This window comes from Mesorhizobium sp. WSM1386 (assembly GCF_055901595.1).
In genome coordinates this window covers 282,732-395,544 of the sequence record NZ_CM148373.1, presented here as the reverse complement: position 1 = coordinate 395,544, position 112,813 = coordinate 282,732, and the positions used below count along the sequence as shown (strand labels likewise).

The following is a 112,813-nucleotide window of genomic DNA, read 5'->3' as shown; positions in this document are numbered from 1 at the left end:
GCGCGCGCCGTCTGCAGCACCGTCTGGCCGGCGACGCATTCGGCGTCGACCTCCGAAAGCGAGAAGCGGATTGGCGTTGCCGCTTCGACCGGAACGACCGTGCCGCCTTCCGCGGGCGCCGCGAACGGCGCCGGGACCTCTTCCACGGCAGGGGCCGCAAAGCTCTCCTGATGATATTGCGTCATGTCGAAGCCCGCGGCTTCAAGCATGCCGCGCACGGCGCGCATGAAGGGATCGGGGCCGCAGCAGAAGATTTCGCGCTCGCGGAAATCCGGCGCCAGCAATGGCAGCCGGATCGCGTCGATGCGGCCCATATGGCCGTACCAGCCCTCGCGGCTCGACCGCTCCTCGATCATGAAGCCGAGCGACAGGCCGGGCATATGGCCGCCGAGCAGTTCGAGCTCCTTGCGGAAGATGATCTCTTCCGCGCGCCGCGCGCAATTGACGAAGCCGACATCGGTCCACGGCGCGCAGTCGTTCAGCCAGCGCAGCATCGACATCATCGGTGTCACGCCCGAACCGGCCGAGATGAACAGATATTTGGCCGCCGGATGGCTGTGCAGCGAGAAGTCGCCTGCCGGCCCGTAGGCCTTGACGTGCGAGCCGGGCACCAGATGGTCGAACATCCAGCGCGTGCCGATGCTGCCGGCCTGCGCCTTTACCGTCACCGCGATCGAGAATGGCCGCGACGGTGACGATGACAGCGTGTAGGTGCGCATCAGCGGCCCGTCCGAAGTCGGCAGCTCCAGCGTCACGAACTGGCCCGGTTTGTAGCGGAACCAGGTCTGGTTGTCGGACCGGAAGGTGAAGGTCTTCACGTCGGGCGCCTCATCGCTGACGCCGATCACTTCCAGCACCTGGAGCCGGTCGTTCCACGGCGCCATCTGGTCGAGATGGCGATAGAGGCCGAGATCCGTCATCGCATTCATCCTCTGGTCCTTCTTGCCCGGCTCATGTCGTGTTTGGGCGACATGAGCTCACGCAACGCTGCGCAGCGCCGGCTTGCCGTCTTCGGCAAGGCGCGGACCGATGAAGCGGGCGTACCAGTCGACGAACTGGATGACGCCGCCCTCGTGCAACTCCGAATAGGGGCCGGGCTCATAGGCCGGCGACAGGATGCCGAAGGCGTTCTCCTCGACGATGCGGCGGTCCTGGTCGTTGGTCTCGGTCCACACATGGGTGAGTTCGGCGAGATCGTAGTCGACGCCCTCGACCGCATCCTTGTGGACCAGCCATTTGGTCGTCACGGCGGTTTCCGTGGCGCTGATCGGCAGCACGCGGAAGGTCACGGCATGGTCGATGAGGATATGGTTCCATGTCGTCGGGTAGTGATAGTGCATCAAGGTGCCGATGCGGTCGGCCGAGACGTTGTCGGAGAGGTTCTTCCTCACCGCCCGCTTGCCACTCATCGTGTAGCTGACGGCATCGCGCAGCAGCGGCGCGCGGGTGGCGCGATACTGTCCGGCCGGATCGATGCGGAACTTGCTCGGCAGGCCGGCCGCCTCGCATTTTGCCCAGTGCGCCAGCATCTCCGGATCGCTGTCGGCGCCCTGCACGCCGGTCACGGTCGGTGCTTCCGGGAACGTCTTGCACAATTCCGGGTGATTGCCCGCGCAATGATAGCACTCGCGGTTGTTTTCCCAGACGAGCTTCCAATTGCCCTTCTCGATGATCGTGCTCTCGAAGGCGATCTTCGCCTCGCCGAGCCGGTGCGGCTTGAGGTAGGGTTCGATTATCGCCCACATCGGCGCGAAGTCGGCCGGCTCCTTGCCCAGGCAGATGAAGATATAGCCGGCGACGCTTTCGCAGGCGACCGGCTTCAGCCCGAACTGGCTCTTGTCGAAACCCTCGGCCATCTGGCGGGCGAACAGCAGGCGGCCGTCCAGCTCATAGGTCCACTGGTGATAGGGACAGACCAGTTTGGCGGCCACGCCCTTCTCGGTGTTGCAGACGCGGCTGCCGCGGTGGCGGCAGGAATTGTGGAAGGCGTTGATCTTGCCCTGCTGATCGCGCACCAGCACGACCGGATAGTCGCCGATCTGCACGGTGATGAAGCTGCCTGGCTTGGGCAGCTCGCAATCATGGCCGATGAACAGCCAATCGCGATACCAGATCAGCTCCATGTCGAGCTTGAAGTAGTCCGGATCGGTGTAAAAGGGCTGTTCCAGCGAAAAGCCCTGTCTGCGGCTGTTCAAGAGCCTCAGCATGTCGTTGCGAGCATCCATGTCCTGTCCTCATATCCAAGGACTGAACTGGTGGTGATGGAGGAAGGATCGGACGCAGGCCGGCGCCAGCCGGGCATGCATCATCCGCCCCTTGACCGCCCACCGCGATCAGTCGAGTTCTAGCAATCTCGGGCTGGTTTCCGGGCTCTGGAGTCGTCCTTGCGGACCATCGCGACACCTTCCCAGGCTTTCGCCCAGTGGTCTCCCGTTGCGACTTGAACTCCACCACCGTTGCGGGGGCAGCGCCGGATTCTGACCGGCTTCCCAATTCTCCACTCCGTCGTCACGAAGCGGCACCTGAGATGGCGTGATCTAATCACGGCATGCATCGCGGCGTCGGCATGAAAACGACATCGCATCCATGCGGCGCGACACGCATGCAAGATCGTCCCTACAATGATCGCGACCGTTGCAGCCGGCTCGTTGCCAGCACCCCAAACGTTGTTTTTCGAGCCTTGGCCGGAGCCAAAAAAGGTTAACAGTTTCGAAAAGTGACTATTAGCGGAGTCTAAAATCGAACCGAACGGTTCGTTTCTGTTGACGGTGCGTGCAGGACGTTGTGAACGCTGGGCCTCCGACACAGTTGGTGATAGCTCCCTTGATCTTATCTAACCAATTGATATCAAAAAGAAAAACATTGATGTGGAAGCCGTTGGTACAATTTCAAGTGGTGGATTCATGGTCCACGCGGAACAACTTCGTGATTGGAAACGGCCATCTGGCTTTCCCACATCCGCCCTGTCCGAACGACGCGATTTCATCCCAAGACACGCCGCTAGACGGACGGAAAAATACTGGAGTACCCAAAATGAAAAAGATTGTTCTCACTGCCGCCGCCCTTCTGGCCATTTCCGGCAGCGCCTTCGCTGGTAGCGACCATTATAGTTCGGACCATTACGGTTCAAATGCGACCCCTGCAGCCACTGCCGTCGACAGCTCGTACACCGCTTCGGTCAAGAAGTCGGAACCGGCTGCTCAGACGCCTGTCCAGGGTGCCGACCACAACCTCTTCGGTAACCACTAACCGCCGGTTGACGGCTGCTTGCCCGCCGTCCTGGCGAACTCAAAAATTCATCAAAATTCAGGAGACTTGAAATGAAGAAGATCATCCTTGCTGCCGCCGCCGTCCTGGCCATTTCGGGCAGCGCTCTCGCCGGCAGCGACAACTATGGCGCCAACCAGCCTGCCGTGACTTCGACCGACAATTCGTACACGGCTTCGACCAAGAAGTCGGAACCGGCTGACCAGAAGCCTGTCGTCGGCGCCGACCACAACCTCTTCGGCAACAATTAAAGCCGACCCGACAATGGCGGGTTTGCCTGCCATGCCGTGGAATTCGAGACTTCAGGAGACTTGAAATGAAGAAGATCATCCTTGCTGCCGCTGCCGTCCTGGCCGTTTCCGGCAGCGCTTTTGCCGGCAGTGACAACTATGACTCCAATGGCGCCAACCAGCCTGCCGTGACTTCGACCGACAATTCGTACACGGCTTCGACCAAGAAGTCGGAACCGGCTGACCAGAAGCCTGTCGTCGGCGCCGACCGCAACCTCTTCGGCAACAACTAACAGCCGACCCGGCAGCGGCGGGTTTGCCCGCCGCTGCCTTCAGGAGACTTGAAATGAAGAAGATCATCCTTGCTGCCGCCGCCGTTCTGGCGATTTCCGGCAGCGCTTTCGCCGGCAGCGACAATTATGGCTCCAATGGCGCCAACCAGCCTGCCGTGACTTCGACCGATGTGGACGCTTCGCATACCGGTTCGATCCGCGACAGCGGCTCGCCTGTCTACAAGCTGCTCAATTCGTCGGGCAACGTGCAGAAGCCGGCCCCTCAGAGCAACGACCGGGACCACGTCGGCAATCACTAACAGTCGAAGTCGGTTTTAAGAATGAGCGGCGGGCATGGCCCGCCGTTTTTTGTCGTTGAGGTCGGCTTTTAGCTCAAGCCGCCTTTGCTTCCGCCTCGTGCAGCGCGAAGGACCGGCCATCCGCGTCGAAGATATGCAGGTCCTCGGCATTGGCGCTCAGCCGCAATGTCGAGCCGCGCTTGACCTCGACATTGCCGGGCAGCTTGGTCACCAGCGGCAGGTCGGCGCGGCCGATGTCGACATAGACCAGCTGGACCTCGCCGAGCTGTTCGACATAATCCACCGTGCCTTCGAACAGATAGTCCGTGCCGCTGGCGATGATCAGATCCTCTGGCCGCACGCCGAAGCTTACCGCCGCGCCCTTCGCCGAAGCCGGTGTCGCGATCGGCACCGTCGCCTTGCGGCCACCGACGTGGCTGACGACGGTCGGGTTTCCGGTCTTGTCGATGGTCGCCGGCAGGATGTTCATGGCCGGCGAGCCGATGAACTGGGCGACGAACAGATTGCCGGGCTTCTTGTAGAGCTCCATCGGCGTGCCGACCTGTTCGATATGGCCTTCCTTGAGCACGACGATGCGATCGGCCAGCGTCATGGCCTCGACCTGGTCATGGGTGACGTAGATCATGGTCGTGTTGGGCATCGATTCCTTGAGCTTGGCGATCTCGATGCGGGTGGCGACGCGGAGCGCCGCGTCAAGGTTCGACAGCGGCTCGTCGAACAGGAACACTTTCGGATTGCGCACGATGGCGCGGCCGATGGCGACGCGCTGGCGCTGGCCGCCCGACATCGCCTTGGGCAGCCGGTCGAGATATTTGGTCAGCTGCAGGATCTCCGCTGCCTGGCGCACGCGACGGTCGATCTCGGCCTTGTTCTCTTTGCCGATCTTCATCGAGAACGCCATGTTGTCGTAGACGGTCATGTGCGGATAGAGCGCGTAGGACTGGAACACCATGGCGATGCCCCGCTTCGACGGCGGCACGTCGTTGACCACCTCGCCATCGATCTTGAGCTCACCTGAGGTGATTTCCTCGAGCCCGGCTATGGAGCGCAGCAGGGTCGACTTGCCGCAGCCCGACGGACCCACGAAGACGATGAACTCGCCCGATCTGATATCGAGGTCGATGCCGTGGAGAATGTTGAGATTGCCGTAGGACTTCTTCACTTGCCTCAAATTGACATCGGCCATTGGTTCCTCCCAGTAATTCCTAAAATTCAGTCGATGCGTCCGAACCAGGCGCCGTAACCGCCGAGTTCGATCGAACCGGTGCTCGCCTGCCCGGAAAACCCGTGTCCCGGCAAAGGGTGCAGTGATCGGCCGCCAAGGTCAACCTTGGCCGGCTTGGCGCCAAGGTTGAAGACACAGACGATCTGCTCGTTGCCGGCCCGGCGGGTGAAGGCGACGGTGTCGCCCTGGCTTTCGATGAAGGTGATATCGCCCTTGGCCAGCGCGGGGTGGGCGCGCCGGAAGGTGAGAAAGCGCCGGTAGTGCTCGAGCAGGGAAGTCTCGTCGCCCTGCTGCACATTGACGGCCTGCGACAGGTGCTTGGCCGGCACTGGCAACCAGGGTTTTGCCTGGGAAAAGCCGCCGTTCTTGGCGTTGCCATCCCACACCATGGGCGTGCGGCAGCCGTCGCGGCCCTTGAACTCCGGCCAGAAGCGGATGCCGTAGGGATCCTGCAGATCCTCGAAGCGCAGTTCGGCCTCGCCGAGGCCCAGCTCTTCTCCCTGGTAGATGCAGACCGAGCCGCGCAGCGACATCAGCAATGCCGAGATCACCTTGAGATAGGCGGTCGGATCGGCTTCGCCAGCCGCCCAGCGCGAGGCCGGGCGCATCACGTCGTGGTTGGAGAACGCCCAGCACGACCAGCCGTCGGTTGCGACCTTGCCGAAGGTTTCCAGCACCGAACGGACCTTGGCGGCGCTGATCTTTTCCGGCGCCAGGAAGTCGAAGGAATAGCACATGTGCACCCGTTTGCCGCCGGCCGTATAGGCTGCCACCACGTCCAGCCCACGCTGCGAATCGCCGACTTCGCCGACAGCGGCGGTTGCCGGATACTCGTCGAGCAGGGCGCGGAAACGCTCGAGGAAACCGAGGTTCTCCGGCCGGCTCTTGTCGTAGATATGGTCCTGGTAGTTGTAGGGGTTGACCGCCGGTGCCGTCTGGTCGTTGCGCTCCTCGGGCGCCAGCGGCGGATTGTTTTCCAGGCCTTGGCTGTGGAAGTAGAAATTGATGGTGTCGAGCCTGAAGCCGTCGACGCCGCGCTCCAGCCAGAAACGGGTGACGTCGAGCAGGGCGTCCTGGACCTCGCGGCTGTGGAAGTTGAGATCGGGCTGCTCGGCCAGGAAATTATGCAGGTAATATTGCTGGCGGCTGGTGTCCCATTGCCAGGCCGATCCGCCGAAGATCGACAGCCAGTTGTTGGGCGGCGTGCCGTCGGGCTTGGCGTCCGCCCAGACATACCAGTCCGCCTTGGGATTGGTGCGGCTCGACCGGCTTTCCTTGAACCAGGGATGGATGTCTGCGGTGTGCGACAGCACCTCGTCGATCATCACCTTGAGACCCAGCCGGTGGGCTTCCGCCGTCAGCGCATCGAAATCGGCCAGCGTGCCGAACATCGGGTCGACATCGCAATAGTCCGAGACGTCGTAGCCGAAATCCTTCATCGGCGACGTGAAGAAAGGCGAAATCCAGATGGCGTCCGCACCGAGTGCGGCAATATAGGGCAGCCGCTGGATGATGCCCTTGAGGTCGCCAATGCCGTCGCCGTTCGAATCCTGGTAGCTGCGCGGATAGATCTGGTAGATCACCGCACCGCGCCACCAGTCGCGATCGATGGCGAGGTCAGGTTTCGAACTGGCTTTCAAAGCGGATTGCATGGTCTCAGCCTCCTTTCACCGAGCCGGCAAGCAGCCCGCGGACGAAATAGCGCTGCAGCGAGAAGAACACGATCAGCGGCACGATGATGGTCACGAATGCCGATGTCGTCAGGATCTCCCAATCGCCGCCGCGTGAACCAAGCAGCGCGTTGAGCTTGGCAGTCAGCACGATCTGGTCTGCTTCCGTACCGAGGAAAACCATTGCCACCAGAAGATCGTTCCATACCCACAGGAACTGGAAGATGGCAAACGAGGCCAGCACCGGGAACGACAGCGGCAACACGATCTTGACGAAGATCTCGAAATCGCTGGCGCCGTCGATGCGCGCCGATTCCATGATTTCGCGCGGCAGGCCGGCTATGTAGCTGCGCAGGAGGTAGATGGCGAAGGGCAGGCCGAAGCCGGTATGCGCCAGCCAGATGCCGAGATAGGTTTTCGACGGTACGCCGAAGAACGAGCCGACACCGTTGTAGAGTTTCAGCAGCGGGATCAGCGACATCTGCAGCGGCACCACCAAGAGGCCGATGATCACCGCGATCAGCAGCGCCCGGCCGGGAAAGCGCATCCAGGCCAGCGCATAGGCCGCGAAAGCCGCGATCAGGATCGGGATCACCGTCGCCGGGATGGTGACGGTCAGCGAGTTCATGAACGAGCGGCCGATGCCTTCCGAAAACAGCACGGACCGGTAGTTGTCGGTGGTGAATTTCGGCGGCGCCGACGAGGCGTAATAGAGGCGCTGGCCGCGGTCACCCTCGAAAGCCTTGGGCGAGGTCATGACGAAGCTGCCGTCGGCATTGACCTGCAGGGTCACGCCGTCGCCGAGATCGGCCGATGTGCCGGCCGCATATTGCGTCGGCGCCGCCGACTTGACGCCGAAGGCGCTGATGTCGCGCTTGGCGCCGTCGCCGAAGATGTTGCCGTCCAGAACGAACTTGCCGTCCTTCTGGACTTGCGCCGAGGCGGGCGGCAGGCGGCCGGCCTCGGTCTGGGTGGAACTGGCGAACGAATTCCACCAGCCCGAGGCGATGATCTGGTCCTTGTCACGCAGCGAGGAGACCAGGATGCCGAGCGTTGGAATGGTCCAGATCGTCACGAAGACCAGCACCGCGATGTGAACGCCGAAGCGGCTGGCGAAGGAATTTCCGGTCGCGACGGCCATCTCAGTGCCCTCCCGTCTCTTTGTTGGCCTGGCGGATATTCCAGACCATGATCGGGATGACCGCGATCATGATGATGATGGCTATCGTTGCGCCGCGGCCGAAATCGCCGCCGCCGCGGAACATCCAGTCGAACATAAGATTGGCTAGCACCTGACTGTTCCACTGGCCGTTGGTCATGGTCAGCACGATGTCGAACACCTTGAGCACCAGAATGGTGATCGTGGTCCAGACGACGGCGATGGTGCCCCAGATCTGCGGCACCATGATCTTCCAGAAGATCTGGAACGGGTTGGCGCCGTCGATGACGGCGGCTTCCAGCGTTTCCTCGGGTATGCCGCGCAGCGCCGACGACAGGATGACCATGGCAAAGCCGGTCTGGATCCAGATCAGGATCACCATCAGGAAGAAATTGTTCCAGAACGGCAGCGATATCCAGACCTGCGGTTGGCCGCCGAAATGCTGGATGATGGCATTGAGGATGCCGATCTGTACCTGGCCCTCGCCGCGATACTCGTAGATGAATTTCCAGATCACGCTGGCGCCGACGAAGGAGATCGCCAGCGGCAGGAAGATCAGGCTCTTGGCGATCGTGCCCCACCAGATCTTGTCGGTGAGCACGGCAATGATCAGGCCGAGGAAAGTGCAGGCGGCGGGCACCACGGCCAGCCACAACACGTTGTTGAGGATCGAGTTGCGGAAGTCGCGGTCGCCGAACGCCCACTGATAGTTGGCCAGGCCGACAAAATTGACGCCGCCGCGATCGAGGAACGACAGCCGTAGCGTCTCGATGACGGGATAGATCAGATAGATGGTCAGGATGATCATCGCCGGACCGACGAACAGCCACGGCCGCACCAGTCCCTGTCGGCGCAGATTGTCGATGGCCGCCGCGCCAGAGACGCCGCGCGACGGGAATATCAGGTCGACCAGTCTGTTGGCGCCCCAAAAATAGGCGACGCAGCCTCCGACGCCGATGATGATGACGAAAATAGCCGAGAAAATCTGAGCCGCCATGGGTCCCTCTCCCTGCGCATGATCGACCAGGCAATGCTGGCGATCGGATGCACCGACTTTCAGTCATTCGGAACAATTGAAACGCGAAGGTTTCCGGCGGAAGCCGCCGGTCGGACCGGGCCGAAGCCCGGGTCCAGCATCGGGAGGACGACATGCATGAAACGAAGACCTAAAGCGCGTCGCGTGAATCCGTCTCGACACGACGCGTTTTAGGCTGCGGTCACCGCCGGTTGCCTACTTGATCCCGTCCCAGCTCTTCTGGATGTCGGTGGCGACATCCTGGGCGGACTTGCCGCCGACCAGGTCGATCATGCCGGTCCAGAATGAGCCGGCGCCGATCTTGCCGGGCATCAGGTCGGATCCGTCGAAGCGCACTGTCGTCGCGCCGACCAGGATCTCGCCCTGCTTCTTCAGCGCTTCGCTGCCATAGGCGTCCTTGTTGGCTCCCTTGAACGGGGTCACGAAGCTCTTTTGCGCCATCCACAATTCATGCGCGAGCGGCATCTCCAGGAACTTGATGAACTCGTGGGATGCCTTGGAATCCTTGGTGATCATCACCAATGTTCCGGCCACTTCCAGCGGCGTGCCCAATTCCGGTTTGGAAGCGTATGGCGGATAGTTGAAGAAGTCCGCATCCTGGCCGAGCTTTACGCCCTCCGGAAAGAAGGAGGGGATGAACGATGCCTGGTGGTGCATGTAGCATTTCGGCGGCACGCTGAAGAGGCCCTTCGGGCTATCGCGGAAGTCCGTCGCGGCGACCGCCTTGGCGCCGCCGTCGACCATCTTGTCGTCGGTGGCGATCTTGCCGAAAATGTCGATGGCGTTTACCACGGCCGGATCGGTGAACGGGATCTCGTTCTTCACCCACTTGTCGTAGACTTCCGGCGGCTGCGTCCTCAGCATGATGTCCTCGACCCAGTCGGTCGCCGGCCATCCGGTGGCACCGCCGGAGCCAAGCCCGATGCACCAGGGCTTGCCGCCATCGGCAATGATCTTCTTTTCGAGCTCGGCCAGTTCCTCCTGGGTCTTCGGCACCTTGTAGCCGGCTTCCTCGAAATTATCGGGCGAGTACCAGACCAGACCCTTCACGTCGATCTTGTAGGGAAGCGCATAGAATCCTGGCTTGCCGTCCTTTCCTGCGAAAGTGCCGAGCTTGGCCCAGGAATCGCCAGCCGCGTAGTTCTCCTTGACCCATGCGGCGACGTCGTCGCCCAACGGGGTCAGCACGCCCTTGGAGGCAAGGTCCTGAATCAGGCCCGGCTGCGGCAGGATCGCGATGTTCGGCGGGCTGCCCGCCTGCGTGTCGATGACGATCTGCTGCTCGTAGTTTTCGGACGAGGAATATTTGATCTCGGCGCCAGTGGCTTCCGCGAAATAATCGAGTACCGAACGGGCAAGCGTCTCGTCCTCACCGCGCCACGGGCCAAAGATCGTCAGCGTCTCGCCCTTGAGGTCAACCTTCTTGAGTTCGTCGAAGTTGGCCCAGTGAAACCGCGCGTCCTCGCCTGGCTTGAACTTCAGTTCGGCATGCGCGGGCACGTTCAGGGCGAGCGTGGCGAACGCGGCACCCAGCAAAAGCATTTTCTTCATCGGTATTCCCTCCCAGTGGGTCAAACACACCGGACGGAACCTCCATTCCGTCCGCCGACGCCGCAGGACTGTGACTCAGTCGCAAGGGAACCGCAACCTTTCGAAGAGTCTTCCAAAGCGCTTTGGCTTTGGTGATCTCGCCATTGAATCGATCAGAAGTCAAGAGGGTCATGCACTAATCGATTTAATACGAAGCATTCACGGCCAGAAAGTGCGCTGCAGCATGCTTTTTTGGCGGTGCAGCAGCAATTTTTGTTTCAAACCGGCCTCGGGCACGCTTATGGTCGTCGCAAACATGGCTGCACCTTTATGGTGCTTGGGTCGGTTCAATCTAAAGCGCTTTGGGGATGGAGACCTCTCGTGAACCTCAAGCAGCTCGCGCATATGCTGGCGCTTTCTCAGACCACGGTAAGCCGGGCGCTGAACGGCTATCCGGAGGTCAACGAGGAAACGCGAAGGCGCGTCATGGACGCCGCCAAGCGCCACGGCTACCGCCCCAATCCGAGCGCGCGGCGGCTGGCGACCGGCAAGTCCGGCATGATCGGCTATGTCCTGCCGACAGGTGCCGCCGTCGACATCGACCCGCATTTCGTCGAATTCCTGTCCGGCCTTGGCGACTATGCGCGTTCGCACGAACTCGACCTCGTGCTGTCGCCGGCCGACGCCGACGACCAGGAGACGACCTATCGGCGCATTGTCGCCAACCGCCAGGTCGATGCCGTCTATATCTCCTCTCCCAAGCCGCAGGACAATCGGGTAGCGCTGGTCAACACGCTGGGCATTCCCTTCATCGTCCATGGCCGCAGCGAAGGCTTCGATTTCGACTATCCCTATCTCGACATCGACAATGAGGGCGCCTTCCACGAGGCGGCGCGGCTGCTGGTCCAGCTCGGCCACCGGCGGCTGGCGCTGATCAATGGCGACGACGGCGAGACCTTCGCCATCCATCGCGAGCGCGGCGTGCGTCGTGCGCTCGCCGCGAGCGGGCTGGCCTTGAGCGAACGCCATGTCTGCTCTCTGGTCATGACAGAGGAGAACGGCTATCGCGCCACGAGGCGCCTGCTGGAAGCAAGCGACGCGCCGACGGCAATCGTCTGCTCCAGCCTGATCATGGCGCTGGGCGTCGTGCGCGCGGTGCGCGACCTCGGTCTGAGCATTCCGGGCGACGTCTCCCTGATCGCCCATGACGATGTCTTTCCCTGGCTGCGGCCGGAGAATTTTTCGGTGCCGCTGTCGACGACGCGCTCGTCCATCCGTCTCGCCGGCGCCCGCGTCGCCGAGCGTCTGGCGGCGCGGATATCGGGACTGGAAGAGGGGGCGCGAGGCGAGATCTGGCCGGTGGACCTGGTGATCAGGGGATCGGTCGCCGGAGCGCCCGCGTAGGTCGTGCCGGAGATTGGCGAAGGCGGCGAAGCGAGTAATCTCCCCACTTGCGGGGGAGATGTCCGGCAGGACAGAGGGGGGTGCTGTCCTGCCGACGTCACAGGTCTGAGGGAACCTATTCCTTCCCCGCCCCAGCCGCCTTGATATCCAGCAGCCCGTAACCAAAATCGTTGTCGCGCCCCTTGGGGCCGAGATCCCTGGCCGTTGCCGCCAAGGCCTTCTCGATGTCGTCGGCCGAGCGGTCGGGCGCGGCGTGGATCAGATTGGCGATGGCGCCGCTGACGATCGCCGCGGCGAACGAAGTGCCGGTGACGACATCCGAACCGGCGCCGCTCGGCGCCACCATCTCGACGCCGGGCGCCGAGATGAAGACATAGGCGCCGCGATTGGCCTGCGGCATCAGCCCGTCCTTGGCGTCGGTTGCGGTCACCGCGATGACGCCGTCGAAGGCGGCCGGGTAGCCATAGGGCGCCTTCGGCCCGTTGTTGCCGGCGGCGGCGACCAGCACGATGCCGAGCGCGCGAGCATTTCTGCAGGCGACGCCGAGCAGGTCGTTCTTCGGCCCGACGAAGCTCATGTTGATGATGCGCACGTCCTGTTCGGCTGCCCAGTCGAGTGCGGAGAGAATGACGTCCATGGTCGACCTGCCGCCTTCGAAGGCGCGCGCGTGGTAGATCCTGGCGCCCGGTGCCATGCCTTCCAGCGCACCGACACCGGCGATCAGCCCATCGACCGAGGTGCCGTGATCGCGCTTTTCGATCGGCACGTCGGGCATGGCGTCGAACTGCCCGGCGATCACCCCGGCCAGCGCCGGATTGGTGTCGTCGATGCCGGTATCGATCACCGCGACGCGGACATTCTCGCCGCTGGCCTGTTTGGAATCGAGCGCGATGCGCTCGAAGGCATAGTTGACGATGCCGGCCGCCTGCTGCAGCGAATAGATGTGGTTAGGCTCGCGCCGCTGCGTGCGGCCGTCGGCGGCTAGCTGCGCCAGCACGATGCCGACCGGACGGCCGTCCGGAATGCCGAAGCGCACCAAAGTGGTGCCGAGCAGCCTGGACTGACGCTGAGAACGCACTTCGAGGCCGAAGGAGGCGGCGATCTGCTGCACGGCGCCGGCATCGCCGTCGACGGTCACCAGCACCTCGTCGGGCACGAAGTCGCCGGCCACGGCGCGCGGCGGCTGAACGGCGATGAGATCGGTCGGCGAGACGATCGGCCCGCCCGGCGGGGTTCCAGCCTGTGTATCGGCGGGCACGGCCGGTGAGGTGTCCGGGTCCTGGCGCGGAGCGGGTGTCGGCACGGGAGCCGGGCTTTCGGCAGGATTGGGGAAGAGGTCGACGATCAAAGCAGGCAGAAAGACCGCGCCGGGTTGTCCGGCACCCGAACCGCCCTTTTCACCGCCATTGTCCTTGGCACAGTCGGCTGCCGTGGTATTGGCCGCGTTGCTGCAATCGATTTTCGTCCGTCCGGGACTGGCAGCGTTGGTCTGCGCCGACGCGGGCACGGCGGCGATTGTCATCGCCGCCGCAAGGATCGCCGCAAATCGAATGACCGCCTCAGCCGCCATCTGCCGGTTTCCTCCCCTCGATCACGGTGTCGATGAAGGGCTGGGCGGCAATAAGGCCGATTTGCCTGGTGTAGTCGGCTGCGTTGGCGGCGGGAATGCCGAGCCGGAACACGCCGTCGGCGGTCGGCCCGCCGATCACCTTCAGCCCATTGCCGCCGAGGAAGCCCGAAATATCGGACACCTTGGCGTCCGGCTTGAACTTGACCAGCGCGAACGGCATCTTGGCGAGATCGTCTTCCGCGCCGGCAATTTCGAAATTGCCGCCCTTGCCGCCGGGCTGCACGAACGACTGCACCATGATCAGCGCCAACAGAACCGCGGCCGCCGCCCAGGCGACTCCGGCGGGCAGCGCCACGAAGCGGCCCCAGGCCTGCGCCAGCCAGGACGAGCCTGCCGGCGCCCGCACCGGTCCTGCCTCGGCGTCGAACGCCCTGGCGAAACGGCTGAGCGCATCGGCCGGCGGGCGGATCGCCTCGTTGGCCGCCGATGCGCCGGAAAATTCGGCCTCGGCCTCGCCAAGGGCGACCAGTGCCGAGGGATCGTTGGCCAGCCATTCCTCGACGGCTTCAAGGTCCGAGCCTTCCAGCGAGCCGTTCAGGTAGAACGGCAGCAGCGTTTCCATTTCGTCGCGGCGCGACATCTTTTCAGCGGCGCTCATGGCCACCCCCTGTCGTAACCGGCGGCCTTGAGGGCCTCGCCGAGTTTCTTGCGGGCGTAGAACATCCGGGTTTTGACGGTCGCAACCGGGATGCCGAGCACCTCGCCGATCTCGGTCACCGACTGTCCGTGGTAATAGGCAAGGTCGATCACCGTGCGGTGCTCTTCGGGCAAGGCGTCGATGAGGCGGCGCAAGGCAGCGGCCTTGTCCTCCTTCATGGTGACGACCTCGGGCGTGTCGGCGCCGTCGGGCACCGCGGCGGCGGCCTCGTCGTCGATCCAGTCTTCCTTCTTCTTGCGCAGCAAGGACAGCGCCTTGAACCGGGCGATGCCGAGCAGCCATGTCGAGACTTCGGAGCGCCCCTCGAAGCCCGGCGCCTGGCGCCACAATTCGAGGAACACCTCGTTCGCGATATCGTCAGCCATCAGTTCCGATCCCGTCTGGCGCACCACGAAGCGGTAGACCCGCGCGTGATGACGCATGAACAGCAGCCGCACGGCGGCACGGTCGCCCTTCGCGACCCGGTCGACAAGCGCGCGATCGGTGTCCGTCGCTGCCGTCATGGCCGGTCGAGCCGCCTGGCTCCTGTCTGCTCTGTCGCTGATCGGTCCAAAAAGGTTCATCCTCCGCCAAGGAATTTGCGGAGGCTAACCGAAGAAAGGGGAGGTTGCCAGTGGTGCGCTCTCTTCCTTCCCCACAAGGGGGGAAGGGGGAAGGCGTTGCGCTACATCACCCCAAAAACGCCTTCGCCTTCATCGTCGCCGGCACCGGCACGCCCAGACGGCTCAGCACCGTCGGCGCCAGCTGCAGTTGGTCGAGCAGCGTGTTCGCATCCGGCCCTTTCCCCAACCCGAAATAATACAGCGCGAAATCCTGCATCTCGTCGTCGTGGCCGCCGTGATGGCCGCGATCCGTCTGGCCGTGGTCGGCGGTCACCATCACCTCATAGCCGGCCGCGATCCAGCCCGGCAGGAACCCCGCCAGCATGGCGTCCATGGCATAGACGGCATGGTCCATCTCATGGCAGTCATGGCCGAAGCGGTGGCCCATCGAGTCCAGCGTGCAGGTGTGCAGGATGCCGTAGTCGATGCCGTGGCGCTTGGTCAGCATGGTCAGCGTCGCGAACAGATCGACATCGCTCGGCGTCATCTGGTTGCGCAGATTGTAGCCGGTCATGGTGTGGAAGCGGCCATGCGTGATCGGCCCGCCCGGCTCGTCGAACTCCATGTCCTCGACCAGATCGAACGGATAGGACCGGAAGAACTCCGACCAGTAGGAGTGGGTGACCGCGCCGGTCTTGCCGCCGGCCTTGCTGACCTCGGAGAAGATATCGGGCTGGCCGACGCGGAACCGGTTCTCGTTGGAGAGGATGCCATGCACCTGCGGCGACACGCCGGTGTGGATCGAGGCATAGCAGCAGGCCGAGGTCGACGGCAGCACGGAACGCATCTTCCAGACGCGTGCCTCGCCCGATTGCACCCAACCCTCGAGATTGCCCATCAGCCGGCGCCAGTTGCGGTAGGGAACGCCATCGAGGACGATCAGCAGAAGCTTGGATTTGAGCGCCATGGGCGGCTCCATGCAGTCTTGTCGCAAGAGGATGACGGCAGTCGTAGGCCGCTAGTTCCCCGCGCTGGCCATGCGCCGTCCCTTGATCGCCTTTTCCAGCCAGCCGATCTCCATTTCGGGAACCGATGACAGCAAAAGATCGGTATAGGCATCGAAGGGTGGCGTCAGCACCGTGCTCTTCGAGCCGTAGCGCACCACTTCGCCGCGATACATCACCGCGATCGAATCGGCGATCGACTTCACCGTCGCGAGATCGTGGGTAATGAACAGGTAGGCGACGTTCTCCTCCTTTTGCAGTTCGAGCAAAAGCTTGAGGATGCCGTTGGCCACCAGCGGGTCGAGCGCCGAGGTCACCTCGTCGCAGATGATCAGCTTGGGCTTGGCTGCGAGCGAGCGGGCGATGCAGACGCGCTGCTTCTGGCCGCCGGAAAGCTCGGCCGGGTAGCGGTCGGCAAAACCCTTGCCCATCTCGATCTTGTCGAGCAGTTCGGTCACGCGGGCGTCGCGCTGCCTGCCGCGCATGCCGAAGTAGAACTCCAGCGGCCGGCCGATGATGGTGCCGACGGTCTGGCGCGGGTTCATCGCCACGTCGGCCATCTGGTAGATCATCTGCAACTGGCGCAGATCCTCCTTCGGCCGGTCGGCGAGCCGGTTGGCCAGCGGCCGCCCGTCGAAGGTCACCGTTCCCTGTTCCGGCGGCAAGAGGCCGGTGATGGCCCGCGCCAGGGTCGACTTGCCGGAGCCGGACTCGCCGACGACGGCCAGCGTCTGACCCGGGTAGATATCGACCGAGACGTTCTTCAACACCTTGACGTGGCCGCCCGCATAGGCGGCGGTGACGTTCTTGACCGACAGGAACGGTGTCGTGCCGGGCTTCTGCTCGGCGTGCTCGATCTCATGCACCGAGACCAGCGCGTTGGTGTATTCCTGGCGCGGCTCCTTGATGATCTGGCGCGTGCCGCCCCATTCGACCAGCCTTCCATGGCGCAGCACCATGATCTCGTCGGAGACCTGGGCGACGACGGCAAGGTCGTGGGTGATGTAGAGCGCCGCCACATGGGTGTCGCGGATGGCGTCCTTGATTGCCGCCAGAACGTCGATCTGCGTCGTCACGTCGAGCGCCGTCGTCGGCTCGTCGAAGACGATCAGGTCGGGCTCGGAACAGAGCGCCATCGCCGTCATCACACGCTGCAGCTGGCCGCCCGAGACCTGGTGCGGGAAGCGCTCGCCGATGGTTTCGGGGTTGGGCAGGCTGAGCTTCTTGAAGAGTGCTATGGCCCGCTTCTCGGCCTCGGCCCGTGTCGCGGTGCCATGCAGCAAGGTGGCTTCCACCACCTGGTCCATCAGCCGGTGCGCCGGGTTGAAGGCTGCCGCCGCCGACTGCGCGACATAGCAGACCTCGCGGCCGCGCAATTTGCGGAACCCTTCCTTGCCGCCCTTCAGGATATCGCGGCCGTTGAGCAAAACCTCGCCGCCGGTGATGCGCACGCCGCCACGGCCGTAGCCCATGGACGACAGGCCGATGGTCGACTTGCCGGCGCCGGATTCGCCGATAAGGCCAAGCACCTTGCCCTTTTCCAGGGTCAGCGAGACATCGTGCACCAGCACGATATTCTTTGGCGCTTCCCCCGGCGGGTACACCGTCGCCTCGATGCGCAAATTGCGGATATCGAGCAGCACGCCTGGCTTTCCCTGTCCGGGCTTCGCTTTGGTATCGGCCATCACCCGCGTCCTCCCTTCAGGCTTGTCGTGCGGTTGAGGATCCAGTCGGCGACAAGGTTGACCGAGATGGCAAGCGCCGCGATCGCGCCTGCCGGGATGAGCGCCGCGGCGATACCGAAGACGATGCCGTCCTTGTTCTCCTTGACCATGCCGCCCCAATCGGCGTCCGGCGGCTGCACGCCAAGGCCGAGGAAGGACAAGGTCGACAGGAACAGCACGGCATAGATGAAGCGCAGGCCGAGTTCCGAGACCAGCGGCGACAGCGCGTTGGGCAGGATCTCGCGGAAGATGATCCAGCCACTGCCTTCGCCGCGCAGCTTGGCGGCTTCGACATAGTCCATGACGTTGATGTCTACGGCGACCGCACGCGACAGGCGGTAGACGCGGGTCGAGTCGAGGATACCCATGACCAGGATCAGCGTCACCAGGTTCGTCGGCAGCACCGAAAGCACGACCAGGCCCATGATCAGCGTCGGGATCGACATCAGGAGATCGACGAGGCGCGACAGGATGGTGTCGAACCAGCCGCCGAATACCGCCGCCGAGAAACCGAGAATGGCGCCGAGCGAGAAGGACAGCGCGGTGGCAAGCACGGCGATGAACAGCGTGATGCGAGCGCCGTAGATCATGCGTGACAACAGATCGCGGCCGAGATTGTCGGTGCCCAGAAAGTGCGCCGCCGACATCGGTTCCCAGACGTCGCCGACGATCTCGGCATTGTCGTGCGGCGAGATCCACGGTGCGAAGATCGCCGCCAGCACGAACAGCGCGGTCAGCACCAGGCCGATCAGGGCGGGAATGGGGATGCGTCTTATGTCGAGCATGCCCGCCCCCTCACTTTGGATGCCTGAGACGCGGATTGGCGACGATCGCCGCAATGTCCGCGATGATGTTGAGGCTGATGTAGACGGCCGCGAAGATCAAGCCGACCGCCTGCACGACAGGCACGTCGCGCTTGGTGACATGGTCGACCAGATACTGCCCCATGCCGGGATAGACGAAGATCACCTCGACCACGACGACGCCGACGATGAGATAGGCGAGGTTGAGCATGACGACGTTGATGATCGGCGCGATGGCGTTCGGAAAGGCGTGTCTGCGGATGACCGCGAAGGCTGAAAGCCCCTTGAGCTCCGCGGTCTCGACATAGGCGGACTGCATGACGTTGAGGATCGCCGCGCGCGTCATGCGCATCATGTGGGCGAGCACGACCAGCGTCAGTGCCGTTGCCGGCAGCGCGATGGCCTGCATGCGTTCGCCAAAGGGCATGCCGTCATAGACGGTCGAGATGGCGGGGAAGATCTGCCATTTCACGGCGAAGAAATAGACCAGGAGATAGCCGATGAAGAACTCGGGGAAGGAGGTCGACGCCAGCGCCAGTCCGGAGATCAGCTTGTCGACCCAGCCATTGCGGTAGCGCACCGCGATCAGGCCGAGGATGATCGCCAGCGGCACCGCGACGACCGCCGCCCAGAAGGCGAGGAACAGCGTGTTCCACAGCCGGCCCTTGATCGAGGTCGCAATATCCTGGCCGCTCGACATGGCGGTGCCCAGATCGCCGGTCAGCACGCCGCCGAGCCAGTGGAAATACCTGACATAGGCCGGGTCGTTCAGCCCGAGCTGCTCACGCAAATTGGCGAGCGACTCCGGTGTCGCCGATTGTCCGAGAATGGCTTGCGCGACGTCGCCGGGCAGAATCTGGGTGCCGGCGAAGATCAGGACCGAAATGGCCAACAAAAGGAGGATGCCCAGCGCAATGCGCTGGGCAATCAGTTTCAGGATGGGTGAAGACATATCCGCAAAGCCGGACTCAGGCCTGCAGCCAGCACTTCGCCAAGGCGTAGCCGTTCATCAGTTCCTGATGCGGATCGTCGACCCAGCCATCGACCTTGGCACCGGTCGCGTCGATGAACTGGTTGAACATCGGCAGGATCAGGCCGCCTTCGTCGCGTACCAGGACAGCCATGTCGTGGTACATCTGCTTGCGCTTGGCCTCGTCGAGTTCGGCGCGAGCCGCCAGCACCATCTTGTCGAAATCCGGGCGCTTGAAACGCGTGTCGTTCCAGTCGGCGGTCGACAGATAGGCGGTCGAATACATCTGGTCCTGCGTCGAGCGCCCGCCCCAGTAGGAAGCGCAGAAGGGCTGCTTGTTCCAGACCTCGTTCCAATAGCCGTCGCCGGGCTCGCGCTTGAGCTCGATCTTGATGCCGGCCTTGGCGGCGCTCTGCTGGAAGAGCTGCGAGGCATCGACCGCGCCCGGGAAGGCGACGTCCGAGGTCCTCAAAAGCACGGCGCCGTCATGGCCCGACTTCTTGTAGTGGAATTTCGCCTTGTCCGGATCGTACTTGCGCTGTTCGATCTCGGTGAACAGCGGGTAGGCGGAGTTGATCGGGAAGTCGTTGCCGAGCGAACCGTAGCCGCGCAGCACCTTGGTCAGCATCTCTTCGCGGTCAATAGCGAGCTTCAGCGCCATGCGCAGGTCGTTGTTGTCGAACGGCGCCGTGTTGCAATGCATGATGAAGACGTAATGGCCCGGGCCGGCGTGGTTGCGGATGGTCACGCCCGGCACGCGCTTGATCAGGTCGACGATCTTCGGCTCGACGCGGTTGATCATGTTGACCTGGCCGCCCTGCAGGGCCGCCGTGCGCGCAGTGGCATCGTTGATGACGATGATCTCGATCTGGTCGGCATGGCCCATCTTGTCGCTCTGCCAGTAATTGGCGAAGCGCTCGCCGCCATGGCGCACGCCGGGCTCGTTGGTGGTGACCTTATAGGGTCCGGCCGAGATCCCGGCGTCGGCCTTGTCCTTGCCGCCATTGGGCTGGACGATCAGGTGATAGTCGCTGAGCAGGTAGGGAAGGTCGGCATTGGCTTCCTTCAGCGTCAGCACCACTTCCTTGCCATTGGCCTTGATGGTCTCGATGCCCTTCATGTAGCCGAGCGCACCGGATTTCGATTTCTCGTCGGAATGGCGCTCGAGCGTCGCGGCCACGTCCTCGGCGGTCACCTTCTTGCCGTTGTGGAATTCGACGCCGTCGCGGATCTTCAGCGTCCACACCTTGGCGTCCTTGGACGAGCCGATCTCCTCGGCGATGCGGTTCTCGAGCTTGCCGTCGGGGGACAACTCGACGATCATTTCGCCCCAGCACTTGCCGAAGGCGAACGGCACCTGGGTCATGAACAGGGCCGGATCGAGACTGTTGGTGGATTCACCGCCGACCAGACCGGCCTTCAACGTGCCGCCCTTGACCGGACCGGCCGCCCGCGCCGCGCTTGAAAGCAGCGAGTTGGCGAAGGGTGCTGCGATGCCGAGCGCTGCCGCCCGGCCGAGAAAATCACGACGGCTCAGCTTGCCTGCTGCAACACGCCGGCTAAGGAATTCGAGTTCATTTGACATTTTGAGTTCCTCACTCTGTTGGTTCGACTCTGTGGTCGATTTTCTTGTTTCTTGTGAGGGGAATAATGACGGCAAGGCAAAGCGGTAAGCAAGACCGAATGCGACATGCCGTGGCGTAAATCGTATGTCGCATTTGGACCAACGGGTTCAGTCCTCAGACCAGCGCGCGCGGAATTTTTTCCTCGAAATTGCGTTCGAAGACGAGGATACCGCCTTCGTAAGCTTCGATTCTGGCGCTGACGACGAAGTTTTGCGCGTCCGATCGCATCTCCGCCCATGTCTCGGTGCGCACCGACCATTCATTTCGCGACAGGGTCTGCGTCCAGTGGGTCTTGCCCGACGCTGACAAGGGATCGTCAGGATGGATCGCCCAGGTCTCGCGGGCGATGCTGCCATTGGCCAGGCCATGGGCAAGATCGCGCACCTCGCCGAAGTCGTCCGCTATGGATAGCGTGACGATTCCGGTCTTTTCGTCGCGATCGACATGACGTTCGGAATTGGCGGGGCGAACCGTCTGGGTGGCCCAGGGCGCGGCGCCTTCCGGCTCGGCGAATGTCACCTCGCTGCCCGTGGCCAGCGGGCGCAAGGGAAGGGCCAGTGTCGCTGCCGACAAGGTGAGTTGAACCGGCTCCGGCGAGGGCCAGATCATTGGCCAATAGGCGTTCGAAACGGCAACGCGCAGGCGGTGGCCGGCCGGAACGCGGTAGGCGCACTGATCGAGCACGACGCGCGCCGAGATGGCCTCGCCCGGCACCAGCGCTTGCGGGAATTCGTGCGAGTCGCGGTGCGTCAGGTTGAGCACGCCATAGGAGATCAGTTCCGACGCGCCGTCCGGATGCACGTCGCACAGGCGAACCGTGATGTTGGCTTGCGGGCGATCGGACGAGAGCGTGACTTGGACTTCCGGTGCGCCGACAATGTCGAACGCCTCGGCGAGTTCCGGTTGGTCGAAACACACCGACAGAGCATCGTCGGGACGCTGGTCACCTGGCAGTTCCGGGCCGAAGGTGAACGGGAAGTACTCGCCGCCAGCGAGACCGCAGCTTTGCGGCGAGGCGACGATGGCAGGTTTTTTGCCCTTGGAGATCAGCTCGATCGCTTGCGTCTTGATGGCGGGCGACGGCCATTGCTGCTCCGCCACCCAGCGGCCCGGCCGCTCGGGATGCCAGCGCGCCGGGCGCACGCTGTCCATCACATAGGCGCGATAGGCCGGGTCGGCCTCGGCACCAGTGTCGGTGCCCTTCAGCCAGTGGTCCCACCAGCGCAGTGCTTCCTGCAGGAAGCCGATGGCCGGCTGAGGTCCGGCATAATGTGGATATTTGTGGATCCATGGGCCGACGATGCCCTTGACCGGTGCCTCGATGTTGCTGACGAGATTGGAGATCGTGTTGCGGTAACCGTCATGCCAGCCGCCGATCGACAGCACCGCTGCCTTGACCGCCGAAAAATTCTCGCAGATGGAGCCGCGTTTCCAATAGGCATCGCGGTGCTGGTGGCTGAGCCAGAGCGGCAAAAGGAAGGACTGGTTCTTCAGCCGGGTCAGCCACAGATCGCGCCACCGGTTGTCGCCTGCAATCAGCGGGTCCGGTGGCCGTGACGAATAGGAGAGCATCGTCGAAGCCCAGCCGAAATTCTCGATCAGCAGGCAGCCGCCCTTGTAGTGGATGTCGTCGGCGTAGCGGTCGACGGTCGAGCACAGGCTGATCACCGCCTTGAGCGCCGGCGGCTGTTTGGCCGCCACCTGCAGGCAGTTGAAGCCGCCCCAGGAAATGCCCATCATGCCGACATTGCCGTTGCACCAAGGTTGAGCTGCCGCCCAGGCGATGACGTCGCAGGCGTCCTGCAATTCCTGCTCGGAATATTCGTCGTCCATCAGCCCTTCGGAATCGCCATTGCCTCGCATGTCGACGCGGATCGAGGCGTAGCCGTGGCCGGCAAAATAGGGATGCGTCAGCTGGTCGCGAAAGATGGTGCCGTCGCGCTTGCGGTAGGGCAGGTGCTCGAGAATGGCAGGCACCGGATCGTCGCCGGCGTCCTCCGGCATCCACACCCGCGCCGACAGCCGGCAGCCATCCGGCATGACGATGCCCATGTCCGGGAATTCGACGACCTTGCGGGGAAATTCGGTGACGGTTTTCATGGCTGCTCTCCAGGATATCAGTGACGCATGAAGCGCGCACATTACGAAGTCGAACGGACGACGGCCTGTGTCGCCGGGACGACGGTTGGCGCGAACATTCAACTTCTATCTTGCGTTATCCCGAGAATTTATGTATTACTTTTATTCACTCCAGTTCGACATACTGAGGATAATTACGCCTGAAAATCGTTTGGGATGAGCCGAAGCGCGTAACGAACCTCAAAAACCGGGGTCTCGATTTTGCCAAACTCGATATCGAGTTTTTTGCGACTTCAACCGTCCTCCCGGCCAAGGCCGGCCGGCTCAAGGCGATTGGCGAATTCGGAGAGATCATTCTCGCCGTTATTTTTAAGCCGCTTGGTTCCGAAGCGATTTCGGTGATCTCGATGCGACGTGCTAGCCGAAAGGAAAGGTCAGTATATGAACAACCCTAAGTCACGTATTCGGCCGCTTACCGATGAGGAGGAAGCGGAAATCCAAAGGCAAATCGCTGCTGATTCCGACGACGCGGAGGCGACTGACGAGCAATTGGCGCGAGCCAAGCCTTTCGCGGAAGCGTTTCCGGAACTTTTCGAAAGCATAAGGCGCGCTCGTGGCCGGCCTCCTGTGGAAAAGCCCAAGCAAGTTGTGTCCATCCGTCTGGATCAGGACGTCGTCAGAAAATTCAAGGCGACTGGCAAGGGCTGGCAGGCCAAGATAAATGAGGTATTGAAAAACGCGAAGGTAAGCTAGGCGATCCCTCTCAATTCAGCGGAATGTCGTTCTCGTCCTTGTTCGCCTGGTAGGCGCCGGAGAGTTCATCGTAACGCGCCGAAATCTTGCCGATGCGCGTTTCCAGCCTCTGGCGCTCGGCCTCCGGCAGCGCCCACACCAGCCTGCGTATGGAGAAACTCTTCCAGTAGGCGTTCTCGGCATTGTAGCCGCCGGGATCGAGGGTGAAGATCTCTTTCAGGATTTTCAGGTCGTGCGGGATGGCAAAGCTGTCGCGCGAATCCTCATGGCTGAACAGGTAGTAGAAATTGTCGAAGCCGGTCCACGTGATTGCCGACAGGCAGAGCGAGCATGGTTCGTGCGTGGCGAGGAAGATGGCGTCGCCAGTGTCGACACGCTCCGCCCTGGGCATCTCGTAAAAACGCTTCAGGCAATGCACCTCGCCGTGCCAGAGCGGGTTTTCTCTCTCGTTGTTGGTCTCGGCCAGCACCAGCGAACGATCGTCCTTCCTCAGGATCGCCGCGCCGAACAGCTTGTTGCCGTGGGCAACGCCTTCCTCCGTCTTCGGCACGATGTCATGCTCGATGACGTCGAGCAGGCGGTCGATCAGCGAAATGTCGGTCATGACGGCTCTCCTGCTGCATGTCGCCCAAAAGTGCCCCGGTTCTGGGGCAACGACATGCGCGAAAAATTAGGGAAGATGGATCTCGTAGGCGTGCGAGAAATGGAATTCCTCGAGATTGGAACCGTCGCCGCCACGGTCGACGATCAGGAAGTCCTGGGCTTCGCCAAGCGGCGTCAGCACGCCATGCCAGAGATTGCGAGAATAGTTGATGCCTTGTCCGGGCGCGGTGATGAAGGCGTGCGGTTCGCCCGGCCCCTGCTTGCCGTCACTGCAGACGACGACCAGGAACGGGCGCGGCGACAGCGGAATGAAGGCCTGGCTGCCGAACGGATGCCGCTCGACCATGGTCAGCTTTAGCGGCAGTTCGTAAGGCGTGCTGTGCACCATCGAGATCAGCACGCGGGCGTTCGGTCCCGTTGCCTCAGCGGTGGCAAGATCGTGGTAACGCTCGGCCTTGCCGCCATTGATCGGGTAGTGGTTGTTGCCGCCCATGTCGATGACGTCGCCGAATTCGGCAAACGCCTCACGCGTCAGCGGCCGCGCGACGATGTGAGCCAAGATGGGGCGGGTCACCGCGTGCGACCACCGATATCGGCACCGCCGAGCTTGGCGTGCCGGTTGACGTCCTTGTAGAGCAGATAGCGGAATTTCCCCGGGCCGCCGGCATAGCAGGCCTGCGGGCAGAATGCGCGCAGCCACATATAGTCGCCGGCCTCGACCTCGACCCAGTCCTGGTTCAGGCGGTAGACCGCCTTGCCTTCGAGCACGTAGAGCCCGTGCTCCATCACATGCGTCTCGGCGAACGGAATGACGGCGCCAGGCTCGAGCGTCACGATGGTCATATGCATGTCGTGGCGCAAATCGGCCGGATCGACGAACCGCGTCGTCGCCCAGCGGCCCTCGGTGCCGGGCATCGGCGTCGGCGCGATCTCCTGTTCGTTGGTGAAGAAGGCTTCCGGTGCTTCGATGCCGTCGACGGCCTCATAGGCCTTGCGGATCCAGTGGAAGCGAACAGCCGCCTTGCCTTCATTGCGAACCGTCCAGCCGCTGGCCGGCGGCAGGAAGGCAAAGCCGCCGGGCCGCAACACATGCTTCTTGCCGGCAAGCAGGACCGTCAACTCGCCCTCGACCACGAACAGGGCGCCCTCGGCGCCGGCATCGGGTTCCGGCCGCTCGCTGCCGCCGCCGGGTGCGACCTCGATAATGTATTGCGAAAACGTCTCGGCAAAGCCGGACAGCGGCCGCGACAGGATCCAGACGCGGGTCTCGTCCCAGAACGGCAAGGCGCTGGTGACGATGTCCTGCATCACCCCCTTGGGGATGACGGCATAGGCCTCGGTGAAGACGGCGCGGCCCGTCAGCAGTTCGGTTTGACCGGAATGGCCGCCATGCGGCGCGTAGTAAGTTCGGTCGGGCATCCTGATCGTATCCATGGGTTCAAACCTATTGCGGTAGCATATCCCTGAGGCGGAGCAGCGCGATGCGCTCGACCTGTTTGCAGGCGGTCTCGAATTCGACGCCGCGGCCGTTGCCGATGCGGGCTTCGAATTCCGCCAGGATTTCCTCCTTGGTCTTTCCCTTCACCGCTATGATGAAGGGGAAGCCGAAAGTGGTGACGTAGGCGGCGTTGAGCTTGGAGAACAATTCGCGCTCCTTGTCGGTCAGCGCGTCGAGTCCAGCGGAGGCCTGTTCCCGGGTCGATTCCGCCGTCAGCCGCCTGGCCTTGGCAAGCTTGCCGGCAAGGTCAGGATGGGCGTTGAGCACGCCGAGCCGCTCGGTCTCGCTGGCCGAGCGGAAGACGCGGCAGAGCGCATTGTGCAGGCCGCCGGCCGTGTCGTGCGCCGGGCCTAGTTCGAGTTCGTAGGCCCGCTCCGCGATCCAGGGCGAATGCTCGAACACGCCGCCGAAGCTGTGAACGAAGGTTTCGAATTCCATTTTCGATGGGCGCAGCGCCGCCGGCTTGTAGGGATGATTTTCCTGCCAGTGCCTGGCTATGTCGATGCGCCGCGCCAGCCAGACCTTGTCGTGCGACTTCACATAGTCGACGAAGCGCTTCAGCGCCGCCACTCGGCCCGGCCGCCCGACGAGCCGGCAATGCAGGCCGATGTTCATCATGCGCGGCCCGCCCGCCTTGCCCTCGGCATAGAGCGTGTCGAAACTGTCTTTGAGGTACGCGAAGAACTGGTCACCCGAGTTGAAGCCTTGCGGCGTGGCGAAGCGCATATCGTTGGCGTCGAGCGTATAGGGGATGATGAGCTGCGTGCCGCCCGCATGCTCGTACCAGTAGGGTAGCTCGTCGTCATAGGTGTCGGAGACGTAGTCGAAGCCGCCCTCTTCGGCGACCAGCCGCACCGTGTTGATCGAGGTGCGGCCCGTATACCAGCCGGTCGGGCGCTGGCCTGTGACCTCGTAATGCAGCTTGATCGCGGCTTCGAGGTCGCGGCGTTCGTCCTCGGCGCTGTGGTCGCGGTAGTCGATCCATCTCAGCCCGTGCGAGGCGATCTCCCAGCCGGCCTCCTGCATGGCCGTCACCTGGTCGGGCGAGCGTGCCAACGCGGTGGCGACGCCGTAGCAGGTCACCGGCACCTGGCTCTCGCTGAACAGGCGCAGCAGCCGCCAGAAACCGGCCCGCGCCCCGTATTCATAGATCGATTCCATGTTCCAGTGGCGCTGGCCCACCCAGGCCGCGGCGCCGACGATTTCCGACAGGAAGGCTTCCGAAGCCTTGTCGCCGTGCAGCACGCAGTTCTCGCCGCCCTCTTCGTAGTTGACGACGAACTGCACCGCGACATGCGCTCCGCCAGGCCATTTCGGATCCGGCGGATTGGCTCCGTAGCCGCGCATGTCTCTTTCGTAACGCATCGTCCCTCCCGCGGGGCACCGCCCGAAGTATCATCAGGATATCGAAAGGGCGCTTCTCGCATTCCCCCGAAAATTTTTGAAAGTGTTTTTGTCGCACTCCGCTCGACCGGGACTTATGCATCGCCTTTAATTGGCGCACAATTCATCACTTGTGTTCGATTGTACCAGCCAGTTCGTTCAACTGGGAAAGGGAGGCGGCCAATGGCAGAGACGTCGAAAGCCGATGGCGGACGCCTGACGACCCATGTTCTCGACACGGCGACCGGCAAGCCGGCGGCGGGCCTGTCGATCGCTCTTTACCGTCTCGACGGTCCCGCCCGCACGCTTCTCAAGACGGTCGCGACCAATGCCGACGGCCGCTGCGATGCGCCGTTGCTTGTCGGCGGCGACTTCCGCATCGGCGAATACGAGCTGATCTTTGCGGCGGGCGACTATCTGCGTGGCCAGGGAACAAAGCTGCCCGAGCCGGCTTTCCTCGACAGGGTGCCGATCCGCTTCGGCATGGCGGAGGCGGTGCACTATCATGTGCCCCTTCTGATCTCGCCCTACGGCTATTCGACCTACAGGGGGAGTTGAGGCATGGCCAAGGTCAACATCCGCAACGAAATCCGTTTCATCCTCAATGGCAGGGATGTCGCGCTGTCTTCGGTGGCACCCGACACGACCTTGCTCGACTGGCTGCGGCTCGACCGCTCGCTGCGCGGCACCAAGGAAGGCTGCGCCGAGGGCGATTGCGGCGCCTGCACCGTGCTCGTCGGCAAGCTCTCGGCCGGCGGACTGGTCTATGAAAGTGTCAACGCCTGCATCCGCTTCCTCGGCTCGCTGGACGGCACCCATGTCGTGACCGTGGAGCATTTGCGCGGCCTGCCCGGCCAACTGCACCCTGTGCAGCAGGCAATGGTCGATTTCCACGGCTCGCAATGCGGCTTCTGCACGCCGGGCTTCATCATGTCGCTCTACGGCCTGTGGATGAGATCATCGGCCCCATCGAACGCGACGATCGAAAAAGCCCTGCAAGGCAACCTTTGCCGCTGCACCGGCTACGAGGCGATCATGCGCGCAGCCCACGCCATCTCCAGCTACGGCAAGGCGGCGAAAGACCCGCTGGCGGCGGAGCGCGAGGCGATCACGGCAAGGCTCGACGCCATGCATGACGGCGCGCGGGTCGAGATCGGCGCCGGCAAGGCAAGACTTGTGGTGCCGGCCAATGTCGATGATTTCGCCGCCATACTGGACAAGGAACCCACGGCCACCATCGTTGCCGGGGCGACCGATGTCGGCCTGTGGGTCACCAAGCACATGCGCGATATCTCGCCGGTGATCTTCATCGGCGGTCTCGATGGGCTTTGCACGATCTCCGAAGACAAGGGCGTCATATCGATCGGCGCCGGCGTCACCTACACCGAAGCCTTCTCGACGCTGTCGAAGCGCATCCCCGCGCTCGGACCATTGTTCGACCGCATCGGTGGCGAACAGGTGCGCAATATGGGCACCATCGGCGGCAACATCGCCAACGGCTCGCCGATCGGCGACACGCCGCCGCCATTGATCGCGCTCGGCGCGCGGCTGACGCTGCGCAGGGGCAAGAAGCGGCGCACGATCCCGTTGCAGGATTTCTTCATTGCTTACGGGAAGCAGGATCGGCAGCCGGGCGAGTTCGTCGAAGCCGTGCACGTTCCTGTCCCCGCCAAGGGGGCGAAATTCGTCGTCTACAAGATCACCAAGCGCCGCGACGAGGACATCACCGCCGCCCTTGGCGCCTTTTCCCTGACTCTGGCCGGGGATGGCACGGTTGCCGATATCCGCATTGCCTATGGCGGCATGGCCGCGACCCCGAAGCGGGCGTCGGCGGTCGAAAGTGCCTTGCGCGGCAAGCCCTGGACCGAAGCGACGGTCGAGGCGGCGATGACTGAGTACGCCAGGGATTTCACGCCGCTCACCGACATGCGCGCGTCAGCCGAATACCGGGCGCTGGCGGCGAAAAACCTGTTGTTGCGCTTCTTTGTCGAAACCACCGGCACCAGGGCACCATTCCAGGTGTCACGCAACGAGGCGGCATGATGAACAAGCACGCCACCGCTAGTCTCAAGGCTGAGAAAATCGTCGGCGGCGTCGCCACCGATCAGCGGCACGATTCCGCCCACAAGCATGTCAGCGGCACGGCGGTCTATATCGACGACATGCCGGAACCGGCCGGCACGCTGCATGGCTGCCTCGGCCTTTCGGCTGTGACCCATGCCACGATCGTCGAGATGGACCTCTCGGCGGTGCGCGCCGCGCCGGGCGTCGTCGATGTGCTGACGGCAAAGGATGTGCCGGGCGAGAACGACATCTCGCCGACTGGCCGCCATGACGAGCCGGTGCTCGCCGACGGCAAGGTCGAGTTCCATGGTCAGCCGATCTTCTGCGTTATTGCCGAGACTCGCGAACAAGCGCGCCGCGCCACCAGGCTGGCCAAGGTCGAATACAAGGCATTGCCCTTCGTCACCGATATCGGCGACCTCGACCCAAGAAAGGACAAGTTGGTCACGCCGCCTCTCACGCTGAGACGCGGCGACGCGGCGGCCGCGATCCGTCAGGCGCCGCGCCGGCTGAAGGGAAAGATGCGCGTCGGCGGCCAGGAGCATTTCTATCTCGAGGGCCATATCGCCATGGCCGTCCCCGGCGAGGACCAGGACGTCACCATCTACTCCTCGACCCAGCATCCGAGTGAAGTCCAGCACATGGTGAGCCATGCGCTCGGGGTGCCGAGCAACGCCATCACGGTGGAAATCCGCCGCATGGGCGGCGGCTTCGGCGGCAAGGAAACACAAGGCAACCAGTTCGCGGCATTGGCCGCGATCGCCGCCAAGAAGCACCATCGCGCGGTGAAAATCCGGCCCGACCGCGACGACGACATGATCGCCACCGGCAAGCGTCACGACTTCCTCGTCGACTACGAAGTCGGCTTCGATGACGAAGGCAACATCCTCGGCGTCGACTTCATGTTCGCGGCGCGCTGCGGCTTTTCGTCGGACCTGTCAGGCCCGGTCACCGACCGCGCGCTGTTCCACTGCGACAACACCTATTTCTGGCCGACGGTGCATGCACAGTCGGCGCCGCTCTACACCAACACCGTGTCGAACACCGCTTTCCGCGGCTTTGGCGGCCCGCAAGGCATGGTCGGTGCCGAACGCGTCATCGACGAGGTCGCCTTCGCGGTCGGCAAGGACCCGCTGGAAATCCGCAAGAAGAATTTCTACGGCACCAGTGATGATAGCGAAGGGGGCCGCAACCTCACGCCCTATCACCAGACGGTCGAGGACAACATCATCCAGCGCATCGTCGGCGAACTGGAGGAAAGCGCCAGCTATGCGCGGCGACGGCGGGAAATTTCGGCCTTCAACGCCAACAGCCGTTTCATCAAGCGCGGCCTGGCGCTGACGCCGGTCAAGTTCGGCATTTCCTTCACCGCCACGCACTACAACCAGGCCGGTGCGTTGGTGCATGTCTACACCGACGGTTCGGTGCATCTGAACCATGGCGGCACCGAGATGGGGCAGGGCCTCTACCTCAAGGTCGCGCAGGTGGTGGCCGAAGAATTCCAGATCGACCTCGACCAGGTGAAGATCACGGCGACCACAACCGGCAAGGTGCCCAACACCTCGGCCACTGCGGCGTCTTCCGGCTCCGATCTCAACGGCATGGCCGCGCAGAACGGTGCGCGTCAGATCAAGGCCCGGCTCATCGATTTCGCCGCCGAAAAGTACCAGGTGCCGCACGACCAGGTGGTTTTCCTGCCCAACCGGGTGCGCGTCGGCAACCAGGAGATCGCCTTCGCCGACCTCGTCAAGCAAGCCTACATGGCGCGCATTCAGCTCTCGGCGGCGGGATTCTACAAGACGCCGAAAATCCACTGGAACCGCGACAAGGGACAGGGTCGCCCCTTCTACTATTTCGCCTACGGGGCCTCCTGCTCGGAAGTCTCGGTCGACACGCTGACCGGCGAATATGTGGTCGAGCGCACCGACATCCTGCACGAAACCGGCCGCTCGCTGAACCGTGCCATCGATCTCGGCCAGATCGAGGGCGGCTTCATCCAGGGCATGGGCTGGCTGACGACGGAAGAACTGTGGTGGGACGACAAGGGACGGCTGCGCACCCATGCGCCGTCGACCTACAAGATCCCGCTGGCGTCAGACCGGCCGAAGATATTCAACGTGACCCTTGCCGACTGGCCCGAGGCGAGCGAGCCGACGATCCACCGCTCCAAGGCGGTTGGCGAGCCGCCCTTCCCGCTCGGCATGTCCGTGCTGCATGCATTGTCGGATGCGGTCGCCAGTGTCGCCGACCACAAGATCTGCCCGCGTCTCGATGCTCCTGCGACGCCGGAACGCGTGCTGATGACGATCGAGCGGCTGAAGAAAGAGGCCAGGGCTGGCGCCTAAGTCGCCAAAACGTGCAAAATCAGCGTGAAAAGCCTATATTTCCCAATTGGGAATGCAAAAATGAACTCGAAAGTGCAAAGCCTGAAAGCCTTTCTCGCCAGCGCCCACCGGGTCGCCCTGGTCGAAGTGGCGGGCACCAAAGGCTCGACGCCGCGCGAGAAGGGCGCCTTCATGCTCGTCTCGGCATCGGCCACCTTTGGCACGATCGGCGGCGGCCAGCTCGAATACATGGCCATCGACAAGGCCAGGCAGATGCTTTTCTCCCCCCTCGAGGGGGGAGAGGAGCGATCGGCCGTAGGCCGAGAAAAAGCCAACGATTTGGCTTTTTCAGCGACGAGCGCCCGGAGCGATAGCGAAGGGCAGGCCGCGAAGCGGCCAGAGGGGGTCCTCTCAAAAGGCACCGCAAGGACGTCGAGACCGGTCGATCCGACCCCACCCGGCGGCTTTGCCGCCACCCTCCCCTCAAGGGGGAGGGGAACCCGCATCGAGGTCGACGAAGTCCGCGCTACCCTCGACGTCCCGCTGGGGCCCGAAATCGGCCAATGCTGCGGCGGGCGCGTTGAGGTTCTGATCCGGCTGGTCGATGCCGCGCTTGCCGCCGATCTGATTGCGGCCGCGGAAGCCGAACAGGCGCACCTGCCGCATGTCTATATCTTCGGCGGCGGCCATGTCGGCCAGGCGCTGGCGTCGACGATAGCGCTTCTTCCCGTCCACGGCGTCGTCATCGAAACGCGGGCCGAAGCGCTGGAAGGCATGCCCGAAACCGTCGAGACGCGGCTGACGCCGATGCCGGAGGCCGAGGTGCGCAACGCTCCTGCCGGAACCGTTTTCGCCATCCTCACCCATGACCATGCACTGGACTTCCTGATCGTCGCCGAAGCGCTGAGGCGCGGCGACACCGCCTATGTCGGCATGATCGGCTCGAAGACCAAGAAGGCGACCTTCAGGAACTGGTTCCTGAAATCGGCTGATGGCACGGAAGCGGAGTTTGCCCGCCTCGTCTCGCCGATCGGCGGTGATGCCGTCAAGGACAAGCGGCCGCAAGTTATTGCGGCGCTGGCGGCGGCTGAGATCATGACGGCGCTGGTTGCTCACGCCGCCGCGTCAAATGCCGACAATCCCGTGCCGCATGGCAAGGTAATGGTCAGCTGAGCTTTGCCGCGCCTAGGCTGGCCGCTTCAAGCCCAGATGGTCGCGCAGCGTTCGGCCTTCATAATCCCTGCGAAACAGCCCACGCCGCTGCAGCTCCGGCACCACGAGTTCGCAAAAGGCATCGAGTTCACCGGGGAAATAGGACGACATGACGTTGAAGCCATCGGCCGCACCGCCTTCGAACCGTGCCTGCAGTTCGTCGGCGATCTGGGCCGCCGTGCCGACGATACGCCAATGACCCCTGGCGCCGGCGAAATGACGGGCAAGCTGGCGGATGGAAAGGCCGTCGCGGCGCGATTGTTCGATGACCAGCGCCTGCCGGCTCTTCATCCCTTCGCTCTCCGGCAATTCGGGCAGCGGCCCGTCGATCGGATAGCGCCGCAGATCGGAGATGCTGAGATAGCTGGACAGCAGCGCCACGCCGACGTCGTCGGGGATCAGCTCCTGCAATTCCTCGAATTTTTCCTGGGCCTCGGCTTCCGTTTCCGCCACCACGGGGGAAACGCCGGGCATGATCTTGATGTCGTCCGCGTCGCGTCCATAGCTTGCCATGCGCCCCTTGAGGTCGTCGTAGAAGGCCTTCGCCTCCTCGAAGGTCTGCGCTGCCGTGAACACCACGTCGGCGGTTCGGGCGGCCAGATCGCGGCCGACATCCGAGGCGCCGGCCTGGACCATGACCGGCGCGCCCTGCGGCGAACGCGGCAGATCGAGCGGGTCGCGAACCGAAAAGCTCTGACCGTCATGGCCGGGAACCTTGCCGTGCCAAAGGCGAGTGACCACCTCGGCGAATTCGCGCGCCCGCTCATAGCGGTCGGCATGCGGCTTGAGGCCGGTCGAGCCGAAATTGGCAGCCTCGATCGGGCTGGCCGATGTCACCAGGTTCCAGCCGGCCCGCCCGCCGCTCAGATGGTCGAGTGAAAGAAACGTCCGCGCCAGCCCGTAGGGCTCGTTGTAGCTCGTCGAGGCGGTGGAGACGAGGCCGATGCGGCTGGTCTGCACGGCGAGCGCCGAAAGCAGGCTGATCGGCTCGAAGCCGATCGAGCGCGACGTCTGGCTGGCAATGCCGATATTGGCCTCGCGCAGGCCGGCGGCGTCTTCGCAGAAGATCATGTCGAACTTCGCCGCTTCCGCCGTGCGCGCCAGCTGGATGTAGTGATCGATGTCGATGCCGGCGGTCACATGCGCCTTGGGGTGGCGCCAGGCGGCGATGTGGTGGCCCGTCGCCCACAGGAAGGCGCCGAGCTTCATCTGCGCGGTCATTGGTCACCTCCGCCGGCAAGGCCAAGATGCGAGCGCAACGTCGTGCCGCGATAACCGTCCCGCAAAAGGCCGCGCCGCCGCAACTCCGGCAACACGCGGCCGACGAAATCGTCCAGTGCCGGGGGCGGCATCGCGATGTTGAACCCATCGCAGTCTTGCGAGCGGAACGACGCATCGAGACGATCGACGTCGACGCCGACATTCAGCAGCACCTTGACCGAGCCCGGTTCGCGTCCGCAGGCGGCCACGTGCCGCTTCAGATCGTCATGACGCGCCTTGGCGTCCTGAGCGGATCCGTCCAGGAGGATGACGTCGGCGGTCCGGGCGGCGATATCCATGTCGGCTTCGGACAGAACGGACAGCACCAGCACCGGCTGATCCTGCGGCGAGCGCGCCACGTTGAGCGGGCCGCGCACGGAGAAAAATTCGCCCTTGTGGTCGAGCAGGTGCATTTTGTCGGGATCATGGAAGCGGCCGCCGCCCTTGTCGAACAGCAGCGCATCCGCGTCCCAGCCCTGCCACAAGCCTCGTACGATCCCGATATATTCCTCGGTGCGGCGGCGGAAATCATCGTTGGAAAATCCATCCGGCCGGCTGAAATTGGCCGCCTCGCGTGGCGCCTGCGCCATCGTCGCGTGCCAGCCGGCGCGGCCATGGCTGATGCTGTCGAGCGAGGCGAAACGGCGCGCCAGATTGTAGGGCTGGTGGGCGACGGTCGAGGCCGCGGCGACGAGGCCAATCCTGGTTGTCACGGTCGCCAATGCGGCCAGCAAGGTGGTCGCTTCGAAAGGGCTGCTGGACGCGGGGGCATCTGGCGCGGAGTCTTCAAGGATAATCATGTCCAGCCCGGCCGCTTCCGCCTGCCGGACAAAGCCGGCCACATCCCTGAAAGTGAGCGCGCTGGTCTGGCCGGCCATGGAAGCAATGTTGAGCGAAACGGTAAGATGCATTGTGATTTGCTCGTCGCGCAGCCATCGACCATCAGGCGGTGCATGCGAACCTAAGTTCGCCTTCGCGCAAGGCAACCCCTTAGACTGGGCCAGGAGCCGTTCACTTTCCAGCCAGTCCCTATTTGCCCGCCAGTATGTCGTTGATCAGCCGCTGGCAGCGCTCGGCCATGAAGTCGAGCAGCAGGCGCACCTTGGGGTCCTGCAGCTTCTTGTGCGGATAGACGGCGGCGAACTGCACCGGCGTCGGCGGGGTGCTGTTCAGGATCACCTTCAGCCGCCGGTCGCGTATAAAGGGTTCGACCTCGAAGCGCGGCTTGTTGATGATGCCGCGCCCGGACAGCGCCCAGCCGGTCAGCACATCGCCGTCATCGGTGTCGTAGGGGCCATGCACTTCGAATTTCTGCGGCCCGGTGGGTGTCTGCAGTGTCCACACATATTCGCGCGCACCGGAATAGCGCAGCATCAGGCAATCGTGCTTGCGGCCGATCAGTTCCTGCGGCTCCACCGGTTCGCCGCGCGCCTCCAGATATTTCGGCGCCGCCACCAGCACGCGTTCGCATTCCATGATGCCGCGCATCCTGAGGCTGGAATCCTCGATGATGCCGAGCCGGAAAGCGACGTCGATGCCTTCCTTCATGATATCGACATTGTGGTCCGAGAGCCTCAGCCGCACCTCGATGTCGGGGTATTTGTCGTGGAAATCGGGGATGCCCGAGGCCACCAGCCGGCGGCCGAGGCCGAGCGGTGCGGTTACGCGGATGGTGCCGCGCGGCTGGCCGGACAGCGCCGAGACGGCGGCCTCCGCTTCGGTGATCGCTTCCAGCACCTGCTTGGCGCCCGCATAAAAAACCGTGCCGTGCTCGGTCGGCATCAATTGCCGCGTGGTGCGGTTGAACAGCCGCACACCAAGATGCTTTTCCAACTCCTTGATGCGGTTGGAGGCGACCGCCGGCGAAATGCGCATGTCGCGGCCCGCCGCCGACAGATTGCCGAGTTCGACGACGCGGACGAAAACGGCGATGTTGTCGAGATAGGCCATGGGGAGCACCTTCGCCGGTTTGCAGCGATTAGCCTAGCGCATGACCCCGAAAAATCGGAATCGATTTTCGGAAAGGATCATGCGCCAGATCAAAGTGCTACAGCGTCCTTCGCGCGTCCAAGAGGACGCGCGGCGTTGTAGTATTTTCCATTTTTTTTTGAAAGTCATCGTACACCTCGCCTCTTTTCGTTTGCGCGCGACACCGTAAAGTCGCCTCATCGGCAGGGACGACGTCAATGATGGATTTCGCGATTTTCTGGGACTGGCTGAGCTTCGCCGTGCGCTGGCTGCATGTCATCACCGGCATCGCCTGGATCGGCTCGTCTTTCTATTTCGTCGCGCTCGATCTTGGCTTGCGCCAGCGACCGGGCATGCCGGTCGGCGCCTTCGGCGAAGAATGGCAGGTGCATGGCGGCGGGTTCTACCACATCCAGAAATATCTGGTGGCGCCGGCCGAGATGCCCGAACACCTGACCTGGTTCAAATGGGAATCCTACGCCACCTGGCTGTCAGGCTTCGCCATGCTGTGCGTGGTCTATTATGCCGGAGCCGATCTGTTCCTGATCGATCCCAACGTGCTGCCGATGTCTGTACCCGTGGGCATCTTGCTGTCCATGGCGACAATCGGCGTCGGCTGGGTGGTTTATGATCTCCTGTGCCGCTCGCCGCTGGGCAAAAGCGATACCGGCCTGATGCTGGTGCTCTACTGCGTGCTGGTGTTCATCGCCTGGGGGCTGACGCACCTGTTCACCGGCCGCGCCGCCTTCCTGCATCTGGGCGCCATCACCGCCACCATCATGTCGGCCAATGTCTTCATGATCATCATCCCCAACCAGAAGATCGTCGTTGCCGACCTCATCGCCGGCCGCAAGCCCGATCCGAAATACGGCAAGATCGCCAAGCAGCGCTCGCTCCACAACAACTATCTGACGCTGCCGGTGCTGTTCCTGATGCTGTCGAACCATTATCCGCTGGCGTTCGGGACCGAGTTCAACTGGGTCATCGCCTCGCTGGTGTTCATCATCGGCGTGCTGATCCGGCACTATTTCAACAGCGTCCATGCGCGCAAGGGCAACCCGCACTGGACCTGGCTGGGCGCCCTTGTCCTGTTCATCATCATCATCTGGCTGTCGACCGTGCCGAGGGTGCTGACCGGCGAACCCAAGCCATCCGCATCGGCGGAACTCTATATCGCCTCCGCGCATTTCCCGGCCGTGCGCGACACCGTGCTCGGCCGCTGCTCGATGTGCCATGCGGCGGAGCCGGTCTATGAGGGCATCTATCATGCACCCAAGGGCGTGATGCTCGACACCGACGCAGGTATCGCCGAGCATGCCCGCGAGATTTATCTGCAGGCCGGACGCAGCCACGCCATGCCGCCTGCCAATGTCTCGCAGATATCAGACAAGGAGCGGGCGCTGCTGGTGGCCTGGTTCGAAGGCGCAGGGAAATAGGCATGACCTCGATACTTCTGCGCGGCCGCACGCTGTCCTTCGAGCGCTGGCCGCAAACCATCGACGACCATTCGGCCTGGCGCTACGAGGAAGATGGCGGCGTGCTGATCAGCGATGGCAGGATCGTCGTTGCCGGCTCCTATGCCGACGTCGAAAAGCAGGCTGGCGAGGCGGTGAAAAAAATCGACCACCGGCCGCATCTGTTGCTGCCCGGCTTCATCGACGCGCATGCGCATTTTCCGCAGATGCAGGTCATCGCTTCCTATGGCGCCGAACTGCTCGACTGGCTGAATACCTACACCTTCCCGGAGGAGAAAAAATTCGCCAACGCGCAGCATGGCCGCCGCATTTCCAGGCTTTTCCTCGACGAGATGGTGCGTCACGGCACCACGACCGTGGTCGCCTACTGCTCGGCGCACAGGGCCTCGGCGGAGGCCTTCTTCGCCGAATCGCACGATCGCAACATGCTCAACATCGCCGGCAAGGTGATGATGGACCGCAATGCGCCCGAAGGTGTGCTCGACACGCCGCAATCCGGCTATGACGACACCAAGGCGCTGATCAAGGAATGGCACGGCAAGGGGCGCCAGCTTTATGCCATCACCCCGCGCTTCGCCATCACCTCCTCACCGGAGCAAATGGAGATGGCCGGAGCGCTCTGCCGCGAGCATCCCGACCTGCACATGCAGACGCATCTGTCGGAAAACCACGCCGAGATCGCCTTCACGCAACAGCTTTACCCGTGGTCGCGCGACTACACCGACGTCTACGAGCATTACGGGCTGCTTGGGAAAAAGAGCCTGTTCGGCCACTGCATCCATCTGTCGGAGCGCGAGGCGGACGCGCTGTCGAATAGCGGCTCGGTTGCGGTATTCTGTCCGACCTCCAACCTCTTCCTTGGCTCCGGCTTGTTCGACTATCAGCGCTACCGCAACCGTCACAAAGCGCTGCGCATCGCCGCCGCCACCGATGTCGGCGGCGGCACCAACTATTCGATGCTGCGCACCATGGACGAGGGCTACAAGGTGATCGCGTTGAATGGCGAGAAGCTGAACCCGTTCCAGTCTTTCTGGCAGATCACGCGCGGCAATGCCGAGGCGCTGTCGGCGGTGGAAAGGATCGGCACGCTGACCGAAGGCACCGATGCCGACATCGTGGTGCTGGATGCGAACGCCACGCCGGCGATGCGGCTCAGGATGGAAACGGTCGAGACCCTGGCCCAGGAACTGTTTCTCCTGCAGACGCTGGGCGATGACCGCGCCGTGCGCGAGGTCTATGTCGCCGGGCGGGCAGCGAAGACAGACATGATCGCGGTTTAAGACCGACCGCCGAGGGAGAGGACCGCAACTCGGTGGAGTGGGGGGGCGATCTTCGCGAGGGACAAGATGATGATTGCGCCTGATTGCTAAGTGGTTCCCCCACTCCGTCGAGCGAAGCTCGACGGAGTGGGGGTCGACGCTGGCGGGGCAAGACGACCGCTGCGACGGAGCTTGACCGGGCGGAGCTTGTCGTACAAACGACGTGTGACGATTTTCGGAGGAAGAAAATGGCCGCCGCGGACGACATCGCTCTGATCAAGAGACAGGAAGAGGTTCTTGTCTTTCCCGCCTTCGACGAGGCTGTCGCTTTCAAGATCGGTTCGGCCATCCGTGACCGGGCGCTTGCCGAGAACATGCCAGTTATCGTCGACATCAGGACTTTCGACCGGCCGCTGTTCTATGCGGCGATGCCGGGCTCGAACGCCTCCAACCCGGACTGGGCGCGGCGCAAGATCAACGTCGTCAGGCGGTATCTCAGGAGCACCTATCGGCTGGTGCTAGAGCAGCAACGCCCGGACCGCACCTTCAAGGTCGGCGAAGGCCTCGACATCTCGGACTATGTGTTGGCCGGCGGCGGTTTTCCGGTCACGGTCAAGGGCTCCGGCGTCATTGGCGTGATCGCAGTGTCCGGCCTGCCGGAGCGCGAGGATCACGGCGTGGTCGTCGATGCGCTGTGCGCCCACCTGGGCATCGACCGCCAAGAGCTTGCCTTGCCGCCGGAAGCCAAATGACAGAGCTCGACCCCAAGGGCTTCCTCATCTCGATCTTCGACGCCGCCGTCGCCGCCGCCGATCCGGAGCGCACCATCAGGGATCATCTGCCGGCGATGCCCAAGGGCCGCACCATCGTCATTGGCGCGGGCAAAGGCTCGGCGCAGATGGCGGCGGCATTCGAGAAGGTATGGGACGGGCCGATCGAAGGTCTGGTCGTCACCCGCTACGGCTATAGTGCCAAATGCGAGCGGATCGAGATCATCGAGGCGGCGCATCCGGTGCCGGACGCCGCTGGCCTGGAAGCCTCGCGGCGATTGCTGGAAAAGGTCAGGGGGCTGACCGCGGACGACCTTGTCGTGGCGCTGATTTCCGGCGGCGGCTCGGCGCTGCTGCCGTCGCCGGCCGCCGGCCTGACGCTCGCCGACGAGATCGCCGTCAACGAGGCGCTGCTTGCTTCCGGCGCACCGATCGCGGCGATGAACACCATCCGCAAGCACCTTTCCACCATCAAGGGTGGCCGGCTGGCGGCCGCCGCCTGGCCGGCCAAGGTGGTGTCGCTGGTTGTCTCCGACATTCCCGGCGACAATTCTGCACTTGTCGCCTCCGGGCCAACCGTGCCGGACGTCGGCAGCCGTGAAGATGCGCTGGCATCGATATCGGCCTATGGCATGAAGCTGCCGGCTGCGGTGATGGCGCACATCAATTCACCGGCTGCCGATGCGCCAAATCCCGACGATCAGCGCTTTTCGCGCAACGAGGTGCATCTGATCGCCTCGGCCGGCGTCTCGCTGGAAGCGGCCGCGGCGGAAGCGAGGCGCCGGGGCATCGAGGCGGTCATCCTGTCGGATGCCATCGAGGGCGAAGCGCGTGAGGTCGGCGGCGTGCATGCGGCGATTGCGCGTGAGGTCGCGACGCGCAACCGTCCATTCCAAAAGCCGGTGCTGATCCTGTCCGGTGGCGAAACAACCGTGACTTTGCGCGCCAAGGGCAAGGGTGGCCGCAACTCGGAATTCCTGCTCGCCTTCGCCATCGGCACCAACGGCGTTGAGGGTATCCACGCCTTGGCCGCCGACACGGACGGCATCGACGGGTCGGAAGACAATGCCGGCGCCTTCGCCGATGGTTCGACCGTTTCGCGCATGCGGGCGGCGGGTGTGGATGCCAAGGCCATGCTGGCGGGCAACAACGCCTGGGCGGCGTTCGACGCCGTCGGCGACCTTTTCGTGCCCGGCCCGACGGGCACGAATGTTAATGATCTCCGGGCGATCCTTATACGTTAGGGTAACAACTCAAGCAGCCATTAACCGCTTCACCTGCTTCATGTCCTGCAGGAAGCGCTCGCGTTCGGCCGCCTTGTCCGCGGCCTCGCGGATGCGCAGGATGAAGGAGGGGTGGATGGTGATGAACACACGCAGGCCGTCCTCGCGCTCGATCACCTGGCCACGCATCTTCATCACCGGCGTCGCCTTGCCCAGCAGCGACAATGCCGCCGTTGCTCCGAGCGCCACGGCGAGGTTCGGCTTGATGAGATCGAACTCCTGATCGAGCCACCAGCGGCAAGCCTGAACCTCGCCGGCATTCGGTTTGGAGTGGATGCGGCGCTTGCCGCGCGGCTCGAACTTGAAGTGCTTGACCGCGTTGGTAACATAGACTTTTTGGCGGTCAACGTCCGCGTCATCGAGGATAGCATCGAACACCCTGCCCGCCGGGCCGACAAATGGTTTGCCGACGAGATCCTCCTGATCACCCGGCTGTTCGCCGACGAAAATCACCTTGGCGTTGTCAGGGCCTTCACCGAAGACGGTCTGTGTCGCATTGCGCCACAGCGGACAGCGACGGCAACCTTCCGCCGTCTCGCGCAGTTCCGGGATCGAGTTGGCATCAGTCTCGTCCGATATCAGTTCGGCGCGTGGCCCGGAAATACGCCGGGCTGGCATCTTCGCATCGCGCGGAAGGCCTGTGGTCGCCATCATCCTGCCTCGTCCATTCCAATATTGAAATGGTCCAAGCCGACGATGGTTCCCTGCTCAGACTTCGTGCAGGTAGAGATGATAATCCAGCTCGCTCACCGTGCGCGCGACGCGCAGATATTCGGACTGCTTGATCGCCACGAAGGTGCGGTGCAAATCCTCGCCGAGCGCACCCTTCAGGAAGCTGGATGTCCTCGCCGCCTCGATGGCGGCGCGCCAATCGGCCGGCATCGTCGTGCGGGTGACGGCAGCCTCATAGCCATTGCCCGTCGTTTCGGGGCCGGGATCGAGCCCCTCGTCGAGGCCCTTGATGATACCGGCGAGCACTGTCGCGGCAATCAGGTAGGGGTTGGCGTCGACACCGGACGGCCGGTGCTCGATGCGCCGGTTCTTGGAGTCGCCCGCCGGCACGCGCAACGCCACGGAACGGTTGTTGACGCCCCAGGTCGGTGCCACCGGGGCGTAGGATTGCGAGACGAAACGCCGCCAGGAATTGGCGTGCGGCGCAAACACCAGCATCGATTCCGCCATCGTCTGGATCAAGCCGCCGAGACCGCGCAGCAGCGGCAGCGACCAGCTTTCGCCGCCGGCTTCCGAAAATACGTTTCGGCCCGCCTTGTCCTGCAGCGAGACGTGGAAATGCATGCCCGAACCGGCGTATTTCTCGATCGGCTTGGCCATGAAACAGGCGGTGACGCCGTGACGGCGCGCCTGTGCCCGCACCAGCCGCTTCAGCATCACGAGGTCGTCGGCCGCCCGCATCACGTCCTTGCGGTAGTTCAGCGTCAATTCGTACTGGCCTGGCGCATATTCGGAAATCACCGTCTCGGCCGGAATTCCCTGCACCTTGGCGGCCGCATAGATGTCGGAGAACAGCGGCTCCATGCCGTGCAGATGGTCGACGGAATAAACTTCCGTCTTGCCCGAGACCCGGCCGTCAAGCACCGCGCGCGCCGGCTGCACCTTGCCGTCGGCATCGCGTTCGTTGGCCAGCAGGAAAAATTCGAGTTCGAAGGCACCGGCCGGATAGAGGCCCTTTGCCGCCAGTATGTCGACTTGCCGGGCCAGTGCCAGCCGCGGGTCCGAAGACATGGGCTGGCCTTCGAGATGGTACATCGCCATCAGCACCTGGCCGCGCGGCGGGTTGGTGCCATGGAGCGGCACAAGCGTGCCGGGGATCGGCCATGCCCGGAGATCGCCGTCACCGGTCGTCCAGATCAGTCCGGTTTCGTGCACATCCTCGCCGGTGATGTCGAGGCCGAGGATCGAGATCGGCATGTGGCGGCCGCCCTCGAAGATGCTTTTCAGCTCATGCCGGCGCACGATCTTGCCGCGGCCGACGCCATTGGCGTCGGTCAGCACGATATCGAAAGCTTCGATCTCGGGATGGGCGTCGAGAAAGGCTTGCGCCTCGGTGGGCGAGGAGCCCGAAGGTGAGGTCACGATGGCATTGTCCATGGCCGCTTGTCTCATGCCGCAAGCTTTGCCGCAACCGCGCCGAAGGCGGCGATCAGCCGGTTGACCTGGGCGCCTGAGGTCGCCGGCGAGATCAGCATCATGTTGTGGAAGGGCGCGATCAACACGCCGCGATTGACCAGCGCGACATGGATGGCGGCTTCCAGCTCCGGCGCATGCGCACCTTCGGCCTCGGCGCCATTGCGCAGCGGGCCGGGCGCGCAGATGAACTCGACGCGGGCGCCGACACGGGCGACATGCCAGGGAAGGCGATAGCGGTCGATCGCGCCGGTAAGGCCGGCATCGAGCCGCCGTGCCAGATGGTCCATGCGAGCGTAATTGTCCTCGGTCATCACCTCTTCGAGCGTCGCGCGCATGGTGGCGAACTGCAGCGGATTGGCCGAGAGCGTCGTGCCCATGCCGGAATAGCCCGGTTCCTTCGTCTTGTTGTAGTCGGCGTAACGCGAGGCGACCTCGTCGCTCATGCCCCAGACGCTTGCCGGCACACCGCCGGCGATCGGCTTGCCCAGCACGAACAAGTCCGGATCGAGCCCGTATTTCCGGGTGTAGCCGCCCGGACCGGTCGAAATCGTGTGCGTTTCGTCGATCAGAAGCAGCGTGCCGGTCGCGCGGGTGAGACGCCGCAACGCATCGTGGAAGCCGGGATCGGCCAGAACCATGCAGGAATTGGTCAGCACCGGTTCCGCGATGACGCAGGCGACATCCTTGTCCTTGAGCGCTGCCTCGAGCGCCGGAATGTTGTTGAACTCGATGACCTTGGCCGTACGGGTCAGGTCGCGGAACTCGCCAGCCAGTCCCGGCCGGTTGACGGGCTTTCCGTCGATCAGCCGCACCATCGTCTCGTCCACCGAGCCGTGATAGCAGCCGTTGAAGACCAGGATCTTTTCCCGGCCGGTGACGGCGCGGGCGACGCGCAGCGCAAAGCGGTTGGCATCGGTCGCCGTCGTCGCGATCTGCCAGAACGGCAGGCCGAACCGCTGCTGCAGCAGCGGCCCGATGGCGAGCGCATCTTCCGAAGGCAGCATATAGGTCAGCCCGCGCCCGGCCTGGCGGCGAATGGCGCGCGCCACCGCTGGCGGCGAATGACCGAACATCGAGCCGGTGTCGCCAAGGCAGAAATCGTCGAGCCTGTTGCCGTCGATGTCGGTGATCGTGGCGCCCCTGGCGCTGTCGACCAGGATCGGAAATGGCGTTGGCCAGTCATTCATCCAATGCATCGGCACGCCGCCGAAGAAGCCGGGCAGGCCGTTGCCGACCTTCGCTTGCGATTTCGGCCGTGCCTTGCGGAACGCTTCTCCTTCGGTCTCGCGCAGATTGGCGATGCGATCGCGGCTGATGCCGCCGATGGCCGTATTTGACATGTCGCTGCTGTGCATGGAAACCCCTCTGATCGTTCCTCTTAGCCAATCCGTGTCGGCATCCGCAATTGGCCGGGCGCCCGTCCTGTATTGGCGCAGCGTTCGGCAGCGGCGCTTGACCGTGCCGCTGAAGTCAGCGCCAATATGAGTGTAGGATTGAGGTGGGGAGGCAAAAATGCGGACGATTGTCTGTGTGGCAATGTTTCTGTCGTCGGCCGGCGCGGCCCTCGCCTCGGGCGGCATCTGGTGCAACGCCGACGATACGGCTGTCACATTCGACGTCGGCGCCGGCGTCACCAGAGGAATGGGCGGCCCGACCTTCAACTTTCGCGGCGATCTCGAAATCAAGGCGCGGCCGGCCGGCGACGGATTGCGCAAGACGGTGTTCGAGGATTCCAACCTGACCCAGTACTGGCTGGACGACAAGGAGCTGCGGCTGAACATCTACCGCGAGTACGAGGTGGCAAGCACCTTCAATTCAGTTGAACTGACGATCCTGACCAAAACCAGCGACGAAGGCGTCTATGACGGGCAGTACACGCTTGCCGTCTATGACAATGCCGCCGACACGGACAAGGACGGCAAGCCGACGGAGTTGACGGGCAAGGTGTCGTGCGGCGCCGAGTGATCCGCTATTTTGAAACTACGCCGTGATGTCGATGACGCCGCAGTCGCCGGCGGCACTGCCGAAGGCGATGCGGCGTTCTTCCTTGTCCCACATCATCGAGGTGATCGTGCCCTTGCCTGGCCGCCGCAACAGCACTTCCTTGGCATCCGAGAAGCGCACCGCCATCACCATGCCGTCATCATAGCCGACGGCGACGACATCCTGGCTCGGGTGGCAAGCGACTGCCGTCACCATGGCGTTGCCGCGCGTGCCGAGTTCCAGCGGCGCCTTGCCCATCGGGCCGTCCTTGCCTGAAAACGGCCAGACGATCGCCGCCGGCGCGCCGGAACTCGCCAGCCATTTGCCTTTGACGCTCCATGACAGGCTTTTGACCTTGCCGGGATAGCCGGTCATGCGCATGTGCTTGCCGTCCGCCAGCTTCCAGCCATGCAGGGCGTTTTCCTGCATGGTGGTGACGAGGAAGGCGCCGTCGGGGGAAAAGGTGATGCCGGTGTGGGCGCCAGCCCATTCGAGTTCCACCGGCTTGCCCTCGGCGGCCGGGAAATGCAGCGTCGCGCCATTGTAGCGGGCAACACCGAAGCGCATGCCCTTGGGCGAAAACGCCAGTCCCTCGACCGAGCGCGGATGGACGAATTCCCGGGTCTTGCCGTCGGCGAAACGAACGGAGGCGGTCTTCCCCGTCGCATAGGCAATGGCCCCCTGCGGTCCCGCGGCAACGCTGGTGATCCACTTCTTGCCGGCTGTCGCCAATTCCTGTGCCTCGCCACCTGCCTTCACGGCAAACACCTTGCCGTCCTCACCGCCGGTGATCAGCCGGTCGTTGGCTGGGTCGTGGAAGGCCGCGAGCAGCCCGTCATTGGCCTGCACCGTCTTGTGGCCATTGTCGAGCCGGTGGACGGCGCCATCGGCCAGCGCGAAATGCGGCACATCGCCGAGGAAGACGGCGGCAAGGCAGTGGCCTTCGAGATCAAGCGGGGCGACGGTGGGCATGATTGTCTTCGTTCAGTTGGACGGATTGCAAACGCGGCTTACTCGACGCAAGAGGCCATTGTCAAAGCAGTCCCTTGGTGCGCAGATCGGTTGCGAATGTCGCCAGGGGCATCGCCAGGGTCAAATCCGATCCTTGAAGGCGCTCGGCACCGTAGCTGGCGTACCATGTCGCAGCACGCTCGCTTTTGGCGTCAATGATGAGCAGGATGCCCCCGCCCTCGCTGGCAAGCCGCAGGCAGCGCAACGCCGCGGCTGCAAGCAATTGTCCTCCGAACCCATTCCCTGCGGCGGTAAGGTCGGTTGCGAGGCGGGCGAGCTTGAAGCCGGAAACCTCGTGCCGCGCCAAGCCCTTCGTCATGGCTGCCGGCACGTTTTCGTGAGCGACGGCAGAGGGTGCGATTGTGTAGAATCCTAGAATTCGTTCTGGCGCCGCGTCATCAACAGCACAGAAGGTCTTCGCGGCATTCTGCTCGTGACTTTGCCGTGCGAAACGCCGCAGAAAATCATTCATGTGCGTATCGCCGCAATCGAAGGAATTCCGATTGTGCCGTTTCGCAATCGCCTCTTCGTGCCAGGACGGAAGCGTCACAGCGTATCTGGCAAGGCTGCAATCGCTGCTCGCAACTTGGCGTTGGGTTTGGGCGGGTGCTCCAAAAGGTCGAGTATGCGTGTGAAATCGCGGTCTGATACTTTCGTGACCTCGGCCGCTTCGATCACGGCCTGAGCTTCGGGCACCACCTTGTTGAGGATGAAGTCAGCCACGTCCTGATGCGACAGGGCAGCCGCCCGCGCGATCATCGCCTTTTGCGCCGGCGCAATGCGGATTTGATAACGCTCGGTCTTATTGTCGGCGGGCCGCGGCATGGGTGCCTCCTTGATCTCGCGTACACATATTATGTGTACGCGAGATCAAGGTCAATCCATTATGCCTGGCAGGCGTCAAAGCTCTTCTTCAGCCGCTCGGCGTCGAGTTCACGGCCGATGAAGACCAGCCGGCTCTCGTGTTTCTCGCCGTCTTTCCAGGCGCGCTGGTGGTCACCCTCGATGATCATGTGCACACCCTGGATGACGTAGCGCTCATCGTCGCCCTTGAGCGCGATGATGCCTTTCAACCGCAGGATGTTCGGGCCTTCCATCTGGGTGATCTTCTCGATCCAGGGGAAGAACTTCTTCGGGTCCATTTCGCCGCCGCGCAGCGATACCGACTGAACCGTCACGTCATGGATGTCGGAGGGATGCGCATGATGATCATGCCCCTCATGATCATGCCCGTGATGATCGTGGTGGTGATCGTGGCCATCATGGTCGTGGTGATCGTGGTCATGGTGATCGTCATGCGCCTCGAGGAAGTGCGGATCGTTTTCCAGCGCCTTGGAGAGGTCGAAGGCGCCACGATCGAGCACCTCGGACAGGGCGACACCGGCGCGCGTCGTGCGATGTATCCTCGCCGCCGGATTGATGGCGCGGATCGTCGCCTCGACTTTTGCGAGTTCTTCCGGTGTGACCAAATCGGTCTTGTTGAGCACGACGACGTCGGCGAACGCGATCTGGTCCTCGGCTTCCCTGGAATCCTTGAGGCGCAACGGCAGATGCTTGGCGTCGACCAGCGCTACCACCGCGTCGAGCTTGGTCTTGGAGCGCACGTCGTCGTCCATGAAGAAGGTCTGCGCCACTGGCACCGGATCGGCGAGACCGGTGGTCTCGACCACGATGGCGTCGAAGCGGCCGGGGCGGCGCATCAGGCCTTCGACGACGCGGATCAGGTCGCCGCGCACCGTGCAGCAGACGCAGCCATTGTTCATCTCGTAGATTTCCTCGTCGGATTCCACGATCAGGTCGTTGTCGATGCCGATTTCGCCGAATTCATTGACGATGACGGCGTAACGCTTGCCGTGGCTCTCCGACAGGATGCGGTTGAGCAGCGTCGTCTTGCCGGCACCGAGATAGCCGGTGAGAACGGTTACGGGGATCTGCGTCTGTGCGTCGCTCATGGCTTGCCTCGAACTGACTGGGCCAAAATCTGGGGCCGCGAAAGGGATTGTCGGTTCCATATAGGATGTGTGCCGGGCTTTTGCACGGGGCAAACCAATGGGCCAAGGCGGCCCCCCGGGATTGTCCCACGATCCTGGCTGCGAAAAGCTTCGCTGCCTACGCGACGTGACGACAAACGGGGCGTCCGTCCAGGTCTGCCGACCGTCACATCGCGCCCGCGTCGCGGTGGCTGTGAATCCGCAACTGCCGAAACTCGTTTGTCATCTAACTGAAATAAACATCTGGCATTAGCCACGGCGGACACCGCAATGCTTGCCGGCAAAGCTGTTTGAAGCGCCGGAATCTTTTCGATCGTCGATTGCCAACCGGCCGGCTGCGTCTATGCTGCACGCACCGGTACGGCCGAAGAGGGATGACCATGGCCAAGGCGGACAAGACTGCAACGATGAGCCGGCTGCATTCCGCGGCAAGGCTGGCAAGGACCGCACTGGCGGCTCGGCTTCTGGCGCACGGCTTCTATGCCGGCCAGGACCAGATCATGCTGGCGCTCGACCGCGAGGACGGCCAGACGCCGGGCAATCTTGCCGGTCGCCTCGGCGTGCGCCCGCCCACTATCACCAAGACCATCAACAGGCTGCAGGCGCAGGGTTTCCTGGAAAAGCGCGCCTCCGAGGCCGATGCCCGCCAGGCGCACATCTTCTTGACCGACACCGGCCGCGAAACCATCCGCGCCATCGAAAAGTCGGTGAAGAAGACCGAAAAGCAGGCGCTGAAAGGCCTCGACAAGAAGGACCAGAAGGCGCTGTTCAAGCTGCTTGCCCGCATCGAGGCCAACCTCTCCAACGAGGAGCTGGTGTTGATGGACGACGACGCCGAGTCGGACGACTGATCGTCCGGTACGACGATCAGGCCGCCGCCATCGCGGCCGGTCCACGGATCAGCGAAGACCAGCGTCCAGGCGTCATGCCGAACGCCTTCTTGAATTGCCTGTTGAAATGGCTCTGGTCGCTGAAGCCGGCCTCGACGGCAATCTGCGCCAATGGTTCGCCGGCCATGATCATCCGCCGCGCGTGCTGAAGCCGGCGCATCACCAGGAAACGATGCGGGCTGGTTGAGAAGGCGGCGCGGAAATGCCGTGACAATGCATAGCGGTCGAGCCCGGTGATCGCCTCCAATTCGCCCGACCCCACCGGACGGTTCAGGTTTTCCGTGAGATAGTCACGCGCCGCCGCGGCCGCTTGCCACGCCGTCCTGGCCATCGGCTTGCCCGGCTGCCCGGCATGCCGCGAGAGCCTCTGCATCAGCTGCGCCAGGAAGTCGTCGACGAACAATTCGTCGAGTTCCTGCTCCAGCGGCCCCAGTGCCGAAAGCAGCGTTGCGCAAAAGGCATCGTCCGTCACCACGGCGTCCCTGACGAAGGGCAACGATGCGCCGCCAAAGCAGTCGAGCATCAGCGACGGTTCGAGATAGAGCATCCTGTAGCGCAACCCGTCCTCGGTGCCGGCGCCGCCGTCATGCAATTCGTCGGGATGCAGCACGATGATCTGGCCGGGCAGGCTTACCCGCGTCGCACCACGATAGCGAAAGGTCTGCACGCCCTGCAGCGTCACCCCGATCGCATAGGTGTCATGGCGGTGCAGGTCGAAGGCGCTGCCGTGGAACCGCGCCTCGATCCGCTCCATGCCCGCAGGGTCGGGAGCGGAAATGATGCAGTTTTGCGCCGCATCGGCGCACAAACGTCCAAGACCCTCGAAGGCCTGGCTGCCTAGATCGTGCGACATCGTCTCCTTCAGCCTCGAAAGGGGCCTGTTCGAATGGGTAATGTCTCATGTTCGATACGAAATTTGCAATCGTGCTCAGGGAGGACCTGCCGGTCTGGCAGAAACTCAACGTCACGGCCTTCCTGACCAGCGGCGTGGTCGCCCAGTTCCCTGGCATCATTGGCGAACCCTACCGCGACCGGTCAGGCAATCTTTACAATCCGCTGTCGATCCAGCCGGTCATCGTGCTGTCGGCGGATCAGGCGACGCTCGCCGCGATCCAGCGGCGCACGCTCGAGCGTGGCGTGACGACCTCGCTCTATGTCGAGGAGATGTTTTCGACCGGCTTCGACGCCGCCAATCGCGCCGTCTTTGCCGAGTTCGCGCCCGACGACGCCAAGGTGGTCGGCATCGCGCTGCGCGCCGAGAAGAAGGTGGTCGACAAGATCACCAAGGGCGCCCGCATGCACGCCTAGCGACATAGGCATGGACTAAGCCTGGCGGCACCTGTTGTTAGGCCAGCACGCTCAGGCGCGGCAGCGGGCGACAATTGGCTTGCCGGCAAGCGGCAATTCCCGCAAAGAAGGGCTTCAGCCCAGCTTTTCCCGGCCTGCAAGTGAATGCTCCCCAAAGACACTTAGAAAGCGCGACGCCGCCGGTGGCGATCCTGTGCATGCTTTCCACCTATGTCTTCTTCACCTTCCTCGACACCTCAAGCAAATATCTCGTCCTGGCCGGGGTCTCGGTGCTGATCGTCGCCTGGGTACGCTTTGCCGTGCATGTCGTATTGGTCGGCGCTCTCCTGCGCGGCTGGCGCCAGCCGGTGCGGTTTCGCCCGGTTAACCTGCCGGCGCATGTGCTGCGCGGACTGTTCCTGTTCGGCTCCACCATTTTCAACGTCCTGGCGCTGCGGTCCCTGCAATTGGCCGAGACGACATCGATCTATTTCTTTGGACCGATGGTGATCACCGCACTTGCCGGCCCGCTGCTCGGCGAATGGGCCGGCTGGCGGCGTTGGCTGGCTATCGTGGCTGCCTTCACCGGTGTTCTGATCATCACCAGGCCGGGTGTCGGCGTTTTCGGCATAGGACATCTCTTCGCGCTCGGCTCGATGCTGTCGAACTGCTTCTACGTCATCATGACCCGCCGCATGTCGGCGACCGAAACTCCGGAAAGCCTCATCTTGTTTTCGGCGCTCGCGCCGACGGTGCTGCTGTTGCCCCTGCTGCCGTTCTCGTTCTCGCTGCCGCATGATGGCTGGCACTGGTTCATCCTGCTCATGCTTGGCGTGTTCGGCGGCGTCGGGCACTGGCTGCTGGTCCAGGCCTACCGGCTGGCGACGACAACGGCGCTCGCTCCCTATCCCTATTCGCAGATGGTGTGGATGATCATTTCCGGCTGGATCGTCTTCAAGCAGTTCCCCGACCGCTGGACGCTGCTCGGCGCGGCCATCATCGTCGCCAGCGGCCTCTACATCGTGCACCGCGAACACCGGCTTCGGCTGCAGAGCCGCGCGGCTTCCGATGTCGAGGCGGAAGCGCTGGCAAAAAAACTTTGATTTGCCCCCGATCGGTGGCATAACGCCGCCTTTAAACAGTTTAGGTCAGAATTCAGGTCGTTCGGGGAGCGCAAGGCGCTGGCACAAAAAATCAAGCTTTCGACGATCGCGGATGCGCTCGGCGTGTCCACGGCCACGGTTTCGCTGGCGCTGCGCGACAGCCCATTGGTCGCCGGCTCGACGCGCGACCGCATCAAGGAGCATGCCCGCGCCATCGGCTATATCTACAACCGCCGCGCCGCCAGCCTGCGCACCTCGCGCTCGGGCATTGTCGGCGTCGTCGTGCACGACATCATGAACCCGTTCTTCGCCGAGATCCTGCGCTCGATCGAAAGCGAGCTCGACCGCAGCCGGCAGACCTTCATCCTGTCCAACCACTACGACCAGCTCGAGAAGCAGCGCACCTTCATCGACACGCTGCTGCAGCTCGGCGCCGATGGCGTCATCATGTCACCGGCCATCGGCACCCCGGCTTCCGACATCGTGATGGCCGAGGAGAACGGCCTGCCGGCGGTGCTGATCGCGCGCACTGTCGAGGGCGCCGACGTGCCGGTGTTCCGCGGCGACGATGCCTATGGAACGGGGCTCGCCACCAATCACCTGATCTCGCTCGGCCACAAGCGCATCGCCATGATCGGCGGCACCGACCAGACCTCGACCGGACGCGACCGCTATCAGGGCTATGTCAACGCCATGGAAGCGGCAGGAATGGAAGTCAGGCCGTCCTGGCGCATTGCCGGCCCGCGCACCAAGCAGGCCGGCTTCGAGGCCGCCGGGCAGTTCCTGGCACTGAAGGACAAGCCGACCGCGGCCTGCTGCTGGAACGACCTTGTCGCCATCGGATTGATGAACGGTATCGCGCGTGCCGGCCTGGTGCCCGGCGTCGACATCTCCGTCACCGGCTATGACGATCTCGAAGAGGCGGCGATCGCCACGCCGGCGCTGACCACCGTCTGGAACGGGCAGCGCGAGGTTGGCCGCCGCGCCGCCAGCGCACTGCTCGACAAGCTCAACGGGCAGACGGTGCGGCCCTCGCAGGAATTGATCAAGCCGGAACTGCATGTGCGCCAGTCGACCGGCAAACCGGTGGAGCGTGCATGATGAAGGCCGAAGAGTTGCAAGCCGTCGCCATTCTGGTGCCGGCGGGTTTCAGCGACCACGCGGTTGGGCGCATCGAGCGGACCTTCAGGCGCATCGCCATCGAGCGCGCCGATCCGGCGCTGGTCACCGACGAGATGAGCAGCACGGTGCGGGGCATTGCTTCGTTTGCCGGCATCAACGCGGCGATGATGGATGCGCTGCCCAATCTCGAACTGATCGCCTCCTTCGGCGTCGGTTATGATTCGGTCGATGTTGGCCATGCGGCGGCGAACAACATCATGGTCACCAACACGCCCGACGTCTTGACCGAGGAGGTCGCCGACACCGCGATCGGGCTGCTTATCAACACCATCCGCGACCTGCCGCGCGCCGAAACCTGGCTGCGCGACGGCAGCTGGGCGAAGAAGGGCGACTATCCGCTGAGCCGGCTGACCTTGCGTGCACGCCGCGTCGGCATTTTCGGCATGGGCCGCATCGGACGAGCCATCGCCCGGCGGCTGGAAGCGTTCGGCCTACCGGTCGCCTACCACAACCGGCGTCGCGTCGAAGGTCTTGCCTACCAGTATCACCCGACGCTCAAGAGCCTCGCCGAAGCGGTCGACACGCTGATTTCGGTGGCGCCCGGCGGCGCTTCGACACAGAAGGCGGTCAACGCCGAGATCCTGTCGGCACTCGGCGCCAACGGCGTCTTCGTCAACATCGGCCGCGGCAGTACGGTCGATGAGGCCGCCCTTGCGGCAGCCCTGGCCAACGGCACCATCGCGGCCGCCGGCCTCGATGTCTTCGCCGCCGAGCCGAATGTGCCGAAGGCGTTGCTCGACGCACCGAACGCCTCCTTGTTGCCGCATGTCGGTTCGGCCTCGCAGCACACGCGCCGCGCCATGGCGGATCTGTGCGTCGACAATCTTGTGTCCTGGTTCGGCGAGCGCCGCCCGCTGACGCCAGTGCCGGAGACTGCGAATGTGAGGGCTCGCGGCTGAGTGGCAGTCTGCCACAATTATTAACGTCGGCTTAACCCTTGGAAATCATTGTTTATCCTGTCCGTGTACAGGGATGAAGACCAGGATGAAGACGCTCTCCGCATTGATCGCCGCCGCTGCGCTTTTTGGCGGTATCCAGCTGTTTCATGGCGGCACTTGGGAAAGCGCGGCCAACGAGCTCGCCCCGTCCAACACCTACAGGCTTGTCGCCAATGGCGACGAGGCGTGCTTGCGCGGTCAGCCGCGGCGCCGAAATTTCCGACGACTTGTCGCTGGTTACCGTCGCGCCGACCTGCCGCCGGCTCCTGCCAGGTGTCGAGCAAGCAAAATTCTGGCGTGAACAAACCGACTGCTCGGTCGCCTTCAGCGCCAACGGCATCGATCCGATCGTCACTTTCGGCGTTGCCGACGGCAACGGTTACGAATCCTATGCCCCAGCCACGCCCTTGCTGTCGCTGGCCGCAACCGGTGATTTGAAGTCGGAAGACTGATTATTCCGCAGCGGCCCGCGCACCGGCTTTCGCAGCCGCATGCAGGCGTACCGCATCGCCGAAGGCGCGGAAAATCTTGACCGAGTTGCTGTCCGATTTGACCCAGTATTCCGGATGCCATTGGACCCCGACGGCAAAGGCGCGGGCCCCCTTGACCGAAACCGCTTCGACCGTGCCGTCAGTGGCGACAGCCTCGACCTTGAGCTTCGATCCCAGCCGGTCGATCGCCTGGCGGTGCAACGAATTGACCTTCATGTCGCCGGCACCGAACACGCCGGCCAGGCAGCTGCCTGGCTTGATCGAAATGGTCTGGTGGATGGCGAAGCGTTCGTCCTGCTTGTCGCTCACCGGCGCGCGGTGGTCGAGCGAACCTTCGCGCTCCTGGATCTCGGTGCCGAGCGTGCCGCCGAGCGCGACATTCAGCTCCTGGATGCCGCGGCAGATGGCAAGCAGCGGCACGCCGCGCTCGATCGCCTTGCGGATCAGTGGCAGCGTGGTGGCGTCACGCGCCGGATCATAAGGGCCGTTGGCCTCGCTGGCGTCGCCGCCGTAAAGCGAGGGATGTACGTTGGACTTCGAGCCGGTGACCATGACGCCGTCGACTGAGGACAGGAGTTCGTCGAAGTCGAGCCTGTCGCCGAATGACGGCACCAGCAGCGGGAACACGCCGGCGCCGGTAATCGCCGCTTCCAGGTACTGCTGTGGGGCGGCATGCCAGGTGTAGTTGTCGAACTGACGGACGTCGGTCGATATGGCGACGAGCGGCTGGTGCATTTTGGCTCTGGTTTCCATCTAGGCAAGGATGTCCTGCCTCCAAAATAGGCGATCTCCCGAAATTTTTCCATGCCAAGTTTCAGCATCTCGCATGGGCCACGAAACCGCCTGTTAGACTATAGTTGCAAGGCTGCACGGCTTGGTCACCAAATCCGGCCGCCATGCTGGACTAGGCTTCTCGCCTGTGTATTGTTTCGGCCAACCGATGCGGGAGTTGAGGATTTCCCGAACTCGGTCTGTTGATCCAATAGGGAGGAACTTCATGGATCGTCGTTCATTCATCCGCAGGGCCGGCGTGACCGGCGTCGGCGCCGCCGCCGCGGCGGCCACGCTTGCGGCACCGGCAATAGCCCAGTCAAATCCCAAGGTGACATGGCGGCTTGCGTCGTCTTTCCCGAAGTCGCTCGACACCATCTATGGCGGCGCCGAGGTATTCTCCAAGATGCTGTCGGAAGCCACCGACGGCAATTTCCAGATCCAGGTGTTTGCCGCCGGTGAACTCGTGCCAGGCCTGCAGGCCGCCGACGCCACCACGGCCGGCACTGTCGAAGCCTGCCACACGGTGGCATATTATTACTGGGGCAAGGATCCGACCTGGGCGCTGGGTGCGGCCGTTCCCTTCTCGCTCAACGCGCGCGGCATGAACGCCTGGCACTACCATGGCGGGGGCATCGACCTGTTCAACGAGTTTCTCGCCACGCAAGGGTTGTTCGGCCTGCCCGGCGGCAACACCGGCGTGCAGATGGGCGGCTGGTTCCGCAAGGAGATCAACACGGTCGCCGACCTCTCCGGCCTCAAGATGCGCATCGGCGGCTTCGCCGGCAAGGTGGTGCAGAAGCTCGGCGTCGTGCCGCAGCAGATCGCCGGCGGCGACATCTATCCGGCGCTGGAAAAAGGCACCATCGACGCCGCCGAATGGGTCGGCCCCTATGACGACGAGAAGCTCGGCTTCTACAAGGTCGCGCCCTATTACTACTATCCCGGCTGGTGGGAGGGCGGACCGACCGTCCACCTGATGTTCAACAAGGCGAAATACGAAGAGCTTTCGCCGACCTACAAGTCGCTGCTGCGCACCGCGGCCCAGGCCGCCGATGCGAACATGCTGCAGAAATACGACTATCTGAACCCTCCGGCGGTGAAACGGCTGGTGGCCGGGGGCGCCAAGCTGCGTCCGTTCAGCCAGGACATCATGGCCGCCTGCTTCGAGAAGGCCAACGAAGTCTACGCCGAAATGGAAGCCTCCAACGCGCCGTTCAAGAAGATCTGGGATTCGATCAAGGGCTTCCGCAAGGAGCACTATCTCTGGGCGCAGGTGGCCGAATACAATTACGACACCTTCATGATGGTCCAGCAGCGCAACGGCAAACTGTAGGACAAGTCTGCGCCGCCCCTTATCCGCCCGGCAGGGCGATTGGGGGCGGCGCCAACTCCCGAAAGCTCGCCCTTCAGCCCAAACCCGGCACCACCAGCACCTTGACCTCGCCAGGTGCCGGCGGGTTGGCGATGACGTCAGCCGCCTCTTCGAGCGGCACTTGCCTGGAGATCAACCGGTCGATCTCGATCGCGCCCGACGCGATCAGCTCGGCGGCGCGGCGGTGCGCGTAGGGATTGAGAAAAGAGCCCAGCACCTTGAGTTCGCGAAACAACAGGTCGAAGGGTTCGAATTCCACTTTCATGCCTTGCGGCGTCACGCCGACGATGACGACCGTGCCGCCGGCCCGTGCCAGCCGCATTGACTGCTCGACGGTCTCGCGCACCCCGGCGCATTCGAACACCACGTCGGCGCCGCCGGGCACAAGACCGGTTGGCCCGGCGATGGCATCGATGATGTCGCCGGCGATCGGGTCGACCGTCGCTGTCGCGCCTAACTCCTCGGCGAGTGCGCGCCGTGAAGCCTGCCTGGTCGACAGGATGATGGTCGTGGCGCCAGCCAGCCGCGCCAGTTGCACGGTGAGCAGGCCGATCACGCCGCCGCCGAGCACGACCACCGAGCTGCCAAGCTTGATCTCGGCCAGGTCCACGCCATGCAGGCAGCAGCCGAGCGGCTCGCAGAACGCGCCGTGCGTCGGCTTCAAACCGGCGGGCAGGATGAAAGCCTGTTTCTGCGGCAGCACGACATAGTCGGCAAAGCCGCCGTCGCGGTGGATGCCGATGGCGTTGAGATTGCGGCAGAGATTGACCCGGCCGGCATGGCAATGCGGACACCGCCCGCAGGCGATATTGGGGTCGCCGGTGACGCGGTCTCCGACGGCAAAGCCGGAGACTTCAGCTCCAACAGCCTCGATGATGCCCGAGAATTCGTGGCCGGGCGTCACTGGTGGCCTGCAGGGAAACTCGCCATGGAAAAGATGCCGGTCGGTGCCGCAGACGCCACAGGCTTCGATCCGCACCAGAAGATCGTCCGGTCCGGGGACGGGTTTGTCGACCTCGCGCAGCGAAATGCTGCCTACCGCTTCCAGCCGCACCGCTCTCATGGCGTTGTCCCCATCAGTTGAAGCTCGGCGGCTGCGAAAGGTCCGGCGTCGGCGTCGCCGGCTTGGCCGGCGGCGTATCGCCGAAACTCGGCGGTTGCGACAGGTCCGGCGTGCCGGGGGCAGCCGGTGCATTGCCGCCATTGGCAGGCGCGCTGCCGCCCTGCGGGGCGCCGAGCGGCGATAGAGAGGGCATTTCCGGTACCTTGTAGTCGATCGTGCCTGCATCGGTCGCCGTGCCCTTGTAGCGCATCACCATTTGCGGGAAGGAGATGGTCAGCCCGATCATGATCACCTGGATCAGGACGAACGGCACCGCGCCCCAATAGATCTGGCCTGTCGTCACCGGCGCGACCTGCTTGCCGGTGAGGCGGTCGAGATAGGGTACCCGCGCGGCGACCGAGCGCAGGTAGAACAGCGCGAAGCCGAAGGGCGGGTGCATGAAGCTGGTCTGCATGTTGACGCCGAGCAGCACGCCGAACCAGATCAGGTCGATGCCGAGCTTGTCGGCAGCCGGCGCCAGCAGCGGCACGATGATGAAGGCCAGCTCGAAGAAATCGAGGAAGAAGGCCAGGAAGAAGACGAGGATGTTGACGCCGATCAGGAAGCCGACTTCGCCGCCCGGCAGCGAAGTCAAAAGGTGCTCGACCCATATCTGGCCGTTGACGCCGTAGAAGGTCAGCGAGAACACGCGCGCGCCGATCAGGATGAACAGCACGAAGGACGACAGTCGCGTCGTCGAGGCGAGTGCTTGCTTGATCACATCCAGCGACAGCCGGCCCTTTGCCGCGGCCATCGCCAATGCGCCGACCGCGCCCATGGCGCCGCCTTCCGTCGGCGTGGCAATGCCGAGGAAGATGGTGCCCAGCACCAGGAAGATCAGCGCCAGCGGCGGGATCAGCACGATGACCACCTGCTGCGCCAGCCTGGACATCATGTGGATATTCAGCCGCCGGTCGGCAATCGCGACGATATAGATCACGATCACGCCGGCCGTGGCGCCCAGAATATCGGCATTGTCGCCATGCGCCGGCGCCAGATAGCGGTACGCCGCATAGGATATGGCCACCGCTGCCACCAGCGCCACCAGCAGCGACATCACGCCATGTCCAAGCGTGCGTGCTTCGAGTGGCAGCGCCGGCATCATCTTCGGCCGGAAGATCGATACGATGAGAATGTAAAGCGCGTAGAGTCCGGTCAGCACCAGGCCGGGGATCAGCGCGCCGGCATACATGTCGCCGACCGAGCGGCCGAGCTGGTCGGCGAGCACGATCAGCACCAGCGACGGTGGGATGATCTGCGCGAGCGTGCCGGAGGCGGCGATGACGCCGGACGCCAGCCGGCGGTCATAGCCGTAGCGCAGCATGATCGGCAGCGAGATCAGTCCCATGGCGATGACCGATGCCGCGACCACGCCGGTGGTCGCCGCCAGCAGAGCGCCGACGAAGATCACCGCGTAGGCGAGACCGCCGCGGATCGGTCCGAACAGCTGGCCGATAGTGTCGAGCAGGTCCTCGGCCATGCCCGATCGCTCGAGCACGATGCCCATGAAGGTGAAAAACGGGATCGCCAGCAGCGTGTCGTTCGACATCACCCGGCTGCCGTAGAAATTGTCCGGGAGCGCATAGAGCAGCGGCCAGGCGAGGTTGATCGCACCGCCCGAATAGGGCGTCAGGAGCACGCCGATAAAGAAGAACATCAATCCGTTGGCGGCGAGCGAAAAGGCGACGGGATAGCCGATCAGCATGAACAGGATCAGCGAGGCGAACATGATCGGCGCCATGTTCTGGGCAATGAACTCCATCACGAGCGCACCTCGTCGGCGAGCGCCTTGGCTTCGAGCTCAGCCTGTTCGTGCACGGAAATGAAGGGGTTGGGATCGTCCATCTCGCCGCGTATGATGGCGATCTTCTTGATGATCTCGGAAATGCCCTGCAGCGCCAGCAGGAAAAAGCCGACCAGCAGGATGGCCTTGGCCGGCCAAACGATCAGGCCTCCGGAATTGTTGGACATTTCGCCGCTGTGAAACGACAGCCGGACGTAGGGCACGAAATAGAACACCATCAGCGTCACGAACGGCATCAGGAACAGGAGATGGCCGAGAAGGTCGATCCAGTGTTGTACGCGGCGTGAGAACAGGCCGTAGACGATGTCGATGCGGATATGCTCGTTCTGCTTCAGCGTATAGGCGGCAGCCAGCATGAAGGCGGCGCCGAACAGATACCATTGCAGCTCCAGCCACGCATTCGACGAAATGTCGAAAACCTTGCGGATGACGGCGTTGACCGCGCTCACGAGGATCGCCAGCAGGATCAGCCAGGACACCGACTTGCCGATGAATTCGTTGAGGCGGTCGACCGCCCTGGAGAGAGCGAGAAGCCCTGCCATGCATTCCTCCCTTTTATCGGAGGCGTGCCGACTCCCCCTTTTTGTCGTCACGCCGCGTGGCCCAACGGTATGCCGCGCGTGGCCGGACGGGTCAACAAGGATGGAGGCAACAAAACAGCATCGATCAAAGCGAGGGCCAAAGACTGGCTGTCTGCCGCCGCGTCATGCAACCAAAGTCTGATCGGTTCAGACGATTTTGCTGGTGTCGCGGCCAACGCCGATCAGCACCAGCATGGCCACCAGGAACAGATACATCCACGCATCGCGCCATTCGATCGGGAAATAGCCGGCCCACAGCGATTCGGCCATGCCGAAGGCGGCTGCGCCCAGCGCTGCCCGTGGCGGCGAGAGATATCCGCCGACCGCCGTCACGAACAGGATCTTCAATCCGTAGACGAGGCCGGACCCGAAGCTGACATTGCCGTAATAGAGGCTGGCCATGACGCCGGCCAGCGCCGCGCACAAGCCACCGAACAGCACGGCGCGTCGGAACACAGCGCGCACGTCGACGCCGCACAGCGCGGCCGCGCCCGGGTCGTCGGAGACCGCGCGCCAGGACCGGCCGAAGCTCGAGCGAGCAAACACCCAGGTGGCGAGCAGAACCGCTGCCAGGACAGCCGCGCAGTCGAGCACCTGGATCAGGGTCAACGTCGCCTTGAAGCCGGCGCCCTCGGCGAAAACGATGGGCTGGGCCAGCATTGGCGGCAGCCACAGATCATGCGTGTCGGCCGCGATGCGGCTCGCTTCCGATAGCACCAGCAGGATGCCGAGCGTCGTCACCACGATGGCATTGGGCGTGCGGTCGGCCAGCGGCTCGAAGACGCTGCGCGACAGAACATGGCTGATGAGCGCGGCATAGAGCAAGGCCGCTACGACGCCGAGCAGCACCGAAGCCAGCAGCGTCAGCCACAGCACCTGGTAGCCGAAGGCGACGGTCAGGATCATCGCCTGGCCGCAGAAGGCGAACAGCGCGCCATAGGCAAGGTTGGTGCGGTGCAGGATGCCGTTGGTCAGCACGTAGCCGAAGGCAAGCAGCGCATAGAGCGCACCCGAATGCAGCCCGTTCAGCACCTGCTGGAAGAAATAGAGCATGCAAAACCTGCAAAGCATGTCGCCCAAAGCGCAGCGGTTTGGGCAGACGGAATGCTCAAGACAAAGGCGACGATAGCGTACCCACAGGAGGTTTGCATCGGCGAATCTAACTTGTCAAATGCGATTTATCGGTTAGATTTTGCGCATGACAGTTGCCTGGACCCCGCATCGCTTCACCGGCGGCCTGCTCGCGCTCGATACGGCGAACACCGTCGTGCTGCGCGGCGATCCGCAGCGCACCTTCGACCGCTTCGACGATCCCGCCGAAATCGCCCGCTTTGCCGACGCGGCCAGCGGTTTTCGCGCCGACGAGCTTGGCGACAGGCGGCTTGCGGTTTCCTCGCCGGCGGCGATCGCGCCTGTCGTGCTGTCGATTCGCGAGGCAACCGACCGGCTGTTTCGCGGTGCGGTGTCGAAAGGGGTGCTCGCGACCGCGGATCTGCCCGGTTTCCTGACGGCCTGTGCCGAGGGCCTGGCTGGCAGCCGGACCGAGATCGGCGCACCGGGAAGGCCGTTCGGCGACCCCGTGACGCCGATCGCCTTCGAGGCGGCGCTGGCGGTTTCGGCGCTGTCGCTGCTGCGGGACGATACAGCCGCGAGATTGAGGATCTGTCCCAACTGCACCTGGCTGTTCGTCGACAGGAGCCGCAATTCCAGCCGCCTTTGGTGCGACATGGCGGTGTGCGGCAACCGGCAGAAGGCAAGCCGTCACTATCGCCGCCGCCGCATGGCGGCCCATGAGGTCAAGGATGCTTAGAAGGATTTCCCGTTCGGTCGTTGTCGGCGCCATACTGATCGCCGCCGTTGCGCTCGGCGCCTGCCGGGATACTGGCAAGGACGGCGAAGGCAAGCTTTTCGAGGTTTCGGGCAAGATATTCGTCTTCAACTACCGTCTCGCCCGGGCGACCTATGTCGTGACGCTGCGGCCCTTGCGGCCGATGGGTGAGGGCCAGGTGGCGGTTGCCAGTTTCCAGAATCCGGCCGGCGGTGCGCCTATCGTGGTCGAGCAGAAGGTCTGGCCGAAGCTCGACAAGGTGAGTCTTGAAAGCCCGGCGCTGACCTGCATCGTCAAGAACAAGCCCTATGCCATCGCCATCAGCATCAAGGGCGCCGACGGTGCGGTCCTGCAGAAGATCGACACCACGCTGATGTCGACGGAAGACCAGTCGATCCTGCCCGACCGACCGCTGGTCATCGACCAGCTCTATACGGCCAATCCCGACCTCGCCGGCCATCCCGGCGGCAAGCTGCCCGGCGAGCCGAGGCCCGATTGTTCGAAAGCCGGCTGACACTTTCCGACCGGCATCGATTTGGCTGGAATTTTCGTGCGTCGTCGCACGATCGGCGCGCGGTTTCGTGCGCGATCCGGCACCTGCCGGACTGTTTGTTGCGCGTCGCCTGGTCCCTTCGATTTTGTTTGACCTGCCTTGCAAGGGGAGAAAGGATGCGCCATCCGATCCCGACGTTGGCTGCTGCCCCATGCGGCCTTCGCAGAGGAAATGCCTGATGACGCTGCATGATGTCGCGCTCGACGACAAGTTCGATCTCGGGAAGGAGCGCATCTTCCTGTCCGGCGCGCAGGCGGTCATCCGCATGCTTCTGATGCAGCGCGAGCGCGACCGTCGCGCCGGCTTGAACACGGCCGGTTTCGTCTCCGGCTATCGCGGTTCGCCGCTCGGCGGCCTCGACATGCAGCTGTGGAAGGCCAAGAAGCAGCTCGCGGGAGCCGACATCGTCTTCCAGCCAGGCCTCAACGAGGAGCTTGCCGCGACCGCCTGCTGGGGATCGCAGCAGACGGAATTGCTGGGCGAGGGCACCCATGACGGCGTGTTTTCCGTCTGGTACGGCAAGGGGCCTGGCGTCGATCGTTCGGGCGACGTGTTCCGCCACGCCAATCTCGCCGGCTCGTCGAAGCATGGCGGGGTGCTCGCTCTGATGGGCGACGACCATATGGCCGAATCCTCGACCAATGCGCATGCCACCGAATTCCTGTTCGTCGACACCATGGTGCCGATCCTCAACCCGGCTGGTGTCCAGGAGATCATCGATTACGGCCTCTACGGCTTTGCCATGTCGCGCTTTGCCGGCACCTGGGCGGCGATCAAATGCGTCAAGGACAATATCGAATCGACGGCCTCGGTCGATGCCTCGCTCGAGCGGCTGAACATCGTGGTGCCGGAGTTCGACATGCCGCCCGGCGGCCTCAACATCCGTCACGAGATCGACATGCTGGGCCAGGAGGAGCGCCTGCATGAACACAAGCGCGCCGCGGCTTCCGCCTTCATCCATGCCAACGGATTGAACCGCATCGTCTATTCGGGCGGCCGCAGCCCGAAGATCGGCATCATCACCCTGGGCAAGAGCTATCTGGATGTGCGCCAGGCGCTGGAGGACATTGGCATCGACGAGGCGGCCGCCAATCGCATCGGCGTGCGGCTGTTCAAGGTCGGCTGCCCCTGGCCGCTCGATCTGCATCACATCGCCGACTTTGCCCGCGGCCTCGATACCATCGTCGTGGTCGAGGAAAAGCGCTCGCTCATCGAGGTGCAACTGCGCGAAAGCCTCTACGGAACCGCCTCGCAGCCGGTCATCGTTGGTAAGAAGGATGAGCGCGGCGACTGGCTGTTTCCCGCCAAGGGCGCGCTCGATCCCAACGAGATCGCGATTGCGCTCGGCGAGAGGATCGTGAAGACCATTGGTCCGTCGGAAGAGATTTCGGCGCGGGTGGGCAAGCTGCGCCAGTTCCAGGCGATGCTGGCGGACGCCACCGACATCGGCTCGCGCACGCCTTTCTTCTGTTCGGGTTGTCCGCACAATTCCTCGACCAAGGTGCCGGACGGCTCGATCGCCGCCGCCGGCATCGGCTGCCATTTCATGGCGCTGTGGATGGACCGCAACACACTCGGCTTCACGGCCATGGGCGGCGAGGGCGCGCAATGGGTCGGCCAGGCGCCGTTCTCCAAGCGCGACCACATCTTCCAGAATCTCGGCGACGGCACCTACAACCATTCCGGCACGCTGGCGATCCGCTTCGCCCTGTCGAGCGAGGCCAACATCACCTACAAGATCCTCTACAACGACGCCGTCGCCATGACCGGCGGCCAGCCGCATGAGGGTGGCCTGACCGTCGACATGATCGCCAGGCAGGTGCGGGCGGAGGGTGTCGACCGCATCGCCATCGTCACCGACGAGCCCGACAAATATGCGGGCAAGGTCGAATTCCCCGCCGGCGCATCAATCCATCACCGCGACGACCTAGATCTCGTCCAGCGCGAGCTGCGCGACGTCAAGGGTGTCTCGATCCTGATCTATGACCAGACCTGCGCGGCCGAAAAGCGCCGCCGCCGCAAGCGCGGCACCTTTCCCGATCCTGACAAGCGCGTCTTCATCAACGAGCTGGTCTGCGAAGGGTGCGGCGACTGCGGCGTGCAGTCGAACTGCGTCTCGATCCAGCCGGTCGAAACCGAATTCGGCCGCAAGCGCAAGATCGACCAGTCGAGTTGCAACAAGGACTTCTCCTGCGTCAACGGCTTCTGCCCCTCCTTCGTCACCGTGCACGGTGCCAAGATCAGGAAGGCCGAAGGCCTGGCCGGCAAGGCCGATCCGCTCGACGGCGTGCCGACCCCTGCCGAATTCCCGCTGGGCTCCGAGGGCTGGGCGGCGATCATCGACGGCGTCGGCGGAACCGGCGTGGTCACCGTAGGTGCGGTGCTCGGCATGGCGGCCCATCTCGAGGACAAGGGCTGCGGCATGATCGACATGGCCGGCCTCGCCCAGAAGGGCGGTTCGGTGTTTACCCATGTGCGCATCGCCCGCACACCGGACGACATCCATGCCATCCGCGTTTCGGCGGGCAAGGCCGACCTTGTGCTTGGCTGCGACCTCGTCGTGTCGGGCGCCAAGAAGGTGCTGACGGCGGTGCGCGAGGGCCATACGATCTTTCTCGCCAACACCGCCGAGATCATGCCCGGCGAGTTTGCGCGCTCGGCCGATTTCTCGCTGCCCATCGAGCGCCTGAAGAAGGCGATCCGGAGCGCGGCCGGCGACGACAAGGCGCATTTCTTCGATGCCACCCGCACCGCCACCGCGCTGTTCGGCAATTCGCTCGGCGCCAACATGTTCATGCTCGGCTTCGCCTTCCAGCATGGCGGCCTGCCGCTGTCGGCCGAGGCGGTCGAAAGGGCGATCGAACTCAACGGCGAAGCCGTGGCGATGAACATCGCCGCCTTCCGCTGGGGCCGCCGCGCGGCACACGAGCCGGATTTCGTGCGGGGCCTCGTCGCCCAGCCGGGCAAGGCCGGGCAGGCCGCCCCGATCGCGCAGACGCTGGACGAGATCATTGCCCGCCGTGTCGCCTTCCTGACCGCCTACCAGAACGCCGCCTACGGCAAGCGTTATGCCGACACGCTGGCCCGCCTGCGTGCTGCCGAAACGAAGGCCGTGCCCGGTTCGACCGTCGTGACCGAGGCTGCGGCCAGGAACCTGTTCAAGCTGATGGCGATCAAGGACGAGTACGAGGTGGCGCGGCTTTACACCGACGGTTCCTTCGCCGCCGAGCTTGGCAAGCAGTTCCAGAGCTACGAAAAGCTCGAATTCCATCTCGCGCCGCCGATCATGGGACGGCGCGGCAATGACGGCAAACCGAGGAAATCGAGCTTCGGCCCTTGGATGATGAAGGGGTTTCGCCTGCTTGCGGCGCTCAAGGGCCTGCGCGGCACCGCTTTCGACCTGTTCGGATACACCGGCGAGCGGCGCATGGAACGGCAGCTTTTGGCACGGTATGAGAGCGATCTCGAGCTTGTCTCGAAGTCGCTGGCGCCGGGCAAGGTCGAGGCAGCGACCGCCCTCATGTCGGTTCCTGCACTCATCCGTGGCTATGGCCATGTCCGGCAGGCCAGCGCCGAAAAGGCCGCTGGAGAGCGCCAAAGGCTCCTCGAACGCCTGTCAGCCGCCTCGAAGCGGCCGGAACTCCAGGCCGCCGAATGACGGATACGGCTTGTTTACCTGAACCGCATTTTCTCCACTTTCCCTAGCGTCAACTCCCTTGACCGTGAGCGCGCGGCCGCCCCTCTAAATGTTTCTTAAGGCGAATATGGCACTGCTTGGCTCCCAAGGGTTGGGATTCAGGCGTGAATCTGAGAAAAAAGAACGAGATCCCGGTCGACGTCTACATTCCGTTCGTGGAAACCCTGTTTCGCGACGGATTGACGCTTTCGATCGGATTCTTTGCCCAGACCCTGCTGGTGGTGCTCGTCTACTGGAAGACCAGGGACCCGGCTTACCTTGCGGTGACGTTTGGTTTCCTGACCGTCGCCTTCCTGCGCTTGCGCAACATCCGCAAGTACCGGCATGCGCCGACGCCCAAGAGCTGGGAGGAGGCCCGCCGGCGCGAGAACGACTATATTTTGTACGGCTCCATGCATGGTTTCATGCTGGGAGCCTTCTGTTTCGTCGGCATCTATCTTGCCTATGACGGATTTGCCGAGATCGCCGCGGTCTGCGTGACGCTGGCGTCGGCAACATCGATCGCCGGCCGCAACTATGGTTCGCCCAGGATGGTGATGATCTTCATCATGACCATGACCTGGCCGATCTCTCTCGGCTTCATCCTGCGCGGCGATCCCTACCATTTCATTCTTGGCCTGCTTTCGGCGCCCTTCCTGTTCGCCATCAAGCGCTTCGCCGATCTGGTCCGCGAGGTGCTTTTCGCGGCGCTTTCGGAGGAAAAGAAGGCAAACCGCCTCGCCCAGCGTTTCAACCGGGCGCTCAACACCATGTCGCACGGCCTCGTCATGCTTGGCCCGGATGGCCGGGTGGCGGTCGCCAATGCCGAGGCCGCGCATTTGATGTCGCTCAAATCGGCCGACGCGCTGCTCGGACGATCGATCCACGGTCTCTTGATGCGCGGCGTCGCCGGCGGCATGCTGGCGCCGAAGGACTGCCGCTACATCGAGGCCCAGCTGACGCGCGCGTTGCGCGAAGGCCGCGACCGCAAGGTTCTGGTTTCCCTTGCCAATGGCCAGCATTATGAATTCTCGGCCCGCGAAGGCAGCCAGGAACTGGGGGTCATCACCTTCGAGGACGTGACGGCTCGCGTCGAGGCGGAAGACAAGATCCGCTTCATGGCGCGCTACGACAATCTCACCGGCCTGCCCAATCGAGCCTATTTCCACGAACTGATCGGCGAGGCGATGGCTTCGGGCGATCGCGACCGTCTCTGCGGCCTCGCCGTGCTCGACCTCGACGACTTCAAGAGCGTCAACGATACGCTTGGGCATCCGATCGGCGACGGGTTGATCTATGCGGTCGCCGAACGTCTTGCCGCCGTCGCCGGGCAAGGCATCACCGTCAGCCGTTTCGGCGGCGACGAGTTCATGGTCTTCTTCGACCGCATCGAGGATGAGAGTCACCTGACCATCGAGATCGACGAGATCTTTGCCGCGTTGCAGGGCGAAGTGGACGTCGCTGGCCACGGGCTGCGCATCCAGGCCAGCGGCGGCGCGGTGCTGTCGCGTGTCAGCGACAGCGATGTCGATGCCATGATCGTCAAGGCGGATCTGGCGCTCTACAAGGCCAAGGAACTCGGCAAGAACGGGTGGCGCCTGTTCGAGGCGGCGATGGACGCCGCCTTCCGCAATCGCCAGCTGATGAAAGCTGACCTGCGCAGCGCGGTGGAAAGCAAGGGCCTGCGGGTGGTCTACCAGCCGATCGTGGCGATGAGCACCATGCGCATCGCCAGTTGCGAGGCGCTGTGCCGCTGGGACCATCCCGATCTCGGACCGGTCTCACCAGGCATCTTTATTCCGCTGGCCGAGGAAATGGGCATCATTTCGGAAATCAGCACTTTCGTGCTGCATGCGGCCTGCACCGAATGTGCCAAATGGCCTGACCAGACCAGCGTCTCGGTCAACCTCTCCGCCAAGGATTTCCGCAGCCGCGACGTCATCCAGAAGGTTCGTGATGCCTTGGCGAGCTCCGGCCTCGCTGCCGGCCGGCTGGAGATCGAGGTCACCGAAACGGCGCTGCTCGACGATAAGTCGCTGACGCGCCAGTACATCGAGGAGCTGAAGCAGATTGGCGTGCGCATCGCGCTCGACGACTTCGGCACCGGCTATTCGAGCCTGAGCTATCTGCACAAGCTGCCGCTCGACAAGATCAAGATCGATCGATCGTTCCTCATGGACGTCACCCAGAACTCTCGTTCCCTGGAGCTGCTCAAGGGCATCGTCAATCTTTCGCGGCCGCTGGGGCTTTCGGTAACGGTCGAAGGCGTCGAGACCTTCGAACAGCTCAAGATCCTGGCGCTCGAGGTCAAGCCGGATCTCGTGCAGGGCTTCCTGTTCGGCTCCGCGCTCAGCGCGTCCGGTATCGAGACCATGTCGACCACGGTCTGGCCCTTTGCCAAGGAAATCAAAAGCGCCAAGAGGGCATCCCGCGGCTAGTTTGCGGGACGGATGCTTTTAATTTTAGTAAAATTTACCGATTGTTAACCTTAACGTTCGGTAAACAGTGCCCGGATCATTTTCATCTTTACATCCCGTGGTCTCGTCGTAGGGTTGAAACGCGGCGGCATTTACGGGGAAAGTCCATGGACGCGCATTTGACAGCGCTTCGCCAGGTGGCGGGCGTGAGCGAAGAAAATTCGCCCGACAACATGTCGAGCTTTGCCCGAAACATCTCAGCGATGTTGGAGCGCACTGAATATCGCCGCTGCGACAAGGGCGAAGACCTCGAAGACATCTACAGGTTGCGCTACAAATCCTATCGGTTGAGCGACATGGTCCCGGAGAATCCGGATCATATTATCCACGACGAGCTCGATGAAGCCGAGAACTGTTCGAAGTTCGGCATCTACATTGACGGCGACCTGGTCAGCACGCTGCGCATCCACCATGCCTGCCACGAGACGCCACAGTCGCCTTCCACCACGGTTTACGGTGATATCCTACGGCCAATGCTTGCCGCCGGCGCCCATTTCGCCGATCCGAGCCGCTTTGCCGCCGACCCGGATTGGTCGAGGGTTTATCCGCAGATCCCTTATCTCACGCTGCGCCTTGCCGGCATGGCCTGCTTCTACTTCGATGCGCCTTACTGCCTTTCCACCATCCGGCCTGAGCATGCGGGCTTCTATCGCCGCATCTATTGCTCCGAGCAGATCGGCGAATTGCGCGACTATCCGGGCCTGAACTACAAGGTCGTGCTCTACCGCGCCAACGTCAACGCAATCCGCGAGCGCTCCTTCTCCCGATTCCCCTTCTTCCGCTCGACGCCGCTGGAGCAGCGCATGCTGTTCGAGACGCCTGGTGCGGGCGAACTGGCACCGCTGACCATCCTGCCGACGGCAAAGTATTTTCGCGAAGCCGCCTGAGGCCTCGCGACCAACGCCGCGCGACTTTCCCGACCCCGTGGAGCTTCCAGGCGGTTTCCGCGTTCTGGGTGATGGCGGGCGCGCCGGGAATGTGCGTCGGCGACATTCGCGTTATCGCGCGGGCCAGACAATCATCGACCCGACAGGGGTCAAAAGGAGTTCCCATATGACCGTTTCAACGCTCGCGCTGACGCCGCTGATCTCCTTGATAGCCGGCGTGCTGATCCTCGTGATGCCACGATTGTTGAACTACATTGTCGCGATCTACTTGATCATCGCCGGCCTGCTTGGATTGTTCCCGCACCTCGCCGGCTGAAGCCGGCGCAATTTCAGGAAAATGTAAGGCGCTTTCCCTTGGGAGTTGCGTCAGCATCAACTCTCAGCCGGCGAAGAAGCGTAGCGATGCGGCAACGATGGCCTCCGGCCTGTCCTCCTGCATGAGATGGCCGGAACCGGGGACGAGGGTCAAGGCGCAATCCGGCAACATGGCCGCGAGCCTTTGGCCGCTTTGCGGTGATATCCAGCGGTCGTCCTCTCCCCACAGCAAAGCGACGGGGCAGCGGAGTTCGCCGTAGAGCGGTTCGACCTCGTCGGTGAAACGCTGATCCATCTGGGCGATCTGCCGATAGAAGGCTGGCTGGCCAACAGGCCCGGTCCAAGGCGCGACATAGGGTTCCAGTTCGCTGTCCGACAGAGGCCTGGCCGCAGCGCCCGAAACATACGCCTTCAGGATCGCCACCTGTATGTAGTCAGGCACGCCGGCGAAGGCGGCCTCATGTCGTCGGACATGCTGAACGAAGGGCGAGCCCCATGGCCGCACCGCCACCGGGTCGATCAAAAGCAATCTGTCATAGTCACGGCCGTCGATCAGGTGCGCGCGCAGCGCCGTGGCGCCGCCGAAATCATGGGCGATGACCTTGGGTCGATCGAGCTTCCAAAAGGCCAGCATCGCTGCCAGCGCCTCGTTCTGGATGCCCAGCGAAACATCCTGGCCATCCCGTTTGGTTGATCGCCCATATCCGGGGAGATCGTAGAAATACAGCGTATGCTCGCGCGCCAGTTCCGGTGCGACGCGATGCCAGACATGCGAGGAGAACGGCGTGCCATGCACGAGCACAATCGGAGGGCCTGAGCCGGCGGTCCCCCACGCAATGGCAGTGTCGTTCCAGTCAAATGTCTGTGTGGGCGTGATCATGGCACTTCACCACCGGCTGTTCATCCGGCGACGATACTCCCCCGCGACAACGTCCAGAACCGCCAAATTCTCACAGCAGCTTCAACGGAGCTGACACATGATGCCGGCAGTTTCAATTTTCCCTTGAGGCAGTTGTCGGCTGCGATGCGGCAATAGCGCCATTGCTCTTGGCCCGGCTTTTCGCTATGTGCCTCAAAGATGTCTTCGAAGGGGTATTCCTATGGCTGATCACACGCCGAGCGGTCCTGTAGAACTGGGCGCGAAGATGGACTACGCCGAGCATGACCGCACCTATGCGGGCTTTCTCATGCTGGCCAAATACGGATCGCTTTTCTGCGGCGCCATACTCTTGGCGATGGCTTTCGGCTTCTTCGCGGGCGGCTTCTTCTCGGCGACCATCCTGTTCATCCTGATCATGGCCGTTGGCGCTTTCATTCTGCGGTAGACTTTCCAAAACCCTCTCGCCTTGGTCGCCGGACACCCCGGCCGACACTTTGCGCAGACAGGTTCCAGCCGAAAGGATCATGCGGTGGGACAGACGGTTTTCATCCCTCGTGAGCTTGACGCGAACGAACCGCGTGTCGCGGCCTCGCCAGATACGGTGAAGCGGCTGGCCGGACTTGGCTTCGATGTCGTCGTAGAGACCGGTGCCGGCACCAGGTCGCGCATTCCCGACGAAGAATTCGCCAAGGCAGGGGCTGCCATCGGCAAGGCTGCGGATGTCGCCAAGGCCGATGTCGTGCTCAAGGTCCGCCGGCCGTCGGAAGCCGAGCTGAAGGGCTACAAATCCGGCACGGCCGTCATCGCCATCATGGACCCCTACGGCAACGATGCCGCCGTCGCGGCCCTGGCCAAGGCCGGTGTCACCGCCTTCTCGATGGAATTCATGCCGCGCATCACCCGCGCGCAATCGATGGACGTCCTGTCCAGCCAGGCCAACCTTGCCGGCTACCAGGCGGTGATCGACGGCGCCTCGGAATATGATCGCGCGCTGCCGATGATGATGACGGCGGCCGGCACTGTTCCTGCCGCCAAGGTGTTCATCATGGGTGTCGGCGTCGCCGGCCTGCAGGCGATCGCCACGGCGCGCCGCCTCGGTGCGGTCGTCACCGCCACCGACGTGCGCCCCGCCGCCAAGGAACAGGTCGCTTCGCTCGGCGCAAAGTTCCTCGCCGTCGAGGACGAGGAATTCAAGGCCGCCGAGACGGCCGGCGGCTACGCCAAGGAAATGTCCAGGGAATACCAGGCCAAGCAGGCGGCGCTCACCGCCGAGCACATCGCCAAGCAGGACATCGTCATCACCACGGCACTGATCCCCGGCCGGCCGGCGCCCAAGCTGGTGTCGGAGGCCATGGTCGCTTCGATGAAGCCGGGCTCGGTGCTCGTCGACCTCGCGGTCGAGCGTGGCGGCAATGTCGAAGGCGCGGTTCCAGGTCAGGTGGTGAACACGGCCAATGGCGTAAAAATCGTCGGCCACCTCAACGTGCCCGGCCGCGTCGCCGCATCCGCCTCGCTGCTTTACGCCAGGAACCTGTTCGCCTTCCTCGAGACGCTGGTCGACAAGACGACGAAGACGCTCGCCATCAACCGCGATGACGATCTGGTAAAAGCAACGATGCTGACCGATGGCGGCAAGGTCGTTCATCCGGCCTTCGCCAAGGCCGATCAGCAGCCTCCAAAGGGCCAATATGTCGAGCCGGCCGCGATCCCGGCCAAGACCATGGTCGCCGACGCTTCGTCCAAGAAAGCCGCGCCCAGGAAGGCAGCCGCACCCAAGTCGCCCTCGTCGAAGCCGAAAGGGATCGCGTGATGGACCAGACCCTGCAGAAAGCCCTCGACCAGCTCGACCAGGCAAGTGCCGCCGTCCGGCTTGCGGTGCAGAACCTGGCCAATGCTCCTGGTGGCGCCGATGCGGCGGGTGATGCCGCGCACGCGCTGTCGGGCGGCGCCATCGACCCCTTCGTCTTCCGTTTCGCCATCTTCGTGCTGGCGATCTTCGTCGGCTATTACGTCGTCTGGTCGGTGACCCCCGCGCTGCACACGCCGCTGATGGCCGTCACCAACGCCATCTCCTCGGTCATCGTCGTCGGCGCGCTGCTTGCCGTCGGCATCGCCGCCTCCGGTGTTGCCGCCGGCTTCGGCTTCGTTGCGCTGATGCTGGTTTCGGTCAACATCTTCGGCGGCTTCCTGGTCACCCAGCGCATGCTGGCCATGTACAAGAAGAAGGACAAGTAGAGCGCCATGAACGCCAACTTCGCGTCCTTCCTCTACCTCGTTTCCGGCGTCCTGTTCATCATGGCGCTGCGCGGCCTGTCGCATCCGACCACCAGCCGCCAGGGCAATCTCTACGGCATGATCGGCATGGGCATCGCCATCGCCACCACGCTGGCGCTGGCAACCCCATCCGCCCCGCGCTTTGGCCTGATCGTGCTTGGCCTCGCCATTGGCGGCGGCGTCGGCGCCGTCACCGCGCGCCGCATCGCCATGACCTCGATGCCGCAGCTGGTCGCCGCCTTTCACTCGCTGGTCGGCCTCGCCGCCGTCATGGTGGCGGCAGCCGCCATCTACGCGCCGGAAAGCTTCGGCATCGGCACGGCGGGCGACATCCATGCCCAGGCGCTGATCGAGATGAGCCTTGGCGTCGCCATCGGCGCCATCACCTTCACCGGCTCCGTCATCGCCTTCCTCAAGCTCGACGGTCGCATGTCGGGCAAGCCGATAATGATCGGCGGTCGCCACTTCATCAACGCCGCGCTCGGCGTGGCGCTGATCGTGCTGATCGTCCTGCTCGTCACCACCGAGTCAAAACTGGTGTTCTGGCTGATCGTCGCTGCCTCGCTGGTGCTCGGCATCCTGTTGATCATCCCGATCGGCGGCGCCGACATGCCGGTGGTCGTCTCGATGCTGAATTCCTATTCAGGCTGGGCGGCGGCCGCACTCGGCTTCACGCTCGGCAATCTGGCGCTGATCATCACCGGCGCGCTGGTCGGCTCGTCCGGTGCGATCCTGTCCTACATCATGTGCAAGGGCATGAACCGCAGCTTCATCTCGGTCATTCTCGGCGGCTTCGGCGGCGAGACGACTGCTGCCGCCGATGACGGCATCGAGCGCACGGTCAAGCAGGGCTCAGCCGACGATGCGGCCTATCTGATGATGAATGCACAGAAGGTCATCATCGTGCCGGGCTACGGCATGGCGGTCGCCCAGGCGCAGCACGCGCTGCGCGAAATGGCCGACAAGCTCAAGGCCAATGGCGTCGACGTCAAGTACGCCATCCATCCGGTCGCGGGCCGCATGCCTGGCCACATGAACGTGCTGCTCGCCGAAGCCAACGTGCCCTATGACGAGGTGTTCGAACTCGAGGACATCAACTCCGAATTCGCGCAGGCCGACGTCGCCTATGTCATCGGCGCCAACGATGTCACCAACCCGTCCGCGCGCGACGACAAGTCCTCGCCGATTTACGGCATGCCGATCCTCGACGTCGACAAGGCGCGCACCTGCCTGTTCGTCAAGCGCTCGCTCGGCTCGGGCTATGCAGGCATCGACAACACGCTGTTCTACAAGGACGGCACCATGATGCTGCTCGGCGACGCCAAGAAGATGACCGAGGAAATCGTCAAGGCCATGGATCACTGATCCGGCCGGCAGAAATCTCGACGCAAAGAGCCCGGTTTCAAAGCCGGGCTCTTCTCGTTTCCATGGACGATTGCGTTCAGGGGTTCGCGAGAAATACCGCTTCGTCATCGTCGCGCTGCCTGCCACCAAGCGCCGCGGCGGCACTGGCGATGAAGGCGCCGATGACGAGTGACAGGGCGCCGAGCAGGGCGAAAGTCGCGCTTGCTTTTCGGGCTGTGTCGGCCGCCTGCTGTGCCTTGACCTTGGCAGCCTGCGCCTTGGCCAGGACAGCATCGACACGCGTTTTGGCGTCCGCCTCGGAGAGGCCGGTGCGCGCGGCCACCAGTTGCGACAGGTATGTCTTGTCCTCCGCGGATACTTCACCCGCGACGGCACCGGCGATCAGGATGCGCGAGGCCTGCCCCGCCGCGGCGGCCTGATCGCCGGGGTTGCCGGTGGCGAGCTTGGCCGGATCGGCCGGCCGGAACAGCGAATCCACCAGATAGGAGGTCGCATTGTCGGCCGATGCCGATGCGTTGCTGGCATTGGCGGAGGCGCCCGCCGACGCTCCCATGGCGGCGCCCGAAGCCACATTGGATGCTGCCTGCACGCCCGTTCCAATCGCTGCCGAAAGTGCCGAGCCAAGCACGCCTATGACGAGCAAGGTGGCCAATGCCCAAGCGAGGAAGCCGTGAGCGGTGTCACGGAAATAGACTTCGTCGGTGTGGATGCCGACCCATTTGGTGCGCAGCCGGCCCGCCAGATAGCCGCCGACACCCGACGATAACCACTGCACGACGACCAGCCAGATCGCAGTCGATACGGCGAAACTGGTCGCCGAGAGGCCAGAGCCCGACCAGGGTGAAACCATCGTTAGCCCAAGCCCGGAGCCGAGCAGCATGAGGATGAAGGTCAGCGTCGAGGCCGCGAAGGCACCGGCGATGATCGGTCCCCAGCTGACAGCCGTGGAGGATGATTCCGTTGCAGTCGATACGCCGACAGCCGATAGGGTGGAGGACTGCATGGAGGCCTCCTATCGCATGAAAAGCATGAGGAGAATGATGATCGGAATCGGAACTCCGAGCAGCCACAGTAGAATGCCGCGTCCCATGAAAGCCTCCTGTAAGAAATTGTGATCGACACTGTCACAATGTCTTTGAAGGCCTTCTGTTCCGGCAGCTCCTCAATGATTTTGATTGTGCAAGCCGACATTGGCGGGCCCTGGGGCACGCCAATGTCTCAAAAAAGCTTGCCGAGACCTCAAATATCGAGATTGGCGACCGACAGCGCATTGTCCTGGATGAACTCGCGCCGCGGCTCGACCTCGTCGCCCATCAGCCGCGAGAACAGCGAGTCCGCGTCGGTGGCATCATTGACCTTGACCTGCAGCAGCGAGCGCACATTCGGGTCGAGCGTGGTTTCCCAGAGCTGCTCGGCGTTCATCTCGCCGAGACCCTTGTAGCGCTGCATGGTCAGCCCCTTGCGGCCGGTCGCAAAGACGGCGTTGAGCAGCGCCAGCGGCCCCGACACGGTTTCGGACACATCCTTGCGGCGCAGCACCGGCGGCGTCCCATAGACCTCGCTGAGGCGCTGTGCGTAGCGGTCGAGCTGGCGGGCGTCGGCCGAATTGATCAGTGCCATGTCGAGATGGGCGTATTCCTTGACGCTGCGCACGGTGCGCTCGAACACATAGCCGCCGATCCCTTCGTTCGACGTCGACATCCGCCCCGTCCAGCCGCGCTCGGTATCCTCGGCTATGATGTCGAGACGTTGTGCGACCCGCTCCGCCATTGCGTTGGCACGACCGAGGTCGGCAAAGACGTCGGGGTTGAGCCCGCCGGCGATCGCGGCCTGTTCCACCACGCCCCTGTTGTAGCGCGTGTGCAAGCCGTTGATGAGCTGGCGCACGGCCAGCGCATCGTCGATGGCGCTGCGCAGGTCCTGCCCGGCCCGAACCTCGCCGGAGCCCAGCGCAAGCGAGGCTTCCTCGATCCCGGAGCCGATCAGGAATTCCTCGAAGGCGCTCTCGTTCTTGATGTATTGCGAGCTCTTGCCGCGCGTCACCTTGTAGAGCGGCGGCTGGGCTATGTAGAGGTGGCCGCGCTCGATCAGTTCCGGCATCTGCCGGAAGAAGAAGGTCAACAGCAAGGTCCTGATATGGGCACCGTCGACGTCGGCGTCGGTCATCAGGATGATCTTGTGGTAGCGCAATTTGTCGGCATTGAACTCGTCCTTGCCGATCGAGGTGCCGAGCGCGGTGATCAGCGTGCCGATCATGTCGGAGCCGAGCATGCGGTCGAAGCGTGCCCGCTCGACATTGAGGATCTTGCCGCGCAAGGGAAGGATCGCCTGGTTCTGCCGCGAACGGCCGCCCTTGGCCGAGCCGCCGGCGGAATCACCCTCGACGATGAAGATTTCGGACTTCGCCGGGTCGCGTTCCTGGCAGTCGGCCAGCTTGCCGGGCAGGGACGTGACGCCGAGCGAGCTCTTGCGGGTGATGTCGCGCGCCTTGCGCGCGGCTTCGCGCGCCGCCGCGGCCTGGATCACCTTGTCGATGACCACCTTGCCCTCGGTCGGGTGCTCTTCCAGCCAGGTGCCGAGCGCCTCGTTGACCAGCCCTTCGACCACCGGACGGACTTCCGACGAGACCAGCTTGTCCTTGGTCTGCGACGAGAATTTCGGGTCGGGAACCTTGACCGACAGCACCGCCGTCAGGCCTTCGCGGCAATCGTCGCCGATCAGCGAGACCTTTTCCTTCTTGGTCAGGCCCGAGGAGTCGCCGTAGCCGGTGATCTGGCGCGTCAGCGCGCCACGGAAGCCGGCCAGGTGGGTGCCGCCATCGCGCTGCGGGATGTTGTTGGTGAAGGCCAGGACGTTCTCGTGGTAGCTGTCGTTCCACCACATCGCTACTTCGACGGTAATGCCGTCGCGCTCGGCCTTGATGGCGATCGGTTTGTCGATCAGCGGTTTCTTGACCCGGTCGAGATATTTGACGAACTCTTCGAGGCCGCCATCGTAATGCAGTTCATGCCGCAACACGTCGGCATGGCGGGCATCGGTCAAGACGATGCGCACGCCGGAATTGAGGAAGGCGAGTTCGCGCAGCCGGTGTTCCAGCGTGCCGAAGTCGAATTCGACCATGGTGAAAGTCTCGGCCGACGGAAAAAAGGTGATCTCCGAGCCGCTGCGCCCCTCATAGGTGCCCGGCTGCTTGTCCTGTTCATAAGCGCCGGTCACTTTCAGCGGCGCGTCCGCATTGCCATGCGTGAAGCTCATCTCGAAGATCTGGCCATTGCGGCGGATTTTGAGCTTCAGCCATGCCGAAAGGGCGTTCACCACGGACACGCCCACACCATGCAGGCCGCCCGACACCTTGTAGGAATTCTGGTCGAACTTGCCGCCCGCATGCAGCTGCGTCATGATCACTTCGGCGGCCGAAATGCCTTCGCCGGTGTGGATATCGGTCGGAATGCCGCGGCCATTGTCGATAACCGTCACCGAACCATCGGGGTTGAGCGTCACCGTGACCAGGTCGGCGTGACCGGCCAGGGCCTCGTCGATGGCGTTGTCGACCACCTCATAGACCATGTGATGCAGGCCTGAACCGTCGTCGGTGTCGCCGATATACATGCCGGGGCGTTTGCGGACGGCGTCCAACCCCTTCAAAACCTTGATGGAATCGGCGCCGTATTCGGCTTCAGCGCCGTTGGTGTTCTCGATCTGGTCGCTCATGAAAACCTGTTGTCTAGATGCCGCTTGTACAGCGCGAAAAATCGGCCCCGAATCGCGCCTCTGCTATGCACAAGATATAGGCGCTAAAGGCGGTTTTTCCAAGGTTTGCAGGCATTTCCGGCCCAAATGCCCAGCCGGCAGCCAGCTATTTTTTTCGGGCGCCGAATTTAGCGAGAAGCCCGCGCAGATATTTGATCGTGGGTTTGTCCCTGGGCGCCAGCCGGCCCGTGCGATCGAGCTCCAGCGTCAGGTTCAGCGCCTTGGTCAGCACCGCCTTCGGATCCTTGGCCACATACGCATAGTTGATGTAGGCCTGCACCAGGTCAAATTGCCAGATCGCATTGTTCGGGTCGGACCGGGCCAATTGCTGGCGAATGCCAAGGCTGGCTTCGAAGGCTTTCTTGGAGGCCTCGAAGTGGCGCTGCTTGGTCTCCAGCATACCGATTTCCGACAGGGTGATCGACAGATCGCGTTGCCAGTCGGAATTGCCTGGGTCGAGCTTCGCCAGCCGGTCGGCAATGGCAAGGCTGTCCTGGTAGTTTTGCAGTGCCTCGCTGGTATTGCCTTGGGCGTCGAGCACGCCGGCAACCTTCTCCAGGCAGACCGACAGGTCGCGCTGCCACTCGGTGTTGGCGGGGTCACCAGCGGCAAGGTCACGCGCCACGGCCAGTGCTTGCCGGTAGGAAGCCAGTGCCGCCGGCCAGTTCTCCTGGTCGTTGAGCGCGTTGCCGATTTTGGCGTAACTGATCGACAGGTCGCGCTTCAAGTCGGTATCGTTGGGGTCGCGGCGCACCAGGTCCTCGGCGATTGCCTGGCTCTTGCTGTAGGCCAGGAGCGCACCGGCGGCGTCGCCGCGTTGGCGCAGCACGTCACCGATCCGCTCCTGGCTGACTGCGACAGTGCGCTGGCGCTCTGGGTCATCGGGTTTGTTCCCCGCCAGCACCAGCCGAATTCTCAGGCTCTCTTCAAAGGCCGTCTGGGCATCGTCCAACTGGCCGGCGGTGCGGGCAAGGTCGCCGATCTCGTCATAGCTTATGGTCAGGTCGCGCAGCCGATAGGCGCTGTCCGGCTCGGCATCGGCCAATTTCTGCTTAATCGACAGGCTCTCTCGATAGGCTTGGGCCGCCGCGCCCACATCGCCTTGCGTCGCCAGCACATTGCCGATCTTGTCATTGGCCATGGCAAGATCACCGAGCCAGTCCTTCTTGTCCGGCATGCTTGCGGTCAGCGCCTGCAGCATGCCCCTGGCCGCCTCATAGTTTTCCAGCGAGGTCGGCAGGTCGCCTTGCGCCATTTTTGTGTTGGCGAGCTTGATGTGGCTGATGGCGAGATCCCGCTTGACGCTGGGATCGGCTTCCTGACGCGACCGCTGCTCGAGATCGCCCAACAGGGCGGTGAAGGCGCGGCCGGCCGCCTCGACATTGCCGACCGTCGTATAGAGCTGACCGAGTTCCTCCAGCGTGCGGCTCTGACGGTCGGCCTGTTCCAGGTTGAGAGCGGTCTGCCCAGCTTCGCCATACAGCGACAGCACCGTTTCATAGCCCTTGATGGCCGCCGTATAGTTGAGATCGGCGCGCGCGGCACCCGCCGACAAGAACAGTGTTGCGGCCTGCGACAGCGTGCGGTCGACGAAATTCGCCTTCAGCGCCTTGCGCGACACCTCGTCGACAGCGACCGCTTCGGCGAGCTTCGCCTGGGCCGCGCCGAAGGCGCCCAGGGCCAGCTGCTCCTCGGCCTGGCGGCGCAGTTCGGTCACCCGCGGATCGTCGGCAGCCAGCGTCTTCATCTCGGCGCGCACCTTGACGAAGGCATCGGCCGCCTCGCGCAGCCGGGCGTTCAGGCTGTCCGCCGACAGGTGGCTGGTGTCGGCGCTGATCAGCGCGCCATAAAGCGGCGCCAGCGGCATGTCGGCATCGCTGGCGATCTGCTCGACCTGGCCGCGCATTTCCGGCGTCACGTCGGCCATGGCCAGCAGCAGGCGTTCGCGCTCCGGCAACTGTTCCTTGGCGGTGGCGGCGAAGAACAGCTTCGGCAGGCCGCTCTCGACATAGGGCAGCTGCTTGCCGCGCGACAGGTCGTAGACTTCCTGCTGCACCAGTGTCAGCACGGAGCGGATTTCGAGCCCATCGGTGCCAAGATATTTGGTCAGCGCCGTGGTGAAGGGCGAGTTCTGGCCGGTTCCGTCGGCGGCCGTCTCGCCGGGCGCGGCCGAAAAAGCAAACAGGACGTTTTCCGCCCGGCCAACGCGCCCGAGGCCCGGCTTGACCTTGTCCGCGACATCCTTTGCCAGGGCGGTGGCGCCGCGTCCTTCGCCACTGCTCCCCGAGAACGGATCGCTGCGGCAGGCATCGAGCACGATCAGCCCGACCTTGGCCGTGGCGGCGACCGCGTCGCGCACCTCTTCCAGCGGCAGGCTGGTCTTGTCCAGCGCGTCGAGCGAGGACGCGTCGGCATCGACCGGCAGCAGCCGGTTGTCGCCTGAAATCTCGACGCCATGGCCGGAGAAATAGACCAGCGCCACGTCGGCACCCTTGGCGTCTTCGCGAAAATCATCGAGTGCGCGCCGCATGCGCCGCAGATCCCGGTTGGTTTCGAGCACGACCTCGAAACCGAGCTTCTTCAGCGCCGCTTCCATCGCCTCGCCATCATGAACGGGATTGGCGAGCGGCCGGACCAGCCGGTAGTCGTCGTCGGCCATGACCAGCGCCACGCGCCGCTCGGCCACCGCCGTGGCGGTGGTCGCGAGCATCAGCAGCAAGGCAAACAGCAAACGCAAGTGGAACCGCCCCCCGGCTCGGTCGTTTGCCGACCATTCCACCTCTTTATCGCGCGGGCAAGCCGGCTCGAACCGGCTCGTTCAGGCCGCGCGCATCGGCTTCAGTGCCTCGCTCCAGCGCGACAGCTCGTCCAGCATGGTCTTGGCTCCGCCAGCCACCTGCTCGCTGGCGTTGAAAGCGCGGTTTTCGTCGAGCAGCTTCTGGTACATCGGCAGCGCGACGCCTTCGGGGATAGGCATGATTCCGACCGATGTCAGCAACGGCTTCAGCGCCTGCGCCGCGCGCAGACCACCGGAGACGCCGCCATAGCTGAAAATGGCGGCGGGTTTGTATTTCCATTCCCGCGCGAGGTAATCGATCGCGTTGACGATCGCCGGCGCGACGAAATAATTGTACTCCGGCGCCACGAACACAAACGCGTCGGCGGCGTCGGTCGCCTTCGACCAGGCCTTGGTGTGGTCGTTCTGGTAGTTGCCAAGTCTCGGATGATGCGGCTCGTCCAGCATCGGCAGGTGGAACGCAGCGATATCGGTCAGCACCGGCTCGAACTTTCCATGCTCGCGCGCGAACGCCTCCAGCCACTCGGCAAAAACCAGGCCGGCGCGCCCGGGCCGCGTGCTGCCGATGATGATGTTCAGGTGATGTTTCAAGGCGGGCTCCTTCGATTGGCGGTATCCGTTGGTGACGGTCCCTACGGCAGAGCGCAGCGACGGACAAGGCGGGAGCCTGCGCCCGGCGGTCACGATCGGATGAACAAACCGTCTGCTTTCGCTTCTCGTGCTGGCCTGGTTCGTCCTGCCGTTCGGCCACATGGACGCCCGCATCGCCAGTCACTACATTGAGGGCAACAGCGGAGCACTTCATGGACACGCAGCCCGCCCCATTCGTTCCGCCCGCGCCGAAGCCGCGCACGTCGCCGCCTTCGACGCTGGAGATGATCCGCATCGTCTACCGCAACCCGCTCGAACTGTGGGGCGAGCAGACCTACAACGAACCCTGGATTTCGGCCAACGGCGCGGGCGGGCCGCTGGTCATCGCCAACGACCCCGGTCTTATCCGCCATGTGCTGGTCGACAATGCCAGGAACTACAAGATGGCGACGGTGCGCCAGAAGATCCTGCGCCCGATCCTGCGCGATGGCCTGCTGACCGCCGAGGGCGAGGTCTGGAAGCGGTCGCGCAAGGCGATGGCGCCGGTGTTCACCCCGCGCCACATTTTCGGCTTCGCCCAGCCGATGCTGAAGCGCACGCGCGAGTTCGCCACCCGCTACGAGGCGGGCGGCACGTCCGATATCGCCCATGACATGACGCTGCTCACCTACGACATCCTGGCCGAGACGCTGTTTTCCGGCGAGATCGCTGGCGAGCAGGGCAGTTTCGCCAATGAGATCGATCGTCTGTTCGAGACCATGGGCCGTGTCGATCCGCTCGACCTGTTGCGCGCGCCCGACTGGCTGCCGCGGCTCACCCGCATCCGTGGCCGCAAGACCATGGCCTACTTCCGCAAGATCGTCACCGACACGGTCAATATGCGCGAAGAGAAGGTCAGGCGCGTTCCCGATGCCGTGCCGCAGGATTTCCTGACGCTCCTGCTCAAGGCCGAGGGGCCAGAGGGGCTGACGCGGGCCGAGGTCGAGGACAACATCATCACCTTCATTGGCGCCGGCCATGAGACCACGGCGCGCGCACTCGGCTGGACGCTTTATTGCCTGGCGGAATCGCCATGGGAGCGCAACAGGGTCGAACAGGAGATCGATCACGTGCTGGCGCGCGAAGCCGATCCGACGAAGTGGCTGGACGCCATGCCGTTGACGCGCGCCGCCTTCGAGGAGGCGCTCCGGCTCTATCCGCCGGCGCCATCCATCAACCGTGAGCCGATCGTGCCGGAGATGTGGAAGGATCTTTACATCCCCAAGCACGCGGCCGTGCTGGTCATGCCATGGGTCGTTCACCGCCACCGCAAGCTTTGGGACAGGCCCGATGCCTTCCTGCCGGAGCGCTTTCGCCCGGGAAACCGCGAAAAGATCGACCGCTTCCAGTATCTGCCGTTCGGCGCGGGGCCGCGCGTCTGCATCGGCGCCAGCTTCGCCATGCAGGAGGCGATCATCGCGCTCGCCATCCTGCTATCGCGCTTCCGCTTCGACGTGACCGCTGAAACGAAGCCCTGGCCGGTGCAGAAACTCACCACGCAGCCGCAAGGTGGCTTGCCCATGCAGGTCACGCCCCGCTAGGCGTGCCAATAGTCAGGTGGTGCCGGCCTGACCTTTGGATCGGTTGCGGCAGTTTATGCCGCGGGCTTGCGCTGCTGGAACTGGCCGGCGGCGCGGAAGCGCCAGAGATAGCTGGGCAGGACCGTCGCGATCGATTGCGGCTGGATGCCCAGCCCGGTGAGTGTCCGGTTGGCCTTGGCCGCCGCGTCGGAAACGATGTTGTGCTCGCGCAGCTGCCTCACCTGGTCCTTGGTCAGCAGCGGATTGGGCAACAGTCCGAGGATAGAGGCCTGGATGTTGGCCACCCACCACGGCACCGGCACCAGCAGGCGTTTGCGCTCGATCACCTCGAGCAGCTCTTCCATGCATTCCTTGAAGGTGAGCACCTGGGGGCCGCCAAGCTCGTAGATCTGGCCGCCATCGATCTTGCCGTCGACCGAGCGCGCCACCGCTTCGGCGACATCGCCGACATAGACCGGCTGGAGCTTGTTGTTGCCGCCGCCGATCAGCGGCAGCACCGGTGAATAGCGCGCCATATTGGCGAAGCGGTTGAAGAAGGAGTCCTCAGGCCCGAAATTGATTGATGGCCGGAAGATCACGGCATCCGCGATCGTCTCCAGCACGGCCTTTTCGCCAAGCGCCTTGGTGCGCGCGTAATCCGATTGGGAGTTCGGATCGGCGCCAATCGCCGAAATATGGGTGAGGCCGGCGCCGACGGAGCGCGCCGCTTCGGCCACCGCGCGGGCGCCGAACTCGTGCACGGCGGAGAATTTCTGCCGGCCGCTCTCATGCAGGACGGCGACCAGGTTGATGACGTGATCGGCGCCTTGGACGGCGCGGTCCACCGACCAGCGCACCCGCACATTGGCCTGTACCGGCTGGATCTGGCCGACATTGCCGAGTGGCTGCAAATGGCCTGCAAGGTCAGGCCGCCTGCAGGCGACCCGGATGCGATAGCCGCGCTTGGCCAGCGCGCGCACGACATGGCGGCCGACAAAGCCGGACCCGCCAAACACGACGACGAGCTTCGGGGTCTGCAGGATTTCGGTCATGGCGGGCTCCGGCGCACGTTCCAGATGGCTTGGCTGAAGCCGTTTCATAGTCCGTTTTGCGCCAAAGGCAAAGGGTGACGCTACGTCGCTGTCACCCTTGTCTCCGAGCAATTCCAGGAAAAGTGCAAGGCGGTTCTTCCTTGGGAATTGCGTCAGGACAAAAACACCTCAGAACGCCTTGCCGATGCGGGTGTCGACGCAGAAAACCCCGCCGAAGCGGGGTTTTCCGGATGACATCCATGCGAAGCCAGGGGCCGACGGAGCGGCCTGACCTGAGACGGTATCAGGAGGGCGTGAAGCAAGTACGCCCACCCCAGCCCTGAACATCCGACATGGTGCCACCAACCTTCTTGCAGGCCGCGACGAAATCGGCGCTGCAATTGGCGAATTTGGCGTGGCCGTTCTTGCAGTAGTGGTCCTCGGTGGCGCCGCCGCTCGGGGCGGTGATGACGCCGGGCGTGGACGGTTTCACCGGAGCGGCCTTCAATGTAGCTGCCTGGGTGGCGCCCATGAACGAGCCGAGAAGAAGGACCGCGGTGAGCATGGTGATCTTGGTGTTGGTCATGGCAATTTTCCTTTTGATTTCGGTTGGGTTTTCCGAGGCGCGAAGGGACATCCTCCGCGTGAAGCAGGCTTTCGCTTTCGGTTTGCTGTTTCCCCCGGTTTGGATCGGGCAAGCTCGCCTTGCCCTGGACAAAGCTGGGTGTTTGCAACGCGCAAAAAGGTTCAGCAGCGCGCAGGAAAAAACGCACCGTGCCGCGCCGTGCGCCAGCGGCCTTCAGTTAAGTCACGGAAACGGTTAGCTATTCAGGCCGAATAGCGTTCGGCGAATTCGGAAATGCGCTGCACGACCGCCTTCGGCGCGGTGATGCCGCGTGCCTGCGCCTTCTCGGCCGCCTCTGCCCGGGCGCGGCCAGGCACATGCACACCATAGCGGCGGCGCAGCCGGTCGAGCTGGTCCTTCATGCGCTGCTCGAAATCCGGATCGAGCAGCTTGGGTTCGACGGCAAGCACGAACAGGCCGGTTCCGGGACTGTCCGGGCCGCCGCTGAACCATGGCGCGTCGAGCGACCAGTTGGCACCCGACAGGCCGGCTGCCAGCACTTCGACCATCAGCGCGATGTTGGCGCCGCGCTGGCCGCCGAAGGCAAGCATGGCGCCCTTCATGGCGGCCGCCGGATCGGTGGTCGGGTTGCCGCTCTCGTCCAGCGCCCAGCCTTCGGGAATCTTCTTGCCGTCCTCGGCCGCCTTGCGGATGTTGACGAAAGCGGTGGCGCTCGACGACTGGTCGATGACCAACGGCGCGCCGTCGGCGGCAGGGGCGGCGAACGACATCGGGTTGGTGCAATAGACCGGCTTGACCGAGCCGGAGCCGGCCAGAACGGCCGGGCCATTGGTGGCGGCGAACGACACCAGCCCTTGCGCCGCCAGCCGGCCGGTGAAGTAGCCGAGCGCGCCGCATGTATAGGCGTTCTTCTGCGAGAAGATGGCGACGCCGAACAGCCTTGCCGCCTTGGCGAGGTCGTCGATGGTGCGGTCGAAACCGGTATGCGCCAGCCCGCCGCGCGCGTCGGAGAGATAGACCGCCAGCGCCGGCCTCGTGATCACCGGATCGGCATTTCCGTCGATGCGGCCGGCCTCGAGCGCTTCGAGATAGTCGATGAAATGCGTGAGCCCGACGCTCGAAAGCCCTTCCGCCTCGGCCGATATGATCGAGGCGGTGAGCGATTGCGCCGCTTCCTCATTGGCCCCGGCGCCGAGTGCCGCCATCCGGCACAGTCCTCTTGCCTGGTCGAGACTGAGTTGCATCGTAGCTGCCTTTAAGTGGATAGGGAGTGGTGGGTAGTGAATAGAGGATGCGGCGAGCCGCTTCCACTCACTATTCGCTACTCACTCCTCACGAGAGCAATTCCAGGAAAAGTGTGACACGGTTTTCCGTCCGGAATTGCGTAAAAACAAGAGATAGAGCGGTTCGCCGTTTCCGTGAAACGGTGAAATGCTCTAGCCGATCTTGTTCGGGATGCGCGCCTCTATCCTGCCGAAGGCGAACACCAGGATACCGGTGATCGTCATGTAGATCAGCGCCAGCAGCAGCAAGGGTTCGTAGGTGAGGTAGGTGTCCTGCCGCACCTTGGACGAAACGGCGAAGATATCGATGACGCTGATCGTCGCCACCAGCGGCGTCGATTTCAATTGCAGCACGGTCTCGCCCGTCAGTGTCGGCAGCGCCCTGTAGAAGGCCTGCGGCAGCCAGATGCGCCGAAAGATTTTCCAGCGGCTCATGCCAAAGGCGCGAGCCGCCTCCAATTGTCCCTTGGGCACGCCGGCAAAGGCACCGCGCATCACCTCGCCCTCGTAACCGGCGAACGACAGGGTCAGCGCCAGCACGCCATAAGGCCAGGCTTGCCGCAGATATGGCCACATCCACGATTCACGGATCCACGGATATTGGGGAAACAGCGAACCCAGACCGTAATAGAGCAGCCACAGCTGGATCAGCAGCGGTGTTCCCCGGATCACCGTACAGAAGGCCTTGGCTGGTGCCGCGAACCAGAACGAGCCGGTGGCCTGCGCCAGCCCGAGCGGCACGGCGAACAGGAAGCCCAGCACGCAAGTGACGGCCAGGATCCACAGCGAGCGCCAGATGCCGATCAATCCCATTTCCCAATATTGCGGCAGCCAATCCCAGCGCATGAAAAACACCGCCGACAGCACCAGCGCCAGAGCGATCAGGATCAGCACGATGCGGTGCGGCTGCAGCCACAGCGATGTTCGCGCGACAACGTTGATGATGGCCGCTTCGTTCCCCATCAGCGTGTTTCCTTGAGGGAAGGCATGCCGCGCCGCGACCATGCCTCGACGCGGCCGATGAGGAAATTGGAAATCAGCGACAGCAGCAGGTAGAGAACGGCTGCGGCGAAAAAGAAGGTGAAATAGGCTTTGGTGACACCTGCGGCCTGCCGCGTCGCCAACGCCAGTTCGTAGAACCCGACGACCGCCAGCAGGGCGGTGTCCTTGGTGGCGATCAGCCAGAGATTGGCGAGGCCCGGTATGGCAAACGGCAGCATGGCCGGCAGCGTTATGCGCCGCAGCATCAGCCCGGGAGACATTCCGTAGGCACGGGCGGCTTCGATCTGGCCCTGCGGAATAGCCAGGATCGCTCCGCGTATCACCTCGGTCGAATAGGCGCCCTGGACGAAGCCGAGCACGGCGATGCCGGCGGCAAGGCCACTGATGTCGATGCGCTGATAGCCGATTGCCGTCAGCGCCTGGTTGATCAGATCGGTTCCGGCATAATAGAGCAGCAGGATCAGCACCAGTTCGGGCACCGCACGCACGATGGTGGTGTAAACCGCCAGGAGATCGCGTACCACCGGGCCGCCATAAAGCTTGCCGAAGGCGCCGCCAGTGCCGATCAAAAGGCCGAGGCAGGTGGCCCCGAGCGCGATCTCGATCGAATGCAGGAGTCCGAACAGAAGCGTTCCGCCCCAGCCTGGCGGATAGGGCGAGAGCAGTTCGATGATGCCGGCCGCGGAGGCCGAAAAAAATGCGTCGATCAGCGTCGCCCCCGAATTGCTGGCGTCAGCCGCTGTCAATTCTCGTCAGCGGCAAGCGTGCCTGGACAGGTTTCGGCGAAACCGCACGGCGTGATGCCGTGCGGCTGTTGCTCATGCCTTGGCGATGTCAGTTCGACTGCGGGTCGTCACCATAGACATCGAAGTCGAAGTATTTCTTGGTGATCTCGGCATATTTGCCGTTCGCGCGGATGGCTTTGATGCCGGCGTTGATCTTGTCCTTCAGCTCGGTGTCTTCCTTGCGGAGGCCGGCGCCGACGCCAGGTCCAAGGACCTCGAGATCAGGAGCCACGTTGCCCTTCATGTCGCAGCACGCCTTGCCCTGATCAGATTTCAGAAACTCGCCAAGCGCGATGGCATCGGCTTGCACCGCGTCGACGCGGCCGGCGGCGAGATCCTGGTTGGCTTCGTCCTGGGTCTGGTATTCCTTGATCTCGGAAGCCGTGGCGCCGAAGTGCTTCTTGGCGTAAACGGCATGCACGGTCGACACCTGGACGCCGACCACCTTGCCCTTGAGGTCTTCAGGCGTGGCGCCGAACTTCTGGTCCTTCGGTCCGATGATGGCGGTCGGCGTGTTGTAGTACTTGTCCGAGAAGGCGATCGTCTTCTCGCGCTCGGCGGTGATCGACATCGAAGCGGCGATCAGATCGATCTTCTTGGTCGTCAGCGCCGGGATGATACCGTCCCAGGCGACCGGGGTGATGACACAGTCGAGTTTCTCCTCGGCGCAAACGGCGTCGATGAATTCGATCTCCCAGCCGACCCACTTGCCCGAGGCATCCGGCGAGGCGAAGGGCGGATAGGGTTCGGCGGCGACGCCGACCTTCACCGGATCGGCCTTGGCCACGCCCATGGCCGCGACGCCGAGCAGCAGCGCCGCGGCGAATGTCTTTAGAACAGTCTTCATTTCAAACTCCCAGTTTGTTGTTGGTTCCCGGTTTTCTTCCGTCCCGGCCTGTCCCTAGCCGATGTTGCGGATGAACTGCTTGAGCCTTTCGGATTTCGGTGCGCCGAAGATCTGCTCCGGCGGGCCTTCTTCCTCGACCAGCCCGTTGTAGAGATAGACGACGTGGGTCGCGACCTCGCGGGCGAACTTCATCTCGTGGGTGACCAGCACCATGGTGCGGCCTTCGCGCGCCAGGTCGCCGATCACCTTCAGCACCTCGCCGACCAGTTCGGGGTCGAGCGCCGAGGTCGGCTCGTCGAACAGCATGACGCGCGGATTGATGGCAAGCGCGCGAGCGATCGCGGCGCGCTGCTGCTGGCCGCCTGAAAGATAGGCCGGATAGACATCGCGCTTTTCGGCAAGCCCGACGCGCGCCAGCAATTTCTCGGCCTGGGCGATAGCCTCGTCGCGCTTGACGCCGAGCACATGCACCGGAACCTCGATGACGTTCTCGATCAGCGTCATGTGGCTCCAGAGATTGAAATTCTGGAACACCATGCCGAGCTTGGAGCGGATGCGCTCGATCTGCTTGCGGTCCGCCGGAACGGTGTGGCCATAGCTGTCGGCCCTGAGCTTGATCTCCTCGCCATTGACGCGGATGATGCCGCTGGTTGGATTTTCCAGGCAGTTGATGCAGCGCAGCAGTGTCGATTTGCCCGAGCCCGAGCCGCCGATGATGGCGATCACCTCGCCGTCGCGCGCCGAGAGCGACACGCCCTTCAGCACGTGCAGTTCGCCGAATTTCTTGTGCAGGTTCTCGACGTGGATGGCTTCGGCGGCGCCGTCCTGCACCTTGCCGGATTGGACTGTGGCAGCTTCCACCACGGTCACTGGGTGACCTCTGTAGGGTCGGCGGTTCGTCGAACGTCTATCCGGCTAATCAACATATACGCTGTACTGCCCACTCCAGACTTCAGCATGGACCCTACGGCGAGAGCCCGTCAATCCTGCTCATTACGGCACTTGCGAGCTTGTTGTGCAAGTGTATAAATAGCCTTCCATGAAATTTTTTCGATTTTTTTCAGCAGAAAAAGGGCCTCTATGAGCGCTTTCGGATCACAGTCCATGGCGGCACCGCTGCGACGCGTGCTGATGCGGTCGGCGGCCAACGCCATGCGCAATGCCGACAGGGATGCCTGGCACTATGGCCCGGGTTTCGACCCGGCGAAAGCGGCATCGCAGCACGCGCTCCTTGCTGAACTGGTGACGGCTTCCGGTGCCGAGATCGAATGGATCGAGGACACTGCGGATGGACTTTCGGACTCGGTGTTCACGCACGACCCGTCGCTGATGACCGACCGCGGCGCGTTGATCCTGTCCATGGGCAAGCCCTTGCGCGCCGGGGAGCCCTCGCTGCATGAGGAAACCTACCGAAGGCTGGGCATTCCAATCCTCGGCCGGGTCGAGGCTCCCGGCCAGGTCGAAGGCGGTGATTGTGTATGGCTTGATGCCCGCACGCTGGTGATCGGGCGCGGTGTCCGCTCCAACCAGGAAGGCATCCAGCAGGTTTCCAACCTGCTGACGCCGCTCGGCGTTTCCGTCTACGGCTTTGACCTGCCGCTGTGGCAGGGCGAGGAGGCGTGCCTGCATCTGATGTCGGTGATCAGCCCGCTGGCCGACGACCTCGCACTGGTCTATTCACCGCTTTTGCCGGCCCCGTTCTATCAGATGCTGAAGGCGCGCAACATCCGCCTGGTCGAAGGCGACGCGGAAGAGTTCGCGGCTTCCAATGGCCTCAGCCTGAACGTGTTGCCGACCAGCCCGCTCAAGGTCATTGCCGTTGCAGGCTTTCCAAAGACCAAAGCCGCGATGGAAGCCGCCGGCTGCACGGTCGAAATCTTCGAGGCGGATGCGCTCTGCATCGCCTGCGAGGGCGGGCCGACATGCCTGACGCGGCCGATCCTGCGCCAATGAATACGCCATCCCGCCGCAGCTTCCGTCGCGAGGGCGAGGAGCGGCGGCGGCAGGATCTGATCGAGGCCACCCTGGACAGCGTGGCGGAACATGGCCTGCAGGGCGCCACCTTGCGCACCATCGCATTGCGGGCCGGCGTCACCGCCGGGCTGATCCGGCACTATTTTCCCAGCAAGGAAGAATTGCTGCAGGAAGCCTATGCGGCGCTGATGGGCCGCATGACCGAGCAGGCGAAAGCGGCGTTGGTCATGGAAGACGCCTCGCCTCGTCAGCGTCTTGCGGCTTTCATCACCGCCAACCTCGATGCGCCGATCATCGATACGCGGGTGTTTTCGCTCTGGGCAACCTTCATCGGCCGCGCCAGCGCGGATCCGACCCTGGCCCATGCCCACCGTGAAGGCTACCTTGGTTTTCGCAATGAGGTGGAAGCGGTTGTGGCCGAGGTGCTCGCCGCCGAGCAGCGCAATCCGGATACAAGCCAATTGCGCCACCATGCCATCGCGATCAATGCGATCATCGACGGACTCTGGATCGAAGGCTGCCTGGCCGGCGAGATGTTTTCGCCCGGCGAACTGGCGGCGATTGGCATCAAGACCGTCGAGGCCGAACTGGGCCTCGCGCCGGAAGGGGAGGAAAACCAATGACGACACTCGGCGAAGCCCTCATCACGCTGCTTGAAGCGCATGGCGTCGATACCGTCTTCGGCATTCCAGGCGTCCACACGGTCGAGCTTTACCGGGGCCTGGCGCGCTCGAAGATCCGTCACGTCACGCCGCGCCATGAGCAGGGCGCCGGCTTCATGGCCGACGGCTATGCCCGCGCCAGCGGCAGGCCCGGCGTCGCCTTCGTCATCACCGGACCGGGGCTGACCAACACCATCACCGCCATGGGCCAGGCGCGCGCCGATTCGGTGCCGATGCTGGTCATCTCGGGCGTCAACGCCATGCCGACGCTGGGCAAGGGGCTGGGCTTCCTGCATGAGCTGCCGGATCAGCGCGGCATGATGGAAACGGTGGCCCTGTTTTCGCAACGCATAACCGAAGCCGATGAATTGCCCAGCGCGCTGGCACGGGCCTTCGCGCTGTTTTCGTCTTCCCGCCCCGGCCCGGTGCACATCGAGATCCCGACCGATGTCATGGTCAAGCCGGCGGACGGCATCGCCGCCCTGTTGAGCAACGTCGCACCGCCGGCGCCCGACGGCGCGGCAATTGCGGATGCGGCCAAACTCATCGCCGCCGCGCGCCGTCCGCTGATCCTTGCCGGCGGCGGCGCCAAGCGTGCCGACATGGCGCTGCGTCGCCTGGCCGAGACGATGGGCGCACCGGTCGTCGAGACCACCAATGCGCGCGGCCTGCTGCACCGCCATCCGCTCTGCGTTCCGGCAAGCCCGAGCCTGAAGGCGGTTCGCGCCCTGATGGCGGACGCCGATCTGGTGATTGCCGCCGGCACGGAATTCGGGCCGACCGACTATGATGGCTATGGCGACGGCGGCTTCGTCCTGCCTTCCAATCTGATCCGCATCGACATCGGCGCCGACCAGCTTGCGCGACGTCCGGTGACGGTCGCCATCCAGGCCGATTGCACCGAGGCGATCGAGGCCCTGCTTGCCGCGATCGGCGCCGCTCACCCGGCCGCGCCGGACGGCCAGGGGCGCGCCGCGGCTGCACGCGAGGCCGGCTTTGCCGAGCTGAGCCCGGCCTATGTGGCGCAGGTGCATGCGGTGGAAATGATACGCGACACCTTGCCGGGCGCGATTATCGTCGGTGATTCGACACAGCCGATCTACGCCGCCAACCTCTACTATGACCACGACCGGCCAGGCGGCTGGTTCAACGCCTCCACCGGCTTCGGCGCGCTCGGCTACGGACCGCCGGCGGCGATCGGCGCGGCACTTGCCATGCCCGATGCGCCGGTCGTCTGCCTGACCGGCGACGGCGGGTTCCAGTTCACGTTGCCGGAGCTCGGCGCGGCGCTCGATGCCGCGGCCCCCGTCATCTTCGTCGTCTGGAACAATCGCGGCTATCGCGAGATCGAAACCTCGATGCTCGATGTCGGCGTGGAACCTGTCGGTGTATCGCCGGCGCCGCCGGATTTCTGCAAGCTGGCCGAGGCCTATGGCATCGGCGCCGAACGGCTGGCCGACATCGGCACCTTGCCTAGTGCCTTGAAGCGCGCCCGGGCGACGGGGTTGCCGTGCGTCATCGAAATCACGATCGATTGAAGCCTTCAGGACAGCGTTGATTTTCCATCCAGCATCGTATCCTTCGCCGGCTTGGCTTTTGCGCGGGCATGAGCCGCGGCCCGCGGCTCTGCCTGTCGCATGGCTGCCTGACGCATGCAAAGACGTGACGGCTGCCATGTCGAGATATCAATTGAGTGATCGCCCGAAAGGCGCGACGCTTCGCGTCGGGCGGCAACAAGCGACAAAATCATAAAAAACGACAGGAGCGGTCCAGGATGACGGAAACACTTAAGGGCAGGCATATCGTTGTGACCGGCGGAACCGGTGCGCTCGGTGGCGCGGTGGTCGGCAGGCTGCTGGAGCAAGGTGCGATCTGCCACGTGCCGAACGCGCACGCCGCGGCACCCCAGCATTTTCCTTTCGCCGCGCACGAGAACGTCATGCTGGCACACAATGTCGACCTGTCGGACTCCGCCAAGGTCGAGGCCTTCTATGCTCAGGTTCCCGCCTTGTGGGGGTCCGTCCATCTGGCCGGCGGCTTTGCCGCGGCGCCGGTGGAAAAGATCGAATCGGCGTCCTTTGCCGAGATGATGGACACCAATGCCCGCACCACCTTCCTGTGCAGCCGCGCGGCCATCCGCTCGATGCTGGAGTCAGGCACTGCCGGCCGCATCGTCAATGTCACCGCGCGCGCCGGGCTCGACCTCAGGCGCGGTGCCGGCATGGTTGCCTACGCGGCCAGCAAGGCAGCCGTCGCGGCGATGACGGTGGCGATGGCGGAGGAACTCAAGGCCGAGGGTATCCTGGTCAATGCCGTGGCGCCGTCGACGCTCGACACGCCGGCGAACCGTGCCGATATGCCGGACGCCGATTTCACCAGATGGGTCAGCCTCGAAGCCGCGGCCGAGGCCATCGCCTACCTGGCCTCACCCGCCAATCAGGCGATGAGCGGAACGCTGGTGCCGCTCTACGGCCGGGCCTGACCCGCGAGCGTCGAAGCCGGGCACACGGCATCCGATCCATCGGCATTGCGATAGCTGTAAATCCGAAGCGGCGATGAAGCGGCCGTGGGGCACTCGCGCAACCATGCCGGCGGCCGGCCTTCAATCAGCCCCGCCGCGAAAGGATAGGCGGCTTCCAGCGCCGGCAATGGCGGGCCTCGCCAGGCGCAAATCGCGACATGCGTTGCCTTCGTGGCATCGAGTATCGCGCGTGGGTCGGCGGTCGCCGGATCAAGAAAACGGTAGCTTCGTTCGATTCCCTTGGCCGACGGGTGATTGGCGATCGTCACCACCTTGGGACCGTCGGCAAGGGCAACGAAACGCGAGCCGACCAACGGTGGGGAAAGCACAATGGCGCCCGCCGGCCAACCCTGTTCAGGCTCAAAAGGGCTGGAATAGCAGTTATCGGCAAGCTCGCCCGCGGGAACCGCCGCTTCGGACGGTTTTACCGACAGGTTGTACAGCGCCATTGCGACGGACAAAACGAGACCCGGCAGGATCAACGTATATCTGCGCGATGCCGCCGGGACCGGAGATTTCAAATAGCGTCCCAACCTCGCATCCGGCGGCAGCAGACTCGCCAGCACGAAAACGAGGCCTATGCCGGCAAAGATCGGAAGGTAGCGGTAGTAGCGGACATAACCGACCGCAAGCACCAGCGCGAGCAGCGAGAACAGCGCCAATATCACGAGAGGCCGGCTTCGACCGTGCCGCCCGGCGCAGATGACGGCTGGCGCAAGCGCACCGATAAACAGCAGCGCCATGCTGGGAAAGCCCGTCGACAGGACGACATCAGGGCGCCGGAACAGACTCAGTTCCTGAAGAATTCTGTTGATCATGTTGTCGCGGACATAGGCGTCGAGCGAGGCATAGGGACTGGCTAGGCATTGCGGAAACAACATGGCCAGCGCCGCGGCACTGGCCGCCGCGAACACCAGCAGGATTGCCGTGCGCATGGCCCATCCTCCACGCCGGCCGGCAAGCCAGGGTACGACGGCAAATGAAAGCCCGGCCGCGACCAGCGCCGTCACGTGCGGCGTTGAATAGCTGTCGCATCTGACCGCGGTATAGGCGGAGGGCGGCACGATCGCCGCGAACAGGCCGATCGCCCCGGCAGCCAAGGCGAGGCCGAAACCGGCGATCCGGCTTTCACCGCCCTCGCGGTCAAAGATCCAGTCGAAGGCATAGACCGCGATCACCAGCGCATAGAACGGCGCGAACTCGGCGCTGACAGCGATCGACAGGGCTGTCAGCAGCCCGTTGACGAAGGCGGAAAATCGGTTTCGCGACATCATCAACGCCAGCGCTGCCAGAAGCAGCAGGATTTGCAGATTGTGATAGTCGATCCGTCCCGGGGCGAATTCGAAAAAGGTGCGCGCGGCAAAGATCAGCGCCAACGGGAATGCAACGGCCGGATAGGCAAAGCCGGTGGCGATCACCAGCCGGTTGTAGAAATAGAGCGCCGGCGCAAGCAGCAGCAGCGGGACGGCGAAGCTTGCCAGCATCAGAGCCGGCTCGAAGCCGGCGAACGGGGTGACCAGCCGCGCGAAGGCGGCATAGGGCAAGTCCACGATCCATGGCCAGTGCGAGACATAGGGCTCGGGCTGGACGATACCGGGCAGCGTCCGGTCGAAGATATTGCCCGTCTCAAGCAAAGTACGGATTTCGTGGAGCTTGAGCAGATCGTCCGCGTCATTGTTGAGCCTGAAGCCCAGGCACCAAAGGGCGGTCATCAGGATCGCCATTGCGCAAAAGCAGAACAGGACAGGCGCGTTGGTGTAAAGACGCAGCAACCAGGAAGGTCGCGCGGCGGCATTGTTGGCGCCATTGCTCATGGAAGGTATTCCCTTGGACCACTGGCAAATACGCGACGAAGTTTATGTTCTCGTAAAGAAAAGACCCGCCGGATCGCTCCGGCGGGTCTTTTTGTGAGGTCGCACGCGAGGCGTGTCGTCGATGGCTGACGCCTTAGTTGCCCTGCTTCTTCAGCGCGGCACCCAGGATGTCGCCCAGCGAAGCGCCGGAGTCGGTCGAGCCGTACTGAGCGACGGCTTCCTTCTCTTCGGCGATTTCCAGCGCCTTGATCGAGACCTGCAGCTTGCGGGTCTTCTTGTCGAAGGCGATGACGCGGGCATCGACCTTCTGGCCGACGGTGAAGCGCTCGGGGCGCTGCTCGTCGCGGTCGCGGCTGAGGTCGGAACGCTTGATGAAGGTCTCGATGCCGCTTTCGACGAGCCGCACTTCCAGACCGCCATCCTTGACGCCGATCACCTCGCAGGTGACGACCGCGTTCTTGCGCAGTTCGCCGCTGTTGGCCGCTTCGCCGACCGTATCCTTGGCCAGCTGCTTGATGCCGAGCGAGATGCGCTCCTTGTCGATGTCGACGTCGAGCACCTGCGCCTTGACCATGTCGCCGCGATTGTACTCTTCGATGATCTGCTCGCCTGGACGGGTCCAGTCGAGATCGGACAGGTGCACCATGCCGTCCACGTCGCCTTCGAGGCCGATGAACAGGCCGAACTCGGTCTTGTTCTTGACCTCGCCCTCGACCTGGCTGCCGACCGGATGGCTAGAGGCGAACGCCTGCCACGGATTCTCAAGCGTCTGCTTGAGGCCGAGCGAGATGCGGCGCTTGGCCGGATCGACCTCGAGCACCACGACGTCGACTTCCTGCGTTGTCGACAGGATCTTGCCGGGGTGCACGTTCTTCTTGGTCCACGACATTTCCGAAACGTGGATGAGGCCTTCGATGCCCGGCTCCAGCTCGACGAACGCGCCGTAGTCGGTGATGTTGGTGACAGTACCCTTGATCTTCTTGCCGATCGGGAACTTGGTGCCGATCTCGGACCACGGATCGCTCTCGAGCTGCTTCATGCCGAGCGAGATGCGGTGGGTTTCCTGGTTGATGCGGATGATCTGCACTTTGACCGTCTGACCGATGTTGAGGATTTCGGTCGGATGGTTGACGCGGCGCCATGCCATGTCGGTGACATGCAGCAGGCCATCGATGCCGCCGAGGTCGACGAACGCACCGTAATCGGTGATGTTCTTGACGACGCCTTCGACAACCTGGCCCTCTTCGAGGTTCTGCACGATTTCCGAACGCTGTTCGGCGCGGCTTTCCTCGAGCACGGTGCGGCGCGAGACCACGATGTTGCCGCGGCGGCGATCCATCTTGAGGATCTCGAAGGGCTGCGGGTTGTGCATCAGCGGGGAGACGTCGCGGATCGGGCGGATATCGACCTGGCTGCGCGGCAGGAAGGCCACGGCGCCGTCGAGGTCGACGGTGAAGCCGCCCTTGACCTGGTTGAAGATGACGCCTTCGACGCGCTCACCCTTGGTGAACTTCTCTTCGAGACGGACCCAGCTCTCTTCGCGGCGGGCCTTCTCACGCGAAAGCATCGCTTCGCCAAGCGCGTTCTCGATGCGCTCGACATAGACTTCGACGGTGTCACCGACCTTGAGGGTGGTGTCCTTGCCCTTGACGCCGAATTCCTTCAGCGGCACGCGGCCTTCGACCTTGAGGCCGACGTCGATGATGGCCATGTCCTTTTCGATCGCGGTGATCGTGCCCTTGACGACCTGGCCTTCGCCGGAATGGCCGGCGGTAAATGATTCTTCGAGCAGGCTCGCGAAATCATCGCGAGTGGGATTTGCAGCTGACATATTTTCTCCTGGAGTGTCCCGCATCTGAAGCGGGACGGGCGCCGTGGGTTAGCGTTGCGTTGGCCTGCCGGCGTTCCGGGCTAAAAAAGCCCTGGGCCGCTTTTCAAGCGGCAATTCCGGCGCATGAAGAATGCTGGCAGGCTGGTTCGCGCCCGATATGGGTATTTTCTGCGCTTCCGGCAACGGAAAACGAGGGAAAACCCGGATCAGGCTTTATTTCTCTTGGCCAGCACGTCGTCGATGACAGTCATGGCCGCGAGAAACGCGGCTTCTATAGCCATTTCGCTGGTATCAAGCAAGTGCGCGTCGGTGGCCGGCTTCAAGGGCGAGTCGGCACGGCCCATGTCGCGCTCGTCGCGGCGCTCGATGTCGGCGAGGATTTCGGTGAAATTGGCGGTGCCGCCGATGCTCTCGATCTCCGCCAGCCGGCGCCTTGCGCGTACTTCGGCGCTTGCCGTCACATAGAGTTTGATGTCGGCGTCGGGACAGACGACGGTGCCGATGTCACGCCCGTCGAGCACCGCGCCCGGCGGCGTCTTGGCGAACGCGCGCTGCTTTTCCACCAGGATGCGCCGCACGGTCGGGTAAACTGCGACCTTCGAAGCGGCCTCGCCGACCGCATGCGCCGCCAAGACCGCGCGGTCGAGCGTCGCCAGATCGACCTGGCGCGCGGCGGTTTCGGCTGCCGATACATTGTCGAGCGGCAGCCCGAGCCGCAGCAGCGCATGGGCCACCGCGCGGTAGGTGAGACCAGTGTCGAGCAGGTTCAGCCGGTAATGGTCGGCCAGTCGCCGGGCGAGCGTGCCCTTGCCGGCGCCGGCGGGTCCATCGATGGCGATGGTGAAGACATGTGTCATTGGCGGGCCAACAAAAGGGTTGAGCGCCGCGATCCTTCACGCCCCCCTTGTGGGGGAGATGTCCGGCAGGACAGAGGGGGGCGCTGTCCCGCCGACATCTCTGCTTGCTTCGCGCTTGCCATCAACCTTTACCCTATTTCCGCGCCCAGTCCCTTCATCAGCCCCATGAATTCCGGGAAACTCGTCGCGATCATCGCTTGGTCGTCGATCGTCACCGGCTTTTCCGTCGCCAGGCCCATCACCAGAAAGCTCATGGCGATGCGGTGATCGAGATGGGTCCGCACCTTCGTATCCAACCCGTTGGGATGGCCGCCCAGCCCCCTTCCGCCCGGCTTGCCGCGTACCGCGAGCGAAGCCTCGCCCTCGGTGCAGTCGACGCCGTTGAGCTTCAGCCCGTTGGCCACCGCCGACAGCCGATCGGATTCCTTCACCCGCAGTTCCTCCAGCCCCTGCATCAGCGTCTCGCCCTCGGCAAAGCTCGCCGCCACCGCCAGCACCGGATACTCGTCGATCATCGACGGCGCCCGCTCGGGCGGCACGGTGACGCCCTTGAGCTCGGAATAACGCACACGCAGGTCGGCGACATCCTCGCCGCCGGCATTGCGCGGGTTGAGGATTTCGATGTTGCCGCCCATCTCCTGCAGCGTCAGCAGAAGGCCGGTGCGGGTCGGGTTCATCAGTACGTTTTCGATTGTGATGTCGGAACCCGGCACGATCAGTGCCGCCACCAGCGGGAAGCCGGCCGAGGACGGGTCGCCCGGCACCGCGATCGTCTGGCCGTTAAGCTTGCCTTGGCCTTCGATGAAGATGTGGCGCACGCCGCGCTCGTCGGTTTCGACCGACAGATTGGCGCCAAACCCCTTCAGCATCTTTTCGGTGTGATCGCGTGTCATCACCGGCTCGATCACCGTGGTGATGCCGGGCGTGTTGAGGCCGGCGAGCAGCACCGCCGACTTCACCTGCGCCGAGGCCATCGGCACGCGGTAGGTGATCGGGGCGGCGTGCTTGGGTCCATGCAGCGTGATCGGCATGCGGTCGCCTGGCGTCGCCTTCAACACCTGCACGCCCATCTGGCGCAGCGGCTCAAGCACGCGGCCCATCGGCCGGCCGGACAGCGAGGCATCGCCGATGAAGGTGGTTTCCATGTCATAGGTGCCGACGAGGCCCATGGTCAGTCGCGAGCCGGTCCCCGCATTGCCGAAATCGAGCGGGCCTTCCGGCTGCAGCAGCGCGCCGTTGCCGGTGCCGCGGATCACCCACTCGGTGCCGCGCTTTTCGATATGCGCGCCCATTGCCTTCATGGCCGCACCGGTGCGCATCACGTCTTCGCCTTCGAGCAGGCCGGTGATGCGGGTCTCGCCGGAGGCGAGGCCGCCGAACATGAAGGAGCGGTGCGAAATCGATTTGTCTCCCGGCACCCGTGCGGTGCCGGAAAGGGCTGACGATTTGCGGGCGGTGGCCGGCTTGGCAGCGGCGGCGTGAGACATGGAATTTCCCTGGACGCAGTGCCGGCGGGCCGGCGCTTTTCATTTGTTGCGGCGGTCTCGTATCACGGCGGGGCGAAATGGTCATCCCCATGGCCGTCACTTGGCGCGAGGCCTTTCAGGACTTGGTTTTGTGACGCCGGCTTTTCGCTTTGACAGCGCCCCAAACTGTGGTTAAGGGGACCACTCTTTTATTGACGAGGCTTGCCGTGGCAAAAAACGAACTTGGCACAAAGCGTATCGACCCTGAGACGGGTCGAAAATTCTACGACCTGAACAAGGACCCGATCGTCTCGCCCTATACGGGCAAGACCTATCCGCGTTCCTATTTCGAGGAAGGCAAGATCGCCGCCCTCGAGGAGGAAGAGGAAGTGGCCGAGAAGGAAGTGGACGCCGAGGACGAAGAGGGCGTTGAAGTCGTCTCGCTCGAAGAGGCTGACGAGGACGCCAAGGGCGACGATCTGCCCGATCTCGGCGACGACGAGGATGTCGAGCTGGGCGACGACGAGGATGACACCTTCCTTGCCGACGAAGAGGAAGAAGACGACGACGTCGCCGACATGATCGGCGTCGGCGACGACGACGACGAGGTCTGATCGGCCTTGGAATGCAAGTGTTTGCTGGCTTTCTCGGCCTGTGAACAAAAAGCCGGTACTCAAGGCTTGATATCTGGGAAAGGCGGGGTTAGAAGCCGCCTGCACTAACGGCGCGGTGTTCCAACCCGCGCCGGATCTCTTCGCCGGCAACGGCGCCGGTTGACTCCGGAAGTGGGGCCATAGCTCAGTTGGGAGAGCGCTTGAATGGCATTCAAGAGGTCGTCGGTTCGATTCCGATTGGCTCCACCAGTCACCTGCTAGGCCGCTGATTTTCCGATCGGTTTCCGATCCGGCCAGGATCCTCCCGCATCGAAATCGATCGCAAATCCAGCGCCGATCGCGCTTCGCGCAATGAGATCGTCAAGTTCCCAATCGGTAAGTTCGCAAAGCGGAAACACGCGCCTCACGGCGCGGTTCACCTCGGATATCGAAATGCTCGTGCTCTCGACATTGTCGATCAGGTGCCGGACGATCGCCAGTCGGACGTCCGACAAGGTTGGCGTCTCCACGGGCGCGGACATCAACGGGCCTACGAATGGAGCCGTGGTGCTTTGGCCCTTCTTGCGTCGAAGGCGACGGGCACGCCATGAACGAAGGATGCGGCCGCCACCAATTCCTCCAACTCGCGGTCGGTGGCCTTGCATGCCGGCATCAGTGTTCGGATGGCAAGGATCGCCTGTGCGATGGAGAGAAACCGGGTCCTTCCCCTGGAAAGGACATAGGCTTCGGCGGCTTTTTCAACAGTGATGGTGCGAAACGAATTGGTCATGAAGAATTCCTCCCTGAAAACCCTGACCAACCCGACTTTATGGCACGAATTCAACCGCCTTCAAGCCTATGTCCGATAGCGGACAGTCACTGCGAACCGCCCAAAACTGCATATGCTTTTGGGCATGCTTCAGGCTGCGGCCAGGCCGAAATAGCGCTGCTCCTCCTCGCCGTAAGCGCCATGTGTGAGCTTTATCAATCCGGCGCGGTCGACGATCGTGATCTCGCCGCGCTTGGCGTGCACCAGTCCTCGATATTCAAGCATTTGCAGGGCCGTGGTGACCCCGGGGCGGTGGGCGCCGAGCATGGTCGCCAGAAATTCATGCGTCAGGTAGATCTTGTCTCCTTCGGCGCGGTCATGGATCATCAGCAGCCAGCGGGCCAGGCGTTCCTCGATTTTCGAATGACCATTGACCAGTGCCGTCCGCGACGATTGCACAAGGAATGCGTGGGCATAGTCCAGCACTGACGTGCGAAGCGACGGGCTTTCCGCAATCGCAGGGCGAAGGTTTTCAACCGGCAGGCGCCACCCATTGCCCGCGACCTGGATATAGGTCTCGTTGGCAGTGCTTTCCTGTCCGAGAATGACGGCAATTCCTGTCATCCCGTCATAGCCGATAATGCCGACTTCACTTTGCCGCCCGCCGGTCATGGTGGCGACCACCGACGCGATGCCCCTCTCGGGGAAATATACGTTCTTGATCGGCTGATGCGCGACCTCCAACTGGTCCTTGATCTCCAGTTCTACGTGATGCAGCGATGGCCGCAAAAGCGCGAAGTCCTGCGAGGAGAGGGCCTTCAGCACCTGGTTGCGAAAGAGGGATTGGGGCAAGGCTCTCTCCCATACGGGCAAGAGCACGCACCTCTCACTGTCGGACGCATCCGAAGAACTGGCGGCCGATGCCGAAGCATAGGCCTTAAATTAGCGATTGCAAAGAAATAGCTGACCTGCCGAGACGGGCGATCTATCTCTTCACCACTCGGCGAAGGAGCCGTCCTTGTGGCGCCAGATCGGATTGCGCCAGCGATGGCCTTCCTTGGCGCGCTCCTTGACATGCTCTTCGTCGATCTCGACGCCCAGGCCCGGACCGTCGGGAATGGCGACATAGCCGTCCTCGTAGCGAAAGACGTCTTTGTTGGCGGCATAGTCGAGCAGGTCGTCGCCGGCATTGTAATGGATGCCGAGGCTCTGCTCCTGGGCAATTGTAGCTGACCGCGTCGAGCTGCAGGCAGGCGGCGAGCGCTATCGGCCCCAGCGGGCAGCGCGCCGCCACCGCCACGTCGTAGGGCTCGGCCATCGCCGCGATCTTGCGGCATTCGGTGATACCGCCGGCGTCCGACAGGTCAGGCTGGATGATGTCGACGACGCCTTGCTCGAATACCGACTTGAAGTCCCAGCGGCTGTAGAGCCGTTCGCTGAGCGCGATCGGGGTCGAGCCAAGCGCGGCGATCTCCTCCAGCGCTTCGCGGTTTTCGCTGAGCACCGGCTCCTCGATGAACATCAACCGGTAGGGCTCGAGCTCCTTGACCAGGATGCGTGCCATCATCAGGCTGATCAAGGGCGAGGGGCCAGTCACCGACATTGCCGGCTTGATCGAGCGCACCGAGGACCGGCTTCCCGTTTTCAACGGGCGTGGCGGGCTGGAACTGATCGACAATTTTCGCATCGGCTGCCGTGGCATGATCCTGGCGCCTGATTGTGTCGACTATGCCGTGCGTACCTGGGAGGCGTTCCACGCCGGAAACGAAGCGGCAGCCGAGGTCGAGTATGCCAAAATGCCGGCCGGCGGCGGTTTTCGTCATGCAGGGCATCGAGAACTTAATCTGCTACGGCAAGCGGCTGTTCGGCGCCCGCACCGACATCCCGATCCATGATCGCGCACCGGCGATGCGGCCCAGCGGGACCGGTCTTGCGATGGTCGAGCGCTTCGCGGCAGGGCTTGGCCGATTGCCGGGCTAGAACGGCAGCCATCGGCAGCGGATCGCTGCCGTGATGCTGCGAATAGGCGAAGAACCGGGGTACATCAGCCTGGGTGCGAGCTGGCGGAGAGAATTTCTAACAATCCCGTCGGAATTGGAATAAACTAACTCTACAGAATTTATAGAATAAGCAAAATGCACTGGCGATCTGGCTTTCCCGGACAGGACCACGCCATGCCCACTTTCTTGCGCCCGCTCTCAGCCTGCCGCCGTCGCCCGCGCGTGGGAAGCAGGCCATGACCGCCGATGTCCCCGACCGCATCAAGGTGCTCTGGTTTCTGCCGACGCATGGCGACAGCCGCTACCTCGGCACGACGGAAGGCGGCAGGGCCGTCGACCTGCCCTATCTGACGCAAGTGGCCAAGGCCGCCGACACGCTGGGCTATTACGGCGTGCTGTTGCCGACCGGCCGGGCCTGCGAGGATTCCTGGGTGATCGCCTCGGCGCTGGCGCCGCTCACCGAGCGGCTGCGTTTTCTCGTTGCCGTGCGGCCCGGCCTGCAGTCGCCGACGCTCGCCGCGCGTATGACCGCCACGCTCGACCGCATCTCCAACGGCCGCCTGCTGATCAACGTCGTCACCGGCGGCGATCCGCTGGAGAACAAGGGCGACGGCATCTTTCTCTCGCATGCCGAACGTTACGAGGTGACGCAGGAATTCCTGCGCATCTACAAGCGCGTGCTGAGCGGCGAGACGGTCGAGCATCAGGGCAAGCATTTCCGCATCGAGGATGGCCGCCTGTTGTTCCCGCCGGTGCAAACGCCATATCCGCCGCTCTATTTCGGCGGCTCGTCCGATGCCGGCTCCGTGGTGGCGGCGCAGGAGATCGACAAATATCTGACCTGGGGCGAACCGCCGGCCGATGTCCAGCGAAAGCTGTACGCCGTGCGCGAACTGGCCGAAAAGGCCGGCCGCAAGCTCTCCTTCGGCATTCGCCTGCATGTCATTGCCCGCGAGACGACCGAGCAAGCCTGGGCCGCGGCGGACAGCCTGATCAGCCGGCTCGACGATGCGACGATCGCTTCGGCGCAGAAGGTGTTTGCCCGCATGGATTCGGTCGGCCAGGCGCGCATGAGCGCGCTGCATGGCGGCAGCCGCGACAAGCTCGAGATCGCCCCCAATCTCTGGGCCGGCGTCGGCCTGGTGCGCGGCGGCGCCGGAACCGCCCTTGTCGGCGACCCGGACACGATTGCCGAGCGGATCGACGAATATCGGCGCCTCGGCATCGACACCTTCATCCTGTCCGGCTACCCGCATCTTGAAGAAGCCTATCGTTTCGGCGAACTGGTGCTGCCGAAACTGCCGACCGATCACCCGGTCAAATCGGCCGGCTCATCCGTCAACACCGGGCCATTCGGCGAAACCATTGCCGGCGACCACCGCCCGAAGTCGCTCGCCAGCGCCTCGTGAACGCGCTGCCCCAATCCCGCTGGCTGCGCGTCGCCATCATCGGCGGCGGCTTTTCCGGCGCTGCGGTCGCCTGGCATCTGGCGCAATTGCCCTGGTTCGAACGTCTGTCGATTTCCGTGATCGAGCCGCGACCGGCGCTTGGCGGCGGCCTTGCCTATTCCAGCGCGGAGCCGGCGCATCGGGTCAATGTTCCGGCGATCAGGATGAGCATGGCTCCCGACGATCCGCAGCACTTCGCACGCTGGTTGACCGGCAGTGGCGAACTCGAGCGCGATACCGACGCCATCTGGAAGAATGGCGACGCCTATCCGCGCCGGCGCGTGTTCGGCCGCTACGTCGCCGAGCATCTGGCGCCCTGGCTCGGTTCGGGCGTGGTCCGTCATGTCCAAGGTCTTGCCACGCGCGTGACCCGTGACGCGGATGGCGCTGGCTGGTCCGTGCACACTTCCGGCGGCCCGGTCGCAGCCGACATTGTCGTTCTGGCGGCGACGCATCTGCCGCCTGGAATTCCGGCCGCGCTGGCCTCCTTGGCCGAAGCGCCGGGTTTCGTTGCCGACCCATACGCCGCTTCCGCTCTTGCCCATATCGGACAGGAAGCATCGGTGCTGATTGTCGGTTCCGGATTGAGCTCGGCCGACATGGTGGCCGAACTCGATCGCCGCGGCCATCGCGGCCGCATCCTGGCGTTGTCGCGCCGCGGGTTGCGCTCGCGCGGCCATCCTGACGTCAGGGGCGAGCCCTTCGGCGACTTTGCGTCATCGCCGGCCGCAACGGCGCTTGGCCTGCTGAAGACTATTCGCGCCACGCTGGCGGCGGCGCGAGCCGCCAATGTCAACTGGCAGTCGGTCTTCGACCAATTGCGGCTGCAGGGACCGGTGCTGTGGGCAGCGCTTGCACCGCGCGAGCGGGCAAGGCTGGTCCGCCAGTTGCGCGTGTTCTGGGACGTGCATCGCTTCAGGATCGCACCGCAAGTGGCGGCGGTGCTGGATCGCCGTCAGGCCGCCGGCACCTACGAAACTGTTGCCGCCAGGCTTGTCGCCTCGAACCATGAGGATGACGGCCCGGCGGTCAGCTTCCAGCGGCGCGGACGGACGCGGATCGAAACGGTGCGCTTCGATGCGGTCATCAACACGACTGGCCCGGCGCATGGGCAAGCCCTTCGGCTCAACCCGGCGCTGCGCTCCTTGGCCGAAGCCGGGCTGATCAGGGCTGACGCATACGGGCTGGGTATCGAGACCAGCCTCGATAGCCGCGCCATCGGCCGGGATGACAGGGCGATCGCCACGCTTTTCGTTGCCGGCCCGCTGGCCAGGGGCACGTTTGGCGAGCTCATGGGCCTGCCTGAGGTGGCCCGTCATGCCCAGACGGTCGCCAGGGAGATCGCAAGGCTGCTGGACACGGTCCCGTCAGCCGAGACGATCGGCGTCGATGCGCACAGCGTTGCCGAGGCCCCCTGACGGCCGGAAGCCGGTTTGATCGGGCAAATTGGTATTTCTGTCCCAGGAGGGCTCCAAAAACGGAAAATCCTTCTTTGTATATAAATTCCATAAACATAATAAATATTAGGCAAGGCCTCGGCGCCGACCGGATCGATCAACGACACCGCCTGAATGGGAGACAGTTCATGGCACACGCAGACACCGACGCAATCAAATTCGCCTATTGGGTGCCCAATGTTTCGGGCGGCCTGGTGATCTCCAACATCGAGCAGCGCACCAATCATTCGGCCGAATACAACCGCAAGCTGGCGCAGATCGCCGAGAAGGCCGGGTTCGACTATGCGCTCAGCCAGATTCGTTTCACCGCCGGCTACGGCGCCGACGAACAGCATGAATCGGTAGCGTTCAGCCATGACCTGCTCGCAGCCACCACGACGCTGAAGGTCATCGCCGCGATCCTGCCCGGCCCGTGGAATCCGGCGCTGGCAGCCAAGCAGATCGCCACCATCAGCTATCTGACCAATGGCCGTGTTGCCATCAACCTCGTCTCCGGCTGGTTCCGTGGCGAGTTTCACGCCATCGGCGAGCACTGGCTTGACCATGACGAGCGCTATCGCCGCTCGGAGGAGTTCATCCGCGCGCTGCGCGGAATATGGACCGAAGACAGTTTCACCTTCCGCGGCGATTTCTATCGCTTCAACGAATATTCGCTGAAGCCGAAACCACCGCAGCCGCTGCCGGAAATCTTCCAAGGCGGTTCATCGCGTGCCGCGCGCGACATGGCATCGCGTGTCTCGGACTGGTACTTCACCAACGGCAACACGCCGGCCGAGATTGCCAAGCAGGTCGATGACCTCAGGACCAAGGCGAAGGCCAACAACCATTCGGTCAAGGTCGGCGTCAACGCCTTCGCCGTCGTCCGCGAAACCGAGGACGAAGCCAAGGCGGTGCTTGCCGAAATCATTGCCAAGGCCAACCCCGAAGCGGTCAATGCCTTTGGCCACGAGGTCAAGAATGCCGGCAAGGCCTCGCCGGAAGGCGAGGGCAATTGGGCGAAATCCTCCTTCGACGATCTGGTCCAGTACAATGACGGCTTCCGCTCGAACCTGATCGGCACGCCGAGGCAGGTCGCGGAGCGCATCGTCGACCTGAAGCGCGCCGGCGCCGATCTCATCCTGCTCGGCTTCCTGCATTTCCAGGAGGAGGTCGAGTATTTCGGCAAGCATGTCATCCCGCTCGTCCGCGAGCTGGAAGACGCCGAACAGGCAGCGTCACTGGCGGCGGAATAGTCATCCCGCAAGCTGGCCGGACAAGCTCCGGCCAACGCACGATGAAGGTTTTTCAGGCGCGCTCGATCTCTTCGGGCGGCATCGAGAATTCGCGCGCCTAGGGCGCAATCGAGGACCTTGGAAATGCCATTGGCCAGCTATGCCCTTGGAATGATGGAGGCTTCGGTCTACGCGCCGGAAATTTTCGCGCGCGGCTTGCCGTCAGCGCTCCAGCCGGCGCTGCCGTCCGCGGGTCGCGTCGAGCCGGCGGGGTCCGTTTCGGGTGCCGACTCTCCGCTGCTTTCACTGAAAGCTATCGGCCTGTCGTTCGGCGGCGTCGTGGCATTGGCCGATATCGACCTGTCGGTGCAACCCGGCGAGATCCGCGCCATCATCGGGCCGAACGGCGCCGGCAAGAGCTCGCTGATCAACGTCATCAGCGGCGTCTACCGGCCGGATCGCGGCCATGTCCTGCTCGACGGCGTCAGCCATGCCCATGTGCCGACGCAGCGGCTGGCGCGTATCGGCGTCGCCAGGACCTTCCAGAACCTGGCCTTGTTCAAAGGCCTCAGCGTCCTCGACAATGTCGCGTCCGGCCTTGCCTACAAGGTCCGCTCCAATTTTGCCGGCCAGGTGCTCGGCATTGGCCGCTCGCGCGGCGAGCAGCGTGAAACACGCGGCCGCGCCGACCAGGTTCTCGAATTCCTCGACCTCACCGCCGTTCGCGATCGCCTTGTCGGCACGCTGCCATACGGGCTGCAGAAGCGCGTCGAATTGGCCCGCGCACTGGTCGCGCAACCGCGCCTGCTTCTGCTCGACGAACCGATGGCCGGCATGACATCAGGCGAGAAAAGCGAGATGGCGGGTTTCGTCCGCGCCGCGCGCGATCGTTTCGCCACCACCGTCGTTCTGATCGAACACGATGTCGGCGTCGTCATGGGCCTGTCCGATCGGATCGCCGTTCTCGACTACGGCCGCAAGATCGCCGACGGCACGCCTGACGAAGTCAGGAAGGACCAGCGTGTCATCGATGCCTATCTCGGCGTCGCCTCCGACAATGAGGACGGGGCAGGCATATGATCGCCGACTTCGATTATCAGTTCTTCATCGAAGTGCTCGTCGGCGGCCTGCTCTCCGGCGTCATGTATTCGCTGGTCGCGATCGGCTTCGTGCTGATCTACAAGACCTCGGGCGTGCTCAATTTCGCGCAGGGCGCGCTGCTCTTGTTCGCGGCACTCACCTTCGTTAGCCTCGTCGAACGCGGCGTCCCGTTCGCGTTGGCCCTGGTCGCCACCTTCGCCATCATGGTGGCGATCGGCATCGCCATCGAACGCACGGTGCTCAGGCCGCTCACCAACAAGCCGCCGATCACTTTGTTCATGGCCACGCTCGGCCTGTCCTACATCATCGAGGGTGCCGCCCAATTGATCTGGGGCACGCAAGTCCACGGCCTTGATCTCGGCATCGAGGACGTGCCGCTGGAAGTCGGCGGCGTGCTGATCAGCCAGTTCGATATCTTCGCCGCAGTGGTTGCCGCCGGCATGGTTCTGCTGTTGTCGCTGTTCTTCCGCTACACCCGCATCGGCCTCTCGTTCCGCGCCGTCGCCGACGACCAGTTCGCCGCGCTTGCGGTTGGTCTGCGGCTGCCGCTGATCTGGGCGACCGTTTGGGCGGCCGCCGGCCTGGTCGCATTGGTCGCGGGACTGCTCTGGGGCGCCCGCCTCGGCGTGCAGTTCTCGCTGTCGCTCGTGGTGCTCAAGGCGCTACCTGTGCTGGTGCTCGGCGGTTTCGATTCCATCCTCGGCGCCATCGTCGGCGGGCTGTTGATCGGTGCCAGCGAAAAGCTCGCCGAGGTCTATATCGGCGACTATTTCGGCGGCGGCATCGAGAGCTGGTTCGCCTATGTCGTCGCGCTCGTCTTCCTCTTGATCCGCCCTTCCGGCCTGTTCGGCCAGAAGCTCGTCGAAAGGGTCTGAGCGATGACCGCGATAGCGAGCGATTTTCCGTCCACGCCGGTGCTGCCGAAATGGCTCGCGCCTGTCCTGCTGCTCGCCTTCGCCTATGGCGTCGTGCCGCTGATCGGCTCGAGCTATCTGTTCGAAGCGATCCTGCTGCCGTTCCTGGCGCTCAGCCTCGCCGGCGTCGGCTTGAACATTCTTACCGGCTATGCCGGCCAGGTGTCGCTTGGCAGTGCTGCCTTCATGGCGGCCGGCGCCTTCGCCGCCTATAATTTCAACTTGCGCGTCGAAGGCCTGCCGTTGATCGGCAGCATTGTTCTGGCCGGCCTCGCCGCCGCGGCGATCGGCATCGTCTTCGGCCTGCCGAGCCTGCGGCTGAGGGGCTTCTATCTCGCCGTCTCGACGCTTGCCGCGCAGTTCTTCGTGCAATGGGCGCTGACCAAGTTCAGCTGGTTCTCCAACAATTCGGCATCGGGCGTCATCGACGCGCCAAGGCTTTCGATTTCAGGCTTCGCGCTCGACGGCGCCGTCGGCCGCTATCTGTTTGCGCTGACCATCGTCGCCATGCTGACCTTCTTTGCCCACCGGCTGGTCTCGTCGCAGACCGGGCGCAACTTCATCGCCATTCGCGACAATGAAACCGCTGCCCGCATCATCGGCATTCCGGTGCTGAAGACCAAGCTTCTGGCCTTCGCCATCTCGTCCTTCATCATCGGCGTCGCCGGGGTCATCTGGGCCTTCGCCTATCTCAGAACCGTCGAGCCGGACGGCTTCGATCTCGATCGGTCCTTCCAGATCCTGTTCATCATCATCATCGGCGGGCTGGCGTCGATCCGTGGCGCGTTCTTCGGCGCCGCCCTCATCGTGGTCTTCCCGCTCGCGCTGTCCCGCATCGGCGGCTTCCTGCTCGGCGATGTCTTCGATTCCGGCGTGCTCGACATGAGCCAGCGCATCGTGCTGGGCGCGCTCATCATCCTGTTTCTGATCCTTGAACCCGACGGGCTGGTGGCCCTGTGGGACAGGCTCCGAAGACGGCTCCTGTTCGCCTGGCAGACGAGCTGAGCTCCATCATCGACATCAATCGCATTTGGAAATGAACCAGAGGCCGAACCAAGGACGGCCCATACCGGGAGTACCCAACCCATGAATTTTCTCAGCACAATCAAGGCGGCGGCACTGTCCGCTGCGATGATCGTGTCGGTGGCCTTGCCATCAGCTCACGCCGACGAACAATATTTCCCGCTGCAGAGCTATCGCGTCGGGCCTTACGCGGCTGGCGGCACCGGTTTCTTCGGCGGCTTCATCGACTATCTCAACCTCATCAACATCCGCGACGGCGGCGTCAACGGCGTCAAGCTGACCTGGGACGAATGCGAAACCCAGTACGAGGTCGAGCGCGGCGTCGAATGCTACGAGCGACAGAAGAGCCATGCCGGTGCCGCCGCCTGGAACCCGCTCTCGGTCGGCATCGCCTATGCCATGATCGATCGCATCACCGCCGACAAGGTGCCGCTGATCACGGTCAACCACGGCCGCACCGATTCCACCGACGGTCGCGTTTTCCCTTACGTCTTCCCGCTGCTCCTCAACCCCTACAGCGAGACGTCGGGCATCGTGAACTATATCGCCTCCAAGGAAGGCGGCATCGACAAGCTGAAGGGCAAGAAGATCGTCGTGCTCTACCACGGCTCGCCCTACGGCAAGGAAACCATCCCGATCTATGAATTGCTGGCGCAGAAATACGGCTTCACCGTCCAGCAGATTGAGGTGCCGCATCCCGGCAACGAGCAGCAGTCGCAATGGCTGACGATCCGCCGCGCCAAGCCGGACTTCGTCGTCCTGCGCGGCTGGGGCGTGATGAACCCGGTGGCGCTGAAGACGGCGGTCAAGGTCGGCTATCCCGTCGACCACATCGTCGGCAATGTCTGGTCGAATTCGGAAGAGGATGTCATCCCCGCCGGCGACGCCGCCAAGGGCTACACCGCCATCACCACCCAGGCGTCGGGCAACAGCTATCCGGTGGTGCAGGAGATCGTGAAGACGGTCTACGACGCCGGCAAGGGCAATCTGGAAGACAAGTCGCGCATCGGCTCGGTCTACCACAATCTCGGCATCGTCAACGGCATACTGAATGTCGAGGCGATCCGCGTCGCGCAGGAGAAGTTCGGCCACCGCACGCTGACCGGCGACGAGGTCCGCTGGGGCTTCGAACATCTCAAGCTCGATCCGGCCAAGGTCGAGGCGCTCGGCGCCAAGGATCTGTTCCATTCGATCAATGTCAGCTGGGACAATCATGAAGGCGAGGGCTACGTGACCTTCCAACAGTGGGACGGCAAGAAGTGGAACGTGGTCTCCGACTGGATCGCGCCGGACTGGGCGCTGCTGCGGCCCATCATCGAGAAATCGGCCGAGGCCTATGCCGCCGAGAAGGGCATCAAGCTGCGCACCGCCGATGATGCCAACGCCGTGACCACCAACTGATCAGCCAGTGCCGGGCGCCGCGGACAGGTTTCCGCGGCGCCGGCCACTTTCGCTCCGCGGACCAGGGAAGAAGAGCCCATGCCGGACAATGACGTCATTCTTGCCGTGAATGCGGTCCACGCGACCTACAACCACGCCATCACGGCGCTGCACGGCGTCAGCTTCGAGATCAAGCGCGGCGAGATCCTGGCGCTGCTCGGCGCCAATGGTGCTGGCAAGACCACCACGCTGAAGGCGGTCTCGAACCTGCTGCCGGCCGAGCGCGGCCAGGTCAACGCCGGCACCATCCGCTATGACGGCTCGGATGTCTCGCGCCGCAAGCCGGGCGATCTGGTGCGCGCCGGCCTGGTGCCGGTGCTCGAAGGCCGCCACTGCTTCAAGAGCCTCACCGTCGAGGAAAACCTGGTCGCCGGCGGCATCGGCCGCAGCGGCCGTCGCGCCGAAATCAACGTCGATCTCGAACGCATCTACGGCTATTTCCCCCGCCTCAGGGAAAAGCGCCGGACACTGTCCGGACTGACCTCCGGCGGCGAGCAGCAGATGACCGCGATTGGCCGGGCGCTGATGTCGCGGCCGCGCCTGCTGGTCCTCGACGAACCGTCGATGGGGCTCGCCCCGCTCATCGTCCAGGATATTTTCCAGACCCTGAGAAAACTCAATCGCGAGACCGGCCTGTCGATCCTGGTGGCCGAGCAGAATTCCGCGGTCGCGCTGAGATATGCCGACCACGCCACGGTGCTCGAAAACGGTGTCTCCGTCCTCTCTGGCCCGGCTGCAGAGCTTCGCCAGCGCGAGGATGTGCGCGCCTTCTATCTCGGTCAATCGACCCCCGGGCAACAGCCGTCACCGGCTACCAAAACAGCCCATCTCCATGCCGTCGCCTGAAACGAAATTCGAAGGAGCACTGAAATGACCGTCCCGACCGTCAAGACAGACCATGCCTCCGCCGCCGTGCCGCCCGTCGCAAGGCCGTCGGCGCCGGCCCACATCATCAAGGATGACGCCGAAGCGATCGCCATCGCCCACGCGCTCGCCGCCGAATTCGCCAAGGACTCTTCCAGGCGCGACCGCGAGCGGATCTGGCCGGTTGCCGAACTCGACGCCTTCTCGCAAAGCGGCCTTTGGTCGATCAACGTGCCCAGGGCATTCGGTGGACCGGAACTGTCCTACGCGACGCTGGCCAAGGTGATCGAGATCATCTCGGCGGCGGATTCTTCCATCGGCCAGGTAGCGCAGAACCATCTCGGTGTCATTGCCGCCATCCGCACCGTGTCGGACGCCGAACAGCAGAAACTGCTCTTCGGTGAGGCGTTGAAAGGCACACGGTTCGGCAACGCCTTCTCGGAGTTCGGTTCCAAGCGTGCTGCCGATTTCGAGACCCGCTTTACCGTTGCCGGCGACCATGTCGTCGTCAATGGCCGCAAATTCTATTCCTCCGGCGCGCTGCTTGCGCATCTGGTGCCGATCGTGGCGCTCGATGACGAGGGCCGCGCCTGGTATGCGATCGCCGACCGTGGTGCGCCCGGCCTGACGGTCATCGATGACTGGTCGAGCTTCGGCCAGCGCACGACGCTCTCCGGCACCGTCATCATCGACAACGTAAAGGTGCCGAAAACGCATCTGGTGCC

Annotated in this window: 102 protein-coding genes, 1 tRNA gene, 2 pseudogenes and 1 riboswitch (2 of these 106 only partly in view); of the genes and pseudogenes, 50 read left to right on the top strand and 55 right to left on the bottom strand. The window is 63.6% G+C overall.

Translation table 11 applies throughout. The features are described from left to right. Together AC0NIH_RS01830 and AC0NIH_RS01825 are read right to left on the bottom strand one after the other, a co-directional pair. Positions 1 to 920: the 5' portion of an FAD-binding oxidoreductase gene (locus tag AC0NIH_RS01830; RefSeq protein ID WP_023765599.1), read on the bottom strand. The gene continues 181 nt to the left of window position 1, outside the view; 920 of the gene's 1,101 nt are visible here — the first part of the coding sequence; it begins with the start codon at positions 918 to 920; the stop codon falls past the left edge of the window. Positions 921 to 977: 57 nt separating this feature from the next. After that, positions 978 to 2,225 carry an aromatic ring-hydroxylating oxygenase subunit alpha gene (locus AC0NIH_RS01825; RefSeq protein WP_473467064.1) on the bottom strand — a complete coding sequence of 416 codons (1,248 nt, stop codon included), beginning with the start codon at positions 2,223 to 2,225 and terminating at the stop codon, positions 978 to 980. A 114-nt stretch (positions 2,226 to 2,339) separates the two neighbouring features. After that, a riboswitch (cobalamin riboswitch) is annotated at positions 2,340 to 2,541 on the bottom strand. Between the two features lie 492 nt (positions 2,542 to 3,033). Between AC0NIH_RS01825 and AC0NIH_RS01820 the strand changes: the two genes are divergently transcribed. The 4 genes from AC0NIH_RS01820 to AC0NIH_RS01805 all read left to right on the top strand — a co-directional run bounded on the left by AC0NIH_RS01820 (position 3,034) and on the right by AC0NIH_RS01805 (position 4,089). Beyond that, a complete protein-coding gene (locus AC0NIH_RS01820) occupies positions 3,034 to 3,249 on the top strand; it encodes a DUF680 domain-containing protein (protein WP_224688321.1) in 216 nt (71 codons plus the stop codon). 71 nt (positions 3,250 to 3,320) lie between these two features. Continuing rightward, positions 3,321 to 3,518 carry a DUF680 domain-containing protein gene (locus tag AC0NIH_RS01815; RefSeq protein ID WP_023765596.1) on the top strand — a complete coding sequence of 66 codons (198 nt, stop codon included), beginning with the start codon at positions 3,321 to 3,323 and terminating at the stop codon, positions 3,516 to 3,518. Between the two features lie 65 nt (positions 3,519 to 3,583). Next, positions 3,584 to 3,790 (top strand): DUF680 domain-containing protein, encoded by a 207-nt coding sequence (locus AC0NIH_RS01810; RefSeq protein WP_473467066.1) that lies wholly within the window; start codon positions 3,584 to 3,586, stop codon positions 3,788 to 3,790. Positions 3,791 to 3,843: 53 nt separating this feature from the next. Then, positions 3,844 to 4,089 (top strand): DUF680 domain-containing protein, encoded by a 246-nt coding sequence (locus AC0NIH_RS01805; RefSeq protein WP_473467068.1) that lies wholly within the window; start codon positions 3,844 to 3,846, stop codon positions 4,087 to 4,089. A gap of 73 nt (positions 4,090 to 4,162) precedes the next feature. Here the strand turns inward: AC0NIH_RS01805 and AC0NIH_RS01800 are convergent, their stop codons facing one another. From AC0NIH_RS01800 to AC0NIH_RS01780, 5 genes are all read right to left on the bottom strand, one after another. After that, positions 4,163 to 5,275 carry an ABC transporter ATP-binding protein gene (locus tag AC0NIH_RS01800; protein WP_352703404.1) on the bottom strand — a complete coding sequence of 371 codons (1,113 nt, stop codon included), beginning with the start codon at positions 5,273 to 5,275 and terminating at the stop codon, positions 4,163 to 4,165. A gap of 26 nt (positions 5,276 to 5,301) precedes the next feature. Next, positions 5,302 to 6,966, bottom strand: a complete 1,665-nt coding sequence (gene bglA / locus AC0NIH_RS01795) for a beta-galactosidase BglA (protein ID WP_352703396.1) — start codon at positions 6,964 to 6,966, stop codon at positions 5,302 to 5,304. A 4-nt stretch (positions 6,967 to 6,970) separates the two neighbouring features. After that, positions 6,971 to 8,125 carry a carbohydrate ABC transporter permease gene (locus tag AC0NIH_RS01790; protein ID WP_473467071.1) on the bottom strand — a complete coding sequence of 385 codons (1,155 nt, stop codon included), beginning with the start codon at positions 8,123 to 8,125 and terminating at the stop codon, positions 6,971 to 6,973. A gap of 1 nt (position 8,126) precedes the next feature. After that, the gene (locus tag AC0NIH_RS01785) at positions 8,127 to 9,140 is read right to left on the bottom strand and encodes a carbohydrate ABC transporter permease (protein ID WP_013891616.1); all 1,014 of its coding nucleotides are present in this window, start codon (positions 9,138 to 9,140) and stop codon (positions 8,127 to 8,129) included. Positions 9,141 to 9,374: 234 nt separating this feature from the next. Beyond that, positions 9,375 to 10,730, bottom strand: coding sequence for an ABC transporter substrate-binding protein (locus AC0NIH_RS01780; protein ID WP_023775941.1), 1,356 nt, complete (start codon positions 10,728 to 10,730; stop codon positions 9,375 to 9,377). 360 nt (positions 10,731 to 11,090) lie between these two features. Between AC0NIH_RS01780 and AC0NIH_RS01775 the strand changes: the two genes are divergently transcribed. Continuing rightward, positions 11,091 to 12,113 (top strand): substrate-binding domain-containing protein, encoded by a 1,023-nt coding sequence (locus tag AC0NIH_RS01775; protein WP_023765591.1) that lies wholly within the window; start codon positions 11,091 to 11,093, stop codon positions 12,111 to 12,113. Positions 12,114 to 12,228: 115 nt separating this feature from the next. On the opposite strand, the gene AC0NIH_RS01770 is transcribed toward AC0NIH_RS01775, so the two are convergent. The 9 genes from AC0NIH_RS01770 to AC0NIH_RS01730 form a co-directional block, all read right to left on the bottom strand. Beyond that, complete coding sequence (locus tag AC0NIH_RS01770) at positions 12,229 to 13,683, bottom strand: S8 family serine peptidase (RefSeq protein WP_473467073.1); 1,455 nt, start codon at positions 13,681 to 13,683, stop codon at positions 12,229 to 12,231. Further along, complete coding sequence (locus AC0NIH_RS01765) at positions 13,673 to 14,341, bottom strand: anti-sigma factor (protein ID WP_473467074.1); 669 nt, start codon at positions 14,339 to 14,341, stop codon at positions 13,673 to 13,675. The genes AC0NIH_RS01770 and AC0NIH_RS01765 overlap by 11 nt, the downstream gene beginning before the upstream one ends. Beyond that, on the bottom strand, positions 14,338 to 14,904 hold the full coding sequence (locus tag AC0NIH_RS01760) for a sigma-70 family RNA polymerase sigma factor (RefSeq protein WP_473467076.1): 567 nt from the start codon (positions 14,902 to 14,904) through the stop codon (positions 14,338 to 14,340). Before AC0NIH_RS01760 ends, AC0NIH_RS01765 begins: the two co-directional genes overlap by 4 nt. Positions 14,905 to 15,070: 166 nt before the next feature. Then, positions 15,071 to 15,910 (bottom strand): alkaline phosphatase family protein, encoded by an 840-nt coding sequence (locus tag AC0NIH_RS01755; protein ID WP_287272661.1) that lies wholly within the window; start codon positions 15,908 to 15,910, stop codon positions 15,071 to 15,073. Positions 15,911 to 15,961: 51 nt separating this feature from the next. Next, positions 15,962 to 17,632, bottom strand: coding sequence for an ABC transporter ATP-binding protein (locus tag AC0NIH_RS01750; RefSeq protein ID WP_140570630.1), 1,671 nt, complete (start codon positions 17,630 to 17,632; stop codon positions 15,962 to 15,964). Then, the gene (locus AC0NIH_RS01745; RefSeq protein WP_013891607.1) at positions 17,632 to 18,456 is read right to left on the bottom strand and encodes an ABC transporter permease; all 825 of its coding nucleotides are present in this window, start codon (positions 18,454 to 18,456) and stop codon (positions 17,632 to 17,634) included. Before AC0NIH_RS01745 ends, AC0NIH_RS01750 begins: the two co-directional genes overlap by 1 nt. 10 nt (positions 18,457 to 18,466) lie before the next feature. Beyond that, positions 18,467 to 19,426 (bottom strand): ABC transporter permease, encoded by a 960-nt coding sequence (locus AC0NIH_RS01740; protein ID WP_023765585.1) that lies wholly within the window; start codon positions 19,424 to 19,426, stop codon positions 18,467 to 18,469. Positions 19,427 to 19,442: 16 nt separating this feature from the next. After that, positions 19,443 to 21,029, bottom strand: coding sequence for an ABC transporter substrate-binding protein (locus AC0NIH_RS01735; RefSeq protein ID WP_287272659.1), 1,587 nt, complete (start codon positions 21,027 to 21,029; stop codon positions 19,443 to 19,445). Positions 21,030 to 21,183: 154 nt separating this feature from the next. Next, positions 21,184 to 23,169 carry a CocE/NonD family hydrolase gene (locus tag AC0NIH_RS01730; protein ID WP_473466080.1) on the bottom strand — a complete coding sequence of 662 codons (1,986 nt, stop codon included), beginning with the start codon at positions 23,167 to 23,169 and terminating at the stop codon, positions 21,184 to 21,186. Between the two features lie 179 nt (positions 23,170 to 23,348). Between AC0NIH_RS01730 and AC0NIH_RS01725 the strand changes: the two genes are divergently transcribed. Both AC0NIH_RS01725 and AC0NIH_RS01720 read left to right on the top strand, forming a co-directional pair. Further along, positions 23,349 to 23,603 (top strand): BrnT family toxin, encoded by a 255-nt coding sequence (locus AC0NIH_RS01725; RefSeq protein WP_013891603.1) that lies wholly within the window; start codon positions 23,349 to 23,351, stop codon positions 23,601 to 23,603. Then, positions 23,590 to 23,901 carry a BrnA antitoxin family protein gene (locus AC0NIH_RS01720; RefSeq protein ID WP_013891602.1) on the top strand — a complete coding sequence of 104 codons (312 nt, stop codon included), beginning with the start codon at positions 23,590 to 23,592 and terminating at the stop codon, positions 23,899 to 23,901. Before AC0NIH_RS01725 ends, AC0NIH_RS01720 begins: the two co-directional genes overlap by 14 nt. Before the next feature lie 10 nt (positions 23,902 to 23,911). On the opposite strand, the gene AC0NIH_RS01715 is transcribed toward AC0NIH_RS01720, so the two are convergent. The 4 genes from AC0NIH_RS01715 to puuE form a co-directional block, all read right to left on the bottom strand. After that, on the bottom strand, positions 23,912 to 24,505 hold the full coding sequence (locus AC0NIH_RS01715) for a nucleoside deaminase (RefSeq protein WP_352703299.1): 594 nt from the start codon (positions 24,503 to 24,505) through the stop codon (positions 23,912 to 23,914). Positions 24,506 to 24,571: 66 nt separating this feature from the next. Beyond that, positions 24,572 to 25,063, bottom strand: coding sequence for an ureidoglycolate lyase (locus AC0NIH_RS01710; protein WP_473466321.1), 492 nt, complete (start codon positions 25,061 to 25,063; stop codon positions 24,572 to 24,574). Between the two features lie 11 nt (positions 25,064 to 25,074). Then, positions 25,075 to 25,938, bottom strand: coding sequence for a bifunctional allantoicase/(S)-ureidoglycine aminohydrolase (locus AC0NIH_RS01705; protein ID WP_473466083.1), 864 nt, complete (start codon positions 25,936 to 25,938; stop codon positions 25,075 to 25,077). Positions 25,939 to 25,948: 10 nt separating this feature from the next. Further along, complete coding sequence (gene puuE / locus AC0NIH_RS01700; protein ID WP_473466086.1) at positions 25,949 to 27,367, bottom strand: allantoinase PuuE; 1,419 nt, start codon at positions 27,365 to 27,367, stop codon at positions 25,949 to 25,951. Positions 27,368 to 27,568: 201 nt separating this feature from the next. Here puuE and uraH point away from each other — a divergent pair, with 201 nt between their 5' ends. From uraH to xdhC, 4 genes are read left to right on the top strand one after another with little or no spacing between them, the layout of a single operon-like run. Further along, a complete protein-coding gene (gene uraH, locus AC0NIH_RS01695; RefSeq protein ID WP_473466088.1) occupies positions 27,569 to 27,943 on the top strand; it encodes a hydroxyisourate hydrolase in 375 nt (124 codons plus the stop codon). Between the two features lie 3 nt (positions 27,944 to 27,946). Beyond that, on the top strand, positions 27,947 to 29,428 hold the full coding sequence (gene xdhA, locus AC0NIH_RS01690; protein WP_473466091.1) for a xanthine dehydrogenase small subunit: 1,482 nt from the start codon (positions 27,947 to 27,949) through the stop codon (positions 29,426 to 29,428). After that, complete coding sequence (gene xdhB / locus AC0NIH_RS01685; protein WP_473466324.1) at positions 29,428 to 31,794, top strand: xanthine dehydrogenase molybdopterin binding subunit; 2,367 nt, start codon at positions 29,428 to 29,430, stop codon at positions 31,792 to 31,794. The genes xdhA and xdhB overlap by 1 nt, the downstream gene beginning before the upstream one ends. 60 nt (positions 31,795 to 31,854) lie before the next feature. Next, the gene (gene xdhC / locus AC0NIH_RS01680; protein WP_473466094.1) at positions 31,855 to 32,946 is read left to right on the top strand and encodes a xanthine dehydrogenase accessory protein XdhC; all 1,092 of its coding nucleotides are present in this window, start codon (positions 31,855 to 31,857) and stop codon (positions 32,944 to 32,946) included. A gap of 12 nt (positions 32,947 to 32,958) precedes the next feature. On the opposite strand, the gene AC0NIH_RS01675 is transcribed toward xdhC, so the two are convergent. The 3 genes from AC0NIH_RS01675 to AC0NIH_RS01665 all read right to left on the bottom strand — a co-directional run bounded on the left by AC0NIH_RS01675 (position 32,959) and on the right by AC0NIH_RS01665 (position 36,195). Further along, the gene (locus AC0NIH_RS01675; RefSeq protein WP_473466095.1) at positions 32,959 to 34,206 is read right to left on the bottom strand and encodes an LLM class flavin-dependent oxidoreductase; all 1,248 of its coding nucleotides are present in this window, start codon (positions 34,204 to 34,206) and stop codon (positions 32,959 to 32,961) included. Beyond that, entirely contained in the window at positions 34,203 to 35,156 is a 954-nt protein-coding gene (locus AC0NIH_RS01670; protein ID WP_473466098.1) for an LLM class flavin-dependent oxidoreductase, read from the bottom strand. The genes AC0NIH_RS01675 and AC0NIH_RS01670 overlap by 4 nt, the downstream gene beginning before the upstream one ends. A 118-nt stretch (positions 35,157 to 35,274) precedes the next feature. Next, positions 35,275 to 36,195, bottom strand: coding sequence for a LysR family transcriptional regulator (locus AC0NIH_RS01665; protein ID WP_023775922.1), 921 nt, complete (start codon positions 36,193 to 36,195; stop codon positions 35,275 to 35,277). 236 nt (positions 36,196 to 36,431) lie between these two features. Between AC0NIH_RS01665 and AC0NIH_RS01660 the strand changes: the two genes are divergently transcribed. From AC0NIH_RS01660 to AC0NIH_RS01645, 4 genes are all read left to right on the top strand, one after another. Continuing rightward, positions 36,432 to 37,649 carry a urate hydroxylase PuuD gene (locus AC0NIH_RS01660; RefSeq protein ID WP_473466100.1) on the top strand — a complete coding sequence of 406 codons (1,218 nt, stop codon included), beginning with the start codon at positions 36,432 to 36,434 and terminating at the stop codon, positions 37,647 to 37,649. A gap of 2 nt (positions 37,650 to 37,651) precedes the next feature. Beyond that, on the top strand, positions 37,652 to 38,968 hold the full coding sequence (gene guaD / locus AC0NIH_RS01655) for a guanine deaminase (RefSeq protein WP_473466103.1): 1,317 nt from the start codon (positions 37,652 to 37,654) through the stop codon (positions 38,966 to 38,968). 227 nt (positions 38,969 to 39,195) lie between these two features. Then, entirely contained in the window at positions 39,196 to 39,699 is a 504-nt protein-coding gene (locus tag AC0NIH_RS01650) for a heme-degrading domain-containing protein (RefSeq protein WP_023775919.1), read from the top strand. Continuing rightward, positions 39,696 to 40,961, top strand: coding sequence for a glycerate kinase type-2 family protein (locus tag AC0NIH_RS01645; protein ID WP_473466106.1), 1,266 nt, complete (start codon positions 39,696 to 39,698; stop codon positions 40,959 to 40,961). Before AC0NIH_RS01650 ends, AC0NIH_RS01645 begins: the two co-directional genes overlap by 4 nt. A gap of 9 nt (positions 40,962 to 40,970) precedes the next feature. Here AC0NIH_RS01645 and AC0NIH_RS01640 read toward each other — a convergent pair whose 3' ends face one another. From AC0NIH_RS01640 to AC0NIH_RS01630, 3 genes are read right to left on the bottom strand one after another with little or no spacing between them, the layout of a single operon-like run. After that, complete coding sequence (locus AC0NIH_RS01640) at positions 40,971 to 41,651, bottom strand: UdgX family uracil-DNA binding protein (RefSeq protein ID WP_023765569.1); 681 nt, start codon at positions 41,649 to 41,651, stop codon at positions 40,971 to 40,973. Positions 41,652 to 41,708: 57 nt separating this feature from the next. After that, the gene (locus tag AC0NIH_RS01635) at positions 41,709 to 43,109 is read right to left on the bottom strand and encodes a glutamine synthetase family protein (RefSeq protein ID WP_473466108.1); all 1,401 of its coding nucleotides are present in this window, start codon (positions 43,107 to 43,109) and stop codon (positions 41,709 to 41,711) included. 11 nt (positions 43,110 to 43,120) lie between these two features. Continuing rightward, complete coding sequence (locus AC0NIH_RS01630) at positions 43,121 to 44,503, bottom strand: aspartate aminotransferase family protein (protein ID WP_473466110.1); 1,383 nt, start codon at positions 44,501 to 44,503, stop codon at positions 43,121 to 43,123. Positions 44,504 to 44,660: 157 nt separating this feature from the next. On the opposite strand from AC0NIH_RS01630, the gene AC0NIH_RS01625 reads away from it, so the two are divergent. Further along, the gene (locus AC0NIH_RS01625; RefSeq protein WP_023765566.1) at positions 44,661 to 45,113 is read left to right on the top strand and encodes a hypothetical protein; all 453 of its coding nucleotides are present in this window, start codon (positions 44,661 to 44,663) and stop codon (positions 45,111 to 45,113) included. 15 nt (positions 45,114 to 45,128) lie between these two features. On the opposite strand, the gene AC0NIH_RS01620 is transcribed toward AC0NIH_RS01625, so the two are convergent. The 4 genes from AC0NIH_RS01620 to AC0NIH_RS01605 form a co-directional block, all read right to left on the bottom strand. Then, complete coding sequence (locus tag AC0NIH_RS01620) at positions 45,129 to 46,103, bottom strand: WD40 repeat domain-containing protein (protein ID WP_473466113.1); 975 nt, start codon at positions 46,101 to 46,103, stop codon at positions 45,129 to 45,131. A 61-nt stretch (positions 46,104 to 46,164) separates the two neighbouring features. Beyond that, positions 46,165 to 46,692, bottom strand: a complete 528-nt coding sequence (locus AC0NIH_RS01615; RefSeq protein ID WP_473466115.1) for a GNAT family N-acetyltransferase — start codon at positions 46,690 to 46,692, stop codon at positions 46,165 to 46,167. Then, a complete protein-coding gene (locus AC0NIH_RS01610; RefSeq protein ID WP_023765563.1) occupies positions 46,689 to 46,967 on the bottom strand; it encodes a type II toxin-antitoxin system TacA family antitoxin in 279 nt (92 codons plus the stop codon). The genes AC0NIH_RS01615 and AC0NIH_RS01610 overlap by 4 nt, the downstream gene beginning before the upstream one ends. Before the next feature lie 59 nt (positions 46,968 to 47,026). Further along, complete coding sequence (locus AC0NIH_RS01605) at positions 47,027 to 48,094, bottom strand: CobW family GTP-binding protein (protein WP_286438083.1); 1,068 nt, start codon at positions 48,092 to 48,094, stop codon at positions 47,027 to 47,029. A gap of 419 nt (positions 48,095 to 48,513) precedes the next feature. Here AC0NIH_RS01605 and AC0NIH_RS01600 point away from each other — a divergent pair, with 419 nt between their 5' ends. Beyond that, positions 48,514 to 48,984 carry a MarR family winged helix-turn-helix transcriptional regulator gene (locus tag AC0NIH_RS01600; protein ID WP_013891578.1) on the top strand — a complete coding sequence of 157 codons (471 nt, stop codon included), beginning with the start codon at positions 48,514 to 48,516 and terminating at the stop codon, positions 48,982 to 48,984. Between the two features lie 16 nt (positions 48,985 to 49,000). On the opposite strand, the gene AC0NIH_RS01595 is transcribed toward AC0NIH_RS01600, so the two are convergent. Next, complete coding sequence (locus AC0NIH_RS01595) at positions 49,001 to 49,876, bottom strand: AraC family transcriptional regulator (RefSeq protein ID WP_473466118.1); 876 nt, start codon at positions 49,874 to 49,876, stop codon at positions 49,001 to 49,003. A 47-nt stretch (positions 49,877 to 49,923) separates the two neighbouring features. On the opposite strand from AC0NIH_RS01595, the gene AC0NIH_RS01590 reads away from it, so the two are divergent. From AC0NIH_RS01590 to AC0NIH_RS01570, 5 genes and pseudogenes are all read left to right on the top strand, one after another. Beyond that, positions 49,924 to 50,331, top strand: a complete 408-nt coding sequence (locus AC0NIH_RS01590; RefSeq protein WP_473466120.1) for a DUF2000 family protein — start codon at positions 49,924 to 49,926, stop codon at positions 50,329 to 50,331. A 197-nt stretch (positions 50,332 to 50,528) separates the two neighbouring features. After that, positions 50,529 to 51,413 carry a DMT family transporter gene (locus tag AC0NIH_RS01585; protein ID WP_352703130.1) on the top strand — a complete coding sequence of 295 codons (885 nt, stop codon included), beginning with the start codon at positions 50,529 to 50,531 and terminating at the stop codon, positions 51,411 to 51,413. Positions 51,414 to 51,491: 78 nt separating this feature from the next. Next, positions 51,492 to 52,514 (top strand): LacI family DNA-binding transcriptional regulator, encoded by a 1,023-nt coding sequence (locus AC0NIH_RS01580; protein ID WP_023775909.1) that lies wholly within the window; start codon positions 51,492 to 51,494, stop codon positions 52,512 to 52,514. Then, positions 52,511 to 53,494, top strand: coding sequence for a 2-hydroxyacid dehydrogenase (locus AC0NIH_RS01575; RefSeq protein ID WP_352703119.1), 984 nt, complete (start codon positions 52,511 to 52,513; stop codon positions 53,492 to 53,494). Before AC0NIH_RS01580 ends, AC0NIH_RS01575 begins: the two co-directional genes overlap by 4 nt. Before the next feature lie 85 nt (positions 53,495 to 53,579). Beyond that, positions 53,580 to 53,985: pseudogene (locus AC0NIH_RS01570) on the top strand (hypothetical protein). On the opposite strand, the gene AC0NIH_RS01565 reads toward AC0NIH_RS01570, so the two are convergent. Beyond that, positions 53,986 to 54,759, bottom strand: coding sequence for a gamma-glutamyl-gamma-aminobutyrate hydrolase family protein (locus tag AC0NIH_RS01565; protein WP_473466123.1), 774 nt, complete (start codon positions 54,757 to 54,759; stop codon positions 53,986 to 53,988). It abuts the pseudogene before it with no gap. A gap of 262 nt (positions 54,760 to 55,021) precedes the next feature. Here AC0NIH_RS01565 and AC0NIH_RS01560 point away from each other — a divergent pair, with 262 nt between their 5' ends. Continuing rightward, the gene (locus AC0NIH_RS01560; protein ID WP_473466125.1) at positions 55,022 to 56,131 is read left to right on the top strand and encodes a TRAP transporter substrate-binding protein; all 1,110 of its coding nucleotides are present in this window, start codon (positions 55,022 to 55,024) and stop codon (positions 56,129 to 56,131) included. A 73-nt stretch (positions 56,132 to 56,204) separates the two neighbouring features. Here AC0NIH_RS01560 and AC0NIH_RS01555 read toward each other — a convergent pair whose 3' ends face one another. The 4 genes from AC0NIH_RS01555 to AC0NIH_RS01540 all read right to left on the bottom strand — a co-directional run bounded on the left by AC0NIH_RS01555 (position 56,205) and on the right by AC0NIH_RS01540 (position 60,710). Beyond that, entirely contained in the window at positions 56,205 to 57,233 is a 1,029-nt protein-coding gene (locus AC0NIH_RS01555; protein ID WP_473466128.1) for a zinc-dependent alcohol dehydrogenase family protein, read from the bottom strand. A 13-nt stretch (positions 57,234 to 57,246) separates the two neighbouring features. Continuing rightward, entirely contained in the window at positions 57,247 to 59,034 is a 1,788-nt protein-coding gene (locus tag AC0NIH_RS01550; RefSeq protein ID WP_473466328.1) for a TRAP transporter large permease, read from the bottom strand. Beyond that, positions 59,034 to 59,618 (bottom strand): TRAP transporter small permease subunit, encoded by a 585-nt coding sequence (locus tag AC0NIH_RS01545; RefSeq protein WP_287272638.1) that lies wholly within the window; start codon positions 59,616 to 59,618, stop codon positions 59,034 to 59,036. The genes AC0NIH_RS01550 and AC0NIH_RS01545 overlap by 1 nt, the downstream gene beginning before the upstream one ends. A gap of 186 nt (positions 59,619 to 59,804) precedes the next feature. Then, on the bottom strand, positions 59,805 to 60,710 hold the full coding sequence (locus AC0NIH_RS01540; RefSeq protein ID WP_287272637.1) for a branched-chain amino acid ABC transporter permease: 906 nt from the start codon (positions 60,708 to 60,710) through the stop codon (positions 59,805 to 59,807). Positions 60,711 to 60,855: 145 nt separating this feature from the next. On the opposite strand from AC0NIH_RS01540, the gene AC0NIH_RS01535 reads away from it, so the two are divergent. From AC0NIH_RS01535 to AC0NIH_RS01510, 6 genes are all read left to right on the top strand, one after another. Further along, positions 60,856 to 61,467 (top strand): CGNR zinc finger domain-containing protein, encoded by a 612-nt coding sequence (locus AC0NIH_RS01535; protein WP_473466132.1) that lies wholly within the window; start codon positions 60,856 to 60,858, stop codon positions 61,465 to 61,467. Continuing rightward, on the top strand, positions 61,460 to 61,999 hold the full coding sequence (locus tag AC0NIH_RS01530) for a hypothetical protein (RefSeq protein WP_473466135.1): 540 nt from the start codon (positions 61,460 to 61,462) through the stop codon (positions 61,997 to 61,999). The genes AC0NIH_RS01535 and AC0NIH_RS01530 overlap by 8 nt, the downstream gene beginning before the upstream one ends. Positions 62,000 to 62,216: 217 nt before the next feature. After that, complete coding sequence (locus tag AC0NIH_RS01525; protein WP_473466138.1) at positions 62,217 to 65,696, top strand: indolepyruvate ferredoxin oxidoreductase family protein; 3,480 nt, start codon at positions 62,217 to 62,219, stop codon at positions 65,694 to 65,696. Positions 65,697 to 65,839: 143 nt separating this feature from the next. Next, positions 65,840 to 68,152: a putative bifunctional diguanylate cyclase/phosphodiesterase gene (locus AC0NIH_RS01520; protein WP_352703061.1), complete on the top strand. Its 2,313-nt coding sequence runs from the start codon at positions 65,840 to 65,842 to the stop codon at positions 68,150 to 68,152. Between the two features lie 185 nt (positions 68,153 to 68,337). Further along, positions 68,338 to 69,078 (top strand): N-acyl amino acid synthase FeeM domain-containing protein, encoded by a 741-nt coding sequence (locus AC0NIH_RS01515; RefSeq protein ID WP_348625667.1) that lies wholly within the window; start codon positions 68,338 to 68,340, stop codon positions 69,076 to 69,078. 166 nt (positions 69,079 to 69,244) lie between these two features. Further along, complete coding sequence (locus tag AC0NIH_RS01510) at positions 69,245 to 69,394, top strand: DUF3096 domain-containing protein (protein WP_013891560.1); 150 nt, start codon at positions 69,245 to 69,247, stop codon at positions 69,392 to 69,394. A 63-nt stretch (positions 69,395 to 69,457) separates the two neighbouring features. Here the strand turns inward: AC0NIH_RS01510 and AC0NIH_RS01505 are convergent, their stop codons facing one another. Then, a complete protein-coding gene (locus AC0NIH_RS01505; protein WP_473466141.1) occupies positions 69,458 to 70,273 on the bottom strand; it encodes an alpha/beta fold hydrolase in 816 nt (271 codons plus the stop codon). 220 nt (positions 70,274 to 70,493) lie between these two features. Here AC0NIH_RS01505 and AC0NIH_RS01500 point away from each other — a divergent pair, with 220 nt between their 5' ends. The 4 genes from AC0NIH_RS01500 to AC0NIH_RS01485 all read left to right on the top strand — a co-directional run bounded on the left by AC0NIH_RS01500 (position 70,494) and on the right by AC0NIH_RS01485 (position 73,912). After that, the gene (locus AC0NIH_RS01500) at positions 70,494 to 70,718 is read left to right on the top strand and encodes an aa3-type cytochrome c oxidase subunit IV (RefSeq protein WP_013891558.1); all 225 of its coding nucleotides are present in this window, start codon (positions 70,494 to 70,496) and stop codon (positions 70,716 to 70,718) included. An 84-nt stretch (positions 70,719 to 70,802) separates the two neighbouring features. After that, on the top strand, positions 70,803 to 72,083 hold the full coding sequence (locus tag AC0NIH_RS01495) for a Re/Si-specific NAD(P)(+) transhydrogenase subunit alpha (RefSeq protein ID WP_473466143.1): 1,281 nt from the start codon (positions 70,803 to 70,805) through the stop codon (positions 72,081 to 72,083). Continuing rightward, positions 72,083 to 72,508: a proton-translocating transhydrogenase family protein gene (locus AC0NIH_RS01490; RefSeq protein ID WP_115141977.1), complete on the top strand. Its 426-nt coding sequence runs from the start codon at positions 72,083 to 72,085 to the stop codon at positions 72,506 to 72,508. Before AC0NIH_RS01495 ends, AC0NIH_RS01490 begins: the two co-directional genes overlap by 1 nt. A gap of 6 nt (positions 72,509 to 72,514) precedes the next feature. After that, positions 72,515 to 73,912 (top strand): NAD(P)(+) transhydrogenase (Re/Si-specific) subunit beta, encoded by a 1,398-nt coding sequence (locus tag AC0NIH_RS01485; RefSeq protein WP_023775892.1) that lies wholly within the window; start codon positions 72,515 to 72,517, stop codon positions 73,910 to 73,912. Between the two features lie 76 nt (positions 73,913 to 73,988). On the opposite strand, the gene AC0NIH_RS01480 is transcribed toward AC0NIH_RS01485, so the two are convergent. The 4 genes from AC0NIH_RS01480 to AC0NIH_RS01465 all read right to left on the bottom strand — a co-directional run bounded on the left by AC0NIH_RS01480 (position 73,989) and on the right by AC0NIH_RS01465 (position 81,050). Then, on the bottom strand, positions 73,989 to 74,915 hold the full coding sequence (locus tag AC0NIH_RS01480) for a hypothetical protein (protein WP_473466146.1): 927 nt from the start codon (positions 74,913 to 74,915) through the stop codon (positions 73,989 to 73,991). A gap of 236 nt (positions 74,916 to 75,151) precedes the next feature. After that, a complete protein-coding gene (gene gyrB, locus AC0NIH_RS01475; protein WP_023767456.1) occupies positions 75,152 to 77,623 on the bottom strand; it encodes a DNA topoisomerase (ATP-hydrolyzing) subunit B in 2,472 nt (823 codons plus the stop codon). A 145-nt stretch (positions 77,624 to 77,768) separates the two neighbouring features. Then, the gene (locus AC0NIH_RS01470) at positions 77,769 to 80,399 is read right to left on the bottom strand and encodes a caspase family protein (protein ID WP_473466149.1); all 2,631 of its coding nucleotides are present in this window, start codon (positions 80,397 to 80,399) and stop codon (positions 77,769 to 77,771) included. An 81-nt stretch (positions 80,400 to 80,480) separates the two neighbouring features. Further along, a complete protein-coding gene (locus AC0NIH_RS01465) occupies positions 80,481 to 81,050 on the bottom strand; it encodes an NADPH-dependent FMN reductase (RefSeq protein WP_473466151.1) in 570 nt (189 codons plus the stop codon). A gap of 212 nt (positions 81,051 to 81,262) precedes the next feature. On the opposite strand from AC0NIH_RS01465, the gene AC0NIH_RS01460 reads away from it, so the two are divergent. After that, a complete protein-coding gene (locus tag AC0NIH_RS01460; protein WP_473466153.1) occupies positions 81,263 to 82,630 on the top strand; it encodes a cytochrome P450 in 1,368 nt (455 codons plus the stop codon). A gap of 53 nt (positions 82,631 to 82,683) precedes the next feature. Here the strand turns inward: AC0NIH_RS01460 and AC0NIH_RS01455 are convergent, their stop codons facing one another. From AC0NIH_RS01455 to AC0NIH_RS01425, 7 genes are all read right to left on the bottom strand, one after another. After that, entirely contained in the window at positions 82,684 to 83,661 is a 978-nt protein-coding gene (locus AC0NIH_RS01455) for a complex I NDUFA9 subunit family protein (protein ID WP_473466156.1), read from the bottom strand. A 283-nt stretch (positions 83,662 to 83,944) separates the two neighbouring features. Then, complete coding sequence (locus AC0NIH_RS01450; RefSeq protein ID WP_013891547.1) at positions 83,945 to 84,226, bottom strand: hypothetical protein; 282 nt, start codon at positions 84,224 to 84,226, stop codon at positions 83,945 to 83,947. Between the two features lie 242 nt (positions 84,227 to 84,468). Continuing rightward, positions 84,469 to 85,470: an Ldh family oxidoreductase gene (locus AC0NIH_RS01445; RefSeq protein ID WP_140570568.1), complete on the bottom strand. Its 1,002-nt coding sequence runs from the start codon at positions 85,468 to 85,470 to the stop codon at positions 84,469 to 84,471. A gap of 192 nt (positions 85,471 to 85,662) precedes the next feature. Beyond that, positions 85,663 to 86,472 carry an ABC transporter permease gene (locus tag AC0NIH_RS01440; RefSeq protein WP_473466159.1) on the bottom strand — a complete coding sequence of 270 codons (810 nt, stop codon included), beginning with the start codon at positions 86,470 to 86,472 and terminating at the stop codon, positions 85,663 to 85,665. Then, entirely contained in the window at positions 86,472 to 87,137 is a 666-nt protein-coding gene (locus tag AC0NIH_RS01435; RefSeq protein WP_473466330.1) for an ABC transporter permease, read from the bottom strand. Before AC0NIH_RS01435 ends, AC0NIH_RS01440 begins: the two co-directional genes overlap by 1 nt. Positions 87,138 to 87,345: 208 nt before the next feature. After that, positions 87,346 to 88,143: a transporter substrate-binding domain-containing protein gene (locus tag AC0NIH_RS01430; RefSeq protein ID WP_023767465.1), complete on the bottom strand. Its 798-nt coding sequence runs from the start codon at positions 88,141 to 88,143 to the stop codon at positions 87,346 to 87,348. A gap of 54 nt (positions 88,144 to 88,197) precedes the next feature. Further along, positions 88,198 to 89,013 carry an ABC transporter ATP-binding protein gene (locus tag AC0NIH_RS01425; RefSeq protein ID WP_013891542.1) on the bottom strand — a complete coding sequence of 272 codons (816 nt, stop codon included), beginning with the start codon at positions 89,011 to 89,013 and terminating at the stop codon, positions 88,198 to 88,200. 210 nt (positions 89,014 to 89,223) lie between these two features. On the opposite strand from AC0NIH_RS01425, the gene AC0NIH_RS01420 reads away from it, so the two are divergent. From AC0NIH_RS01420 to AC0NIH_RS01405, 4 genes are all read left to right on the top strand, one after another. Then, the gene (locus AC0NIH_RS01420) at positions 89,224 to 90,096 is read left to right on the top strand and encodes a dimethylarginine dimethylaminohydrolase family protein (protein ID WP_473466161.1); all 873 of its coding nucleotides are present in this window, start codon (positions 89,224 to 89,226) and stop codon (positions 90,094 to 90,096) included. Further along, positions 90,066 to 90,740, top strand: coding sequence for a TetR family transcriptional regulator C-terminal domain-containing protein (locus tag AC0NIH_RS01415; RefSeq protein ID WP_473466164.1), 675 nt, complete (start codon positions 90,066 to 90,068; stop codon positions 90,738 to 90,740). The genes AC0NIH_RS01420 and AC0NIH_RS01415 overlap by 31 nt, the downstream gene beginning before the upstream one ends. After that, positions 90,737 to 92,317, top strand: coding sequence for a 5-guanidino-2-oxopentanoate decarboxylase (locus tag AC0NIH_RS01410; protein ID WP_473466167.1), 1,581 nt, complete (start codon positions 90,737 to 90,739; stop codon positions 92,315 to 92,317). Before AC0NIH_RS01415 ends, AC0NIH_RS01410 begins: the two co-directional genes overlap by 4 nt. Positions 92,318 to 92,553: 236 nt before the next feature. Beyond that, positions 92,554 to 93,261, top strand: coding sequence for an SDR family NAD(P)-dependent oxidoreductase (locus tag AC0NIH_RS01405; RefSeq protein ID WP_023767470.1), 708 nt, complete (start codon positions 92,554 to 92,556; stop codon positions 93,259 to 93,261). Here the strand turns inward: AC0NIH_RS01405 and AC0NIH_RS01400 are convergent. The 4 genes from AC0NIH_RS01400 to aroA all read right to left on the bottom strand — a co-directional run bounded on the left by AC0NIH_RS01400 (position 93,246) and on the right by aroA (position 99,289). Beyond that, positions 93,246 to 95,114 (bottom strand): hypothetical protein, encoded by a 1,869-nt coding sequence (locus AC0NIH_RS01400; RefSeq protein ID WP_473466170.1) that lies wholly within the window; start codon positions 95,112 to 95,114, stop codon positions 93,246 to 93,248. The two genes, AC0NIH_RS01405 and AC0NIH_RS01400, sit on opposite strands and share 16 nt — an antisense overlap. Positions 95,115 to 95,247: 133 nt before the next feature. Then, complete coding sequence (gene rpsA / locus AC0NIH_RS01395; RefSeq protein WP_473466173.1) at positions 95,248 to 96,945, bottom strand: 30S ribosomal protein S1; 1,698 nt, start codon at positions 96,943 to 96,945, stop codon at positions 95,248 to 95,250. Between the two features lie 206 nt (positions 96,946 to 97,151). Then, a complete protein-coding gene (cmk, locus tag AC0NIH_RS01390) occupies positions 97,152 to 97,802 on the bottom strand; it encodes a (d)CMP kinase (RefSeq protein ID WP_473466175.1) in 651 nt (216 codons plus the stop codon). 128 nt (positions 97,803 to 97,930) lie between these two features. Beyond that, positions 97,931 to 99,289, bottom strand: a complete 1,359-nt coding sequence (aroA, locus tag AC0NIH_RS01385) for a 3-phosphoshikimate 1-carboxyvinyltransferase (RefSeq protein WP_023775876.1) — start codon at positions 99,287 to 99,289, stop codon at positions 97,931 to 97,933. 206 nt (positions 99,290 to 99,495) lie between these two features. Here aroA and AC0NIH_RS01380 point away from each other — a divergent pair, with 206 nt between their 5' ends. Both AC0NIH_RS01380 and AC0NIH_RS01375 read left to right on the top strand, forming a co-directional pair. Beyond that, complete coding sequence (locus tag AC0NIH_RS01380) at positions 99,496 to 99,882, top strand: TIGR02300 family protein (protein WP_023767474.1); 387 nt, start codon at positions 99,496 to 99,498, stop codon at positions 99,880 to 99,882. Positions 99,883 to 100,055: 173 nt separating this feature from the next. Then, positions 100,056 to 100,131, top strand: a tRNA-Ala gene (locus AC0NIH_RS01375). A 280-nt stretch (positions 100,132 to 100,411) separates the two neighbouring features. On the opposite strand, the gene AC0NIH_RS01370 is transcribed toward AC0NIH_RS01375, so the two are convergent. From AC0NIH_RS01370 to dgoD, 3 genes and pseudogenes are all read right to left on the bottom strand, one after another. Next, positions 100,412 to 100,651, bottom strand: coding sequence for a hypothetical protein (locus AC0NIH_RS01370; RefSeq protein WP_023767476.1), 240 nt, complete (start codon positions 100,649 to 100,651; stop codon positions 100,412 to 100,414). A gap of 129 nt (positions 100,652 to 100,780) precedes the next feature. Continuing rightward, positions 100,781 to 101,455 carry a Crp/Fnr family transcriptional regulator gene (locus AC0NIH_RS01365; protein WP_473466178.1) on the bottom strand — a complete coding sequence of 225 codons (675 nt, stop codon included), beginning with the start codon at positions 101,453 to 101,455 and terminating at the stop codon, positions 100,781 to 100,783. A gap of 168 nt (positions 101,456 to 101,623) precedes the next feature. After that, positions 101,624 to 102,194, bottom strand: a pseudogene (gene dgoD, locus AC0NIH_RS01360) (galactonate dehydratase); the annotation flags it as partial. On the opposite strand from dgoD, the gene AC0NIH_RS01355 reads away from it, so the two are divergent. The 10 genes from AC0NIH_RS01355 to AC0NIH_RS01310 all read left to right on the top strand — a co-directional run. After that, positions 102,175 to 102,525, top strand: coding sequence for a hypothetical protein (locus AC0NIH_RS01355; RefSeq protein ID WP_473466181.1), 351 nt, complete (start codon positions 102,175 to 102,177; stop codon positions 102,523 to 102,525). The pseudogene dgoD and the gene AC0NIH_RS01355 overlap by 20 nt on opposite strands. Before the next feature lie 341 nt (positions 102,526 to 102,866). Continuing rightward, positions 102,867 to 104,039, top strand: coding sequence for an FMNH2-dependent alkanesulfonate monooxygenase (gene ssuD / locus AC0NIH_RS01350; protein WP_473466184.1), 1,173 nt, complete (start codon positions 102,867 to 102,869; stop codon positions 104,037 to 104,039). Beyond that, positions 104,036 to 105,496 carry an FAD/NAD(P)-binding protein gene (locus AC0NIH_RS01345; protein WP_473466186.1) on the top strand — a complete coding sequence of 487 codons (1,461 nt, stop codon included), beginning with the start codon at positions 104,036 to 104,038 and terminating at the stop codon, positions 105,494 to 105,496. Before ssuD ends, AC0NIH_RS01345 begins: the two co-directional genes overlap by 4 nt. Before the next feature lie 167 nt (positions 105,497 to 105,663). Next, a complete protein-coding gene (gene sfnG / locus AC0NIH_RS01340) occupies positions 105,664 to 106,767 on the top strand; it encodes a dimethylsulfone monooxygenase SfnG (protein WP_352702835.1) in 1,104 nt (367 codons plus the stop codon). 123 nt (positions 106,768 to 106,890) lie between these two features. Beyond that, positions 106,891 to 107,826: an ABC transporter ATP-binding protein gene (locus tag AC0NIH_RS01335; protein WP_473466189.1), complete on the top strand. Its 936-nt coding sequence runs from the start codon at positions 106,891 to 106,893 to the stop codon at positions 107,824 to 107,826. Continuing rightward, positions 107,823 to 108,722 (top strand): branched-chain amino acid ABC transporter permease, encoded by a 900-nt coding sequence (locus AC0NIH_RS01330; RefSeq protein ID WP_064984417.1) that lies wholly within the window; start codon positions 107,823 to 107,825, stop codon positions 108,720 to 108,722. Before AC0NIH_RS01335 ends, AC0NIH_RS01330 begins: the two co-directional genes overlap by 4 nt. Before the next feature lie 3 nt (positions 108,723 to 108,725). Then, the gene (locus AC0NIH_RS01325) at positions 108,726 to 109,766 is read left to right on the top strand and encodes a branched-chain amino acid ABC transporter permease (protein ID WP_473466192.1); all 1,041 of its coding nucleotides are present in this window, start codon (positions 108,726 to 108,728) and stop codon (positions 109,764 to 109,766) included. An 81-nt stretch (positions 109,767 to 109,847) separates the two neighbouring features. After that, complete coding sequence (locus AC0NIH_RS01320; RefSeq protein WP_287272616.1) at positions 109,848 to 111,185, top strand: ABC transporter substrate-binding protein; 1,338 nt, start codon at positions 109,848 to 109,850, stop codon at positions 111,183 to 111,185. Between the two features lie 78 nt (positions 111,186 to 111,263). After that, positions 111,264 to 112,070, top strand: a complete 807-nt coding sequence (locus AC0NIH_RS01315) for an ABC transporter ATP-binding protein (RefSeq protein WP_473466194.1) — start codon at positions 111,264 to 111,266, stop codon at positions 112,068 to 112,070. A gap of 24 nt (positions 112,071 to 112,094) precedes the next feature. Continuing rightward, positions 112,095 to 112,813 carry the 5' portion of an SfnB family sulfur acquisition oxidoreductase gene (locus tag AC0NIH_RS01310; RefSeq protein ID WP_473466197.1) on the top strand. The gene runs 529 nt beyond the window's last position, so 719 of the gene's 1,248 nt are visible here — the first part of the coding sequence; it begins with the start codon at positions 112,095 to 112,097; its stop codon lies off the right edge, out of view.

Bases quoted from the DNA above. Each gene is read 5' to 3' on its own strand.
- AC0NIH_RS01825 (WP_473467064.1), bottom strand. From the start codon at position 2,225: ATGGATGCTCGCAACGACATGCTGAGGCTCTTGAACAGCCGCAGACAG.
- AC0NIH_RS01820 (WP_224688321.1), top strand. From the start codon at position 3,034: ATGAAAAAGATTGTTCTCACTGCCGCCGCCCTTCTGGCCATTTCCGGC.
- AC0NIH_RS01815 (WP_023765596.1), top strand. From the start codon at position 3,321: ATGAAGAAGATCATCCTTGCTGCCGCCGCCGTCCTGGCCATTTCGGGC.
- AC0NIH_RS01810 (WP_473467066.1), top strand. From the start codon at position 3,584: ATGAAGAAGATCATCCTTGCTGCCGCTGCCGTCCTGGCCGTTTCCGGC.
- AC0NIH_RS01805 (WP_473467068.1), top strand. From the start codon at position 3,844: ATGAAGAAGATCATCCTTGCTGCCGCCGCCGTTCTGGCGATTTCCGGC.
- AC0NIH_RS01800 (WP_352703404.1), bottom strand. From the start codon at position 5,275: ATGGCCGATGTCAATTTGAGGCAAGTGAAGAAGTCCTACGGCAATCTC.
- bglA (WP_352703396.1), bottom strand. From the start codon at position 6,966: ATGCAATCCGCTTTGAAAGCCAGTTCGAAACCTGACCTCGCCATCGAT.
- AC0NIH_RS01790 (WP_473467071.1), bottom strand. From the start codon at position 8,125: ATGGCCGTCGCGACCGGAAATTCCTTCGCCAGCCGCTTCGGCGTTCAC.
- AC0NIH_RS01785 (WP_013891616.1), bottom strand. From the start codon at position 9,140: ATGGCGGCTCAGATTTTCTCGGCTATTTTCGTCATCATCATCGGCGTC.
- AC0NIH_RS01780 (WP_023775941.1), bottom strand. From the start codon at position 10,730: ATGAAGAAAATGCTTTTGCTGGGTGCCGCGTTCGCCACGCTCGCCCTG.
- AC0NIH_RS01770 (WP_473467073.1), bottom strand. From the start codon at position 13,683: ATGGCGGCTGAGGCGGTCATTCGATTTGCGGCGATCCTTGCGGCGGCG.
- AC0NIH_RS01765 (WP_473467074.1), bottom strand. From the start codon at position 14,341: ATGAGCGCCGCTGAAAAGATGTCGCGCCGCGACGAAATGGAAACGCTG.
- AC0NIH_RS01760 (WP_473467076.1), bottom strand. From the start codon at position 14,904: ATGACGGCAGCGACGGACACCGATCGCGCGCTTGTCGACCGGGTCGCG.
- AC0NIH_RS01755 (WP_287272661.1), bottom strand. From the start codon at position 15,910: ATGGCGCTCAAATCCAAGCTTCTGCTGATCGTCCTCGATGGCGTTCCC.
- AC0NIH_RS01750 (WP_140570630.1), bottom strand. From the start codon at position 17,632: ATGGCCGATACCAAAGCGAAGCCCGGACAGGGAAAGCCAGGCGTGCTG.
- AC0NIH_RS01745 (WP_013891607.1), bottom strand. From the start codon at position 18,456: ATGCTCGACATAAGACGCATCCCCATTCCCGCCCTGATCGGCCTGGTG.
- AC0NIH_RS01740 (WP_023765585.1), bottom strand. From the start codon at position 19,426: ATGTCTTCACCCATCCTGAAACTGATTGCCCAGCGCATTGCGCTGGGC.
- AC0NIH_RS01735 (WP_287272659.1), bottom strand. From the start codon at position 21,029: ATGTCAAATGAACTCGAATTCCTTAGCCGGCGTGTTGCAGCAGGCAAG.
- AC0NIH_RS01730 (WP_473466080.1), bottom strand. From the start codon at position 23,169: ATGAAAACCGTCACCGAATTTCCCCGCAAGGTCGTCGAATTCCCGGAC.
- AC0NIH_RS01720 (WP_013891602.1), top strand. From the start codon at position 23,590: ATGAACAACCCTAAGTCACGTATTCGGCCGCTTACCGATGAGGAGGAA.
- AC0NIH_RS01715 (WP_352703299.1), bottom strand. From the start codon at position 24,505: ATGACCGACATTTCGCTGATCGACCGCCTGCTCGACGTCATCGAGCAT.
- AC0NIH_RS01705 (WP_473466083.1), bottom strand. From the start codon at position 25,938: ATGGATACGATCAGGATGCCCGACCGAACTTACTACGCGCCGCATGGC.
- puuE (WP_473466086.1), bottom strand. From the start codon at position 27,367: ATGCGTTACGAAAGAGACATGCGCGGCTACGGAGCCAATCCGCCGGAT.
- uraH (WP_473466088.1), top strand. From the start codon at position 27,569: ATGGCAGAGACGTCGAAAGCCGATGGCGGACGCCTGACGACCCATGTT.
- xdhA (WP_473466091.1), top strand. From the start codon at position 27,947: ATGGCCAAGGTCAACATCCGCAACGAAATCCGTTTCATCCTCAATGGC.
- xdhB (WP_473466324.1), top strand. From the start codon at position 29,428: ATGAACAAGCACGCCACCGCTAGTCTCAAGGCTGAGAAAATCGTCGGC.
- xdhC (WP_473466094.1), top strand. From the start codon at position 31,855: ATGAACTCGAAAGTGCAAAGCCTGAAAGCCTTTCTCGCCAGCGCCCAC.
- AC0NIH_RS01675 (WP_473466095.1), bottom strand. From the start codon at position 34,206: ATGACCGCGCAGATGAAGCTCGGCGCCTTCCTGTGGGCGACGGGCCAC.
- AC0NIH_RS01670 (WP_473466098.1), bottom strand. From the start codon at position 35,156: ATGCATCTTACCGTTTCGCTCAACATTGCTTCCATGGCCGGCCAGACC.
- AC0NIH_RS01665 (WP_023775922.1), bottom strand. From the start codon at position 36,195: ATGGCCTATCTCGACAACATCGCCGTTTTCGTCCGCGTCGTCGAACTC.
- AC0NIH_RS01660 (WP_473466100.1), top strand. From the start codon at position 36,432: ATGATGGATTTCGCGATTTTCTGGGACTGGCTGAGCTTCGCCGTGCGC.
- guaD (WP_473466103.1), top strand. From the start codon at position 37,652: ATGACCTCGATACTTCTGCGCGGCCGCACGCTGTCCTTCGAGCGCTGG.
- AC0NIH_RS01650 (WP_023775919.1), top strand. From the start codon at position 39,196: ATGGCCGCCGCGGACGACATCGCTCTGATCAAGAGACAGGAAGAGGTT.
- AC0NIH_RS01645 (WP_473466106.1), top strand. From the start codon at position 39,696: ATGACAGAGCTCGACCCCAAGGGCTTCCTCATCTCGATCTTCGACGCC.
- AC0NIH_RS01640 (WP_023765569.1), bottom strand. From the start codon at position 41,651: ATGGCGACCACAGGCCTTCCGCGCGATGCGAAGATGCCAGCCCGGCGT.
- AC0NIH_RS01635 (WP_473466108.1), bottom strand. From the start codon at position 43,109: ATGGACAATGCCATCGTGACCTCACCTTCGGGCTCCTCGCCCACCGAG.
- AC0NIH_RS01630 (WP_473466110.1), bottom strand. From the start codon at position 44,503: ATGCACAGCAGCGACATGTCAAATACGGCCATCGGCGGCATCAGCCGC.
- AC0NIH_RS01625 (WP_023765566.1), top strand. From the start codon at position 44,661: ATGCGGACGATTGTCTGTGTGGCAATGTTTCTGTCGTCGGCCGGCGCG.
- AC0NIH_RS01620 (WP_473466113.1), bottom strand. From the start codon at position 46,103: ATGCCCACCGTCGCCCCGCTTGATCTCGAAGGCCACTGCCTTGCCGCC.
- AC0NIH_RS01610 (WP_023765563.1), bottom strand. From the start codon at position 46,967: ATGCCGCGGCCCGCCGACAATAAGACCGAGCGTTATCAAATCCGCATT.
- AC0NIH_RS01605 (WP_286438083.1), bottom strand. From the start codon at position 48,094: ATGAGCGACGCACAGACGCAGATCCCCGTAACCGTTCTCACCGGCTAT.
- AC0NIH_RS01600 (WP_013891578.1), top strand. From the start codon at position 48,514: ATGGCCAAGGCGGACAAGACTGCAACGATGAGCCGGCTGCATTCCGCG.
- AC0NIH_RS01595 (WP_473466118.1), bottom strand. From the start codon at position 49,876: ATGTCGCACGATCTAGGCAGCCAGGCCTTCGAGGGTCTTGGACGTTTG.
- AC0NIH_RS01590 (WP_473466120.1), top strand. From the start codon at position 49,924: ATGTTCGATACGAAATTTGCAATCGTGCTCAGGGAGGACCTGCCGGTC.
- AC0NIH_RS01585 (WP_352703130.1), top strand. From the start codon at position 50,529: ATGCTTTCCACCTATGTCTTCTTCACCTTCCTCGACACCTCAAGCAAA.
- AC0NIH_RS01575 (WP_352703119.1), top strand. From the start codon at position 52,511: ATGATGAAGGCCGAAGAGTTGCAAGCCGTCGCCATTCTGGTGCCGGCG.
- AC0NIH_RS01565 (WP_473466123.1), bottom strand. From the start codon at position 54,759: ATGCACCAGCCGCTCGTCGCCATATCGACCGACGTCCGTCAGTTCGAC.
- AC0NIH_RS01560 (WP_473466125.1), top strand. From the start codon at position 55,022: ATGGATCGTCGTTCATTCATCCGCAGGGCCGGCGTGACCGGCGTCGGC.
- AC0NIH_RS01555 (WP_473466128.1), bottom strand. From the start codon at position 57,233: ATGAGAGCGGTGCGGCTGGAAGCGGTAGGCAGCATTTCGCTGCGCGAG.
- AC0NIH_RS01550 (WP_473466328.1), bottom strand. From the start codon at position 59,034: ATGGAGTTCATTGCCCAGAACATGGCGCCGATCATGTTCGCCTCGCTG.
- AC0NIH_RS01545 (WP_287272638.1), bottom strand. From the start codon at position 59,618: ATGGCAGGGCTTCTCGCTCTCTCCAGGGCGGTCGACCGCCTCAACGAA.
- AC0NIH_RS01540 (WP_287272637.1), bottom strand. From the start codon at position 60,710: ATGCTCTATTTCTTCCAGCAGGTGCTGAACGGGCTGCATTCGGGTGCG.
- AC0NIH_RS01535 (WP_473466132.1), top strand. From the start codon at position 60,856: ATGACAGTTGCCTGGACCCCGCATCGCTTCACCGGCGGCCTGCTCGCG.
- AC0NIH_RS01530 (WP_473466135.1), top strand. From the start codon at position 61,460: ATGCTTAGAAGGATTTCCCGTTCGGTCGTTGTCGGCGCCATACTGATC.
- AC0NIH_RS01525 (WP_473466138.1), top strand. From the start codon at position 62,217: ATGACGCTGCATGATGTCGCGCTCGACGACAAGTTCGATCTCGGGAAG.
- AC0NIH_RS01510 (WP_013891560.1), top strand. From the start codon at position 69,245: ATGACCGTTTCAACGCTCGCGCTGACGCCGCTGATCTCCTTGATAGCC.
- AC0NIH_RS01505 (WP_473466141.1), bottom strand. From the start codon at position 70,273: ATGATCACGCCCACACAGACATTTGACTGGAACGACACTGCCATTGCG.
- AC0NIH_RS01500 (WP_013891558.1), top strand. From the start codon at position 70,494: ATGGCTGATCACACGCCGAGCGGTCCTGTAGAACTGGGCGCGAAGATG.
- AC0NIH_RS01490 (WP_115141977.1), top strand. From the start codon at position 72,083: ATGGACCAGACCCTGCAGAAAGCCCTCGACCAGCTCGACCAGGCAAGT.
- AC0NIH_RS01485 (WP_023775892.1), top strand. From the start codon at position 72,515: ATGAACGCCAACTTCGCGTCCTTCCTCTACCTCGTTTCCGGCGTCCTG.
- AC0NIH_RS01480 (WP_473466146.1), bottom strand. From the start codon at position 74,915: ATGCAGTCCTCCACCCTATCGGCTGTCGGCGTATCGACTGCAACGGAA.
- gyrB (WP_023767456.1), bottom strand. From the start codon at position 77,623: ATGAGCGACCAGATCGAGAACACCAACGGCGCTGAAGCCGAATACGGC.
- AC0NIH_RS01460 (WP_473466153.1), top strand. From the start codon at position 81,263: ATGGACACGCAGCCCGCCCCATTCGTTCCGCCCGCGCCGAAGCCGCGC.
- AC0NIH_RS01455 (WP_473466156.1), bottom strand. From the start codon at position 83,661: ATGACCGAAATCCTGCAGACCCCGAAGCTCGTCGTCGTGTTTGGCGGG.
- AC0NIH_RS01450 (WP_013891547.1), bottom strand. From the start codon at position 84,226: ATGACCAACACCAAGATCACCATGCTCACCGCGGTCCTTCTTCTCGGC.
- AC0NIH_RS01445 (WP_140570568.1), bottom strand. From the start codon at position 85,470: ATGCAACTCAGTCTCGACCAGGCAAGAGGACTGTGCCGGATGGCGGCA.
- AC0NIH_RS01440 (WP_473466159.1), bottom strand. From the start codon at position 86,472: ATGGGGAACGAAGCGGCCATCATCAACGTTGTCGCGCGAACATCGCTG.
- AC0NIH_RS01430 (WP_023767465.1), bottom strand. From the start codon at position 88,143: ATGAAGACTGTTCTAAAGACATTCGCCGCGGCGCTGCTGCTCGGCGTC.
- AC0NIH_RS01420 (WP_473466161.1), top strand. From the start codon at position 89,224: ATGAGCGCTTTCGGATCACAGTCCATGGCGGCACCGCTGCGACGCGTG.
- AC0NIH_RS01415 (WP_473466164.1), top strand. From the start codon at position 90,066: ATGCCTGACGCGGCCGATCCTGCGCCAATGAATACGCCATCCCGCCGC.
- AC0NIH_RS01410 (WP_473466167.1), top strand. From the start codon at position 90,737: ATGACGACACTCGGCGAAGCCCTCATCACGCTGCTTGAAGCGCATGGC.
- AC0NIH_RS01405 (WP_023767470.1), top strand. From the start codon at position 92,554: ATGACGGAAACACTTAAGGGCAGGCATATCGTTGTGACCGGCGGAACC.
- AC0NIH_RS01400 (WP_473466170.1), bottom strand. From the start codon at position 95,114: ATGAGCAATGGCGCCAACAATGCCGCCGCGCGACCTTCCTGGTTGCTG.
- rpsA (WP_473466173.1), bottom strand. From the start codon at position 96,945: ATGTCAGCTGCAAATCCCACTCGCGATGATTTCGCGAGCCTGCTCGAA.
- cmk (WP_473466175.1), bottom strand. From the start codon at position 97,802: ATGACACATGTCTTCACCATCGCCATCGATGGACCCGCCGGCGCCGGC.
- aroA (WP_023775876.1), bottom strand. From the start codon at position 99,289: ATGTCTCACGCCGCCGCTGCCAAGCCGGCCACCGCCCGCAAATCGTCA.
- AC0NIH_RS01370 (WP_023767476.1), bottom strand. From the start codon at position 100,651: ATGACCAATTCGTTTCGCACCATCACTGTTGAAAAAGCCGCCGAAGCC.
- ssuD (WP_473466184.1), top strand. From the start codon at position 102,867: ATGACCGCCGATGTCCCCGACCGCATCAAGGTGCTCTGGTTTCTGCCG.
- sfnG (WP_352702835.1), top strand. From the start codon at position 105,664: ATGGCACACGCAGACACCGACGCAATCAAATTCGCCTATTGGGTGCCC.
- AC0NIH_RS01335 (WP_473466189.1), top strand. From the start codon at position 106,891: ATGCCATTGGCCAGCTATGCCCTTGGAATGATGGAGGCTTCGGTCTAC.
- AC0NIH_RS01330 (WP_064984417.1), top strand. From the start codon at position 107,823: ATGATCGCCGACTTCGATTATCAGTTCTTCATCGAAGTGCTCGTCGGC.
- AC0NIH_RS01325 (WP_473466192.1), top strand. From the start codon at position 108,726: ATGACCGCGATAGCGAGCGATTTTCCGTCCACGCCGGTGCTGCCGAAA.
- AC0NIH_RS01320 (WP_287272616.1), top strand. From the start codon at position 109,848: ATGAATTTTCTCAGCACAATCAAGGCGGCGGCACTGTCCGCTGCGATG.
- AC0NIH_RS01315 (WP_473466194.1), top strand. From the start codon at position 111,264: ATGCCGGACAATGACGTCATTCTTGCCGTGAATGCGGTCCACGCGACC.